This is a genomic window from Paraburkholderia sp. RL17-380-BIE-A, assembly GCF_046028085.1.
In the GTDB taxonomy this organism is placed as follows: domain Bacteria; phylum Pseudomonadota; class Gammaproteobacteria; order Burkholderiales; family Burkholderiaceae; genus Paraburkholderia.
This window is the reverse complement of record NZ_JARESQ010000009.1, coordinates 55,942-169,463: the sequence shown is the minus strand read 5'-3', so window position 1 is coordinate 169,463 and position 113,522 is coordinate 55,942. Positions and strand designations below refer to the sequence as shown.

At 63.6% G+C, this 113,522-nt stretch carries 103 protein-coding genes and 1 tRNA gene (2 of these 104 only partly in view); 48 read left to right on the top strand and 56 right to left on the bottom strand.

What is annotated here, in order from left to right; all coding sequences use genetic code 11:
* Positions 1–884, bottom strand: the 5' portion of a protein-coding gene (locus P0D68_RS17330; RefSeq protein WP_091797135.1) for an MFS transporter. It extends 328 nt beyond the left edge of the window; the window shows 884 of its 1,212 coding nt (coding positions 1–884); its start codon is at positions 882–884; the stop codon falls past the left edge of the window.
* A 285-nt stretch (positions 885–1,169) separates the two neighbouring features.
* Here P0D68_RS17330 and P0D68_RS17325 point away from each other — a divergent pair, with 285 nt between their 5' ends.
* From P0D68_RS17325 to P0D68_RS17315, 3 genes are all read left to right on the top strand, one after another.
* A complete protein-coding gene (locus P0D68_RS17325; protein ID WP_408298436.1) occupies positions 1,170–1,832 on the top strand; it encodes a HugZ family pyridoxamine 5'-phosphate oxidase in 663 nt (220 codons plus the stop codon).
* 395 nt (positions 1,833–2,227) lie between these two features.
* Positions 2,228–2,530 (top strand): H-NS histone family protein, encoded by a 303-nt coding sequence (locus tag P0D68_RS17320; RefSeq protein ID WP_091797130.1) that lies wholly within the window; start codon positions 2,228–2,230, stop codon positions 2,528–2,530.
* A gap of 319 nt (positions 2,531–2,849) precedes the next feature.
* Positions 2,850–4,091, top strand: a complete 1,242-nt coding sequence (locus tag P0D68_RS17315; RefSeq protein ID WP_408468735.1) for a cation diffusion facilitator family transporter — start codon at positions 2,850–2,852, stop codon at positions 4,089–4,091.
* Between the two features lie 54 nt (positions 4,092–4,145).
* Here P0D68_RS17315 and P0D68_RS17310 read toward each other — a convergent pair whose 3' ends face one another.
* From P0D68_RS17310 to P0D68_RS17300, 3 genes are all read right to left on the bottom strand, one after another.
* Positions 4,146–4,604, bottom strand: coding sequence for an Lrp/AsnC family transcriptional regulator (locus tag P0D68_RS17310; protein WP_006050474.1), 459 nt, complete (start codon positions 4,602–4,604; stop codon positions 4,146–4,148).
* Positions 4,605–4,694: 90 nt separating this feature from the next.
* Positions 4,695–5,324, bottom strand: coding sequence for a 3'-5' exonuclease family protein (locus P0D68_RS17305; protein WP_091797126.1), 630 nt, complete (start codon positions 5,322–5,324; stop codon positions 4,695–4,697).
* Complete coding sequence (locus tag P0D68_RS17300; protein WP_408298439.1) at positions 5,321–5,965, bottom strand: MBL fold metallo-hydrolase; 645 nt, start codon at positions 5,963–5,965, stop codon at positions 5,321–5,323. The genes P0D68_RS17305 and P0D68_RS17300 overlap by 4 nt, the downstream gene beginning before the upstream one ends.
* Positions 5,966–6,601: 636 nt before the next feature.
* On the opposite strand from P0D68_RS17300, the gene P0D68_RS17295 reads away from it, so the two are divergent.
* Positions 6,602–7,204: a septal ring lytic transglycosylase RlpA family protein gene (locus P0D68_RS17295; RefSeq protein ID WP_408298617.1), complete on the top strand. Its 603-nt coding sequence runs from the start codon at positions 6,602–6,604 to the stop codon at positions 7,202–7,204.
* A 122-nt stretch (positions 7,205–7,326) separates the two neighbouring features.
* Here the strand turns inward: P0D68_RS17295 and rsmI are convergent, their stop codons facing one another.
* Positions 7,327–8,211 carry a 16S rRNA (cytidine(1402)-2'-O)-methyltransferase gene (gene rsmI / locus P0D68_RS17290; RefSeq protein ID WP_091797120.1) on the bottom strand — a complete coding sequence of 295 codons (885 nt, stop codon included), beginning with the start codon at positions 8,209–8,211 and terminating at the stop codon, positions 7,327–7,329.
* On the opposite strand from rsmI, the gene P0D68_RS17285 reads away from it, so the two are divergent.
* From P0D68_RS17285 to P0D68_RS17265, 5 genes are all read left to right on the top strand, one after another.
* A complete protein-coding gene (locus tag P0D68_RS17285) occupies positions 8,210–8,713 on the top strand; it encodes a YraN family protein (RefSeq protein WP_408298441.1) in 504 nt (167 codons plus the stop codon). The two genes, rsmI and P0D68_RS17285, sit on opposite strands and share 2 nt — an antisense overlap.
* 217 nt (positions 8,714–8,930) lie before the next feature.
* The gene (locus P0D68_RS17280; protein ID WP_091797115.1) at positions 8,931–9,518 is read left to right on the top strand and encodes a phosphoheptose isomerase; all 588 of its coding nucleotides are present in this window, start codon (positions 8,931–8,933) and stop codon (positions 9,516–9,518) included.
* Between the two features lie 26 nt (positions 9,519–9,544).
* Positions 9,545–10,339 carry a BON domain-containing protein gene (locus P0D68_RS17275; protein WP_408298443.1) on the top strand — a complete coding sequence of 265 codons (795 nt, stop codon included), beginning with the start codon at positions 9,545–9,547 and terminating at the stop codon, positions 10,337–10,339.
* Complete coding sequence (locus P0D68_RS17270) at positions 10,339–10,686, top strand: c-type cytochrome (protein ID WP_408298619.1); 348 nt, start codon at positions 10,339–10,341, stop codon at positions 10,684–10,686. Before P0D68_RS17275 ends, P0D68_RS17270 begins: the two co-directional genes overlap by 1 nt.
* Positions 10,687–10,750: 64 nt before the next feature.
* A tRNA-Ala gene (locus P0D68_RS17265) sits at positions 10,751–10,826 on the top strand.
* Positions 10,827–11,305: 479 nt separating this feature from the next.
* Here P0D68_RS17265 and P0D68_RS17260 read toward each other — a convergent pair.
* Positions 11,306–13,063: a methyl-accepting chemotaxis protein gene (locus tag P0D68_RS17260; protein ID WP_408298445.1), complete on the bottom strand. Its 1,758-nt coding sequence runs from the start codon at positions 13,061–13,063 to the stop codon at positions 11,306–11,308.
* Positions 13,064–13,554: 491 nt separating this feature from the next.
* On the opposite strand from P0D68_RS17260, the gene P0D68_RS17255 reads away from it, so the two are divergent.
* From P0D68_RS17255 to P0D68_RS17245, 3 genes are all read left to right on the top strand, one after another.
* Positions 13,555–15,105 (top strand): sensor domain-containing diguanylate cyclase, encoded by a 1,551-nt coding sequence (locus tag P0D68_RS17255; RefSeq protein WP_408298447.1) that lies wholly within the window; start codon positions 13,555–13,557, stop codon positions 15,103–15,105.
* A gap of 550 nt (positions 15,106–15,655) precedes the next feature.
* Complete coding sequence (locus tag P0D68_RS17250) at positions 15,656–17,221, top strand: methyl-accepting chemotaxis protein (RefSeq protein ID WP_408298449.1); 1,566 nt, start codon at positions 15,656–15,658, stop codon at positions 17,219–17,221.
* A 109-nt stretch (positions 17,222–17,330) separates the two neighbouring features.
* Positions 17,331–18,638 carry a solute carrier family 23 protein gene (locus P0D68_RS17245; protein ID WP_408298450.1) on the top strand — a complete coding sequence of 436 codons (1,308 nt, stop codon included), beginning with the start codon at positions 17,331–17,333 and terminating at the stop codon, positions 18,636–18,638.
* Positions 18,639–18,760: 122 nt separating this feature from the next.
* Here the strand turns inward: P0D68_RS17245 and P0D68_RS17240 are convergent, their stop codons facing one another.
* On the bottom strand, positions 18,761–20,416 hold the full coding sequence (locus P0D68_RS17240) for a Na+/H+ antiporter (protein ID WP_091797021.1): 1,656 nt from the start codon (positions 20,414–20,416) through the stop codon (positions 18,761–18,763).
* 394 nt (positions 20,417–20,810) lie between these two features.
* On the opposite strand from P0D68_RS17240, the gene P0D68_RS17235 reads away from it, so the two are divergent.
* Positions 20,811–22,088 carry a sensor domain-containing phosphodiesterase gene (locus P0D68_RS17235; RefSeq protein WP_408298452.1) on the top strand — a complete coding sequence of 426 codons (1,278 nt, stop codon included), beginning with the start codon at positions 20,811–20,813 and terminating at the stop codon, positions 22,086–22,088.
* A 112-nt stretch (positions 22,089–22,200) separates the two neighbouring features.
* Positions 22,201–22,902, top strand: coding sequence for a copper homeostasis protein CutC (locus tag P0D68_RS17230; protein WP_408298454.1), 702 nt, complete (start codon positions 22,201–22,203; stop codon positions 22,900–22,902).
* Positions 22,903–22,990: 88 nt separating this feature from the next.
* Here P0D68_RS17230 and P0D68_RS17225 read toward each other — a convergent pair whose 3' ends face one another.
* The 9 genes from P0D68_RS17225 to P0D68_RS17185 form a co-directional block, all read right to left on the bottom strand.
* Complete coding sequence (locus P0D68_RS17225) at positions 22,991–26,578, bottom strand: indolepyruvate ferredoxin oxidoreductase family protein (protein WP_408298456.1); 3,588 nt, start codon at positions 26,576–26,578, stop codon at positions 22,991–22,993.
* A 275-nt stretch (positions 26,579–26,853) separates the two neighbouring features.
* Positions 26,854–27,825, bottom strand: a complete 972-nt coding sequence (locus P0D68_RS17220) for an ion channel (protein WP_408298458.1) — start codon at positions 27,823–27,825, stop codon at positions 26,854–26,856.
* A 206-nt stretch (positions 27,826–28,031) separates the two neighbouring features.
* Positions 28,032–28,277 (bottom strand): hypothetical protein, encoded by a 246-nt coding sequence (locus tag P0D68_RS17215; protein WP_091797011.1) that lies wholly within the window; start codon positions 28,275–28,277, stop codon positions 28,032–28,034.
* A 106-nt stretch (positions 28,278–28,383) separates the two neighbouring features.
* On the bottom strand, positions 28,384–28,614 hold the full coding sequence (locus P0D68_RS17210) for a hypothetical protein (protein ID WP_091797009.1): 231 nt from the start codon (positions 28,612–28,614) through the stop codon (positions 28,384–28,386).
* A 121-nt stretch (positions 28,615–28,735) separates the two neighbouring features.
* Positions 28,736–29,653 (bottom strand): carbohydrate kinase family protein, encoded by a 918-nt coding sequence (locus P0D68_RS17205; protein ID WP_408298461.1) that lies wholly within the window; start codon positions 29,651–29,653, stop codon positions 28,736–28,738.
* Positions 29,650–30,933 carry an AGE family epimerase/isomerase gene (locus P0D68_RS17200; RefSeq protein WP_408298463.1) on the bottom strand — a complete coding sequence of 428 codons (1,284 nt, stop codon included), beginning with the start codon at positions 30,931–30,933 and terminating at the stop codon, positions 29,650–29,652. The genes P0D68_RS17205 and P0D68_RS17200 overlap by 4 nt, the downstream gene beginning before the upstream one ends.
* On the bottom strand, positions 30,930–31,916 hold the full coding sequence (locus P0D68_RS17195) for a LacI family DNA-binding transcriptional regulator (protein ID WP_408298465.1): 987 nt from the start codon (positions 31,914–31,916) through the stop codon (positions 30,930–30,932). The genes P0D68_RS17200 and P0D68_RS17195 overlap by 4 nt, the downstream gene beginning before the upstream one ends.
* Positions 31,917–32,111: 195 nt before the next feature.
* Positions 32,112–33,962, bottom strand: a complete 1,851-nt coding sequence (locus P0D68_RS17190) for an EAL domain-containing protein (protein ID WP_091797001.1) — start codon at positions 33,960–33,962, stop codon at positions 32,112–32,114.
* Between the two features lie 339 nt (positions 33,963–34,301).
* Positions 34,302–35,330, bottom strand: a complete 1,029-nt coding sequence (locus tag P0D68_RS17185) for a bile acid:sodium symporter family protein (protein WP_408298467.1) — start codon at positions 35,328–35,330, stop codon at positions 34,302–34,304.
* 565 nt (positions 35,331–35,895) lie between these two features.
* Between P0D68_RS17185 and P0D68_RS17180 the strand changes: the two genes are divergently transcribed.
* The 4 genes from P0D68_RS17180 (at position 35,896) to P0D68_RS17165 (ending at position 42,934) form a co-directional block, all read left to right on the top strand.
* On the top strand, positions 35,896–36,438 hold the full coding sequence (locus P0D68_RS17180; protein WP_408298469.1) for a hypothetical protein: 543 nt from the start codon (positions 35,896–35,898) through the stop codon (positions 36,436–36,438).
* A gap of 579 nt (positions 36,439–37,017) precedes the next feature.
* Positions 37,018–38,103 (top strand): porin, encoded by a 1,086-nt coding sequence (locus tag P0D68_RS17175; RefSeq protein ID WP_091796991.1) that lies wholly within the window; start codon positions 37,018–37,020, stop codon positions 38,101–38,103.
* A 209-nt stretch (positions 38,104–38,312) separates the two neighbouring features.
* On the top strand, positions 38,313–39,251 hold the full coding sequence (locus P0D68_RS17170) for a LysR family transcriptional regulator (RefSeq protein WP_091796989.1): 939 nt from the start codon (positions 38,313–38,315) through the stop codon (positions 39,249–39,251).
* A gap of 80 nt (positions 39,252–39,331) precedes the next feature.
* Positions 39,332–42,934 (top strand): methylmalonyl-CoA mutase family protein, encoded by a 3,603-nt coding sequence (locus P0D68_RS17165; RefSeq protein WP_408298472.1) that lies wholly within the window; start codon positions 39,332–39,334, stop codon positions 42,932–42,934.
* A gap of 138 nt (positions 42,935–43,072) precedes the next feature.
* Here the strand turns inward: P0D68_RS17165 and P0D68_RS17160 are convergent, their stop codons facing one another.
* Entirely contained in the window at positions 43,073–44,032 is a 960-nt protein-coding gene (locus tag P0D68_RS17160) for an NAD(P)H-dependent flavin oxidoreductase (protein WP_408298474.1), read from the bottom strand.
* 285 nt (positions 44,033–44,317) lie between these two features.
* Here P0D68_RS17160 and P0D68_RS17155 point away from each other — a divergent pair, with 285 nt between their 5' ends.
* Positions 44,318–45,208 (top strand): alpha/beta fold hydrolase, encoded by an 891-nt coding sequence (locus P0D68_RS17155; protein WP_408298476.1) that lies wholly within the window; start codon positions 44,318–44,320, stop codon positions 45,206–45,208.
* A gap of 52 nt (positions 45,209–45,260) precedes the next feature.
* Here P0D68_RS17155 and P0D68_RS17150 read toward each other — a convergent pair whose 3' ends face one another.
* Positions 45,261–45,731, bottom strand: a complete 471-nt coding sequence (locus tag P0D68_RS17150) for an Lrp/AsnC family transcriptional regulator (RefSeq protein WP_408184460.1) — start codon at positions 45,729–45,731, stop codon at positions 45,261–45,263.
* 114 nt (positions 45,732–45,845) lie between these two features.
* Here P0D68_RS17150 and P0D68_RS17145 point away from each other — a divergent pair, with 114 nt between their 5' ends.
* Positions 45,846–46,745 carry a DMT family transporter gene (locus P0D68_RS17145; protein WP_091796981.1) on the top strand — a complete coding sequence of 300 codons (900 nt, stop codon included), beginning with the start codon at positions 45,846–45,848 and terminating at the stop codon, positions 46,743–46,745.
* Positions 46,746–47,089: 344 nt separating this feature from the next.
* On the opposite strand, the gene P0D68_RS17140 is transcribed toward P0D68_RS17145, so the two are convergent.
* From P0D68_RS17140 to P0D68_RS17115, 6 genes are all read right to left on the bottom strand, one after another.
* On the bottom strand, positions 47,090–48,010 hold the full coding sequence (locus tag P0D68_RS17140; protein ID WP_408298479.1) for an MBL fold metallo-hydrolase: 921 nt from the start codon (positions 48,008–48,010) through the stop codon (positions 47,090–47,092).
* Positions 48,007–48,480, bottom strand: a complete 474-nt coding sequence (locus P0D68_RS17135; protein WP_408184462.1) for a MaoC family dehydratase — start codon at positions 48,478–48,480, stop codon at positions 48,007–48,009. Before P0D68_RS17135 ends, P0D68_RS17140 begins: the two co-directional genes overlap by 4 nt.
* Positions 48,477–48,701: a DUF1289 domain-containing protein gene (locus P0D68_RS17130; protein WP_091796976.1), complete on the bottom strand. Its 225-nt coding sequence runs from the start codon at positions 48,699–48,701 to the stop codon at positions 48,477–48,479. Before P0D68_RS17130 ends, P0D68_RS17135 begins: the two co-directional genes overlap by 4 nt.
* A gap of 4 nt (positions 48,702–48,705) precedes the next feature.
* A complete protein-coding gene (locus tag P0D68_RS17125; RefSeq protein WP_408298482.1) occupies positions 48,706–49,227 on the bottom strand; it encodes a YbaK/EbsC family protein in 522 nt (173 codons plus the stop codon).
* A 54-nt stretch (positions 49,228–49,281) separates the two neighbouring features.
* Positions 49,282–50,208, bottom strand: coding sequence for a hydroxymethylglutaryl-CoA lyase (locus P0D68_RS17120; protein ID WP_408298484.1), 927 nt, complete (start codon positions 50,206–50,208; stop codon positions 49,282–49,284).
* Between the two features lie 77 nt (positions 50,209–50,285).
* Positions 50,286–51,227 carry a 2-hydroxyacid dehydrogenase gene (locus P0D68_RS17115; protein WP_408184465.1) on the bottom strand — a complete coding sequence of 314 codons (942 nt, stop codon included), beginning with the start codon at positions 51,225–51,227 and terminating at the stop codon, positions 50,286–50,288.
* A gap of 370 nt (positions 51,228–51,597) precedes the next feature.
* Between P0D68_RS17115 and P0D68_RS17110 the strand changes: the two genes are divergently transcribed.
* A complete protein-coding gene (locus tag P0D68_RS17110) occupies positions 51,598–52,200 on the top strand; it encodes an RBBP9/YdeN family alpha/beta hydrolase (protein ID WP_408184466.1) in 603 nt (200 codons plus the stop codon).
* Between the two features lie 134 nt (positions 52,201–52,334).
* On the top strand, positions 52,335–53,360 hold the full coding sequence (locus tag P0D68_RS17105; protein WP_408298486.1) for a sulfate ABC transporter substrate-binding protein: 1,026 nt from the start codon (positions 52,335–52,337) through the stop codon (positions 53,358–53,360).
* A gap of 90 nt (positions 53,361–53,450) precedes the next feature.
* On the opposite strand, the gene bioB is transcribed toward P0D68_RS17105, so the two are convergent.
* The 12 genes from bioB to P0D68_RS17045 all read right to left on the bottom strand — a co-directional run bounded on the left by bioB (position 53,451) and on the right by P0D68_RS17045 (position 67,664).
* Positions 53,451–54,530 carry a biotin synthase BioB gene (bioB, locus tag P0D68_RS17100; protein ID WP_408298488.1) on the bottom strand — a complete coding sequence of 360 codons (1,080 nt, stop codon included), beginning with the start codon at positions 54,528–54,530 and terminating at the stop codon, positions 53,451–53,453.
* Positions 54,531–54,564: 34 nt separating this feature from the next.
* A complete protein-coding gene (bioD, locus tag P0D68_RS17095) occupies positions 54,565–55,296 on the bottom strand; it encodes a dethiobiotin synthase (RefSeq protein WP_408298490.1) in 732 nt (243 codons plus the stop codon).
* On the bottom strand, positions 55,293–56,477 hold the full coding sequence (gene bioF, locus P0D68_RS17090; protein WP_408298492.1) for an 8-amino-7-oxononanoate synthase: 1,185 nt from the start codon (positions 56,475–56,477) through the stop codon (positions 55,293–55,295). The genes bioD and bioF overlap by 4 nt, the downstream gene beginning before the upstream one ends.
* The gene (bioA, locus tag P0D68_RS17085) at positions 56,477–57,838 is read right to left on the bottom strand and encodes an adenosylmethionine--8-amino-7-oxononanoate transaminase (RefSeq protein WP_408298494.1); all 1,362 of its coding nucleotides are present in this window, start codon (positions 57,836–57,838) and stop codon (positions 56,477–56,479) included. Before bioA ends, bioF begins: the two co-directional genes overlap by 1 nt.
* Positions 57,839–59,105: 1,267 nt before the next feature.
* Positions 59,106–60,380, bottom strand: coding sequence for a dienelactone hydrolase family protein (locus P0D68_RS17080; RefSeq protein ID WP_408184470.1), 1,275 nt, complete (start codon positions 60,378–60,380; stop codon positions 59,106–59,108).
* 570 nt (positions 60,381–60,950) lie between these two features.
* A complete protein-coding gene (locus tag P0D68_RS17075) occupies positions 60,951–61,400 on the bottom strand; it encodes a YchJ family protein (protein ID WP_408298496.1) in 450 nt (149 codons plus the stop codon).
* 7 nt (positions 61,401–61,407) lie between these two features.
* Entirely contained in the window at positions 61,408–62,538 is a 1,131-nt protein-coding gene (locus P0D68_RS17070; RefSeq protein ID WP_408298498.1) for an acyl-CoA dehydrogenase family protein, read from the bottom strand.
* Between the two features lie 24 nt (positions 62,539–62,562).
* Positions 62,563–63,240, bottom strand: coding sequence for an SDR family oxidoreductase (locus P0D68_RS17065; protein WP_091796951.1), 678 nt, complete (start codon positions 63,238–63,240; stop codon positions 62,563–62,565).
* 36 nt (positions 63,241–63,276) lie between these two features.
* Positions 63,277–64,485, bottom strand: a complete 1,209-nt coding sequence (locus tag P0D68_RS17060) for an acetyl-CoA C-acetyltransferase (protein ID WP_408298500.1) — start codon at positions 64,483–64,485, stop codon at positions 63,277–63,279.
* A complete protein-coding gene (gene can / locus P0D68_RS17055; protein ID WP_091796949.1) occupies positions 64,478–65,254 on the bottom strand; it encodes a carbonate dehydratase in 777 nt (258 codons plus the stop codon). Before can ends, P0D68_RS17060 begins: the two co-directional genes overlap by 8 nt.
* 93 nt (positions 65,255–65,347) lie before the next feature.
* Complete coding sequence (aceK, locus tag P0D68_RS17050; protein WP_091796947.1) at positions 65,348–67,177, bottom strand: bifunctional isocitrate dehydrogenase kinase/phosphatase; 1,830 nt, start codon at positions 67,175–67,177, stop codon at positions 65,348–65,350.
* 82 nt (positions 67,178–67,259) lie between these two features.
* Positions 67,260–67,664 carry a MerR family transcriptional regulator gene (locus tag P0D68_RS17045; RefSeq protein WP_408298503.1) on the bottom strand — a complete coding sequence of 135 codons (405 nt, stop codon included), beginning with the start codon at positions 67,662–67,664 and terminating at the stop codon, positions 67,260–67,262.
* 187 nt (positions 67,665–67,851) lie between these two features.
* On the opposite strand from P0D68_RS17045, the gene P0D68_RS17040 reads away from it, so the two are divergent.
* On the top strand, positions 67,852–68,925 hold the full coding sequence (locus P0D68_RS17040; protein WP_408298505.1) for an MBL fold metallo-hydrolase: 1,074 nt from the start codon (positions 67,852–67,854) through the stop codon (positions 68,923–68,925).
* A gap of 78 nt (positions 68,926–69,003) precedes the next feature.
* On the opposite strand, the gene P0D68_RS17035 is transcribed toward P0D68_RS17040, so the two are convergent.
* From P0D68_RS17035 to argS, 6 genes are all read right to left on the bottom strand, one after another.
* Positions 69,004–70,590, bottom strand: coding sequence for an ABC transporter substrate-binding protein (locus P0D68_RS17035; RefSeq protein WP_408298507.1), 1,587 nt, complete (start codon positions 70,588–70,590; stop codon positions 69,004–69,006).
* Between the two features lie 261 nt (positions 70,591–70,851).
* On the bottom strand, positions 70,852–71,670 hold the full coding sequence (locus tag P0D68_RS17030) for a cobalamin-binding protein (protein WP_408298509.1): 819 nt from the start codon (positions 71,668–71,670) through the stop codon (positions 70,852–70,854).
* 3 nt (positions 71,671–71,673) lie between these two features.
* Positions 71,674–72,453 carry an SDR family oxidoreductase gene (locus P0D68_RS17025; RefSeq protein ID WP_091796938.1) on the bottom strand — a complete coding sequence of 260 codons (780 nt, stop codon included), beginning with the start codon at positions 72,451–72,453 and terminating at the stop codon, positions 71,674–71,676.
* A 15-nt stretch (positions 72,454–72,468) separates the two neighbouring features.
* On the bottom strand, positions 72,469–73,107 hold the full coding sequence (locus P0D68_RS17020) for a thiol:disulfide interchange protein DsbA/DsbL (RefSeq protein WP_091800849.1): 639 nt from the start codon (positions 73,105–73,107) through the stop codon (positions 72,469–72,471).
* Between the two features lie 172 nt (positions 73,108–73,279).
* Positions 73,280–74,104: an SPOR domain-containing protein gene (locus P0D68_RS17015; protein ID WP_408298511.1), complete on the bottom strand. Its 825-nt coding sequence runs from the start codon at positions 74,102–74,104 to the stop codon at positions 73,280–73,282.
* A 61-nt stretch (positions 74,105–74,165) separates the two neighbouring features.
* A complete protein-coding gene (gene argS, locus P0D68_RS17010) occupies positions 74,166–75,956 on the bottom strand; it encodes an arginine--tRNA ligase (RefSeq protein WP_408298513.1) in 1,791 nt (596 codons plus the stop codon).
* Positions 75,957–76,406: 450 nt separating this feature from the next.
* Between argS and P0D68_RS17005 the strand changes: the two genes are divergently transcribed.
* Positions 76,407–76,733 carry a DUF1840 domain-containing protein gene (locus tag P0D68_RS17005; RefSeq protein ID WP_091796932.1) on the top strand — a complete coding sequence of 109 codons (327 nt, stop codon included), beginning with the start codon at positions 76,407–76,409 and terminating at the stop codon, positions 76,731–76,733.
* A gap of 141 nt (positions 76,734–76,874) precedes the next feature.
* On the opposite strand, the gene P0D68_RS17000 is transcribed toward P0D68_RS17005, so the two are convergent.
* The 7 genes from P0D68_RS17000 to P0D68_RS16970 form a co-directional block, all read right to left on the bottom strand.
* Positions 76,875–77,084 carry an acid-shock protein gene (locus tag P0D68_RS17000; protein ID WP_091796930.1) on the bottom strand — a complete coding sequence of 70 codons (210 nt, stop codon included), beginning with the start codon at positions 77,082–77,084 and terminating at the stop codon, positions 76,875–76,877.
* 182 nt (positions 77,085–77,266) lie between these two features.
* Positions 77,267–79,984 carry a methionine synthase gene (gene metH / locus P0D68_RS16995; RefSeq protein WP_408298516.1) on the bottom strand — a complete coding sequence of 906 codons (2,718 nt, stop codon included), beginning with the start codon at positions 79,982–79,984 and terminating at the stop codon, positions 77,267–77,269.
* A gap of 91 nt (positions 79,985–80,075) precedes the next feature.
* Positions 80,076–81,146 carry a homocysteine S-methyltransferase family protein gene (locus P0D68_RS16990; RefSeq protein WP_091796928.1) on the bottom strand — a complete coding sequence of 357 codons (1,071 nt, stop codon included), beginning with the start codon at positions 81,144–81,146 and terminating at the stop codon, positions 80,076–80,078.
* 285 nt (positions 81,147–81,431) lie between these two features.
* Positions 81,432–81,689 carry a BTH_I0359 family protein gene (locus tag P0D68_RS16985; protein ID WP_007179533.1) on the bottom strand — a complete coding sequence of 86 codons (258 nt, stop codon included), beginning with the start codon at positions 81,687–81,689 and terminating at the stop codon, positions 81,432–81,434.
* A 118-nt stretch (positions 81,690–81,807) separates the two neighbouring features.
* Positions 81,808–82,596: an alpha/beta fold hydrolase gene (locus tag P0D68_RS16980; RefSeq protein ID WP_408298519.1), complete on the bottom strand. Its 789-nt coding sequence runs from the start codon at positions 82,594–82,596 to the stop codon at positions 81,808–81,810.
* A 181-nt stretch (positions 82,597–82,777) separates the two neighbouring features.
* Positions 82,778–84,154, bottom strand: coding sequence for a DUF3108 domain-containing protein (locus P0D68_RS16975; protein ID WP_408298521.1), 1,377 nt, complete (start codon positions 84,152–84,154; stop codon positions 82,778–82,780).
* Between the two features lie 298 nt (positions 84,155–84,452).
* Positions 84,453–85,352 carry an IclR family transcriptional regulator gene (locus tag P0D68_RS16970; protein WP_408298523.1) on the bottom strand — a complete coding sequence of 300 codons (900 nt, stop codon included), beginning with the start codon at positions 85,350–85,352 and terminating at the stop codon, positions 84,453–84,455.
* Between the two features lie 126 nt (positions 85,353–85,478).
* On the opposite strand from P0D68_RS16970, the gene P0D68_RS16965 reads away from it, so the two are divergent.
* The 6 genes from P0D68_RS16965 (at position 85,479) to rfaE2 (ending at position 91,924) form a co-directional block, all read left to right on the top strand.
* The gene (locus tag P0D68_RS16965; protein ID WP_091796919.1) at positions 85,479–86,462 is read left to right on the top strand and encodes a fumarylacetoacetate hydrolase family protein; all 984 of its coding nucleotides are present in this window, start codon (positions 85,479–85,481) and stop codon (positions 86,460–86,462) included.
* Positions 86,463–86,688: 226 nt separating this feature from the next.
* Positions 86,689–87,921, top strand: a complete 1,233-nt coding sequence (locus P0D68_RS16960; RefSeq protein WP_408298525.1) for an ABC transporter substrate-binding protein — start codon at positions 86,689–86,691, stop codon at positions 87,919–87,921.
* 134 nt (positions 87,922–88,055) lie between these two features.
* The gene (locus tag P0D68_RS16955; RefSeq protein WP_408468718.1) at positions 88,056–88,943 is read left to right on the top strand and encodes an enoyl-CoA hydratase/isomerase family protein; all 888 of its coding nucleotides are present in this window, start codon (positions 88,056–88,058) and stop codon (positions 88,941–88,943) included.
* A gap of 82 nt (positions 88,944–89,025) precedes the next feature.
* Positions 89,026–89,847, top strand: a complete 822-nt coding sequence (locus tag P0D68_RS16950) for a PhaM family polyhydroxyalkanoate granule multifunctional regulatory protein (RefSeq protein WP_091796913.1) — start codon at positions 89,026–89,028, stop codon at positions 89,845–89,847.
* Positions 89,848–90,411: 564 nt separating this feature from the next.
* Positions 90,412–91,284: a ferritin family protein gene (locus tag P0D68_RS16945; RefSeq protein ID WP_091796911.1), complete on the top strand. Its 873-nt coding sequence runs from the start codon at positions 90,412–90,414 to the stop codon at positions 91,282–91,284.
* 157 nt (positions 91,285–91,441) lie between these two features.
* The gene (gene rfaE2 / locus P0D68_RS16940; protein WP_091800843.1) at positions 91,442–91,924 is read left to right on the top strand and encodes a D-glycero-beta-D-manno-heptose 1-phosphate adenylyltransferase; all 483 of its coding nucleotides are present in this window, start codon (positions 91,442–91,444) and stop codon (positions 91,922–91,924) included.
* A gap of 107 nt (positions 91,925–92,031) precedes the next feature.
* On the opposite strand, the gene P0D68_RS16935 is transcribed toward rfaE2, so the two are convergent.
* The 3 genes from P0D68_RS16935 to P0D68_RS16925 all read right to left on the bottom strand — a co-directional run bounded on the left by P0D68_RS16935 (position 92,032) and on the right by P0D68_RS16925 (position 94,060).
* A complete protein-coding gene (locus P0D68_RS16935; RefSeq protein ID WP_091796909.1) occupies positions 92,032–92,271 on the bottom strand; it encodes a hypothetical protein in 240 nt (79 codons plus the stop codon).
* A gap of 74 nt (positions 92,272–92,345) precedes the next feature.
* Positions 92,346–93,146: a type III pantothenate kinase gene (locus tag P0D68_RS16930; RefSeq protein WP_408184515.1), complete on the bottom strand. Its 801-nt coding sequence runs from the start codon at positions 93,144–93,146 to the stop codon at positions 92,346–92,348.
* Positions 93,143–94,060, bottom strand: coding sequence for a biotin--[acetyl-CoA-carboxylase] ligase (locus P0D68_RS16925; RefSeq protein WP_408298531.1), 918 nt, complete (start codon positions 94,058–94,060; stop codon positions 93,143–93,145). The genes P0D68_RS16930 and P0D68_RS16925 overlap by 4 nt, the downstream gene beginning before the upstream one ends.
* Positions 94,061–94,165: 105 nt before the next feature.
* Between P0D68_RS16925 and P0D68_RS16920 the strand changes: the two genes are divergently transcribed.
* The 10 genes from P0D68_RS16920 to P0D68_RS16875 all read left to right on the top strand — a co-directional run bounded on the left by P0D68_RS16920 (position 94,166) and on the right by P0D68_RS16875 (position 102,866).
* Positions 94,166–95,299, top strand: a complete 1,134-nt coding sequence (locus P0D68_RS16920) for an MlaE family ABC transporter permease (protein ID WP_408298533.1) — start codon at positions 94,166–94,168, stop codon at positions 95,297–95,299.
* Positions 95,296–96,174 carry an ABC transporter ATP-binding protein gene (locus P0D68_RS16915; protein WP_091796902.1) on the top strand — a complete coding sequence of 293 codons (879 nt, stop codon included), beginning with the start codon at positions 95,296–95,298 and terminating at the stop codon, positions 96,172–96,174. Before P0D68_RS16920 ends, P0D68_RS16915 begins: the two co-directional genes overlap by 4 nt.
* Before the next feature lie 16 nt (positions 96,175–96,190).
* Positions 96,191–97,153, top strand: coding sequence for an MlaD family protein (locus P0D68_RS16910; protein ID WP_091796901.1), 963 nt, complete (start codon positions 96,191–96,193; stop codon positions 97,151–97,153).
* Between the two features lie 30 nt (positions 97,154–97,183).
* The gene (locus tag P0D68_RS16905; protein ID WP_408184519.1) at positions 97,184–97,810 is read left to right on the top strand and encodes an ABC-type transport auxiliary lipoprotein family protein; all 627 of its coding nucleotides are present in this window, start codon (positions 97,184–97,186) and stop codon (positions 97,808–97,810) included.
* Between the two features lie 31 nt (positions 97,811–97,841).
* Entirely contained in the window at positions 97,842–98,999 is a 1,158-nt protein-coding gene (locus P0D68_RS16900) for a VanZ family protein (RefSeq protein WP_408298536.1), read from the top strand.
* A gap of 124 nt (positions 99,000–99,123) precedes the next feature.
* Complete coding sequence (locus P0D68_RS16895) at positions 99,124–99,447, top strand: (2Fe-2S) ferredoxin domain-containing protein (protein ID WP_408184521.1); 324 nt, start codon at positions 99,124–99,126, stop codon at positions 99,445–99,447.
* An 8-nt stretch (positions 99,448–99,455) separates the two neighbouring features.
* Positions 99,456–100,100, top strand: a complete 645-nt coding sequence (locus P0D68_RS16890) for an alpha/beta hydrolase (protein ID WP_091796897.1) — start codon at positions 99,456–99,458, stop codon at positions 100,098–100,100.
* A 316-nt stretch (positions 100,101–100,416) separates the two neighbouring features.
* Complete coding sequence (locus tag P0D68_RS16885) at positions 100,417–101,646, top strand: D-alanyl-D-alanine carboxypeptidase family protein (protein ID WP_091796896.1); 1,230 nt, start codon at positions 100,417–100,419, stop codon at positions 101,644–101,646.
* 13 nt (positions 101,647–101,659) lie between these two features.
* A complete protein-coding gene (locus P0D68_RS16880; RefSeq protein WP_408298539.1) occupies positions 101,660–102,625 on the top strand; it encodes a D-amino acid aminotransferase in 966 nt (321 codons plus the stop codon).
* Positions 102,597–102,866: a DUF493 family protein gene (locus P0D68_RS16875; protein WP_091796894.1), complete on the top strand. Its 270-nt coding sequence runs from the start codon at positions 102,597–102,599 to the stop codon at positions 102,864–102,866. The genes P0D68_RS16880 and P0D68_RS16875 overlap by 29 nt, the downstream gene beginning before the upstream one ends.
* Before the next feature lie 20 nt (positions 102,867–102,886).
* On the opposite strand, the gene P0D68_RS16870 is transcribed toward P0D68_RS16875, so the two are convergent.
* Positions 102,887–103,855: a transcriptional regulator GcvA gene (locus tag P0D68_RS16870; RefSeq protein WP_091796893.1), complete on the bottom strand. Its 969-nt coding sequence runs from the start codon at positions 103,853–103,855 to the stop codon at positions 102,887–102,889.
* A gap of 98 nt (positions 103,856–103,953) precedes the next feature.
* On the opposite strand from P0D68_RS16870, the gene P0D68_RS16865 reads away from it, so the two are divergent.
* The 3 genes from P0D68_RS16865 to lipA all read left to right on the top strand — a co-directional run bounded on the left by P0D68_RS16865 (position 103,954) and on the right by lipA (position 106,254).
* A complete protein-coding gene (locus P0D68_RS16865) occupies positions 103,954–104,280 on the top strand; it encodes a DUF2917 domain-containing protein (RefSeq protein WP_091796892.1) in 327 nt (108 codons plus the stop codon).
* Positions 104,281–104,510: 230 nt separating this feature from the next.
* Positions 104,511–105,236, top strand: a complete 726-nt coding sequence (lipB, locus tag P0D68_RS16860; RefSeq protein WP_408298542.1) for a lipoyl(octanoyl) transferase LipB — start codon at positions 104,511–104,513, stop codon at positions 105,234–105,236.
* A gap of 13 nt (positions 105,237–105,249) precedes the next feature.
* Entirely contained in the window at positions 105,250–106,254 is a 1,005-nt protein-coding gene (gene lipA / locus P0D68_RS16855) for a lipoyl synthase (RefSeq protein WP_091796890.1), read from the top strand.
* 114 nt (positions 106,255–106,368) lie between these two features.
* Here lipA and P0D68_RS16850 read toward each other — a convergent pair whose 3' ends face one another.
* Complete coding sequence (locus tag P0D68_RS16850; RefSeq protein WP_408298544.1) at positions 106,369–106,503, bottom strand: hypothetical protein; 135 nt, start codon at positions 106,501–106,503, stop codon at positions 106,369–106,371.
* Positions 106,504–106,888: 385 nt separating this feature from the next.
* On the opposite strand from P0D68_RS16850, the gene tauA reads away from it, so the two are divergent.
* From tauA to P0D68_RS16835, 3 genes are read left to right on the top strand one after another with little or no spacing between them, the layout of a single operon-like run.
* Entirely contained in the window at positions 106,889–107,911 is a 1,023-nt protein-coding gene (tauA, locus tag P0D68_RS16845) for a taurine ABC transporter substrate-binding protein (protein ID WP_408298546.1), read from the top strand.
* 41 nt (positions 107,912–107,952) lie between these two features.
* Positions 107,953–108,750: a taurine ABC transporter ATP-binding protein gene (locus P0D68_RS16840; RefSeq protein WP_408184526.1), complete on the top strand. Its 798-nt coding sequence runs from the start codon at positions 107,953–107,955 to the stop codon at positions 108,748–108,750.
* On the top strand, positions 108,747–109,616 hold the full coding sequence (locus P0D68_RS16835; RefSeq protein ID WP_408298548.1) for an ABC transporter permease subunit: 870 nt from the start codon (positions 108,747–108,749) through the stop codon (positions 109,614–109,616). Before P0D68_RS16840 ends, P0D68_RS16835 begins: the two co-directional genes overlap by 4 nt.
* A gap of 43 nt (positions 109,617–109,659) precedes the next feature.
* Here the strand turns inward: P0D68_RS16835 and P0D68_RS16830 are convergent, their stop codons facing one another.
* The gene (locus tag P0D68_RS16830) at positions 109,660–110,343 is read right to left on the bottom strand and encodes a histidinol-phosphatase (protein WP_408298550.1); all 684 of its coding nucleotides are present in this window, start codon (positions 110,341–110,343) and stop codon (positions 109,660–109,662) included.
* Positions 110,344–110,562: 219 nt separating this feature from the next.
* Here P0D68_RS16830 and P0D68_RS16825 point away from each other — a divergent pair, with 219 nt between their 5' ends.
* Entirely contained in the window at positions 110,563–112,230 is a 1,668-nt protein-coding gene (locus tag P0D68_RS16825; protein WP_408298552.1) for a Na/Pi cotransporter family protein, read from the top strand.
* 52 nt (positions 112,231–112,282) lie between these two features.
* Here the strand turns inward: P0D68_RS16825 and P0D68_RS16820 are convergent, their stop codons facing one another.
* Positions 112,283–113,053 carry a DeoR/GlpR family DNA-binding transcription regulator gene (locus tag P0D68_RS16820; protein WP_091796884.1) on the bottom strand — a complete coding sequence of 257 codons (771 nt, stop codon included), beginning with the start codon at positions 113,051–113,053 and terminating at the stop codon, positions 112,283–112,285.
* 217 nt (positions 113,054–113,270) lie between these two features.
* Between P0D68_RS16820 and P0D68_RS16815 the strand changes: the two genes are divergently transcribed.
* Positions 113,271–113,522: the 5' portion of a hypothetical protein gene (locus P0D68_RS16815; RefSeq protein ID WP_408298555.1), read on the top strand. It continues 84 nt past the right edge of the window; the window shows 252 of its 336 coding nt (coding positions 1–252); it begins with the start codon at positions 113,271–113,273; its stop codon lies off the right edge, out of view.

The following is a 113,522-nucleotide window of genomic DNA, read 5'->3' as shown; positions in this document are numbered from 1 at the left end:
CTCGCCATCACCAGTTGCGGAGCGCCAAAGCGGGCGCGCACCGCGTCGCCGGCAAATCGCGCGGCCGCCATGCCGCCCGAAAACGCCGCGTAGGCAGCGCTCGCAAGCGCCGGCGTGGCCAGCACCACATCGCGCATATAGACGGTGGCCCAGTCGTACATCGCGCCTTCGGCGATCAGCGCGACCAACGCCATCGCGCCGAGCGCCCACAATGCCGGCGAGCGCCAGCGGTTGGCGCGCGGCGTGGCGGAATCGGGATGGTCGGCGTGCGGCACGTGCGGCAGCACGGAAGGACAGGCGGCAATCAGAACGAATGCGCTGACCGCGGCGGCTAGCGCCAGATGTACCGCGGGCGCCATGCCGCGCGACAGCAACGCGCCGCCGACCGCCGCACCGGCCATCCCGCCGACGCTGAACATGCCGTGCAACGACGACATGATTGGCTTGCCGAGCGCTTTTTCGACGGCGCTGGCTTCGGCGTTCATCGCGACATCGAGTGTGGCCATGCCCGCGCCGAAGGTGGCCAGCACGACCAGCAGCAGCCAGTAGGTCGGCACGACCAGAATCAGCGCCGCGCACACGGCCATCACGAGGCCGCCGGTGAGGCAGGCGCGGCGCGTGCCGACGCGCGCAATCCAGGAAGCATTGGCCGCCATCGCGCCGATCGAGCCGCCGGCGACGGCCAGCAGCGCGAACGAGAGCATCGCCGCGTTCAGATGGAAACGGTCGCGCACCGTCGGCACATGTACCCCCCAGGACGCGTACATCATGCCGGCGATAAAGAACACCGCCATCGTGGCGATACGGGCGCGCTGCCGTGCGGTATCGGACAGGTCGCGGTGAGCGGCGGGGAGGGCGGTGACTTCGGGAGAGCGGTCTGACACGGAAATCTCGAGGAGGGAACGCGGAAGAAAGCGCGTTGAAAGCGAAATTCCGATTCTAACGAAGCGGGCTGTTTTATGCTGGAAGGCGGAATCCGCATAGTTGCGATGGTTCGGCAGGGCTCGGCTCGAGTTTGGTTCGTGCTCAACTCGGCCCGGCGCGCTCCATTCGGTTCCGTTTGGGGCGTCGCGGCCTCGGCGCGACAAGCGCCGGATGTGCCGGATGTACCGAATGCGCCGCTCCCCGGTTTTTTGTGATTCGCCACTGTCCTATCCAGGAACGCACACTTGAACATTCCCGCTCACGCTCCGCTGCATCTGCTGCACACGGCCGCCGTCGGCACGCTCGCCACGCACGCGCGCCAGCCGGAAGGATTCCCTTATCCGTCAATGCTGCCGTTCGCACCGGACCCGCACCATCGGCCGACGATCCTGGTGAGCCGACTCGCCGAGCACACCCATAACCTGCACGCCGACCCGCGCGCCGGCTTTCTCGCCGTCGACGCACCTGATGGCGACGTACTGAGCGGCCAACGCGTCACGTTGCTGGGCACCTTCGAACCGGTTGACTCGACGCCTGAGGTCGTGCAGCGCTATCTGCGCTACCACCCGGAGGCAGAGCGCTACCTCGTGCTCGGCGATTTTACGTTTTGGACAATGCGGCTCGAAAGGTTGCGTTATATCGGCGGTTTCGGCGCAATGGGGTGGCTGGACGGCGCCGAACTCGATCCATTGCCGCCACTTGCTTTCGATGAAGAGAACACGCTCATCGAACAATTGGCCAGTCACTCTGGACGCGCAAGTGGATTTCAACTGCTCGGCGTCGACCGATATGGCGCGGACCTGAAAATGAACGGCGTGCGTAGCCGTTTTGCTTTCGACGACGCGAAACTCAATACCGGGAACTTGCGCGCGGCGCTCGAAGATTGCATGCAGCGCCACGCTAATTAGGTTTTTAGCACCGTTTGCGGGAAAACGATCGTGTGTAATAACCGCACGGAACGCGTGCGGCAATATGTTACGACGTTTCATGCGAAAGCTATCATCGCATGAAATGTTGTCGGAAAATGACGATCTTAATTTTCATTTTGTGACAGTTAAATTGATAATTACCGATGCCGCCTGCAGTTTTCAGCAAAATCCGAAATCAGCTATTTGAAAGGGAGTGAGGACACCCGGTGGCGGATGGAAATTTTTTGAAACGAATTCGGATTAATTCAACGCTCGCGCTTTTGTAGTCTTTCTATTTTGTGTTAATCTCGCTATCAAATTCCGAGGCATGATCACCTTCAAAGGGCAAGCTGGCTTAAGACTGGCAGTCATTTATCCAAACCACAAGGGAACCTATGTCTTCCTACAAGGAACTACTCGCTCAGCGCGAGAAGCTCGAAAAGCAGATCGAAGAAGCGAAGTCGCGCGAGTACGCGGAAGTGTTGAATGAGATCAAGCAGAAAATGGCCGACTACGGCATTTCTCTGACCGAACTCGGCGGCGGTCGTGCTGCCAAGGGTGCTAAAGCCGCTCGTCCGCGCGCAGGTGTCGCACCGAAGTATCGCGACCCGGATAGCGGCAGCACGTGGTCCGGCCGCGGTAAGCCGCCGCGCTGGATCGCAGGTCTGGATCGCGAGAAGTTTCTCATCGAGAAGTAAATACTTTGGGCAGCGGGTAATGCTTCTGCCCGGTTTTTGCCCGGCTTCTGCCCATCAGTTAATACGAATAGCTTCAATCAGATGCACCCATCGCGTCTGACTTGCAAGAGAGAACCGCGTACCGTCGAGGGCGCGGTTTTTTTATTGCCGCGACAAAATGCCTTGTGGCTGTCGCATGTACTTCGCGAAACTTGAACGCGAATGCTTTTCGTTTAGATAAGCGGCTGATTTAAAAGGAATTTTTTTTGGCGTCTGCCACGCGTCTCCTGATGCGCCGGGTAGAATGCAGGGATTGAACTTCTTCCAGTCCGCTTCTCAGATGCCTGCCGCCGCCGCTGCCCAGTCCGCCGAAAAACATCGCATTGCGCGCAAAAGTACATTTGTCAGTATTGCGCTTAATGCGGTATTGATGACGCTGCAAATCGTCATCGGCGTGTTCGCCCACTCTCAGGCATTGGTCGCCGATGGTGTCCATTCCCTCGCGGATCTGGTTTCCGATTTTGTGGTGTTGATCGCCAATCGGCACAGTGGGGCAAAACCCGACGCGGATCACAATTATGGGCATAGCCGCTATGAAACCGTCGCGTCGTTATTTCTGGGCGCGCTTCTGATCGCGGTGGGCGTCGGTATGTTGTGGCGGGCGGGAACGCGCCTCGCCGATCTGCAAAATATCCCCGCGGTGCATATGAGCGCGCTCGCGGTCGCGGTGCTGGTTCTGATTTCCAAAGAGAGTCTGTTTCGCTACATGCTGCGCGAAGCGCAGCGTGCGCGTTCGGCCATGTTGATCGCCAATGCCTGGCATGCGCGTTCCGATGCGGCGTCGTCGCTGGTGGTCGCGATCGGTATTGTCGGCAGCCTCGCCGGCGTGCGCCTGCTCGACCCGATTGCCGCGGCGATCGTCGGCTTCATGGTGGCGCGCATGGGGTGGATGTTCGGTTGGGACGCGTTGCAGGACCTCTCAGACCGCGCGCTCGACGACGCCGCTACCGCGGACATGCGTACGTTGCTGCTCTCGACACCGGGCGTGCGCGACGTGCACGAACTGCGCACGCGGAAGATGGGCGACTTCGCGCTCGTCGACGCGCACATTCTGGTCGACCCGCTGATCTCCGTGTCGGAGGGGCACTACATCGCCGAGTCGGCGCGTCTGCGCGTGTTGACGGACAGCCGCGTGCTCGACGCATTGATTCACGTCGATCCCGAAAACGATGCGGTGGCGCACCCGCCCGTCGATTTGCCTACCCGCGAGCGAGTCACCGCGGAAGTGAGCGCGGCGCTGGCGCCTCTCGGCATGAAGGCGGCGGCGGTGAACATCCACTATCTGAGCACGGGCCTCGATGTCGAAGTGGTGTTGCGAGATGTGCCGCGCACGCTGGGCAGCGAATCGCAACGGCTGGGGCGGCTTGACCTGGCCGCGCTCAAGGCCCGCCTGGGCGCTCGCAAACTGGACGTATTGCAGGAACTGGGCGCCTGGCCGGCCGACACCGCGCCGACAATCCAGGCAAACATTGGCTTGGCCACTGATCATGCGAAAGCGACGGAGCCGCACAGCGCCACCTGATTTTTGCGCCGCGCCACCATGCGGCTTCACGGCGTGCGTCGAATGGTCAACGGCTCACAACGGCAATTGCGTATCGAATTTGATTTCGCGTAGCACGACGCTCGTGCGAACCTGCGCGACGGCCGGAATCTTGAAGATGCGTTCGTGCAGGAAGGTGTCGTACGCCTTGATGTCCGGTGCGACGATCTTGAGAATGTAATCGGACTCGCCGGTCGTGCTGTAGCACTCGGTGACTTCCGGGCAGGTCGCGATTTCGCGCTCGAACTGTTCGACTCCGCCTTCGGTGTGGCGCGTGAGGTGAATATGCGCGAGGGCGCAGACGTGCAGCCCGAGCTTTTCCCGATCCAGCAGGGCGGTGTAGCGCTGGATCACGCCCGATTGTTCCATGTCCTTGATGCGCCGCCAGCATGGCGTACTCGACAGGCCGACCTGGTCGGAAATCTCTTGCACCGAGCGGCGTGCGTCGAGCTGCAGCAGGCGCAGGATTTTTTGAGAGAACGTATCGAGTGTCAACTGCGCCTCCGTTTGCGTCGCCGTATCAACGCATGGTAGAGGGGGCGAAAACGAAACGCAATGTAAAACGGCCTCGACGAGGGAGATTACCTAATTTGCCGGTTCCTCAGTAGTATTTTGTCCTGAGTCGTCCCCATCTTTGCCGGCCGCAAGCGTGATCGCCTGACTTGCGCGCAGATCCTTCAACATGTTGCAGAAAAGCGCGCCTTGTTCGATCGCGTCATCCAGCGCGACGTGCGTATGCGGATGTTCGTCGAACCAGTGCTTCGGAAAGCGCGGCTTGATGTTCTTGCGGTAGGGCAGGCCGGTCATCGCGAAGGCCAGGGTCTTGATGTCGAGCGCCGACCAGGAAAACGGACAGCGGCCGACAAACCGCATCATGTACCAGAACATATAAGTGAAGTCGAAACCAGCCGGCATCGCGACGAACACCGGCTTGCCCGGCAACGCTTCGACCCATTCGACATACGCCGTCAACGCGGCCAGAGGCGTTTGCAAATCCTTGCGGCAGGCTTCCCATGCTTCCGGTTGCGTCTTCCACCATGCTTCCTGAACGGGATGCGGCTTGGCCCCCTCGAGCAGTTCGAGATTCGCCGAGAACGTGGCGATCAACCGCTTGTCTTCCGTGTAGGCGGCGGAGGCGAAACTGAGCATGGAGTGCGGACCGGGAATCGGGCCGTCCGCTTCGACGTCGGTGCTCACATAGATTTCGCTGCTCATGCCTCGACTCCATCGGCGACATACGGATTGGTGCGGCGTTCGGCGCCGAACGTCGAAGTAGGCCCGTGGCCCGGAACGAAAGTGACGTCGTCGCCGAGCGGCCAGAGTTTTTCGCGGATCGAGCGCACCAGATCCGCGTGGTTGCCGCGCGGAAAATCCGTGCGCCCAATCGAGCCGGCGAACAGCACGTCGCCCACCAGCGCGAGCCGATGCGCGCGGCTGAAGAACACCACATGGCCCGGCGTGTGGCCCGGACAGTGATAGACCTCGAGGATTTCGTCGCCGAACTGCACGGTCTCGCCGTTCTGCAACCAGCGGTCCGGTTCGAACGCCTGGGCGGCGGGAAAGCCGAAGCGTGTGCTTTGATCCGGCAGCTTGTCGAGCCAGAAGCGCTCGTCTGGATGCGGGCCTTCGATCGGTACACCGTAGTGCGCGGCCAGCGTCTTTGCGCCCGCGCAGTGATCGATGTGGCCGTGCGTCAGGAACACTTTTTCGACCGTCACGTTCTGCCGCGTGACTTCGCCCTGGATGATGTCGAGGTCGCCGCCCGGGTCGACGACCGCCGCGCGTCCGGTTGCCTCACAAACGAGCAGCGAGCTGTTTTGCTGGAACGGCGTGACGGGGATCAAGGTGACTTTCATGGGTGACGGCGCCGCTGGAAAAACGTTGATTGTACCGGCGTCTAGCCCGCGCTCACCGAGGGGCTGAAGCCCCGTCCCAGCGGGCTTTCCTCTGCTCACTTTTGCAGCAGGCGTGAAAATTCATCAAGGTTTTCAATCGCTTGTCATCCCGAAATTTTGTTTTAGGTATAATGGACCCCATGCACAGGGAACTGTGCTGCCACAAGGCGATGCGTCCCCATCAAAAATGGGCACGCGGATCGCCACTCAAGTATGGGCTGTCGCACTTCCGGGCGGCCATCAGGTATCGATGCATTCGATGCACACGTCTTGCCCAGCCAGGCGCCGCGCGCCTGCTACGGACTTAACTGCCGTGACGCTGGGTGGGGCCTACGCCGCCGTTCCTGCGCGCTGAGTTACGCGCGCAAGAACGTGTTTGCCACGTTCGATGGCGGCATGTGGGGTCTGGTCAGGCTGCCGGGGACAGGTTGCGCCAGACGTGAAAATTAACCGTGCGGTAGCGGCTGAATGAGCCGCATCCGGGCTTTGACGTACTGCGCTCAACTGCGCGGCGCGTTGTCGTCCATTGCCGCCGGAGTCGCAGGCAACACGCTCAACTTTTGCGTGATGCGGCTCGACAATGTGATTGCACGTCTTATGAAAACTCGGTTATCCCGTGGTCTGGGGACTCTTTTTGCCTTTTTTGTGCTGGCGGGTTGCGCCACGCCTCCGGGCGCAGGCAACACGTCGGATAGCGGCGTGCCGCAGAGCACAAAATTGACGCAGGCGGGCTCCTTCGGACCGCAAGCTTTTGGTAGCGCGCCGGCTTCAGACGCGACTGCACAAGGCTCGTCGCTGGCCGATGCAAAGCCTCTTACGGATGAAGGTTCGGGCATTTCGGACTTTCATCAGACCGGCCGCGCTTCGTGGTACGGCCGTGGCTTCCATGGCCGCCGCACCGCCAATGGCGAACGCTACGACATGCACGCGCTGACCGCGGCGCATCGTACGTTGCCGCTCGGCTCGTATGTGCGCGTGACCAATCCGGCCACGTCGCGCTCGGTCGTCGTGCGTATCAATGACCGCGGCCCGTATGCGCGTGGCCGCGTGATCGATCTGTCCATGGCCGCCGCGTCCGTGCTCGACATGCGCCACGCCGGTACGGCGCGTGTCCAGATCGAGGGACTGACGCAGCAGGAAGCGCGTGCTGCGCGTGATGAAATGCTGGCGTCGAACTCGGATTCGACCGCCCAGAAGTGATGTAGCGGCGGCGGGCGCGTTTCAGGCGCGCTTTCCGTATCGCCAGGCGGCATGACGGCCGCTCGCATCGTGTCTGCAGAGAAGAGGAAGGGCCGCATCGCGCGGCCCTTTTCGTTTGTCCGTCAGCTTTGTTCTTCGTCCTTCTTCAGCGCCAGCGCGCGCGTGTACAGCGTGTTGCGCGACGCTCCGGTGATAGCCGCGGCCACTTTGGCGGCGCTGCTCACCGTCAATTCTTCCAGCAGAATCTCTAATAGCGCGTCGTGATCGTGTTCGCCGGCCGTTTCCGGTTGCGCGCCTTCCACCACCAGCACGAATTCGCCGCGTTGCCGGTTCGGATCGGCAGCAAGCCACGTTGGCCCTTCGGCCAGGGTGCCGCGGTGCAGCGCTTCGTGTAACTTCGTCAATTCCCGTGCGATGAGCAGCTTGCGCTCGCCGCCGAATGCGTCGGCCAGTGCCTGCACGGTTTCGACGATCCGGTGCGGCGCTTCGTAGAACACCATCGCGTGAGGGTGGTTCGCGAGCGGCTGCAGCGTGGCGGCGCGCGCTTTCGCTTTCGGCGGAAGGAAGCCAAGGAACGAGAATGTCGCAACCCAGTCGCCGGCCGCGCTCAACGCGGTCGCGAGGGCGCTGGCGCCGGGCAACGGAATGACGGGAAAGCCGGCTTCACGGACCGCGTCGACGAGCTTTGCGCCGGGGTCCGAGATGCCTGGTGTTCCCGCATCGGACACGTAGGCCACGCGCTCGCCCGCTTGCAGGTGCTCGATCAGGCGCAGTGCAGCGGCACGTTCGTTGTGCTGATGCACCGCGACGAGCGGCTTCGAGATGCCGTAACGCGCGAGCAGTTGGCCGGTGTTGCGGGTATCTTCAGCCGCAATGCGGTCCACCAGTCCGAGCACATGCAACGCGCGCAGCGTGACGTCGGCAATGTTGCCGATCGGCGTGGCCACCACATACAGCGCGGCAGTCGGGTACTGCTGCCCTTGCGCGAGTTCGGAGAGAGGAGTCATGAGGCAGAAGACGCAAACAGACGGAACGAGGCCGCCATTGTGCCACGCAGTGCCGCGCGAGCCGGGTGGCAGGGAGACGGCGCACCCGGCGGCGCCGCTCGGCGCATCCATCTCGGCGCACAACTTTTCGAGACTCGTCGGGTCCAAACTCGTCGGCGCGGCTTTCGAGGCGCGTGCGCAGGAGTTTTTGCAACGGCAGCGTTTGCGGTTCGTCGAGCGCAATGTGTCGTGCCGTGGCGGCGAGATCGATCTCGTGATGCGCGAGCGTGACGGCGCGCTGGTGTTCGTCGAAGTGCGTGCTCGCGCGCAGCGCCGGTACGGCGGCGCGGCGGCGAGTATCGGCTGGCAGAAGAAGCAGCGCATCGTGCGCGCCGCGCAGCACTATCTGGCGACCCGCGCTTCGCAGTGGCGCGTTCAGCCCGCTTGCCGGTTCGACGTGATCGCGTTCGAAGCCGGCCGGCTCGTGTGGTTGCGCGATGCGTTTCGTGCCGACGAAGTCTGACGCCGTGCGCGGAGAACACGTGCGAGTGCGATAAACTTGCGCTCGCGTGCAGGCCACGGGACAACGCCGGCAACACACGAAGCGGCGCAATGCGCGATGGTTTTGCATTCATGCACTGCGTTGCCGGCCGGGTTTATCGGAGCGGCACGACTTCGCCATACGACTTCACAACACGGCCGCGCACTGCGGTCTACTCGCGGTAGAAAATAGAGACTCGATGTCAGTCGAACGTATTCAACAACACTTCCGCGACAGCGCGGCAGTCAAACTCGAAGCCCTCGAAACCCTGTCGATGCCGATCGCCGTCGCGATCGACACGATGTTCGCCGCACTTGCCAACGGCAATCGCATTCTTGCGTGCGGCAACGGCGGATCGGCGGCCGACGCGCAACACTTCGCCGCCGAACTGATCGGCCGCTTCGAGCGCGAGCGGCCAGGCTTGCCGGCGATCGCGCTGAGCACCGACACGTCGGTGCTGACAGCCATCGCCAACGACTATTCGTTTGAACAGATTTTCTCGAAGCAGGTCTGGGCGCTCGGCCAGCCGGGCGACGTACTGCTGGCGATCACCACGTCGGGCAATTCCGCCAACGTGCTCGCCGCGATCGAGGCCGCGCACGAGCGCGAAATGATCGTCGTCGCGCTGACCGGCAAGGGCGGCGGACGCATGCAGGAAGTGTTGAGCGACACCGATATCCACGTGTGTGTGCCGTCCGATCGCACCGCGCGTATTCAGGAAGTGCATTTGCTGACCATCCATTGTCTGTGCGACGGCATCGATGCCATGTTGCTGGGCGAAGACTGAGACCGATTCCGAAGGAGAGCTAGTTGATGAGCGTATTCCGCGTCAAGAAGACACTGGTGAGAACCGTGCTGGTGATTGGGTTCGCGGCGGGGCTGTCCGCAACATTGCAGGGTTGCTTTCTGGCCGTCGCCGGCGCGGCGGGCGGCAGCGCGCTGGTGGCGACCGACCGGCGCACGCTCGGCGCGCAGACCGAAGACCGCGAGTTGCAGGTGAAGGCGCTCTCGCAGATCAGCCAGAACCTGCCCGACAACGCGCACGTCAACGTAGCGGTGTTCAACCGCCGCGTTCTGCTGACGGGCGAAGTAGCCGGGGACGTGTCGAAGCAGCGCGCGGAGACGATTGTGCGTGGCTTGAACAACGTCAGTACGATCGTCAACGAACTGACGATCATGCCGGCGAGTTCGTTCTCGTCGCGCACGAATGACACTTACCTCGAAACGCGTGTGAAGACCGCGCTGATCGCCGAGAAGAACATTTCGGCGAACAACTTCAAGGTGGTCGCCGAGCGTGGCTCGGTGTATCTGATGGGCCTCGTCACCATGGACGAAGGCAATCGCGGCGCGGACGTAGCGAGCCGCGTGCCGGGCGTCGTGCAGGTCGTGAAGGTGTTCCAGTACATTCAGCCGCAGGAAGCGGCGGCGGCAGCCGCGGCGGCGGGGACGGCGCCTGTGGCGGCTTCGCAACCGGACGCGAGTGCGCCGACCGTGGGCGCTATACCTGATTCGTCGGTGAGTTCGCGGCCGTTGGAGCAGCAGGCGCCCGCGCCGGTCAGCAATTCAAGCTCGGTGCATCCGGGTAATCCGAAGGCGACGACGCCATGATGCGTGGTGTTGCCATTGCAGTGAGCGCGCTGATGCTTGGCGCGCTGGCGGGCGTTGCAGCACCGGCTGCTCAAGCGGCGGATGCGCCAAATGGGCAACGGGTTGCCAACTCCAATGCTTGCATGGGATGTCATGCGGTGGACCGCAAACTGGTCGGTCCGTCGTTCCAGCAGATCGCCGCAAAGTACAGGGGCGATGCGCAAGCGCCGGCGAAGTTGTCGCGCAAGGTGAAGGAGGGCGGCTCCGGCGTGTGGGGCATGATTCCCATGCCCGCGCATCAATCGATGAGCGACGCGGACATCCGCGCGGTGGTGGATTGGGTGCTCGCGGGGGCGCCATCCAGGTGATGTTTTGCTGCCTCGTGCGGCTTGGCAAAACGGAAAATGCCTGTGCTAGAATTGTTTGCACGTTGGGGGGGTAGCTCAGCTGGGAGAGCGTCGCGTTCGCAATGCGAAGGTCGGGAGTTCGATCCTCCTCCTCTCCACCAAACGGCCATATCAAAGCCCTGCAAGTCCAAAGACTTGCAGGGCTTTCTCTTATCCACTCAAAGGCCTAAACCCCGAGCGATGCAATCCGGGAGCAAAGTCGCATCTGCAGCGCCAAAGCTTCGTTACGAGCCATCAACCCGCATCCAGCGCCCTCGAACGTGTGCGGGCAGCTTTCTGCCGCCGAGTGGATGGATCGCGCCCGAGCAGGTTGCCATTCGTTTACTCGCTGGCCGGCGGTTCTCGCCTAACGGGGAGGACGTGCGAGGCGTGCGGCTTGCCTACGGCAATCTCGACGAAACCGAAATGGCCGCTGCACTCGCGCGGCTCGGCGGCGCTGTTCGATATTCGCGTTGATGCAAGGAAGCCGAGAGGAAGCGATTGATCTTCCAACGCTCCTCGCATTCGCGTCTGCGACGCAACACGCCTCCGCATGCTTGCGCCGCCCACCCTGGCACGGCGCTTAGTCAGAGAAGAACGCTCAAAACCGATCCCACCCGTCATCCGCCCCGACCGCCACGGCTGCCGTCGCCAGTGCGGCAACCGGCGCGGCAACCGGTGCGGCAACCGGCGCGGGCGTCGCGCGGACGGCGCGCCGGACTGGCGCAACAGCCGATTCGCGTCGCTGTATTTCCTTATGCACGGGAACAGCAGAACCAGAAGCCGTTGCCGCATCGCTATTCAGAATCTGAAAGAATGCCACCGCCTCGTTCAACTGCTGGCCCTGATCTTCCATCGACCGCGAAGCCGCCGCCGCTTCTTCTACCAAAGCGGCATTCTGTTGCGTGACGTTGTCCATCTGCGTGATCGCGAGATTGACCTGCTCGATGCCACGGCTTTGCTCGCTCGATGCCGCCGCGATTTCCGACATGATGTCCGTCACCCGCGCCACCGCCTGGGTGACTTCGGCCATCGTCTTGCCGGCTTCACCCGCCAGTGCCGAGCCGTCGCGGATCTTGTCCACGGAGCTGGCAATCAGGTCTTTGATCTCCTTGGCTGCGCTCGATGAACGCTGCGCCAGGCTTCTGACTTCGCTCGCGACCACCGCGAAACCGCGACCCTGTTCGCCCGCGCGTGCAGCTTCGACGGCCGCGTTGAGCGCAAGAATGTTCGTCTGGAACGCAATGCCTTCGATAATGCCGGTGATGTCGGCGATCTTGGTGGAGCTGTCGCTGATGTCGTGCATCGTGCTCACCACCTGGCCGACCACTTCGCTGCCTTTCTGCGCGACCGACGAAGCATTCGTGGCCAGCATGCTGCCCTGCTGCGCATTGTCGGCGTTCTGCTTGACGGTGGAAGTGAGCTCTTCCATGCTCGACGCCGTTTCCTGCAGCGACGCAGCCTGCTGTTCGGTACGCTGGCTCAGGTCCATATTGCCCGCGGCGATCTGGCGTGCCGCGCCGGCAATACTCGTGCTGCTGTCGCGCACGCGTGCGACGATCGTCGTCAGCCGTTCGTTCATCTCGCGCAGGGCGCTCAACAGCTTGCCGGTTTCGTCGCGGCCGTTCACGGTGATGCGCGTGCGCAAATCGCCTTCCGACACGGTGCGCGCAACGTCGATCGCCTGGCGCAACGGTCCGGTAACGGCGCGCGTGATCAGCACGCATGCGCCGATCGCGAGTGCCACCGCGATCAGGCTCATCGCGATCAGCAGGTTGCGCTGGTTCTCGTAGTGCGCCGCGTATTCGTTGATCATCTGTTCCTGGCGGCCGTGCGTGTAGTCGGCATACGCGTTAGTCGCGCGAATCAGCGCGGCGAGCAGCGGCCGGCATTGATCGTCCATCTTGACGATCGCTTCGTCGCGTTTGTTGTTCAGCGCGAGATTGACGATGTCGGTGGCGACCGGTCCGTACGCGGCCTCCACCCGATTGATCTCGGCGACGAGGCTGCGCGCTTTCTCCGAGGTGTCGGTCGCGGCGGCGATCATGTCGTTGAGCTTCTTCAGATTGATTTGCACATCTTCATGTGCGCGCAGCACGTCGGCTTTCTCGAGGTCCAGATCCTGAGGTTTCGTTACGAGCACGAGATTGCGCGCGGCGATGGCCCGGCGGTCGACGGCGGTTCGCACCTGCACCGCCATGTCGGCGCGCGCTTTGATGCCGTGCACGAAGCCGGAAAATCCATCGGTTGAGTCGCTCAGCGCCTTCAGCGAAAGCGAGGAGACCGCGACGACGATTAGAGACAGCATGCCGAAGCCGGCAATGAGTTTGGCTTTGATTGTGAGGTGCTTCAATGTCATGATTTTTCTCCAATAACGAAACGTGAATGCTTCGCAATGGACTCTCAGGTCCGGGCATGGGAGCGTCTGTGTGGCCGTCGTACATGGCGGCGGCCCCGCGCTGTTTACCGCTTCCGTGTCTCATGTCGAATGCATGACTTGCCGCATCGACGTAAGACGCAAAAGAGGCATCCCATTCACCGAATATCGGATCGCAACGTCAAATCCTGAAGGCTGATCGGGTATATCACTAGAAAGTTTGCGCACGATGACCGAAGAAACGCACAATTTCGTGCCGATTGAATAATTTGGTCATTGAGTGAAAGGCTCGGATTACACTTGCGTCTCGTGTCGGCGTTCTGAACGCGGACGGAGGACATGGCAAAAACCCGCCTTGCGGATCGTTCGGCGCGCCACAGCGTCTGGTACGCTACCGGTTCACGGTACGCGCCAGCCCGGACGCGGCCTTCCTGCTCACGCGCGCGGGTCCGCGCCTGCTCGAACGAAAAACCATGGTGACGAGCCGACCGAACATCGTGATTGCGATCAGCATCGTGCTAGCTAGCGCGATTCTCGCGATCGCCGTGTGGGTGCTGGCGCAAATGCGCGACGACGCATTGCGGCGCGCGCAGGATTCCGTGTTCAACGTGTCGTTGCTGGTAGAGCGCGACGTGTCGCGTAATCTCGAGATCTACGACCTTTCGCTGCGCGCGGTGATCGATGGGCTGAAACAGCCCGGCGTGCTCGACCTGAAGCCGGCACTCCGCCAGATGGTCCTGTTCGACGGCTCGGCAAGCGCGAAAGACATGGGTTCGATCCTCGTAACCGACGAGGCCGGCAACGTCAGGTTCGACTCACAGGCCTCGCCACCGCGCCAGATCAATCTCGCCGACCGTGATTACTTCAAGGTGCAGCGGGACTCTCCCAATGCCGGCCTGTTCATCAGCCACCCGTTCATGCCGAAAGTGAGCGGCAAAGACGTCAGCATCGCGCTGAGCCGGCGGATCACGCGGCCGGACGGCAGTTTCGGCGGCGTGGTGGTGGGCACCATGCGCCTCACCTATTTCCGCAGGCTGTTCGCCGGCATGAATCTCGGCGCCGGCGGATCGATGGCGCTGATGCTGAACGACGGCACGATGCTGATGCGGCGTCCGTACGATCCGAAAATCATCGGCATCAATCTGACCGGCACTTCCAATTACTCACGCTTCACCCAGCAGCCGAGCGGTGACTTCTTCGGCACGGCGGCGATCGACGGCGTCGAGCGCTGGTACGCGTTCCGTCATATCGACATGTATCCGCTGATCCTCGACGTCGCGCTGTCCACGCACGACATTTACGTCGAATGGCGGCGCCGTGCGTGGATCATTGGCTCGCTGATCGGCGCGCTCGACGTGACGATTATCGCGCTGGCTATGCTGTTCTCCCAGCAACTGCGCCATCGCCGCGCGGCGGAAGAAGAGTTACGCGTGCTGGCCCGCACCGACGGGCTGACCGGCCTCTTCAATCGCCGCACCTTCGAGGAGCAGGCGGAAGAAGAGTGGCGCCGCGCGCAGCGCAACGCGTGGCCGTTGTCGATGCTGCTGATCGACGTCGACAGTTTCAAGGGTTTTAACGATCTGTACGGCCATTCGGCGGGCGATGAAGCGCTCATTAGCGTGGCCCGCTGTATTGCGCAGAGCGTGCGGCGCCCAGGCGACACGGCGGCGCGCTATGGTGGCGAAGAGTTTGCCGTGCTGCTGCCGGATACCGACGAAACCGGCGCAACCCATATCGCGGAGAAGATTCGCGCCGCGATTCAGGCGCTCCAGCTTCGCCACGTGGCGAGCTCGCACCATGTGCTCACCGTTAGCATTGGCGTCGCGACTGCGCTACGCGACACATTCGCCACGAGTCGCGCCCTCGTGAATGGTGCCGACGAAGCTCTCTACGAAGCCAAAGACGCAGGCCGCAATCGCGTGCTGCGCTACCACGCGACCACCCGTGCGATGCGTGTGATCCGTGCGACGCCCGGCTCTGCCTCTGCAGCGGAATCCGTCACCCAAGCGAAAAACTCCACCTGACGAATCGGGCGATGCTTCGATTGCGCGATGCAGATTGCTCGACGCGTCGTGCGCTGCCGGAGAGGACAAAGATCGCCAAAGACGTGCAGCGCAGGCGCCGCTTTCGCAACACACGCGTGAACGCCAACGCGTAAGTGCGCTTGCGCGAGTAACAGATCGTGCGCGAGCAACAAATCATACTGACGAAAAAAACCGCTCACGCTGGGGGAGCGTGAGCGGAAAAGTCGGAGAGTTACAACATCGCATGCGCTTGCTCATGGGGATCAACGCAGCAGGCCAAGTCTAGGCGTAAGCCGCCGCCCCATAAATCAGACAAATCCCAATCGTGACGTCGACTTACTGATCGCGGGGTTTTTGCGATCCGGCCCTGTCCACTCAGCATCGCTTACAACATCCTGTCCCGGTTATTCCTGACATTTCGCGCATCAAGTCGCGGTGATGGCCGCCGTAAATGAGGTGGGAGCGTCGCTGCGCAGCCAGAAGGTCGCGAAATACTTCGCGATGGCGCGGCGACTCGAGCGTCCCGTCGTGACTCGTGAAGGATGGTGAAATGAAGTGGTTCGACCGCATGCCTGTGTTCAGGAAACTGCTGCTGGCGTTTTCCGTTGTGATTGGTTTTTGCGTCGTGATCGGCGTGACTTCGCTGAGTACGCTGTCGTCGATGCACGACATTACCGACGCGATCGGCAATAAACACATGAACGGCCTCTACTGGATGGAAGAGGCGAACCGCCACAAGATCGACTCCGATCTGGCCGCCGCGAACCTCGGCTATGCGGCCGACGACGCCGGCCGTCAAAAGTTGAAGGACAGCATTGTCGGCTCGCTCAAGGAAATGCACGGCGGCTACGACCAGTACCGCGCGACGATCGGGACGAGCAAGGGTCAGGCCATGTTCGACGACGTGCTGCGCGCGTCGGCGGCGTGGGAAGGCATCGTGCATCAGCAGATCGGTCTCGAACCGGTTCCGGCCGGCGTCGACAACAACGAACTCGTGCGTCGCGCGATTGCGTCGAGTGAGGCGCTGCGCGATCGCATCATGGCGCTGATCGACTATCGCCGCGAGCAGGCCAACGCAGCGCAGCATGAAGCGTCCGCCGGCTATCAGCACATGCGCATCGTCATGAGCGTGCTGGTGCTCGGCGCGATCGTCGCGGGCATGCTGCTCGCCACGGTGATCGCGCGCCGTCTGTCCGCGCAACTCGGCGGCGAACCGGATTACGCGATGCAGATCGCCAACCGCATCGCGGACGGCGACCTGAGCGTGCGCGTCGAGACCCGCACCGGCGACACCCACAGCCTGCTGTTCGCGTTGCGCAACATGCGTGAGCGGCTGGCCGGCATCGTGTCGGGCATCAGCGAATCGAGCGAGTGCATCCTGATGGCGTCGGGTGAAATCGCGCAGGGCAATACCGATCTGTCGCAGCGCACCGAGGAACAGGCCGCCGCGCTGCAGGAAACCGCGTCGAGCATGCAGGAGTTGACCTCGACAGTGAAGATGAACGCCGAGAACGCGCAGCAGGCGGGCGGCGTCGCGCACGGCGCTTCGGAAGTGGCGGCGCGCGGCAGCCACCTCGTCGGCGACGTGGTCGAAACCATGCGCGAACTGGCGGCCGGCTCGAAGCGCATGACGGACATCATCGCGGTGATCGAAGGCATTGCGTTCCAGACCAACATCCTCGCGCTCAACGCGGCGGTGGAAGCGGCTCGGGCCGGCGAACAGGGGCGCGGCTTCGCGGTGGTGGCGGGCGAAGTGCGCTCGCTCGCGCAGCGCAGCGCGGTGTCGGCCAAGGAGATCAAGGAGCTGATCGAAAGCTCGACGGCGCGCGTGGGCAGCGGCGCCGAACTGGCCGAGCGGGCCGGCCAGACCATGGCTGAAGTCACGCACGCGGTCAAACGGGTGACTGACATCATGGGCGAGATTTCGTCGGCGTCGCAGGAGCAGAGCACCGGCATCGAAGAGGTCAACCGCGCGGTCGCGCAGATGGACGACGTGACGCAACAGAACGCGGCGCTAGTCGAGCAGGCGGCTGCCGCAGCGGCGTCGATGGCGGATCAGGCGCGGCAGCTGCAGGCGGCCGTCACGGTGTTTTCGCTGGAAGCCCGGCACGGCTGAACTTGCCAGGCCTGGTGGCACTCCGTACACTCGCGCGTAATTCCTGGGCGACGCCTTGTTCCGGCGCCGCGCCACCATAAATAGCGCCGAACAGAGGAGAACCCCCGCCATGGCCGATTCCTACTTCCCCCGTTGGCGTGCGCAGCCCGCACCGGCCGAGGGCCGCATCGTCGGCACCGACGAGCGGCTCGCGTGGCCGCAAATGTTCGCAATGGGCGTGCAACACGTCGTCGCGATGTTCGGCTCGACTGTGCTCGCGCCGTTGCTGATGGGCTTCGATCCGAACCTGTGCATCTTCATGTCGGGCATCGGCACGCTGTTGTTCTTCGTGCTGGTGGGCGGGCGCGTGCCGAGCTATCTCGGCTCGAGCTTCGCGTTCATCGGTCTCGTGATCGCGGTGACGGGCTACGGCGGCCACGGGCCGAACCTGAACATTCCGGTGGCGCTCGGCGGGATCATCGCGTGCGGCGTGGTGTATGCGGTGATCGGCCTGATCGTGTCGGCGGTCGGCACCCAATGGATCGAGAAGCTGATGCCGCCGGTGGTCACCGGGGCGATTGTCTGCGTGATCGGCTTGAATCTGGCGCCGATCGCCGTGCACGGCGTGAGCGGCAGCAACTTCGATTCGTGGATGGCGCTGGTCACCGTGTTGTGCGTGGGCGCGGTCGCGGTGTTCGCGCGCGGCATGCTGCAGCGTCTGCTGATTCTGGTCGGCCTGCTGATGGCGTATGTGATCTACGCGATCGTCACGAATGGCCTCGGCATGGGCAAGCCGATCGATTTCGCCATCGTCGCCAACGCCGCGTGGTTCGGTATGCCGCACTTCACGGCGCCCGTTTTCAACATGCAGGCCATGACCTTGCTCGCGCCGATCGCGGTGATCCTGGTGGCGGAGAACCTCGGGCACATCAAGGCGGTGAGTGCGATGACGGGCCAGAACCTCGACCGCTACGTCGGCCGCGCATTTCTCGGCGACGGACTCGCGACGATCGTGTCCGGCTTTGCCGGCGGCACCGGTGTCACGACGTATGCGGAGAACATCGGCGTGATGGCCGTCACCAAGATCTATTCGACGCTGGTCTTCGTGATCGCCGCGGTGATCGCGCTGGTGCTGGGCTTTTCGCCGAAGTTCGGCGCGGTGATCCAGACCATTCCGGGGCCGGTGCTGGGCGGTGTGTCGATCGTCGTGTTCGGGCTGATCGCCGTGACCGGCGCGCGCATCTGGGTCGTCAACAAGGTGGACTTTTCCGACAACCGTAATCTGATCGTGGCCGCGGTCACGCTCGTGCTCGGCGCCGGCGATTTCTCGTTGAAGCTCGGCGGTTTCGGTCTGGGCGGCATCGGCACCGCGACGTTCGGCGCGATCATTCTCTACGCTCTGCTGAGAAGGAAGCCGGCGCAAGGTCCGGTGGCCTGAGCCTCCTCTCTCGTATCAAGCGGTTCGGCGGCGGCGCGGGCTTCTGTTTCCGTGATGTCTCATTCGGAGAAATTCGGAGAAACGCGCCAGCCGCTGGAACCGCCATCACGCAGCGCCGCGCGTCAGCGCCTGCGCGCCGTCAGCGCAGTCTCTGACAGGTCCACTTCGCGCATCAGCTTGTTCAACGTCTCGTCATTGATCTCCTGAGTGCTGCGCAGCGCGAGCAGTGTCTTGCGTTCGGCTCGCATGGCCGCGAGCTTCATTCTGAACTCCAGCGCATCGGCGCGGCGCGCCAGCTCGCGGGGCTCCTGCTCTTCATCGAGCGTGGCGAGGCGGCGCCGATAGAGGTCCATGACTCGCGCGGTGACATCAGCCGCGTACGCCGAAGCCGATTCATCCAGATCAGCGCACTCGGTGTCGTGCACCTCGTCGACGGCCCGAATCGCCGCTTGCGCGGCCATCGTGCGCGCGAGCAATTCCTCGGCGGCATGCGGATCCTTGCCACGGCGCCAGCCATTCAGCAACAGCGGCAGCGCCACGACGGCCACCAGCAGCGAAAGCAGAATCACGCCGGATGCGATGAAGATCGCCAGATCGCGGCCCGGCAGCGGGACGCCACCTGGCAACACCTCCGGCAACGACAGCACGCCCGCGAGCGTCACTGCCCCGCGTACGCCGGCCACCGTCGTGATCGTGACCGTGCGCAAACCCGGCACCGCATTGGCCACGCCCTGCTTCGCGGCGCCGCGGCTCGCGAACCAGCGCAGCAGCCACACCCACACGAAGCGCATCGCATAGAGCGCCACCCCCACCGCGGCGATATAGCCGATCAGCAGCCAGACCTGCGCGTTGCTGGTCTCGTGCGCGTCGAGCAATGCGCGTCCGAGAATGTGTGGAAACTGCAGCCCCAGCAGAATGAACACCATGCCGTTGAAGACGAACTCGATCATCGTCCACGTGCTGGTGGCGCGCACCCGCGACGACACCGGTCCGGCGTTCGCAATCGTCGCGTAGTTCATCATCATGCCGGCGGCAACCGCGGCCAGAATGCCGGACAACTCGAGGCGTTCGGCGATCAGATACGCGGCGAACGGAATCAGCAGCGTCATCACGACGCCGGGCGCCGGGTCGCCTTCTTCGGTGAGATTCAGGAAGCGCGCCGACACGAAGCTGAACAGCCAGCTCACTGCCGCGCCGATCGCAAGGCCGCCCGCGGCGATGATCACGAAACTGATCGACGCTTCGCGCAACGAAAACACGCCGGTCAGCGCGGCGGCAATGGCGAACTTCAACGCGACCAGTCCCGACGCGTCGTTCATCAGCGCCTCGCCTTCCAGGATGTGCATGAGCCGCCCAGGGATCTTGCCTTTGCCGACGATGCCGGACAGCGCCACCGCATCCGTCGGCGACAACACCGCGGCCAGCGCGAACGCAACCGGCAGCGAGATCGACGGCACCAGCGCATGCACGAAGTAACCGACCACCAGCACCGTCATGAACACGAGGCCGAGCGCGAGCATCAGGATCGAGCGGCGCGCCATGAAGAATTCGCGCTTGGGAATGCGCCATCCGTCCGCGAACAGCAAAGGCGGAATGAACAGCATCATGAAAATTTCCGGGTCGAACGTGACGTGCAGCCCGAGCTTCGGCCACGCGAGCAACGCACCGATCGCGATCTGCACGAGCGGCAGCGGCAACGAGACCGGCAAGATGCGGGTGACGACGCCCGAGGCGGCGACGGCGAGCAAAAGAATCAATACGGTAAAGACAATGTCCATCGGTCTATTTCGGGGGATATAACGCCGTTGCTTCGGTGATCTTCGCCTATCGGCCATGCGGCGCTTACGAAGTGCAAGGCCGAAGTTTAGCCCGACGACGCCTTGTGCCATCGCCGGCGCGGCACGAGGGCGGCACGAGGGCGTCACGAAGGCGCCAATCCGCGGCGCATGAGCGCCTCGACGAGGTTGCGCACCGTAACGGTGCGCTCTACGCCCACGAGCGGCGCATGCTCCCGTCCGCGTGCGTAATCTTTCGTATAAATTTCATTGGAATGTGCGTCAGCGTGCGCATGGAGCTTGCTTAAGGTATATCGATGACGCACATTTGAGAAACGGCGCCGAGGTTGTTCGCCTCCGCGTTCGGACCGGCCCGGCTCTCGCGTGAGAGGACTGCATGACGATTGCGCAACAGGAAAGAACGGCCAGCGCGCCGCATGGCTTCGAGGTCGAGATGACGTCGGGGCTCGAACGTTTTACGGTGCAGCATGGCGAGCTCACGCTAAGCAGCGTGTTTCAGCCGATTTTCAGTCTGTCGCATATGCGGGCTGTCGGCTACGAAGGGCTGCTGCGGGCGCATGACGGGCTCGACCGGCCCGTGTCGCCGCTCGACGTATTCGGCGAAGCCGCGCGCCTCGGCGACGTGCTTCAGGTGGACCGGCTGGCCCAGACGCTGCATCTGGAAAATTTCAAGGTGCTCGGCGCCGAGCGCGAATGGCTGTTCCTGAACGTGCATCCCGGCGCGCTCACCGATCCGTATCTCGCCGCCGCGTTGCTGGCCACGTTAAAGCGGCTCGATTTGCCGCCGCGGCGCATCGTGCTCGAAGTGCTCGAACATCGCGCGGAAGATCTGGAGCGTCTCGCCGACGCCGTGCGCCAGTTCCGCGAGCGCGGTTTCCTGATCGCACTCGACGACTTCGGCGCGGGACACTCGAACGTCGAACGGATCTGGCAATTGAATCCGGATATCGTGAAGCTCGATCGCGTCATGCTGTCGCACGCCGCGCATCGCGCCGACATGGCGACGATTCTGCCGGGGCTCGTCGCGCTGCTGCACGAGGCGGGCAAACTGGTACTGATCGAAGGCGTGGAAACGGAGCATGAAGCGCAAATGGCGCTCGCCTGCAACGCGGACTTCGTGCAAGGCTTTTTCTTCGGCCGCCCGAACCCGGGCGCGGCCGACGCGCTGCACGCCACCACGTGCATCAGCGAGCTCACCGAGCGTTATCGCGACCAGACCGAAGCGCGCGAGCGCCGCAACGCAAGCCGGCTTGCGCCGTACTTGCGGGCTTTCGAGCGGGCGGCGGAACGCCTCGCGGCCGGCGAACCGCTCGAGGAAGTGTGCTGGAATTTTCTCGCCCTCGACCATGCGGCGCGCTGCTTTCTGCTCGACGCGAAGGGCAAGCAGGCGGGCCGCAACGTCGTGCTGCGCGCCGATCGCGCGGCGCATGAAACACGCTTTCTGCCGCTCGCCGACGCGCAGGGCGCGAACTGGCTGCGTCGACCGTATTTTCGCGATGCGATCAATGCGCCGGAGCGTGTGCATGTGACGCGTCCCTATCTGTCGATCAACGAGGCGTTGCCGTGCGTGACGCTTTCGGTGGCGACGCGTGTCGGCGCGCAGACCTGCGTGTTGTGCGGCGACATTGACTGGGTGGACGAAGAGAATTTTTGAGTGTCCCTAACTGTCGTTGCGCGGCAGCCTCTCAAGGGAGCGCAAAAAAAGTTGGGGCGGCCCGGGGCATTTTTGGAGATCATGTCGGTTTCAACGATCTTCAGCCGTGCTTATGTCCGTCCTTCTAGAAGTCATTGCCACGACCGTTGCCGACGCGCGCCTTGCCGCGCAAGCGGGCGCCGACCGTCTCGAACTTGTCACCGCAATGGGCGAGGGCGGCCTGACGCCGAGTCTCGGCTTGATCGAAGCGGTGGTGGCGGCGGTCGAGATTCCCGTGAACGTAATCGTGCGGCCGCATAGCCGCTCGTTCGTGTACGACGCCGACGATTACGCGGTGATGCTGCGCGACGTGCGGGCGGTCAAGGCGGCAGGCGCGAACGGTGTCGTGATCGGCATGCTGAATGCGTCGGGCGAGATCGATCGCGAAGGCCTTGCGCGTGCGATCGACGCGGCAGATGGACTGGCAATCACCTTCCACCGCGCGTTCGACGAAGCGCGTGATATGCACCAGTCGCTCGACGTGCTGCTCGGTTTCGATGCCGTTACGAATGTGCTGACCTCGGGTGGACAACCTTCAGTTCTGCACGCTGAAGCGACGATCCGCGAGCTGGTGCGGCAAGCGTCCGGTTCGCATTTGACGGTGCTGGCCGGCGCCGGCTTGACGGTTGATGCCGTTGCCGGTTTTGTGAGCAGCACGCAAGTCGAAGCGGTGCATTTCGGTTCGGGCGTTCGCGTGGACGGCAAGGGTCTCGCGCCGGTCGATGCGGCCAGGGTCGCGAAAGTCAGAGCGCTGCTGGACGCATCGCGTAGCTAGATCACCGGGCAAAGAAAATGCCGCTTCGAGATCGCTCCCGAAGCGGCATTGATTCACGCATGTCCACGTGCAAGGAAAGCGAAGAACACTACTTCGCCACGACCACCGGAATGCCGCGCAACTGCCCCGCGCCTTTTACCTCTTCGAGCGATTTCCGCACCGATTCACCGGTCGCCGCTTCGATCTGCAAGCGTGCGGCCAGATCGCGCTCGCCACGCTTCACACCCGCCAGATTCGCGAGCTTTACGTGACCATAACCGCGCACGCGGGCGTGCAGGTCGGTGAGCTTCGCCACGTCTTCCAGATTGCCGGCGTTGAGCTTGGCGAACGCGCGTTGCATCGTGGTTTCGTAGTCGCCGGCAAGTTCACGCTCCATCTTGCGCTCCAGCGTGCGGCCAAACGGATCGAGCATCGTGCCGCGCAGGCTGCTGAATTTCGCCAGCGTGCCTAGCACCGGCCACATCCATTGACCGAAGGTTTTCTTGGCCGGATTCTTGCCGGGTTGCGGGCGCGTGAGCGTCGGGGGCGCGAGATTGAACTTGATGCCGAAGTCCTTGCCGGCCACGCCTTCGAATTGCGCTTCCAGCGCTTCACGGAACGCGGCATCGGTATGCAGGCGCGCCACTTCGTATTCGTCCTTCACCGCGAGCAGACGATAGAACGTGGTTGCCACCGCGCGCGTCATGCGCTCGCTCTTCGTGTCCACGGCGGTCTCCGCGCGGCGTGCCGCATCGACCAGCGCACGGTAGCGCTTCACATACGCCGCGCCGCCGTAAATCTGCAGACGCCCTTCGCGATGCGCGATCAGTTCGTCGAGCGTATCGACGCGCACAGCCTGCTTCGCCAGATGCCGTGCCTGCCACAGCGATTCGAGCGCGGCCGGATCTTGCGCAGCGAGGCGGCCGATCGAAAACGCGAGCTGGTTCATCTGCACCGCGACGTTGTTCAATTCGATCGCGCGCATCATCGCGCCGAACGATACGGGCACGAGTCCAAGTTGCCAGGCATAACCGAGCATCAGAATGTTTGCGCCGATGGTGTCGCCGAGAAAGCGCGTGGCGAGTGCCTGTGCGTCGCATGTCGACATGCGCTCCGCGCCTGCCGCATGACGCATCTTGTCGATCAGGGCGTCGGCGTGCAGCGTCGCGTCAGGATTGGTCACGAACGTCGCGTTCGGAATCGCATGCGTGTTCACGACAATGCGCGTGCGGCCATGACGCACCGTTTGCAGCGCATCGGCGCTTGCGCCGACCACCATATCGCAGGCGAGCAGCACGTCGGCTTGCTGCGTGTCGATACGCACCTGATTGAGCCACTCGTCGCGCGCGGCGAAACGCACGAACGACAGCACCGAGCCGCCCTTTTGTGCGAAGCCCATGAAGTCGAGCACCGACGCGCTCTTACCTTCCAGATGCGCAGCCATGCTGATCAATGCGCCGACCGTCACGACGCCCGTGCCGCCGACGCCCGTCACCAGAATGTCGTACGGCGCGGCGTCGAGATGCGTTGCGGGAATCGGCAAAGCGTCGACGCGTGCGGCCAATGCTTGCGGATCGAATGCGGCGCCCGCGGCTTTCTTCAGCTTGCCGCCTTCCACCGTGACGAAGCTCGGGCAGAAGCCATTCACGCACGAATAGTCTTTGTTGCACGACGATTGGTCGATGCGGCGTTTGCGGCCCAATGCCGTTTCAACCGGTTCGACTGACAGGCAATTCGACTGCACGCCACAATCGCCACAGCCTTCGCAAACTTCTTCGTTGATGAAAAGACGCTTGTCCGGATCGGGGAATTCGCCTTTTTTCCGGCGCCGGCGTTTTTCCGCCGCACAGGTCTGGTCGTAGATCAGTACGGTCACACCGTCGGTGTCGCGCAATTCGCGCTGCACGGTGTCCATTTCGCTGCGATGGTGGAACGTGGTGCCCTTCGGAAAAAGGTCGTGATGGCCGTCGTATTTCTCCGGCTCGTCGCTGACCACGACGAAGCGCGATACGCCCTCGGCTTCCACCTGACGCGCGATCTGCGGCACCGAGATGCTGCCGTCCACCGGCTGGCCGCCCGTCATCGCGACGGCGTCGTTATAGAGAATCTTGTACGTGATGGTGGCTTTCGCGGCCACCGCCTGGCGGATCGCCAGAATGCCGGAGTGGAAGTAGGTGCCATCGCCGAGATTCTGGAATACGTGGCGCGTTTTCGTGAACATGGAGTGCGACGCCCAGTCCACGCCTTCGCCGCCCATCTGGATCAGGCCGGTCGTGTCGCGCTCCATCCATGAAGCCATGAAGTGACAGCCGATGCCCGCATGCGCGATCGACCCTTCCGGTACTTTGGTCGAGGTATTGTGCGGACAACCCGAGCAGAAGTACGGCGTGCGCTTCACGCTGTCCGCCGCGTTCGAGAGAATTTGCGGCGCGACCAGATCGACCACGCGTTCGCGACGATCGAGCGCGGGCTTGTGCTTCGCGAGCCAGTTGGCGAACACCGGCAGAATGCGCGACGGCCGCAATTCCCCGAGCGAGGACAGCAGCAGCGTGCCGTCTTCGGCGTTCTTGCCGATCACGATCGGCCGCGTGCCTTGCGAGCGGTTGTACAGATAGTCCTTGATCTGCTGTTCAATGACCGGGCCTTTCTCCTCGATCACCAGCACTTCGGACAAGCCGGAGACGAACGCGTCGATCCGCGTCATTTCCAGCGGAAACGACAGGCCGACCTTGTAGATCCGCACGCCGGCCGCTTCCAGATCGGCGACGGTCAGATCGAGACGGCGCAGCGTTTCCATCAGATCCAGGTGTGCCTTGCCGCAGGTCACGATCCCCACGTTCGCATGCGGGCTCGGCGCGATCCATTTGTCGATGCTGTTCACGCGCGCGAAGTGGCGCACCGCGTCGAGCTTGGCGTGCATGCGCGATTCGATCGTCAGGCTCGGCAGATCGGGCCAGCGATTGTGCAGGCCACCTGCCGGTGCTGCGAAATCCTGCGGTGCGGCCCAGTCGGTGCGCAGCGCGTCGAGATCGACCGTCGAGCCCGATTCGACCGTTTCGGAGATCGCCTTGTAGCCGACCCACGCGCCCGAGAAGCGCGACAGCGCCCAGCCGTACAAACCGAACTCGAGCATGTCGGCGATGTTGGACGGATTCACCACCGGCATATGCCAGGCCATCAACGCGAAGTCGCTCTGATGCGGCATCGACGACGACACGCAGCCGTGGTCGTCGCCCGCCACCACCAGCACGCCGCCGTGCGGCGACGAGCCGTAAGCGTTGCCGTGCTTGAGCGCGTCGCCGGCGCGGTCCACGCCCGGGCCCTTGCCGTACCACATCGCGAATACGCCCTCGACGGTGCGCTCCGGGTCGGATTCCACCCGCTGCGTGCCGAGCACGGCGGTCCCGCCGAGTTCTTCGTTGATGGCGGGCAAGAAGCGAATATCACTCGCCGTGAGCAGTTTTTTCGCCTTCCACAACTGCTGGTCGACCATGCCGAGCGGCGAACCGCGATAACCGCTAATGAAGCCGGCGGTGTTCAGGCCGCGAGCCTTGTCGGCGGCGCGCTGCATGAGCGCGAGGCGCACCAGCGCCTGCGTGCCGGTGAGGAAGATGCGGCCGCGCGTCGCAATGAGGTTATCGGATAGCTTGTAATCGGCCAGTGCGGGCGTGCCGTCGATGGGCAGGCGAGCGGTCATGGGGGAGTCTCCGTTGTCGATCGGAGTTGGCGCTTTAGCGCTTACTCCGATCCCATGCAACATAGTTGCGGTTTGCATCCGCGCGCGGTGGTGGGACCACGAAGTTAGCGCAGCGAAAGAGACTCTATTTTTTAGCGCCGATTAGAGTGAATTATTTCTACTTTGGTCAGCAACCCGCGAAGAGGCGAGAAGAGCCGAGCGTTTTAACGGAGTTTTGAGATAGATCTGCCACGCGGCGGCGGCATTCGGGTATGCCCTGGTGCGTTTCGACCCGCTTACTGCACCGGCGCCGGCGCTCTCGGGGCCGCAATGGGCGCGTCGTCGAGCGGCACGATTTCGTCGAAATGCGCGTAATCGATATGGCTCACGCCGTCCTGCTCGCTCATGATGTCAGCGAAACGGTGATGCCAGTAGATCTGATCGCACGACCACATGTGGCGCGCCTGCATGGTTTGCGAGGTCGACTCGTCGACGCCTTCCAGCGTGAGAATCAGCGACGTGTCGCGGCCTTTGAGCGTCTCGGCGGTTTCGCCGAACAGCGGACTGCTTTCGTCGATGATGTGCATCAGCGTCCAGCCCAGTTTGAACACCGGGTGTTGATCGCGCAACAGCGTCAGGTCATAGAGCTTGCGCAACGTATAACCTTCGGCGCTGGTCTCCTGGCGCAGAATGCGCAGTTTCGCGCGGGCCTCCGCGATCACGTTCTGACGCGCGTTGGCCGAGCGCACCATCAGCGTCATGCGGCCGTCGATCGGCCGGATCACCGCGTAGCGGGTGAACATGATCTTGGCGTGCGGGCGCGAAAAGCGCGCGAAGATCAGCCCCGTCGCCAACGCAATGCTGGACATGCCGACGAAAATTTCCAGCGTGGCGATCCAGTGCGCGTAAACGGTTTGCGGATGCATGTCGCCGTAGCCGACCGTGGCGAGCGTTTCCACGCTAAAGAAGAATGCACCGCTGAAACCCGCCGGAAACTGATTGGCGATCGGCGCGTCGCCCAGCAGGTAGAGCGTGGCGAACGCAGTGTTGAGCAGCAGGAACAGGACCGCGAGCGACACGAAAAAGGTCGGCCAGCGAACCACGAGGGCGCGGTGATAGAGATCCTGCCAGAGCGGTGTCGGCATGCCGTGGGCGATGACCACGCGATCGTCCAGACGCAATTCGCGGCTGCCGCGCGGGCGGCGTGCCGGCGCGCGTGCTTCGCCATTGCCGAAGCTTGAAGGACGGTCTGTCGGTTCTGTCGCCATTGCAGGATCGTGGAAATGAAAACGGCCAAAGCGTAGCACGCCGCTTTGGCCGCGGAGCGTGGGTTAGGCGGGTGCGCGGGCGCTTGAAAGGCGAGCCGCGCGGCGGGCTGCCGCGTGCGACTCTTACGTCAAGGCACGGCGTACTGCCGGGCACTGAAGTGATCGCGCAACCCTGTCATTAACGCGAAAGCCTGCGCGCTTCGTAGTCACGGAAACGCACGCGGTTTGGGAATGCCAGCACCATGTTCGATATCGTCGACAGCCTGCTGATGCGCGGCCGCGACAGCTTCGGTCGCGGCGCCGTAACCGTTGTCGCCGCCTACCGTCGTCCACGGTTTGACGGCTTTCTCGCGATGGCGGATTTCGTATTCCGCATCCCAGCGAGCACCGCTGAGTTCGAGCGGGCGGACGTGAATCGAATACACGCCGTAGAGGAAGAGCTGTTCAGCCATGACCGCCTCCGGCCAGTTAGTCCAGGGTGGCGCAACGCGGACGCAAAGAGCAAACGCAAGAAGCAAACGCGAATAGCAAAACGCGAAACGCGCGGCGCCGGTCTGCCTAGAGTTCGATTTCCCCGAGAATGCGATGAGCGAGCGCCTTGGCTTCCTCGAGGGCTTCCTCAGGCGTGGACGAAGTGGCGTCGACTTCGTAGACCGTGGTTTCCTGGTCGGCGGTTGCGTCGCCTTCGTCGCGCGTGAGGGTGACCACGCCCTGCCAGGTATCGCTATCTATTTCGCGTATCGAGGCAATGGCCGTGTAGATGCCTTTGGTGTAAGTGATGTCGTCCATGGCGTCGCTCCATCTTCCAAAGGTTTCGGTTTTTTCATCCTAGCACGATGGCGGCGCCAGGGTTCTCCACCCTGCCGGCGCGTTATGGCTGTGACAATGCGCGCCGTACAAGGCAACCGGATTACAGGAGCGCCACGACTTCATCGAGCGACGGCGCGTGCGCGCCGGCGTGGCGGCACGCAGCCGCGCCGGCGGCCAGCGCGAACGCAAGGTGTTCGGGCCACGCGCGCTGCGGCGCGGTCATCAGGCTGAACAGCAGGCCGCCAATCGACGCATCGCCCGCGCCGACCGTGTCGACCACCTCGACGCGCGGCGGCCGCGCCTCGGTCACCATGGCGCCGTCGATCAACATGGCGCTCTCCGGCCCGCGCGTGACCAGCACGGTGGCGGTGGGATTCATGGCCCGCAATTGCGCGAGTGCGCCGGCCTCGTCGTCGGTTTTGAACAGCAGGCGCAAGTCTTCGTCCGACACCTTGATGAGATCGGCGAGCGCGGCCATTTTGCGCAGCGTGGGTTCGTAGCCGTGCTCCATCAGATTCCGGTAGTTCGGATCGAAGCTGATCTTCACGCCTTGCGAACGCAACTCGGCGGCAAGCGTGGCGAGCGTGTCGCCGATCGGTTGCCGCACGAGGCTGATGCACCCGAAGTGCGCCCACTTCACGTGGCTCGCCCAGCCCGCCGGCAGTTTCGCCGGATCGAAGGCCAGATCGGCGCTGTTCTCGCCCATGAAGAAGTACGCGGGCGGATGCGTCTGATGCACGATCGCGAGCAAAGGCGGGTGTTCCACGCGCTGCATGAAGCGCATGTCGAGCCCCGCGGCCACGCTCGCGTTCCACAGTTCATCGGAGAAATTGTCGACGCCCAGCGATCCGGCGCACGCAGTGGGCAGGCCGAGCCGCGCCACGCAGCGCGCCACGTTCCAGCCGGCGCCGCCGGGGCGCGACAGCCATTGCGAAGGGCCGGTGCGCACGAGATCGGTAAGGATGTCGCCGGCTGAGACGAAGAGGGGGAATTCGCTATTCGCGTTGGGGTTGCTCATGTTGTCTGCTCCGCGGATTCGGACGCCGTGGCCGCGCCATCGGGCAGCGCGTGGGCCAGTACTTCGTAGCACGCGCCCATGGTGTGATAGTCGGTCTTGCCGGCCGGACTTTTTTCGTCGCTGTACTTGCGGTTGTCGCACGTGAGGATGCGATACCACGCGCCATACTTGTGATCGACGAAATGCGCCCAGCTATAGCGCCAGATCTCGTCGTACCAGTCCCAGAAGCGTTCGTTGCCGGTGCGCTTGCCGAGTAGCGCGGCGGTCGCGAAGGTCTCCGCCTGCACCCAGAAATATTTGTCGTGGTCGCACACGGTACCGTCGGGACCGAAGCCGTAATAGAGGCCGCCGTGGTCTTCATCCCAGGCGTGCGTCATGGCGGCGTCGAACAGTTCGATGGCGCGTGGCAGCAGCCACGGCAACGGCCGGAAGCGCTCGAGAATCAGCAGCAGCTTGGCCCATTCGGTTTGATGCCCCGGCTGGAAACCCCACGGCCGGAAAATGTTCGAGCTGTCTTCCTCGTTGTAGTGCCAATCGACCGACCAGTCCGCGTGAAAGTGCTCCCACACCAGCCCTTGCGACAACTTTGCCTGACGCAGCGTGATATTCGACGCCACCCGTTCGGCGCGATCCAGGTAGACAAGATGGCCGGTCGCTTCGTGCGCGGCGAGCAGCGCCTCGGTGGTGTGCATGTTCGCGTTCTGCCCGCGGTACGAACTGACCCGCCATTCGGGCGATGCTTCGTCCGCATAGAGGCCCGCGGCGGCGTCCCAGAAGCGGTGTTCCATCAACTCGAAGGTCGCGCCGATCATCGGCTTCGCTTCCTCGATGCCGGCCATCGCCGCATGCGAATACGCGAGCAGGACGAACGCGAGGCCGTAGCAGTGGCGCGTCGCGTCGAGCGTGCGCTTCTTGCCGTCGTGCCATTCGAGTTCCCAGTCGTAGCCTTCGTGCTGGGCGTCCCAATGCGCCTCGCGCAGGAACTGCAAGCCGTGGCGCGCGTATTCGAGATGTTGCGGGTCGCCGAACTGGCGATACGCCATCGCGTAATTGAAGACGTAGCGGCAACTACTCACCAGATGCCGTGTGGTTTTGTCGTAGACCGAACCGTCGTCGCGGAAGAAATGGAAAAAGCCGCCGCTCGGGTCGAACACGTTCGGCGCGTAAAAGCGCAGTGTGTCCTGCACATGCGAGAGCAGAAAGTCGCGCTCGCGAAAGCTCTCGACGGGCGGCACCGCAACGGCGCCGTTAGCGGGGTGAAGCGGATCGGATTGCGTCATGGCGTTTTCACCAAAGTACTGGCACGGGCAATGAGATGAACGGGCAGGCGGACTGCCAGTTCGGCAGGTGCGTCTTCAAGCAGAAGCTCGACGCCGCGCCGGCCGAGCGCTTCCTTGTCGACCGAGAGGGTGGACAGCGGCGGCGTGGCATGCGCGGCGGCGGGAATGTCGTCGAAACCGATGATGGCGATGTCCTCGGGCACGCGCAGGCCGCGCGCGAGACAGGCGCGCAGCGCGGCGAGCGCGGCGGCGTCGTTGTAGGCGAACACGGCGTCGGGACGTGGGCCCGGCGCGTCGAGCAGCTGATGCATTGCACGCGCCGCGCCGCTGTCGGGATCGAGGCCGGCGTCGATAGTCACTTCCAGCGACGGGTCGAACAGCAAGCCCGCTTCGAAAAACGCGCGCCGGTAGCCAAGCGCCCGCTGCGCGATGCTGAAGTGCGCGAGCGATCCGCCGATAAACGCGACTCGCTTGCGCTGCTGTTCGAACAGATGCCGCATGGCGAGCGTGGCGCCCGCGGCGTTGTCGAGATTCACCGAGCGCATGCCGGGCGCCCACAGGTCGATCAGTACGAGCGGGCGTTGCATCGCCACCAGCGTGGCCAGCGTTTCCGGTTCGACGAACCCGGCAATTGCCACCGCATCCGGGGCGTGCAGGCGCATCTGCTGGATCACGTCTTCGGTAGGGCCGGCGGTCAGTACGGAGGGCACGATGCCGCGTTCGCGGCAGGCGTCTTCCACGCCGTGCAGCACATGCGAAAAGAACGGGCTGACGGCGAAATTGTTGTGCTGACGGTGCAGCAGGAACGTGAGGCGGCGAATGCGCGGACGCAGCTGGGCGGCGTCATAGCCGAGCTTGCGCGCCGCTTCGACGACGCGCTCGCGGGTGGCCTCGGACAGGCCCGGCTGGTTCTTCAGTGCGCGTGAGACGGTGCCGATCGACACGCTGGCCGCGCGGGCGACGTCGCGGATGGTTGTGGCCATCGAATCAGGCGGCCGCTGGTGGCGGCCACACGGTGTTTGGGTTCGGGCGATTGTATAGTAAAACTGCCCTGGATCAGCCCGGAAAACCTGCGATCCACACCCGGAAATACCCGTAGATAATGGTGTTGGCCTGAAATATGTTGTTTAGTAAAACAAGCTAAACAATGCTCGGGTGATGTTGTTTGGGCTACCTGTTCACTCGGGCAGCACAGGCGTGACTTCGCCCTGTCCGCGCAACAGCGACACGCTTTCGTCGGCGTCGATCAGCACGAAACCGCTGGCTTCGTGCTTCGCGCGCCGCTTGGCGAGTGCCGCCACGGAGGCAATTTCCTCGCTGCTATAGAGCGACGGTCCGTCGCCTGGCTCGACGCGCACGCAACCAATCGCCATCGTCACGAAACCGAAGAAGGTGGGATTGCCGCGCCGGTCCTCGCCGTGTATGCCGCCCGCTAGCCGGTCAGCCGGCGCATAAAAGCGCTGCGCTCCTTCGTTGAACACGTGGATCGCGCGCAGCACGCGTTCGCGCCAGTCTTCGCTCTGGAACAGGATCAGGAAGTCGTCGCCGCCCACGTGCCCGAGGAAATCGCGGGTTGGGTCGCATACGTCGGCAAGCACGACGGCGGCGAATTTCAGCACTTCGTCGCCTTGCCAGTAGCCGTACTGATCGTTGAACGGCTTGAAGTGGTTCAGATCGACGTAGCAGGCGTAGAAACCGGCGTCGTTGCCGAGCAGGCGGGCAATGTGCGAACTGATCGGGATGTTGCCCGGCAGGAAGGTCAGCGGGTTCGCATAGCGGGCGGCTTCGATACGCACCTCGGTCACCGCGCGCACGAGATTTTCGCCGGTGCCGAGGCCGGCGTACTTTCCGTTGTCGGTGATGACGAAGCCGTCGGCGAGATAGCGCTGATCGTCGCTCGCGAGAAGCTGGGCCATCTGCTCGACCGTCATCGATTTCTCGATGATCACCGGCGATGCATTGGCGAACAGCAGGCAAGGGCGCTTGCCGAACAGCTCGCGGTGATACGGCAGCGCGTAGCGATCCATGAAGCTGCGGCGGTTGATCAGCGCGACCGGTTCGTCGTGCTCGACCACCGCGACCGCGTGCAGGTCGGGCAGGCGGTTGAACAGTTCGAGCACGTCGTTGTTGGTCGCCTGGCGCGGCAGCGCGGGCGCGTGCACCAGCATTTTCGCCGACGCCATGCCACCCGAAGGCGAAGCGCTGCTCAGCGTGCGCGTGGTCTCGGGAAATACGGCGATGTGGCCGGCGCGCAGCGCGTCACGAGCGTCGTCGGTCACCTTGCGGGCCGGTTGCGCGTGCGGACGGCCGAAGAAAAAGCCCTGCCCGCAGCCAATCCCCATGTCGCGCACCACGATCAGATCCGCTTCGTTTTCGATGCCTTCGGCCACGAGCCGTGCGCCGCTTGCGTTGGCGAAGTGCTGCATCGCGCGTACGGCTTCGAACTTGAGCGGGTCGCAGGCAATGTCGTGAATGAAGAAGCGATCGATCTTCACGACGTCCGGTTGCAGCCGCACCCAGAGGTTCATGCTGGCGTTCGCGGTGCCGTAATCGTCGAGCGCGAATTGCGCGCCGGTTGTGCGCAGGCTCGTGATCACCGGCAGGAAACTGCCCACGTCCAGAATCGTGCTTTGCTCGGTCAACTCGACCACAATCCGTTGCGGATCCACGCCGCGATGACGCAGCAGCGCGAGCGTGTCGTCGCGCGCCTCGGCCAGCTGACGCATTGCGCCCGCGCTGAAATTCAGAAACAGCTTGCCGTCGAAATCGAGCCGCGCGAACGCTTCGATGCAGGTGCGCGCGGCGGCGCGCTCGAGCTCGATCGTGCAGCCTTCGGCGAGCGCTTGCGCAAACAGGGCGAACGGCGCTTCGAGCGGCGTGCCGGCCGGGCCGCGGATCAGCCCTTCATAGCCGAGGATCGCGCCGTCTTCGAAATCGATGATCGGCTGGAAAACGGCGGACAGCTCACGCCGGGCGATCAACTCCTCGATGCGCGGCGCGGCGGATCGGGAGGGCGAGCGAGGTTGCATGGCAGGTAGGCGTAGCGATCGACCTTTGGCTTATCGGCTGGACCTGAGCGTAATTAAGTGAACTTTTAGTGAAGCGTCGCACCGGGGTGGTGCGGGTGCGGGTGCGGGTGCGTTTGGGTTTGGGTTCGGGTCTGCACGGGCGTGCGGGTCGCCTTTCCGTGCGTACTGCCGCCTGCGTCGGCGCGATCCGCATTGCCAGGAATTCGCCTATGCCATCCGGTCGAGGCGACAGCCGCCGCGTTTGCGCGTGAAATAACAAAAAAGCCGCGCGAGGCGGCTTTCTTCAAATGACGCTCAGGGAGGGCGCTTATGAATGTCCTGTTTGCATTGCGCGCGTATTCACCGGCGCGCGACGGCGGCGGCGGGCCGCTCGCGCGAGGCGGCGTGGGTCTCGCCGCTGGTGTCGCGCGCGCCCCAGCGCTGCGCGAGCGCGGCGCACACCATCAGCTGGATCTGGTGGAACAGCATCAGCGGCAAGACCACGGCGCCCACCGCATGCGAGGCGAAAATCACCTTGGCCATCGGCACGCCGGCGGCCAGGCTTTTCTTCGAACCGCAGAAGATGATCGTGATCTGATCCGCACGGCTAAAGCCGAGCCGCTTGCTGACGAAAATCGTCACGCCAAGCGCGAGAGCAAGCAGTACGACACAAACCAGCAGCAGGCCGGCGAGTGCGGAGAGCGGAATCTGGTGCCACAGGCCTTCGGTAACGGCCTCGCTGAACGCGCCGTACACCACCAGCAGGATCGAGCCCTGGTCCACGAACTTCAGCACGCCGCGGTTGCGCTCGATCCACTTGCCGATCAGCGGCCGCAGCAACTGCCCGGCCACGAACGGCACCAGAAGTTGCAGCACGATGTTGCCGACCGTATGCCAGGGCGAAGCGCCACTCCCGGCCGCCTGATTGGCGATGACGAGGCTGACGAGCGCGGGCGTGATGAAGATGCCAAGCAGGCTCGAGGCCGACGCGCTGCATACGGCAGCCGGCACGTTGCCTTTGGCGATAGAGGTGAACGCGATCGACGACTGAACCGTAGACGGCAGCGTGCAGAGGAAGAGGATCCCCGCATAGAGCGACGGCGTGACAAGTGGCGAAAGGAGCGGCTTAAGCGCGAGGCCGAGCAGCGGAAAGAGCGCGAACGTGCTGAGCAGCACTACGGCGTGCAGGCGCCAATGCGTCGCGCCCGCAATGATCGCTTCGCGTGAAAGCTTGGCGCCGTGCAGGAAGAACAGCAGGCCGACCGCCACGTTCGTCACCCAGTTGAACCCGACGGCGGCCTGCCCGTGAACCGGCAGGAAGCTGGCAAGGATCACCGTGCCGACGAGGCATAAGGTGAAGTTGTCGGGAAGCAGTTTCGGGCGAGCCATGTCGGAATCTCGATTCGGTGACGCGGAAAAGCGCGGCTGACCGCGCGCATGAAGGCGCCGTTCCAGCTTATGGAAAACGGCTATTGTTGTTGATTTTCGATTGAAAAAGCAAATTCATTTGCCGAATCGATTAATGAGTGTTGCGCATTGCAGTGCATGTTCCAGAAAATTCGGATGGTCCTGCAAGCTGTGTTTCAGTATTGGCGAGGACTTCTATTTGGTCCATCCACTTTTGACAATCGGGTCGAAAACTAGACTGTGATTCGTCATACGCAAAAGCTCCTCCGCTATCTCGCTAAGGTCTTGAAAGCAAGCGGTTTCAGGGCTTGCGCGCAAGCGCTCTGTCGCAAAAAAACGTCGCAGTAACAAGGTGTTACATCCGCGGCCGAGGCCTAACACTTTTTGGCTCGACACCCTTTGCCGGCACCCATAAATTACGGTTCAAAGGCCGTCGGGATGTCCCGCGCCGCGATGTCTGTCGCAGCGCCCGTGCCAGTCCCAAAACAAGTCCGTCGCAGCTCGAACGGTGGGCTTCAGGCAAGTCTTCGGGCATGAGAGTCACTGGGTGGACGGGTTGTCGAGAACGAGGCAATGGGCGTGGGGCGCGGTTATCGCTGCGCTGTGCTCGTTCGCCTATGCGAAAGCGCCAGGCATGCCGCATTTCGGCGGTGGCGGCTATTCGCATGCCTCTGCCAATCATGGCGTACGCGGCGACATGCATAACGGCGGCCGTTTTAATGGCGCCGCTGCAGCGTCGGCCCGCAATACGAATACGGACCGCAATGCGCATCTACCGCATGGTGGAGCAAGTTTCGCGGGCGGAAATTACGGCGACGGGTTTGGCGTCTACAGGCCGGACATGCGCCGGGTGGCCGGACCGGCCGGTTACGCCGGCGACGGCCGCGGCGGCATGCAATACGCCGGTGCCATCACGCCGGTGAGCGCCGAGTCGCGCGGCGTGCCGCGGCCACCGGTCAATGCGCCGGTTCGCGCCGGCTCGATTCGGGCCGACGTTGCGCGCTATAACGAGGAGCGCGGTTCTTCGCGCGCCATGCCGCGCCAGGCGGACGACCCACGTCAGCAAGAAGGTTCGCCGTACCGTAACTAGGCCATGCGCGGTCGTCTTTGTTCGCGGCGCGGGCTGAAGTACTTCTCCGCTGAACCTCTTTCGGCTGAAACTTCTCGGCTGAACCGTCGCTCGGCTGAATCACCTTCCGGCTCAACCACCTCCCGCCTTTCCAACCGCTGCGCAGCGACCTGCCGTTGCCCCGCGCCCCAAGGCTGCGCGCCATGTGACGTTTCGACGCCACACTTTTTTGAAAACACTCGGCAGCACACCCCCTCTCGTCGTCAAATTTGGTCGTTTATGCGGCGGCGCGTCATCCGCATGTCATCTGAGGCGTTATCACGCGGTCGGGCCTAGAGTCGGTAACGTTTTGCGCGCCGCTACGGAGTCTGCGGCAGCACCGCGAACGCACTGTCCGCCAAGGCTTTATCAGGCCGATAAACGATAAAACTAATCAGTCCGATATACCCGCAATAACCAACGATATTTTTGTTCATAAAAATGGTCCGCAAAGATGGTCCCGCCCAGATTGGCTCGATGATCGAACGGACAACAACAATGGTTCGCGCTAGCCTCCCCTTTCGCACAGCCACACCCCTTTTGACAAAGACAGGAGAACCCATGAAATCAAGCATCAGCAGTGCGCTGAAGACCACCCTCAAGGCAACCGCGTGTGCCGCTCTGCTGGCCAGTGCATCGTCTGCTTTTGCGCAATCGAGCGTCCAGCTCTACGGTCAGGTCGACGAATGGGTCGGCGCGCAGAAATTTCCGGGCGGCAAGACTTCGGTGCAAGTCTCGGGTGGCGGCATGTCGACCTCGTACTGGGGCCTGAAGGGGGCGGAGGATCTGGGCAACGGCTACAAGGCGATCTTCGCGCTGGAAGGCTTCTTCCTTGCGCAGAACGGCCAGTATGGCCGCTTCACGGGCGACACGATGTTCTCGCGTAACGCGTACGTCGGTATCGAATCGCCCTACGGCACGGTGACCGCGGGCCGTCTGACGACGCCGCTGTTCGTGTCGACGATTCTGTTCAACCCGTTCATCGACTCGTACGTGTTCTCGCCGATGGTCTATCACACGTACCTCGGCCTGGGCACGTTCCCGACGTACTCAACAGACCAGGGCGTGACGGGTGACTCCGGCTGGAGCAACGCGGTGCAGTATTCGTCGCCGAACTTCAACGGCCTGTCGGCGTCGGCCATGTATGCGCTCGGCAACACGACCGAGAACGGTGCGAAGAAGTGGAGCGGCCAGGTGCTGTACTTCCACGGCCCGTTCGCGGCAACGGCTGTCTACCAGTACGTGAACTTCAACAACGTGCCGAGCGACCTCGGCAGCTTCAGCACCTCGGGCGTTCCCGGCCTGAAGAGCCAGAGCGTCGCGCAACTCGGCCTGTCGTACGACCTGAAGTTCGTGAAGTTCTTCGGCCAGTACATGTACACGTACAACGACCAGCAGGTCACGAGCTGGCACGTGAACACGGCGCAGGGCGGCGCTTCGGTCCCGTTCGGCCCGGGCACGGTGATGGCGTCGTACGCTTACTCGCGTGACGGCGGCGGCTTCGACCAGACCCGTCAAACGGCGGCGATCGGCTACGACTATCCGCTGTCCAAGCGCACGGATATCTATGCGGCGTATATGTACGATCACATCACCAGCCAGTCGAGCGGCAACACCTACGGCGTCGGCCTGCGCGCGAAGTTCTAAGCGTTCCGGGCCGGCTGCGCGACGCCTCCTTGCTGGTGTCGCGCGGCAGCGGCTGCATCGAGCTTGATCTCCCAAGCCCGCCTTCTTTGGAAGGCGGGTTTTTTTGCTTTTGGGCTCCGCTTCTCATGGCTCACGACGCCGTTTTGCCGACCATCTTTTGATAAACCAGGCAAAATGACACCGATTGATTCCTGAAGTGAGCGATTGAGATGGATACCCTCGTCAGCATGAAAGTGTTCCGCCATGTGGTCGAAGTCGGCAGCTTTGTCGGCGCGGCCGAACGGATGGAGATGTCGGCGGCCATGGCGAGCAAGCACGTGATGCATCTCGAACAGCAACTCGGCGCGCGGCTGCTCAACCGCACCACGCGGCGGGTCGCGCCGACCGAGGCGGGCCGCGAATATTACGAGCGTCTGAGCCAGGTGCTCACCGAACTCGAGGAGGCCGAACAGGTGGTCGGCGCGGCGAGCGTCGTGCCGCAGGGGCGCTTGCGGGTATCGTCGCTGTCGGCGTTCGGCTTGAGTCACGTGATGGCCGCGGTGGCCGACTATGCCGCGCAGTATCCGCAGGTCACCGTCGATATGACGCTGTCCGACCGGGTGGTCGAATTGATCGACGAAGGTTTCGATGTCGCGATCCGGGCTTCGCCGAGCGGGCTCAAGTCGTCTTCGTTGATTGCGCGGCAGATCGCGACCGCGCATCTCGTGCTGTGCGCGTCGCCTGCCTATCTGAAGCGGCACGGCACGCCGAAGACCGTCGCCGATCTGGCGCGTCACAACTATCTGCAATACGCGGGCGTGTCGGCGCTCGAAATCGCGCCTGCCGCCGGTGACGCTTCGACGCGCGTGCGCCTGACGGGCAACCTCATCGTCAACCATCTGGAAGCGCAACGCGTGATCGTGCTGCAGGGCGCGGGCATCGCGATGCTCGGCACCGAAGTGATCGGCGACGATCTGGCCGCGGGGCGTCTCGTGCCGCTGCTGGTGGACGATGTTCCGCCGCGCGAGTTGCCTATTCATGTGGTCTATGCGAGCCGGCGGCATCTGTCGGCGAAGGTGCGCTCGTTTGTCGACTTCCTCGCCGAACGGTTCGCGAACGAGTCGCTGTGGCCGTCGCTCGAACAGATCAAGGCGCTGGCGGTGCGCTAGGCGCGTGGGCCGGTCAAGCGCCGCGACCCGTTTCGCTATACTGGGTGCAGCACCCATACGCGTAACGATCTGGGGGAGACATGACCGATCTGTCCACGCCGCAGCGCATCGGCAGCCACAAGCTGCCCGCGGGCCGGCGATTGCGCTTTGTCACTGCGGCTGCGTTGTTCGATGGCCACGATGCGTCGATCAACATCATGCGGCGCATTCTTCAGGCGAGCGGTGTCGAGGTGATTCACCTCGGCCATAACCGCTCCGTCGATGAAGTCGCCACTGCCGCGCTGCACGAGGACGCCGACGGCGTCGCCGTGTCGAGCTACCAGGGCGGTCACAACGAATACTTCCGCTATCTGGTCGACCTGCTGCGCGCACGCGGCGGCGAGCGCATCAAGGTATTCGGCGGCGGCGGCGGGGTGATCGTCCCGGAAGAAATCGCCGAACTCGAGCGCTACGGCGTCGAGAAGATCTATTCGCCGCAGGACGGCCAGCGGCTTGGTCTGCAAGGCATGATCGACGATATGATCGCGCGCTGCGCCGAAGGGGCGCGCGCGGCGGCGGCCAGTGGGGTGAGTCCGGTTGGCGCGTGGGTGGCCGAGCTTTCGGAGCATGGGCTGCCGCGCTCTGATTCGCATGACGATGCCGCCGCAGAGGGTCACGCGGCCGCTGCGCGCGATCCGGCCAGCAAGGCGATTCACTCGGGCAGGGCCAGCACGGCCAACACGGCCGCCACCGCCACCACCCCCAACCCAACATCCCTCGCTTTCCGCCGGCTCGCGCAACTCATCAGCGCATTCGAAACGGCCGCCATCGACGCCGCCTCGCGCGAAAAACTGTCCGCCGTGGCCAAAGCAACCGCGATTCCCGTCCTCGGCATTACCGGGACAGGCGGCGCCGGCAAGTCGTCGCTCACCGATGAACTGATCCGCCGCTTTCGCCTCGACTACGGCGACGCGCTCACCATCGCCGTGCTCGCCATCGACCCGTCGCGCCGCAAGTCCGGGGGCGCGCTGCTGGGCGACCGCATCCGCATGAACGCTATCGGCGACTGGGGTGGCGGCGCGCGCGTGTACATGCGATCGATGGCGACGCGCGAAGCGTCGAGCGAAATCTCCGCCGCATTGCCCGACGCGCTGATGCTGTGCAAGGCGGCGGGCTTCGATCTGATCGTCGTCGAAACGTCCGGCATCGGTCAGGGCGACGCGGCGATCGTGCCGTTCGTCGACGAATCGCTGTATGTGATGACGCCGGAGTTCGGCGCGGCCAGCCAGTTGGAGAAGATCGACATGCTCGATTTTGCCGGCTTCGTCGCGATCAACAAGTTCGATCGCAAAGGCGCACCGGACGCGTTGCGTGACGTCGCCAAGCAGGTGCAGCGCAATCGCGGCGATTTCGCGAAGTCGCCCGAAGCGATGCCGGTGTTCGGCACGATCGCCTCGCGCTTTAACGATGACGGCGTGACCGCGCTGTACCTGCACGTCGCCGAAGCGCTGCGCAGGCACGGCTTGCGTGTGGGCGGCGGCCGTCTGGCAGCGCCCAAAGGCCTGCGGTTTTCGAGCGGCCGCAACGCCATCGTGCCGCCGACGCGTGTGCGTTATCTGGCGGATATTGCGCAGACGGTTCACGCTTATCGCGAGCGCGCCGACGCGCAAGCACGCGTGGCGCGCGAGCGCTGGCAACTTATCGAGGCGCGCCGGATGCTCGGGGAGGCGGGGGCGGCTGCACGTGGAGTTGCAGTTGCGGGCTCAGGTTCAGCCGCAAGTGCAACCAATGATCCAAGCACAAACGCCGTTTCAGGCACAAACGCGCCTGCGAACTCAACCTCAACCGCAAGCCCAGAAACGACCACACCCGCCGCCACCGGCAACCAGAATCTCTCCCAACTCGACACCCTCATCACCCAACGCACCGCGGCACTCGGCGAACGCGAGCGCATCCTCCTCGACACCTGGCCGCAAACCGTCGCCGCCTATTCGGGCACCGAACACATCGTCCGCATTCGCGACCGCGAAATCCGCACCGCGCTTACCGTCACGACGCTGTCCGGCTCGGAAGTGCGCAAAGTCTCGCTGCCGAAATTCGTCGACCACGGCGAGATCCTGCGCTGGCTGATGCTCGACAATCTGCCCGGTTACTTTCCCTTCACCGCCGGCGTGTTCCCGTTCCGCCGCGAAAACGAAGACCCGACGCGGATGTTCGCCGGCGAAGGCGATCCGCAACGCACCAATCGTCGCTTCAAACTGCTCTCGGAAGGCATGCCGGCCAAGCGTCTGTCCACCGCGTTCGATTCGGTCACGCTCTACGGAGAAGAGCCGCACGAGCGCCCCGACATCTACGGCAAGGTGGGCAATTCGGGCGTTTCGGTGGCGACGCTCGACGATATGAAGACGCTCTACGACGGCTTCGACCTGTGCGCGCCGGAAACCTCGGTTTCCATGACGATCAACGGCCCGGCGCCGACCATTCTCGCGATGTTCTTCAACGTCGCGATCGATCAGCAGATCGCGCGCATGACGCAACAGCAAGGCCGCCCGCTCACGGACGACGAACTCGCCGCGCCGCGCCGCGCGGCGCTGGAAAACGTGCGCGGCACCGTGCAGGCCGACATCCTGAAGGAAGACCAAGGCCAGAACACCTGCATCTTCTCGACCGAATTCAGCCTCAAGGTGATGGGTGATATTCAGGCGTACTTCGTCGAGCACGGCGTGCGCAATTTCTATTCGGTGTCGATTTCCGGCTATCACATCGCCGAAGCCGGCGCGAACCCGATTTCGCAGCTCGCGTACACGCTCGCGAACGGCTTCACCTATGTCGAGGCCTATCTCGCCCGCGGCATGTCGATCGACGACTTCGCGCCGAATCTGTCGTTTTTCTTTTCGAACGGCATGGATCCGGAATACACGGTGCTCGGCCGCGTCGCGCGACGCATCTGGGCCGTTGCCATGCGTGAGCGATACGGCGCGAACGAACGCAGCCAGAAGCTCAAGTATCACGTGCAGACGTCGGGCCGCAGCCTGCACGCGCAGGAGATCGACTTCAACGATATCCGCACCACGCTGCAAGCGCTGATCGCGATTTACGACAACTGCAACTCGCTGCACACGAATGCCTTCGACGAAGCGATCACCACGCCCACGGAAGAGTCGGTGCGCCGCGCGGTGGCGATCCAGTTGATCATCAACCGTGAATGGGGGCTCGCGAAGAATCAGAATCCGAATCAGGGCAGCTTCGTGATCGAGGAACTGACTGACCTGGTGGAAGAGGCGGTGCTGGCCGAATTCGACCGGTTGACCGAGCGCGGCGGCGTGTTGGGCGCGATGGAAACGGGCTATCAGCGTGGACGCATCCAGGACGAGTCGATGCTGTACGAACATCGCAAGCATGACGGTTCGTATCCGATCGTCGGCGTGAACACGTTCTTGAGCCCGCATCCACACGAAGCGCCGCAGCCGATCGCGCTAGCCCGCTCCACCGACGACGAAAAACAGAGCCAGTTGCACCGTCTGCATGCATTCCAGGCGCAGCATCGCGACGCGGCGCCCGCCGCGCTCGAACGCCTCAAGCGCGCGGTGATCGACGATGAAAACGTATTCGCGGTGCTGATGGACGTCGTGCGTGTCTGCTCGCTTGGGCAGATCACGCACGCGTTATTTGAAGTCGGCGGGCAGTATCGCCGCAACATGTGAGTCTTGCTGCACGGCGATCGCTGCGGCTCGGCCTGACGGTCGGGGCTGAGGCGCGGGCCTGACGCGCGGGCCTGACGCGCGGCCGCAGCGAAATCTCCTCAGACCCGGCGCCTCAACCGAGGCGCTCCAATGGGACGCTCAGCGCGCAATCCCCAGCCGCGCCTTCGCATCGTTATATTCCTTCGTGAGACGCTGCACCAGTTCGCTCACGCTCGGCACGTCGTCCATCAGACCGACGCCCTGGCCCGCGCCCCAGATGTCTTTCCACGCCTTCGCCTTGTCGCTGCCGAAGTTCATCTTGGTCTTGTCCGATTCCGGCAGCGCGTCCGGGTCCAGCCCCGCGTTCACGATACTTTCGCGGATGTAGTTGCCGTGCACGCCGGTAAAGAGGTTCGTGTAGATGATGTCCGACGCCGTGGAATTGACGATCGCCTGCTTGTAGCTGTCCACCGCGTGAGCTTCCTTGGTCGCGATGAAGCGCGTGCCCATGTAGGCGAGGTCCGCGCCCATGGCCTGCGCGGCGAGAATCGAGCCGCCGTTGGCGATCGAGCCCGACAGCACGATCGGGCCGTCGAACATGCGCCGCACTTCGCCGACCAGTGCGAACGGCGAGGTCGTACCCGCATGGCCGCCCGCGCCGGAGGCCACCAGGATCAGTCCGTCGACGCCCGCTTCCAGCGCCTTCTGCGCATGCCGCAGATTGATCACGTCGTGCAGCACGATGCCGCCGTAGCTATGCACGGCGTCGACGATATCCCGCGCCGGCGCCCGCAGGCTCGTGATGAAGATCGGCACCTTGTGTTCGACGCACACGCGCACGTCGTGTTCGAGCCGCGTATTCGACTGATGGACGATCTGGTTGACTGCGATCGGCCCGATGATCGCATCGGGGTCGGCCGCCTTGTGCTCGGCGAGCTGCGTCTGGATCTGCGTGAGCCATTCGTCGAGCAACTCAGCCGGGCGGGCATTCAGCGCAGGGAACGAGCCGACGATCCCCGCCTTGCATTGGGCCAGGACGAGTTCGGGATAGCTGACGATGAACATCGGCGAGGCGACGACGGGCAGCGCAAGTTTTTGCAGAACGGCGGGCAATGCCATAGTGCGAGTCTCCTGATTTGAGCGGACCGGTGCGTCGTTGCGCGCCCGGCGATGAATGAGTTTAGCGGCACATGGCTTGCGGCGCTTTTATCAGCCGCAGCCACCCGAATATTTAAGAACGGTCGTTCGATTATAGGCGAAGCGCCGTGCTTGCGTCCGGTCGCTGCGTTTGGAACAGTTGGAAGGAGTGTTCAGGTTCTATGCTTGCGTGGGCTGTCCCACCTCGCGCGGTCATATTGGGCTCCTACAATGCAGTGACTCCAAATCACAAAAGAGAGAGACGCCATGGCCTTCGAGAATTTCACGCCCTTTCGCGTCGCCGTGGGCGATGTCGATATTTTCGGAGTGAAGGGCGGAGCGGGGCCGCCTCTTCTGCTGCTGCACGGTCATCCGCAGTCGCATCTGATCTGGCAAAAGTGCGCCGCGCAACTGGCCGAACATTTCACCGTCATCGCAACCGACCTGCGCGGCTACGGCGCATCGGGCAAGCCGCCGAGCGACGCCACGCACACGCCGTATTCCAAGCGCGCAATGGCCGCCGATCAGGTTGCCGTGATGCGTCATTTCGGCTTCGAACGTTTTCTCGTGTGCGCCCACGATCGCGGCGCGCGCGTCGCGCACCGCATGGCGCTCGACCACAGCGATGCCGTCGAGCGTCTGATGCTGCTCGATATCGCGCCGACGCTCGCGATGTACGAAGCCACCGACCGCGCCTTTGCGACGCACTATTTCCACTGGTTCTTCCTGATCCAGCCGGAGCCGCTGCCCGAGACGCTGATCGGCGCGAACCCGACGGCCTATGTCGACGCGGTGATGGGCAGCCGTCACGCGGGTCTGGCGCCGTTCGAGCCCGCCGCGCTCGACGCCTATCGGTCGGCGCTGGCCGAACCGGGCGCCGTGCACGCGATGTGCGAGGACTACCGCGCGTCGGCGAGCATCGACCTGGAGCACGACCGGGCCGATATCGAACGAGGTCACAAGATCGGCTGTCCGCTGCGCGTGCTGTGGGGCGACAAGGGTGTGATCGAGAAGTGCTTTGACGCGCTGGCGGAATGGCGCCATGTGGCGCGCGACGTGAGTGGCCGCGCGTTGCCTTGCGGGCATTACATCCCCGAGGAAGCGTCGAGCGAACTGGTCGCCGAAATGCTGTCCTTCTTCGAAGCGGTCGAACAGTAACTCAGCCGCTTCGTTCCCTTCGTTCCGCCGCGCACACGCACCCGCGCTTCGTCTAGCCGAGCGGCGGCAAGCGGCGCGCGACCGGCGTCGACTTGACGATGGCGGAACTGGTCTCCGCGCGCTCGGCGACTTTCGTCAGAATTTCGTCGAGCTGCTCGATCGAGTGGAGGTACAGGCGGCAGATGAAACAATCGTCGCCCGTCACCTTGTCGCACTCGACGAACTCCGGAATCCGCCGGATCACTTCTTCCACGAGATGCAACTGACCGGGCAGCGGCTTCACGCGCACGATGGCCTGCAACGTGTAGCCGAGGGCGCGCGGATCGATGTGCACCGTAAAGCGCTCGATCACGCCTTGCGCTTCGAGCCTGCGCACGCGCTCCGCCGTACTCGGCGCCGACAGTCCGACCAGACGCGCCAGTTCGCTGACCGGCTGACGGGCGTCTTCCGCCAGCGCGGCGAGTAGTGCGCGGTCCGTCTGGTCGAGTGGGGCAGGTGCCGAAGGAGTAAGGCGTTTGGTCATGACGGCCTTCGATTATTAGGTTCCATCGCGGTAGTGCTTAAGTTTAGCCATGTATTCGGGCGATCGGATTAATTACACTGCTGGTCGTGCAGGAATCAATTCGAGGATTGAATCATGGCGTCAAACGAAATTCGCCGCGGAGCCGCGGAAATGACCATGGCCATGCTGATGTCCGGCACCATCGGCTGGCTCGTGGTGTCGTCGCAGCAAGGCCCGTTCAATGTCGTGTTTTTCCGCTGCATTTTCGGCGGCGCGACGCTGGCGCTCGTCTGTGCGGTGCTGGGTTTGTTCCGGCGCCAGCTCTTCTCGTGGAAGATGCTCGGCCTCGCCTTGCTCGGCGGGGCGGCGATCGTCATCAACTGGGTGCTGCTGTTCGCCGCGTATTCGCGCGCGTCGATCTCGATGGCCACGGCCGTCTATAACACGCAGCCGTTCATGCTGGTGGCGCTCGGCGCCCTGGTGTTTCGCGAGCGCATCAGCCCGTCGACCGTGGTCTGGCTGGTGGTTGCGTTCATCGGCCTCGTGTTCGTCGTGAGGGTCGAGCCGGCGGTGTTGGCGGTGCCGGGGCAATACCTGGTCGGCGTCGCGTATGCGGTGGGCGCGGCGGCCATGTATGCCGTGTCGTCGATCATCACGAAGCGGCTCAAAGGGACGCCGCCGCATCTGATCGCGTTGATCCAGGTGTCGCTCGGCGTGCTGATGCTCGCGCCGTTCGTGCGCTTCGACGCGCTGCCCACAAGCGGTGTGCAGTGGCTCGAACTGGTCGTGCTCGGCATCGTCAATACCGGGCTCATGTACGTGCTGCTGTATGGAGCGATCCAGAAGCTGCCGACTTCAATGACCGGCGCGCTCTCGTTTATCTATCCGGTGGTGGCGATCATCGTCGATCGGGTTGCGTTCGGGCAAACGCTGGCGTGGATTCAGGTGCTCGGCGCGCTGCTGATTCTGTTGGCTGCCGCCGGCGTCAATCTCGGCTGGCGGATCGTGCCGCACAAGCGCCTGTCGTCGACCTGACACGCACTGTGTCATTGCGGCGTGCCGCAATGCTATGGATTCCAGAGTAACTGGGCGCAGGTATTGTTCGTATGAGCGGACTAATGTTTCGAAAGCTGCACGACTACGGGGTTTTGTAGTGTGACGTGTATGCCGCTTTAAAAGCGCGCGTCAAACTTCTGTAGGGAAATCACTGATGCGGCCAAAAAACCGGCACGCGTATCATGCGACTTGACGCTGATCACGTCCGACAGAATTTCCGCCGCTCGCCAGTCATGGTTGAGCGGCTTTCTTTTTGTACCGACGGTTCGAGCATCTCGCGCTGCCTGTCAGTGGCGGCGCGCTCCACGTCACGTCACGTCACGTCACGACGCACGCGCGACAATGCGCTCACCATCCACTTCCAGCGGCCCATTTCTCGCCGCCAGCTCGTCCACGATCTCTTTCACCAGCGCGGGCCACTCGCCGCGCGGCTTGAGTATCGACGCGGCGGCGCGCATCACGGCGGCGTCGTCGAGCATGTGCAGCAACGTGTCGAGGCGCATTGCGCGGACTTCGAGCAGCTTGAACACGATCAGCACCTTCAACGCATTCTTTGCGTTGCGCGCGGGATCGGCACGCAGCCACGCCAACCGCGAGAAAGCGCGTTCAAGCGCCTGTTCGACATTCGTGAAGGGTGCGCCATGACCGGGAATGACGAGGCGCACGTCGAGCTTCGCAATGGCTTCCAGTACGGCCTGCTCCTCGGCGAATCCGCTCTCGCCCTCCAGTTCGGGAAAGATCACGCCGAAGCCGTTTTCCCACAGCGCATCCGCGCTGATCAGGATGCGCTCGCCCGCGCAGTAGAGCATCAGCGAATGCGGATCGTGGCCGGGCGCGCCGAGCACGTCCCAGTCGAGCGCGCCGAGCCGCAACTGTGCGCCGGGTGCAATCGTTCCAGTGAAGCCGAAGCGCTCGCAGTTCTGGCCGGTGGCGCGAAACGTGAGGCGTGCCTCGTCCCAGTCGCGCACGGCATCGGCTTCCGAGGCGGGAATCACGGTGCGGCATGGCCACGTCGCTTGCAGGAGCGCATTGCCGCCGCAGTGGTCCGAGTGCAGATGCGTGTTGACGATCAGATCGAGCGGCCGTGTGCCTAGCGCCTGCCGCACCAGCGCGACCGTTTGCGGCGCGTGCGTCGCATAGCCGGTATCGATGAGCGCGGCGCATGCGTCGTCCACCAATAGCACGTTGTTCGACGATAGCCAGCCGCGTTCGAAGACGCGCATCGATTCCGGCAGCGTGATCATGTTGAGTGGGGCGTCGCGCTTGCGTGAGCGGCGGCTTCGGGTTTCGGCATGACGAGAATGGTCGACGAACCGATCAACATGAGCTCGCCGCGCTGATTTACGACCGTGCCTTCGAGGTGCGTCAGATCGCCGTTCAGGCTCGGTTTCCAGTAAGCGTGCTTTACCCGCCAGCTGATGGTGAGCGTGTCGTTCGCATGGACGGCTTTCTTCAGCTTGATATCGAACTCGAGACCAAGCGGTTGCGCGTAGGCCGAGTAATGCGTCGCCAGCAGCGCCATGAAATGCGCGGTTGGTTGTGTACCGGACGCAATCAGGCCGCCGAAGCGGCTCTGCGCCGCATACGCTTCGTCGTGATGCAACGGATTATGGTCGTTGACGAGCGATGCAAACGATTTCACCGATTCCGCCGATAGCGCCAGCGTCGAACTGAACGTCTCGCCGATCGTGACGATGCGCGGCGCGGCGTTCATCGCTGCTCCTTCGGCAGGCTCGCCATGAACTCCACGTGGCGCGCCTCGATCGCGTCCCAGACCGCACGCTTCGCGTCGTCGTCGAACGACGACCAGCCGGCAATTTCGTCGATGGTGCGCAGGCATCCTTCGCACCAGCCGGTCGATGCATCCATCCTGCACACGCTGATGCAAGGCGACGGCACGGCGTGGTCGTCTTCGTTATCGAAGCCTGCTGTCATGTCGTCACGCCGTCTCGCGCAGCGCCACGTCGATCACCGGCGCGCCCGTCAGCGCGATCAGTTCCTGCGCCGTCAGATTGAACACCGCATGCGGATGGCCCGCCGCGGCCCACAGGCTGTCGAGTTCGAGCAGATCGGCGTCGATCAGCGTGACCGGTTCGGTGGCGTGACCGATCGGACAGACGCCGCCAATCGCATAGCCGGTTTTTTCGCGGACGAACTTCGCATCCGCGCGGCCGATTTCGCCGACCTGCGCGGCGACCTTTCTTTCGTCGACGCGATTCGCGCCGCTCGCCACCACCAATACCGGCGCATCGTCTTCACGGCGGCGAAACAGGATCGATTTGGCGATCTGCGCGACCGAGCAGCCAAGTCCGGCGGCGGCTTCGGCGGATGTCTTGCCGGTTTCCGGCAGCATCACGATGCGGCCCGCGTGACCGCGTTCGCGCAACAGCAGCGCGACGCGGCGTGCCGAGTCGGGCAGCGCGGTGAGATCGTCGGATTCGAGAGAAGCGTGGTCCGTCATCGTTTCAGGTCCTGATGGTTTGCATGAGTATTGAGCGCATGCGTCGAGCAAGCGTCAGACGCAATTGGCCGCTTCGCTGCGCGCCTTGGCGAGCAGCGCTTTACCGGCGCGCGAAACGTTGGGCCGGCCGATCGACGTGGAGATGAAATCGCCGATGGCCACGACTTGCGCGAGGTCGATGCCGGTTTCGATGCCGAGCCCATTCATCAGATACAGCACGTCTTCGGTCGCGACGTTGCCGGTCGCGCCCTTTGCATACGGACAACCGCCGAGGCCCGCCACCGACGCGTGATAGATCTCGATGCCTTCCAGCAACGCCGCGTAGATGTTGGCGAGCGCCTGACCATAGGTGTCGTGAAAGTGGCCCGACAGACGCTCGCGCGGAAACACCCGGGTGACCGCTTCGAACACTTCACGCGTGCGCTTGGGCGTGCCGACGCCGATCGTGTCGGCGATATCGATTTCGTCGCAACCGAGCGCCGCGAAGCGCTCGACGACATCCACCACCGACGCCACCGGCACTTCGCCCTGATACGGACAACCCAGCGCGCACGACACGCTGCCGCGAATCCGCAGGCCGTGCTGCTTGGCCGCCTGCGCGACGGGCGCGAACCGGTCGATGCTTTCCGCGATGCTGCAGTTGATGTTTTTCTGCGAGAACGCTTCGCTGGCGGCGCCGAAAATCACGATCTCGTCCGCACGCGCGGCGAGCGCGCCTTCGAAGCCGCGCAGGTTGGGCGTCAGCACCGAGTAGATCGTGCCGGGTCGCCGTTCGATGCCCGCCATCACGTCCGCGCCGTCCGCCATTTGCGGCACCCATTTCGGCGACACGAACGAAGCGGCCTCAACGTTACGGAAGCCCGCCGCGGACAGACGGTTGATCAACTCGATCTTGGTCGCGGTGGGGACGAACTCTTTTTCGTTCTGCAGTCCGTCACGCGGGCCGACTTCGACGATTTTCACTTGCTGGGGCAGTGCCATGATGTGTCTCCTATGCGGTCCCATGCAACCGGTCGCCGCCAGATAGGGCGGCGCTCCTTTAACGGGACCCGATATGTTCAGTATCCACGTTCGATATTCACCACGCCGCTGACGGTAGCGCCGCCTACCAGCGCGGTGATCTTCCTCGCGACCTGAGCGACGCTTTCTTCGCGCAACGTCAAAGCCGACACATGCGGCGTGATCGTGATGCGCGGCTCCCGCCAGAACAGATGATCCGCCGGCAGCGGTTCTTCGCGGAACACGTCGAGCGTGGCGGCGGCGATCTGGCCGCTCGCGAGCGCGTCGAGCAGGTCCGGTTCGACCAGATGTCCGCCGCGCGCCACATTGATCAGATACGCGCCGCGCGCAAGCCTCGCGAAGGTGCGCGCGTTCAGCACGTCGCCGGTTTCAGGCGTATGCGGCAGTAGATTCACCAGCACTTTCACACCGTCGAGAAACGCGTCGAATTGCGTTTCGCCGGCAAACGTCGCGATGCCGTCGATCTGCCGCGGGCTGCGGCTGTAACCGCGCACCGGCATGCCGAATGCCGCCACCGCCTGTGCGACATGCGCGCCGAGCACGCCGAGTCCCAACACGCCGACGGTAAAACTTTCGCGCGGATGCGGCTCCAGCACTTCCCAGCGGCGCTCGTTTTGCCGCGTTTGATATTCGTCGAAGCGACGCAGATAGCGCAGCACGGCATGCGTGACGTACTCGGCCATTTGCAGCGCCATGCCGGTGTCTTCGAGGCGGATCAACTGCGCGTTGCGCGGCAACGTGCCGGGTTGTTCGTGTTCCAGCGCGAGGATCGCGTCGACGCCCGCGCCGAGATTGAAGATGGCGCGCAGATCGTCGCGGCCGGCCAGCATCTCGCGCGGCGGGCGCCACACCACCGCGAAATCGGCGGGCGCGGTATCGCCCGGCTGCCATTCACGCAGATCGGCCTCCGGCAGCGCGCGGGCGAAGTCGTGCAGCCACGCAGCGGCGTCGGCATGCGGCATGTAGAAGAGGATTTTCATACGGTCCGGAAGGCGCCTGCGTGGTCGAGTCGAGTGACGGAGAAGCCACGACATGGCGGATGCGGCAGATGCAATGCTGCGGACGACGCGTGCGGCATGAGGCCTCCTCCTTTTATGGATAGGCTTCATTCTACTTTTTCGACGCGGATTGCGCGCGTTTGCGCACGAGCGTGCGGTTTTGGTGGTGCGCTTTCCGTCGGGAGACCTCTATCTGGCGGTGCTTACGAGCGTTTGGCGCTCCATTTGCCAGCCCATTTGCTCGCGCGTTTGCTCGCGCATTTGCCCCATAACCAAAGCACAAAAACTTGGTTCGCCCACGCGGGCCCCGGCGAGACAATCACTATCCGGAATTCCGCAGCGAGGCACCCACATGCTTTCATGCACCAAATCGACATGGCCGCCGCGGCTCGTCACCGTTCCCGGCCTGCACGGCAGCGAGGGCGCGCACTGGCAGACATGGCTGGAGCGGCAGTTCGCGCGCTCGCTGCGCGTCGAACAAGCCGACTGGGACGCGCCGGACCTCGCGCGGTGGTCCAAATCGTTGCGCGATCTGCTGGCGCGCGAGCGCGGGCCGTTCGTGCTGGCCGCGCATAGCTTCGGCTGCCTCGCGACCGCGCACGCGCTGCAGCAGGCGTCGTACGCGAACGACGTGATCGGCGTGCTGTTCGTCGCGCCCGCGAGTCCGCAGAAATTCACCTTCGCGGGACCGTTCGACGCGCGGCGTCTCGGCGTGCCATCCATTCTGATCGGCAGCGAAACCGATCCGTGGATGTCGCTCGCCGGATCACGCGATCTGGCGCAGCGTTTCGGCAGTGCGTTCGTCAATCTCGGTGACGCGGGACATATCAACACCGCGGCCGGATTTGGTCCGTGGCCGCGCGCGAAGTATTTCGTCGACACGCTGGTGCATTGCGCGGCGCCGTTGCGTTTTCGCGAGGAGTCGTTCGACGCCGCACAGCACGCGTTCGTTTGAGTGGCCGGGCCGGCGTTCGCGCATCGCCGGGCGCGCGGACGGCCCGCTGGCCAAGTAAGCGATCCGTTAGAATCCCGCTTCATGCCGCGCGTTCGTGCGGCCACTGGTTTTCATCAACGATAGGCGGGGACAGGATGGCAGGCAAGACGGGGACATCGCGCTGGCTGGCAGCCGGCATGACGGCAATCACGCTCGCGCTGGCGGGTGTGTCGACGGCGCACGCGGATGCGTCGCTGCTCAATGTGTCGTACGACGTGACGCGTGAGTTGTATAAGGACATCAACGCCGGCTTCATTGCCGCGTACAAGGAGAAGAGCGGCGAGACCGTGTCGATTCGCCAGTCGCACGGCGCGTCGAGCGCGCAGGCGCTGTCGGTGCTGCAAGGCTTGCAGGCCGATGTGGTGACGATGAATCAGCCCAACGACATCGACCTGCTCGCCGAGAAAGGCCAACTGGTGCCGGCCAACTGGCGCGCGCGTCTGCCCGACGACAGCGCACCGTACACCACGACGATGGTGTTCCTCGTACGCAAGGGCAACCCGAAGCACATCAAGGACTGGGACGATCTCGCCAAGCCCGGCGTGCAGGTGGTGATCGCCAATCCGAAGACATCGGGTAACGGGCGCTATACGTATCTGGCCGCGTGGGGTTATCGCAAGCAACACGGCGGCACCGACGCGCAGGCGCTCGACTTCGAAAAGGCGATCTTCAAGAACGTGCCGGTGCTCGACACGGGCGGACGAGGCGCGACCACCACGTTCACGCAGCGCGGTATCGGCGACGTGCTGGTGACGTTCGAAAACGAAGTGGCGCTGATGGACACGGGGGTGGGCGGGGGCAACTTCGAGGCCGTCTATCCGTCGGTGAGTCTGCTGGCGGCGCCGCCGGTTTCGATCGTCGACAAGGTGGTCGACAAGCGCGGCACGCGCAAGGAGGCGCAGGCCTACCTCGACTATCTGTGGTCGCCGGCCGCGCAGGAAATCATCGCGCAGCATCATCTGCGTCCGCGAGACAAGACGGTGCTCGCGAAGCATGCCGCGGAGTTCAAGCCGATCAAGACGTTCACGGTCGAAGAAATGTTCGGCAACTGGCAGAAAGCGCAGCAAACCCATTTTTCCGACGGCGGGACGTTTGATCAGATCATCGTCGACAAGAAATAAAACTTCGGCTTCTTAAGTAAAAAGGCTGCCTCGTACAAAACGAGGCAGCCTTTTTTATCGCGCGCGTTTTATTGCACGCGGCGCACGCGCTCAGTTCGGTGCGGCGTGTTTATCGCAGCCGTGCTCGCAGCCGCTTTGATCGAGCGGCATTTGTTGCGCGGCCTCGGCGCGAATGCCGAGTCGTTCGAGCAGCTTGCGGTCGGCTTCCGCCTGCGGATTGCTCGTGGTCAGCAATTGATCGCCGTAGAAAATCGAGTTCGCGCCGGCGAGGAAGCACATGGCCTGCAACGCTTCGTTCATCTGCTCGCGGCCCGCCGACAGACGCACCATGGCGCGCGGCATGGTGATGCGCGCAATCGCAATCGTGCGCACGAATTCGAACGGGTCGATCGCTTCCGTGCCGGTCAGCGGCGTGCCTTCCACCTGCACCAGATTGTTGATGGGCACCGATTCCGGATACGGCTCCATGTTCGCCAGCTGCGCGATCAGGCCGGCGCGCTCACGACGCGACTCGCCCAGTCCGACAATCCCGCCGCAGCACACGTTGATGCCGGCATCGCGCACGCGCTCGAGCGTGTCGAGGCGATCCTGATACGTACGCGTCGAAATAATCTGGCCGTAGAACTCCGGCGACGTATCGAGATTGTGGTTGTAGTAGTCGAGGCCTGCTTCGCGCAGCCCTTGCGCCTGATGCGTTTCGAGCATGCCGAGCGTCACGCAGGTTTCGAGACCCATCGCCTTCACGCCGCGGATCATGTCCTTGATCGGTTCGAGGTGACGGTCTTTCGGATTACGCCATGCGGCGCCCATGCAGAAACGCGTCGCGCCGTTTTCCTTGGCGACCTTCGCGGCGGCGAGCACTTCGTCGACCGGCATCAGTTTGTCGGCTTGCAGGCCCGTGTCGTGATGCACCGACTGCGGACAGTACGCGCAATCTTCTTCGCAGCCGCCGGTCTTGATCGACAGCAGCGTCGACAGTTGCACGGTGTTCGCGTCGAAATGTTCGCGATGGGTTTGCTGCGCCTGGAACATCAGGTCGTTGAACGGCAGTTCGTACAACGCCACGATGTCCGCCACGCGCCAGCGCGCGACCTGCTTCGTGCCGGCTGCGGCGTTGTTATTGGCGGCGGCCGTATCGGCGGACGCCGGAGCGATGTTCAGTTGCGTCATGTCGTCGATCCTCATGGATGGATGTGATGGGGGTTCAGCGCTGCGCGTGGCGCAGCGTCTGCAAAAGGCGGTTGATGTCGAGCCGCTCCGCCGCGAACTCGGGCGAAGCGGGGCTCAGATGCGGCACGATGCCGAGCAGCGGCGCGTCGTATTCGCGGGCGAGATGCGCGCGGATCGACGCAATGTTTTCGTCGGGAAACGTCATGTCCGGATCGATGCGGTTGGCAACCCAGCCGGCGAGCGTGAGCCCGCGCGCGGCGATCGCTTCGGCGGTGAGCAGCGCATGGCTGATGCAACCGAGCCGCATGCCGACCACCAGCACGACCGGCAGTTTCAGGGCAACGGCGAGATCGGCGGTGTCCTGAGTGGCGGTCAACGGCACGCGAAATCCGCCGACGCCTTCCACCACGACGATCTGCGCGCGCTTGAGCGCTTGCGCGTGACAGTCGACGATACGGTCCAGATCGAGCGAGACGTTTTCCAGCGCGGCCGCAATATGCGGCGCGGCCGGTTCCTTCAACAGATACGGTGTGCGCATCTCGGGCGGCAGCAGGACGTTCGACGCGGCGTCGAGTTGATCCGCGTCCTCGTTATGCAGCACGCCGTCCACTTCGAACGCGCCGGCGGCGATCGGCTTCATCGCGGCGGCTTGCAGCCCTTCGCGAACGAAGCCGCGCAACAGTGCAGCCGAGACGAACGTCTTGCCGATTTCCGTATCGGTGCCGGTGACGAACAACGACAGTGCGTTTTGATTCGCGCTACTCATGCCGCTTTCGCTCCCAATTGCTGCAAGCCGGCTTCGAGCCGATCGAGGTCCGCCTGCGAGTGCGCGGCCGACAGCGAAATGCGCAAGCGCGATGTGCCGGCGGGCACGGTCGGCGGACGGATGGCCGGCACCCATAGACCCGCACGTTCGAGGGTGGCCGCGATATCCAGCGTGGCATCGTTCGCGCCGATGATGAGCGGTTGCACGGCCGTATGCGAATCGACCGGTATCCACGGCGTTGCCTTGAGCATGGCGCGCGTGCGCTCGATCAACTGCTGAAGATGCGCGCGCCGCGCGTCGCCTTCTTCGCCGCCGATGATACGCAGGCTTGCCGACACCGCGTGCGCGGCGGCCGGCACCGACGCCGTAGTGAAAATGTACGGACGTGCGCGCTGCACGAGCCATTCGATCACCGTCTCATGCGCCGCGACGAATGCGCCGGAAACGCCGGCCGCTTTGCCGAGCGTGCCGATCGAAATGAGGTTCGGCGAACGCAGCGCTGCTTGCGCGATCGCGCCGCGGCCTTGCGGGCCGAGCACGCCGAAACCGTGCGCGTCGTCGACGATCAGCCACGCGCCGTGTTTTTCCGCGAGTTCGAGCAGGCGCGGCAGCGGCGCTATGTCGCCGTCCATGCTGAAGACGGTGTCGGAGACGACCACTTTGACATCGGCGTCCGAGGCTTCGAGCATCGCGCTCAGCGCTTCGGTATCGCAGTGCGGGTAGATCTGCACGTCGGCGCGGGACAAACGCGCGCCGTCGATCAGCGAAGCGTGATTCAGCGAGTCGGAGAAGAGCGTCGTGCCGCGGCCCGCGAGTGCGGTAAGCGTGGCGAGATTCGCCATGTAGCCGGTGCTGAAGTAGAGCGCGCGCGCATTGTCGACGAAGCCGCCGACGAATTCCGCGAGATCGTCTTCGAGTTGCGCATGCGCGCGCGAGTGGCCGCCGAGCAGATGCGAGCCGCCGCTGCCCGCGCCATAGCGCTCTGCGCCTTCGGCGATGGCCGCGATCAGTTGCGGATGCGCGGCGAGCCCGAGATAGTCGTTGCTGGCGAAGCCGATGATCGCGCGGCCGTCGACCGTCATGTGGGCCGCGCACGGCGTGTCGGCGGTGCGGCGGCGACGGCGCAGGCCGCGCGCGTCGATCTCCTTCAGCCCTTCGGCGAGCGTGTCGAGCAGATGCATTAGCGGGTCTCCGCAAGCGTGGCTTCGAAGGTTTCCCGCGTGCGTGAAGCGAGCAGCGCGAGTTCTTCGTCGTCGAGGATATAAGGGGGCATGAGATACACCGTGGTTCCGATTGGGCGCAGCAGCAGTTCGCGCTGCAACGCGTTTTCGAAGAAGCGGCGCGAGAATGTTCTGGCTTGCTGAGCATCGTCGATCACGGCATCGAACGCGAAGATCGTGCCGCGCTGACGCAGATTGCGGACTTGCTCGTGATCGGCGAGCGGCGCGAGCGCGTCTTTCAGTTTTGCGGACTTCTGCGTGTTGGCGGCGAGAACGTTGTCGCTCTCGAACAGATCGAGCGTAGCGAGCGCCGCGCGGCAGGCGAGCGGATTGCCGGTGTACGAATGCGAGTGCAGGAAGCCGCGCGCGGTGTCGTCGTGATAGAAGGCTTCGAAAATTTCGTCGCGCGACAGCACGATCGAAAGCGGCAGATACCCGCCGCTGATACCTTTCGACAGACAGATGAAATCCGGCCAGATGCCGGCCTGTTCGCATGCGAAGAAGGTGCCGGTGCGTCCGCAGCCGACGGCGATCTCATCGGCGATCAGATGCACGCCGTATTGATCGCACAAGGCGCGCAATCCGGCGATATACGACGCGTCGTGCATGGCCATGCCGGCCGCGCATTGCACGAGCGGCTCGATGATCAGCGCGGCGATTTTCGTGGCGCGTGCTTCGAACAGTGCGCGAACGTGATCGAGTGCGCGACGCGCGACATCGGCGGCGCTTTCACCAGCTTGCGCGAGACGAGCATCGGGCGATGCCACGACATGCGCGTGGCGGATCAACGGGTCGTAGGCGTCCTTGAACAGCGCGACATCGGTGACACCGAGTGCGCCGATGGTTTCGCCGTGATAGCTGTTGGCCGTGCAGACGAATTCCTGCTTGTCGGCGAAACCGCGATTGCGCCATGAGTGGAAGCTCATCTTCAAGGCGATTTCGACGGCGGATGCGCCATCCGATGCGAAGAATGCGTGGCCAAGCGTATTGCCGGTGAGCGCGCTGAGCCGCTCTGCGAGTTCGATAGCCGGTTCATGCGTGCAGCCGGCGAGCATGGCGTGTTCGAGCGTGTCGAGTTGATCTTTGAGCGCCGCGTTGATGCGCGGGTTGGCGTGACCGAACAGGTTGACCCACCAGGAGCTGATGGCATCCAGATAGCGATGGCCGGCGCGATCGTAGAGCCACGCGCCTTGACCACGCGCGACGGGCACGAGCGGCAGGCGCTCGTGGTGCTTCATCTGCGTGCAGGGGTGCCAGACGGCGCGCAGGCTGCGGGCGATCCAGTCTTCGGGGGCTGTTGACTGTGCTGCTGACTTTTCCAAAGGGTACTCCAGGGTGCTTTTTGGCCGCTGTGCGGCGTGGCTTTTTTAGGGCCATTTTCGAGCGTGCTGCGCTTCTTTTTTCTGCGCTGCGCGCGGCCCTTGGCGGGCTTGCGGGGTCGAGATTAGCGGTTTATTTCGTGCTGTGCACTAGGGGCGGATGGGCGGTTTTTGCCTGCGGCGCTGGGGTTGTTGGCTGTTCGATGCAGGTGGTTTCTGTTTTCCGCGGAAGGTTGCTGATCGGTGCAGTTAGCGACGGCAAAGTAGTTGGGTTTTACTGGCGGGAAATTGGGGTGGGCGGGGCTTTTTTGCCTGTTCGGCGGTTTTTTGGCTGTGGTCTTTGTGGTGTTGGCCTTTCCTTGCTTTGTTAGTGGTCTATTGGCGTTGCCCCTGTGCGGGGCGGCACCTACTTTCTTTGCCGCGGCAAAGAAAGTAGGCAAAGAAAGCCGCTTTGCACCGCCAGCTCTTAAGCGGGGCCCCCGCGCAGCCACGGTAGTGGTCCATCTGGAATCCGTGCCCTCGCACATTTGGCCTTCGTGACAAGGCAGTCATGCCTCCCGCCTCGCACTGCGCGCTCGCCGGAATGGTCAGCCGGAAACCAGAGGCCTCGTTCGGGTGCGGCGGGAGCCGTCGGCTTCGCCTCGGCGTGGCGCCGAGGCGGCCCGCGCAAGGAGCGAGCGGAATTTTTGGAAGCCCGGCCGATACATGAAGCGAGCCGAAGGATTAGAAGTACCGCCAGCGTAAGAACCGAGCCGTGGCATTAGAGATACTGCCGGCGTAAGAGCCGAGCCGAGGCATAGAAATACTGCTGGGGTAAGAGCAGAGTCGCGGCATTAGAAATACTGCCGGGGTAAGAAATGCAGGGGCTTTAGAAATACTGCTGATGCCAGAAGGGGCCTGCGATGTGAAGTCGAGCCCGCGTGAAAGAAGGACAGGCGATTAGGAAATCCCGCTGACCTACAAACGACCGATGGTTTTAATGAAGTACCGCCTCGGCACGCGCAGCGCCGCCGGAAGAATGACTGCTGTGTCACAAGCGCTGAATGTGCGAGGGCACGGATTCCAGATGGGCCACTACCGTGGCTGTGCGGGGACCCCGCTTAAGAGCTGGCGGTGCAAAGCGGCTTTCTTTGCCTACTTTCTTTGCCGCGGCAAAGAAAGTAGGTGCCGCCCCGCACAGGGGCAACGCGAATAGACCACTAAGAAATCAAGGAAAGGCCACCACCCGAGGGAAACAATCAAAAACACCGCCGATCAGGCAAAAAACCACTCACTCCCGACTAGCAATAGCCCGCCGCGCATCACCGCTACCCCCAGCCCCACCATCAGCCGTCTGCGAAGACTGATCCCCCCAAACAACCGCATTATTCACCGCATACAACCGGCAAGGCGCCGAACTCTGCTTCTGACAATTGGCCACGGCAACCGACATAGGATCATCGCCACCCTCAGCCCACGACCAAGCCCCAGTATCAGACACAGCAAACGCCCGGCTAGGAAACTGATGCAGGAAATTCCGATACCCATTGCGCCCGGCCTCGTCGACAAACGGCACGGCATCGACCGCATCGACAGCGGCAAACCCGCTCGCCTTCGGCATGGAAGGATCCGACACACGATACTGCACACCAGTCGGCATTCCCACTCGCGCAAGGAACGCTTCCACGGCCGGCCACCACACATGCACGCCATCGCGGTCGCCGACCAGCCGGTGCGCATCGTTCTTGTAGTTGCCGAAATCCACCATCTTCGCGCTCGCGCCGTGCGCACCGAACGCGGCATACATGCCCGCCACCAGCGGCGCGTTCCAGACCGAATCGTTATCGCCGTACATCCAAAGCGACGGCACCTTGGTCTTCTCGCCGTAAGCGCCGAAGGCGCGCGTCAGGTTGCCCTGCCAGTCGCTGCAAGCATCCTGCCGCAAGCCGCCCGAGAAATTGATCAGCGCGCGCACGCCGGGCGCCGCTTCCGTACCGTAGGCAATCGTCGCAAGGCCGCCGTGCGAGGTGCCGGCCACGACGATGTGCGTGGCATCCACGTAAGGTTGCTTCGACATGAAGTCGACCGTCGCGGCGACGTCGCCGGCCTGGCTGATGCCGTTCTTTTCGACGTCGCAGCCGTCCTGCTGATAAGCGCCGTCCGAATGGCCGAAACCCTGACGGTTCGGCGCCACCACCACATAACCACGGCGCACGAATTCGCGCGCGAACGGCAGCGGGTCGCTGCGTTCCTGCGTGCGCGGATCGCCGGGAATCTTGCCGTGGTTGAAAACGATCATCGGAAACGGGCCTGCGCCGTCCGGTTTGTAGATCGTCGTTTCGAGGGTAATCGTGCCGGCTGCGTCGACCGGTACGCGGATGATCTGTTCGTTCAGACCTGCGCTGGGCAGATAGACGTCGTCGTCGAGCGCAATACGCGGCACGTGCGCGCGTGTCAGCGGTCCAGCCTGAATGTCGGCGAGCGGGTCGGCGTGCGCGAGTGCGACAGCGCACGTGGCCGCTGCACAGATCACCGCACACTTCGTCAGAACCTTGCTGAACACCATTGACGCACCTGCCTCAAAAACCTGCCCTGAACACCGTGATGCCCGTTTATCGAAAGCCATTACTGACATTTGCCTTTCGGCTGGCCTTTCGACAAACAAAAGCACACTCGCGCACGGAGTGCGCCAAAGGCGCACGCACGCTAATCGAGATCGCACGGGATGAACCCAAACGGCCGACGCGACCCCACGCGCCGATGATGAGCGTCACGCCTGCTGCCTGAAACCGCCGCCGGAACCACACTCTCTGGTGCCCGGCAGGGCGTCCTGCGCAATTTGCGGAGCGGTATGGACCGGCTCTCGCAACGTGACGTCATGAAGCTACGGCCTCATCCTGGCACGACAATTTTGTTTTGTGCAATCAAGGAGAACCCGCGACGCAAAATTTGCCGCGCGTCGATCGGCCACCTCCGGCCGGTCGTGCGGGCCTCGCGGGTGTTTGGTGCAACGAAGCAATCAGGCGCGGCGCGGGCGTTGTGGCATGGAGCCAACACGAAAAAATGGCCCCGCTATCGGGGCCATATGTGAGCGCGGCGTGAGGTCGCTGCGGCGTCGTGTAAGGGTGGGGAAGGGTTATTCGCTCACGTCGCCATCCACGTAACGCCAGCGACCGTCTTCGTCGCGAACGAAACGGCTCAGTTCATGAAGCCGGTGCGCGCGGCCGCCCACCTTGTAACGCGCGACGAATTCAACGGTCGCGTGATGAGCGTCGGTTTCAGCAAACGCCTTGATCTGCAGTCCGAGCCACCGTGGCGCGTCGGGCGAAGCGGGATCCGCGTCGAGATCGGCGGGGCAGGTGTGCGGCGCCCAGGTCGCGCGCAGATAATCCGTTGCACCGACCACATAGGCACTGTAGCGCGAGCGCATCAATTCAAGGGCCCGTGGCGCCGCTTCGCCGCCGTCGATATAGCGGCCGCAGCATTGCGCGAAGCGGGGCGCCTTGGCGCCGTTGCGTTGATCGGGCGCGGCGCCCCCACAGGGACAATCGGCAGGTCGTTGTAACGGCAACAGTTGCTTATTCATCAGACTTTCAGCCAAGACCGCGTGCGATCAAAATTTTCTGGATGTCGCTGGTGCCCTCGTAGATCTGGCAAACGCGCACGTCGCGGTAAATCCGCTCGACCGGGAAGTCGCTCAGATAGCCGTAGCCGCCATGAATCTGCAAGGCGGCCGAACAGATGCGCTCGGCGGCTTCGGACGCGAACAGTTTGGCCATCGCGGCTTCGGTGAGGCACGGCTGGCCGGCATCTTTCAACGAGGCCGCATGCCAGATCAACTGGCGCGCCGCCTCGAGTTGCGTCGCCATGTCGGCGAGGCGGAATTGCACGGCCTGATGCGAAAAGAGCGGCACGCCGAAGCTCTCGCGCTCCTTCGCATAACTCAGCGCCGCCTCGAACGCGGCGCGCGCCATGCCGACGCTTTGCGCGGCGATGCCGATACGGCCGCCTTCGAGCCCTGAGAGCGCGATCCGGTAGCCTTCGCCTTCCGCGCCGATCAGGTTCGCAGCCGGCACGCGGCAATCCTCGAAAATGATCTGCGCGGTGTCCGACGAATGCTGGCCGAGCTTGTCTTCAACCCGCGCGACGACGTAACCCTTCGTATCGGTCGGCACGATAAACGCGCTGATGCCGCGCTTGCCCGCGGCCTTGTCCGTCACGGCCATGACGATCGCGACGTTGCCGTTCTTGCCGCTCGTGATGAACTGTTTGACGCCGTTCAACACATACGAATCGCCGTCGCGGGTCGCGGTGGTGCGCAGCGCGGAGGCGTCGGAACCGGCTTGCGGTTCGGTCAGGCAAAACGCGCCGAGCATGTCGCCGCGCGCGAGCGGCGTCAGCCAGTCGCGTTTCTGCGCGTCGTTGCCGTAGGCGAGCAGAATGCTGCACACGGGGCAGTTGTTGACGGAGATCGCCGTCGAAGTGCCGCCGTCGCCGGCTGCGATTTCTTCGAGTATCAGCGCGAGCGCCAGTGCGTCCATGCCGGCGCCGCCGTACGTTTCGGGCACGAGCACGCCATACGCGCCGAGTTCCGCCAGTTGCCGATGCACGTCCTGCGGAAACGTGCGTTCGCGGTCCCATGCCGCCGCATGCGGCGTGATCGCTTCGCGTACGAACGTGCGCAGCGCGTCGCGGACCATCAGGTGATCCTGATCAAGCACCATAAGTGATCCCGTTCAAGTAGTTGCTCACCAGTCGAGCGGTGTCCCGTCGTATTGATAGAAGCGGCCGTTGAACGCTTCGCGCGCACCCGCGGCCTGCGCCAGCACATCACGCATGCCGGTCACGCTGCGCGCGGGATCGATCGCCGCCTGGGCGCCGCCCATGTCGGTTTGCACCCAGCCTGGATGCAGCGAAATGCACGTGGCGCGCCGAGCGTCCAGCGACGCGAGTTTCAACGCGTCGTTCAGCGCCGCCTTGCTCGCGCGATACAGCCAGCCGGTCGTGCCGCTCGCGTCGCCAATGCTGCCCATCTTGCTCGAAATCACCGCGAATACGCCGCCGGCCTCTTCGACGAGCGGCAGCAGGATCGGCATCAATTGCATGGGTCCGCGCACATTGGTGTGCATGACGTGGTCGAAGTCTTCAGCAGTGATCGTCTCGATGCCTTCCGTGCGCGGGCCGTAGACGCCCGCCACCACGATCGCCGCATCGAGCCGTTCACCGTCGAGCTTCCAGCCGAGCGCGGCGATTTCCTCTGGCGCGCTCACGTCGAGCGAGAACGTTTGGGCGCCGAGTTCATTCAACGCATCGAGCGCGGCGCCGTCACGCGCGGTGGCGAGCACGCGCCAGCCGCTCTTTTTGTACTGCCGCACAAACTCCTGGCCGATGCCACGCGACGCACCGACGATCAACACTGTTTTCATCGAATACTCCAAGCTGTCAAAACGCCCCGAATCGCGTTACACGAGTTCGATACCCATGGCCGTCGCTTCGCCGCCGCCGATGCACAGCGTCGCGACGCCGCGCTTGCCGCCGCGTTGCTTGAGCGCGCCGATCAGCGTGACGAGAATGCGCGCGCCCGACGCGCCGATCGGATGGCCGAGCGCACAGGCGCCGCCGTTCACGTTGACCTTTTCGTGCGGCAGATGGTGTTCCTTCATGGCCGCCATGGTCACGACGGCAAATGCTTCGTTGACCTCATACAGATCGACTTCGTCGGCGCGCCAGCCATTCTTCTCGAACAGCTTGCGAATCGCCCCGACCGGCGCGGTGGTGAACTTCGCCGGTTCCTGTGCGAAGGTCGAGTGGCCGACCACGCGTGCAATCGGCTCCACGCCGAGGCGCTTCGCCGTCGACTCGCGCATCATGACGAGTGCGGCCGCGCCGTCGGAAATCGACGACGAATTCGCCGCTGTCACCGTGCCGGTTTTGCTGAATGCGGGTTTGAGCGTTGGAATCTTGTCGAGGTTCGCCTTGAACGGCTGTTCGTCGTGATCGATGGTGACTTCGCCCTTGCGGCTTTGCACCTTCACCGGCGCGATTTCCCAGCTGAACGAACCGTCTTCGTTCGCGCGCTTCGCGCGGTGGAGCGACTCGACGGCGAACGCGTCTTGCGCTTCGCGCGTGAAGTCGAACGAGGCCGCGCATTCTTCGGCAAAGGTGCCCATCAGACGGCCTTTTTCGTAGGCGTCTTCGAGACCGTCGTAGAACATGTGGTCGATCACCTGGCCGTGGCCCATGCGCATGCCCGCGCGCGCTTTCGGCAGCAGGTACGGCGCATTCGTCATGCTTTCCATGCCGCCCGCGACGATCACGTCGACGGAGCCGGCAGCGAGCATGTCGTGCGCGAACATTGCCGCACGCATGCCGGAGCCGCACATCTTGTTTACCGTGGTGCTGCCGGTGGCGAGCGGCAAGCCGGCGCCGAGCGCGGCCTGACGCGCGGGCGCCTGGCCGAGGCCTGCGGGCAGCACGCAACCCATCACCACTTCGTCGATCTGTTCGGGTTTCAGGCCCGCGCGCTGCACGGCCGCCTCGATCGCCACCGCGCCCAATTGCGGCGCGGTCAGTGTGGCGAAGTCACCCTGAAAGGCCGCCATCGGCGTGCGGGCCACGCCCACGATAACGATCGGATCAGCCTTTGTCTCACTCATGTTTGTCTCACTCATGTTTAAGCTCCTTGATGACGCCTTCGACGATGGCCGGCACGTCGCCTAGCTGAGCCGCATCGGCGGCCACCACGTCGTTGTCTGCCTTGTGCGGGCCACTCGCCGACACGGCCGCGACACACTTCTGATAGGTTGCGTCGAGCGCGGCCGGCTCGCTGATCGTCATGCCGAGATTGCGCACCTTGCCGTCATGCACGCCGTACGCCCAGCCATGTACCGTCAACGCCTGGCCGCGCGCCCATGCATCGTTGACGATGGTGGTGCGGCACACGTTCATCACCTGTTCGATCGCGTTCAGTTCGACCAGACGCCGGTGACGCGCCTCGCCGATCGGCCATTCCTCGATCAGCGCCGCATGCTTGGCGCGCACGTCCTGCACGTGGTGCAGCCAGTTGTCCGCGAGACCCACGCGGCGGCCGTGCAGCGCCGCGCCGACACCCGAGCAGCCGTAGTGGCCGACCACCATGATGTGCTTGACCTTCAGCAGATCGACGGCGAACTGGATCACCGAGAGACAGTTCAGATCGGAATGCACCACCACGTTAGCGATGTTTCTATGCACGAACACTTCGCCCGGCGGCAGGCCGATGATCTGGTTCGCCGGCACGCGCGAATCGGAGCAGCCGATCCACAAATACTCGGGCGTTTGCTGATGTGCGAGACGCGAAAAATACTCGGGGTCTTCGGACAGCTTGCGGGCGACCCACGCTTCGTTGTTGTCGAACAGATGCGCGAGCGGATTGTCAGGAGTGGAAGCGTTCGTGTTCATGGTGCGTCTTGGCGGTTGCTCGACCGATTGACCGGTCGATGTCGTTACATAAGGTTCGGGCGAGGCATCAACACTGCGAGCGGCACAGGCGCCTCATGCGACCCGCGCGCTGCGCTCGTCGGCCGGTGCGTCCGGTGCGGAGCTGGCCGCATCGGCAAAGCGTTCCGGGTAGCGCACGCAGAAGCGCACGCTGTCGTCGTACGGGAAAAAGTCGGGCAGTTCGCCTTTCAGTAGATGATCCTTGTGCCGTTGCCATAGCGCAGGTTCGAAGAAGTCCGCGTGATGTTGCATGAACGAGCGGCGCACGCGTGGGTCGCCGAGCAGAAACGTGCCGTACGTCTCCGGGAAAATGTCGTGCGGGCCGACCGAGTACCACGGCTCGCCCGACATTTCGTCCTCCTCGTTACGCGGCGCCGGCACCGCGCGCACGTTGCAGTCGGTCAGATATTCGATTTCATCGTAGTCGTAAAACACCACGCGGCCGTGACGTGTCACGCCGAAGTTCTTGTAAAGCATGTCGCCCGGAAAGATGTTCGCCTGCATCAGTTCCTTGATGGCGTTGCCGTATTCCTTGATGCCGTGCTCGATGTCCTCGTCGTTGCCGTTCTGCAGGAACAGATTCAACGGCACCATGCGGCGTTCGATATACATATGGCGAATCACGAGGCTGTCGCCGTCGTATTCGATCAGCGACGGCACTTCCTTTTCGAGTTCACGCACGAGCGCTTCGTCGAGCCGCGAGACCGGCAACGCTACGCTCGAATATTCGAGCGTGTCGGCCATGCGGCCCAGACGGTCATGCCGTTTGACGAGCTGATACTTTTCCTTGATCTGCGCGCGCGTGGTTTCCTTCGGCGGCGGGAAGCTGTCCTTGATCAGCTTGAACACATACGGAAACGACGGCAGCGTGAATACGAGCATGACGAGGCCCTTGATGCCGGGTGCGACGATGAACTGATCGCTCGAATGCGACAGGTGATGCAGCAGGTCGCGATAGAACAGATTCTTACCCTGCTTCTGCAAACCCACGGACGTGTAGATTTCCGCCTTCGGTTTGCCCTGCATGATGGTGCCGAGAAACTCGACGTAAGCGGACGGCACTTCCATATCCACCAGGAAATACGAATGCGAGAAGCTGAAGATGATCAGCAACTGGTCGCGCTTGAGCAGCACCGTGTCGAGTGCGAGCACGCCCGGCTTCACATGGCGCAGCGGCACCGCGAACGGCAACAGCAGATCACCGTTGATGATTCGCCCGACGATATACGCAGACTTGTTCCGGTAAAACAGTGACGAGAGCACGTGAATCTGGAAATTGGGCGCTTCGTCGAACACGCCGAACGCGTCGCGGATCGCCTGCATCAGGCAGCCGACGTCGCGGGTCAGATCTTCAAACGGCGGTTCCAGCTGGAAGTTCGTGACAATGCGCTCGAGCGTCGCCGCGAGGCCGTCTTTGCCGGGATAGTACGCGCGGTAAGTTGGCTTCGCCGCGGGTTCGTCGTTCTCGATGTATTCGGTCGAGATGGCCGGGCGAACGAAAATGAAATCGTTGTTGAAGTACGAGCGGTGCAGGATCTTGCAGCACACCGAATTGAAGAACGTCTCCGCGCATTCGGGCTGCCGGTGCGTGGTGAGGAGGCCGATGTAGTGCAGCTTGATCTGCTGCCAGACTTCGTCGTCGATATTTTCCGCGTCGTATTCGTCTTCGAGCAGTTCGACGCATTCCTCGACGCGTTCGTCGTACGAGGCAATGCGGTCGCGCGCGAGCTTCTGCAGGCCGTGCCAGTCGGCCTGTTCAAACAGCGTCTTGGCGTGGATCGCGGCGTCGCGAAAGACCCGGTAGTGCCGGTCGAATCCTTCGAGCATGGTCTGTGCGACGTCAAAGCCGATTTGCGACGACAGCAGTTTGGGGAAGTGATTCATGTCGACCGTGCATCCGCCTCACGTCGTAAAGACACCCGGGATTGTATCGCCCAGGTGGGCCCGCGCCGCATCGCGCCGTGGTTCATGCCGGCTTGGCTTCGCGTGCGCCGGTCGCGAGCAGCGCGCGCGCCTGCGTTTCATATTGCGCGAGGTCTTCGAGCGTCGCGTTCAGGTCTTCCAGCTGACGCTCCAGCACTTCGCGATGACGCGCCACCGTGGCGAGGAACGCATGCAATTGCGACACCGTGTCGGTCGGCGACTCGTACACGTCCAGCAGATCGCGAATTTCCGACAACGTGAAGCCGAGCCGTTTGCCGCGCAACGTGAGCTTCAGACGCGTTCGGTCGCGGCCGGAATACACACGCCGCAAGCCGCTCGATCCTTCCCGGCTCGGTGAGAGTAAACCCTGATCTTCATAGAAGCGGATCGCGCGCGGCGTGACGTCGAATTCCCGCGCGAGCTCGGTGATCGTGTATTGCGTGTTCATCGGGGCATTCCGTGGCCAGGCAGAAAATCGGATTGAACGATAGAATCAACGTTTACGTTATCGTCAACTTGAGCTGAACGCAACCAGGCGCAGTACGGCCGCTGTTCGGCGCCAGCACGCCGCAACCACGCTATCCGGCATCGCATACCTCGCCATGCCGGACGGCCGACGGAGGAAGACACCCACAATGAATGCACTCGAACACCAACTCGACTACCCGTTCAACGACGCGTTGCCGGACGCGGGCCACGCCATGGAAGTCTCGCCAGGCGTTTTCTGGCTGCGCATGCCGCTGCCCTTCGCGCTGGATCACATCAACCTCTGGCTGTTACGCGACGAGATCGACGGGCAGCAGGGTTGGACCGTGGTGGACTGCGGGATCACCTCGGACACGATCAAGGAGAACTGGGAAAAGGTGTTCGACTCGGTGCTCGGCGGCCTGCCGGTGCTGCGCGTGATCGTCACGCATTGCCATCCCGATCACATTGGCCTTGCACACTGGATTTGCGCGGGCGGCGACAAAAAGCGCTGGGACGTGCGGTTGTGGACGACGCTCGGCGAATACATGCAGGCCCGCGTGATGGCTGCGGGCGACGGTTCGAATGCGGGCGGCGAAGGCGCCGCGCGGCACTTCGCGCGGCACGGTGTGACCGACGAGGAATCGCTCGAGAAACTGCGCAATCGCAAGAGCTATTACGCGAGCCTCGTGCCGGCGATTCCTGGCCAGTATCGGCGCTTGCGCGAAGCGGACGGCGTGAAGATCGGCGGCAAAACGTGGCGCGTGGTGACCGGCTTCGGTCATTCGCCCGAACACTGCGCGTTGTTCTGCGAGGAGACCGGCGTGCTGATTTCCGGTGACATGGTGCTGCCGCGCATTTCGACCAACGTGTCGGTGTTCGATATGGAGCCGGAAGGCTCGCCGCTTGCGCTCTATCTGGAGTCGCTCGGTCGCTACGAGACGATGCCGGAAGAGACGCTGGTGCTGCCGTCGCATGGCAAGCCGTTTCGCGGCGTGCGCACGCGTATCCGGCAATTGCGTGAGCATCATGATGCGCGTCTGGCGGAAGTGCGCGAGGCATGCGCGGAAAAACCGCAAAGCGCCGCGGATATCGTGCCGCTCATGTTCAAGCGTCAGCTCGACATTCATCAGATGACGTTTGCGATGGGCGAAGCGCTGGCGCACTTGCATCTGCTGTGGCTGGCGGGGGAGTTGAAGCGTGAGCAGGATGCGGATGGGGTGATTCGGTTTTCGCCGGCGTGATTGCGGTGGCGTGCAGATGAAAAAGCCCGGTGCTTACGCAACCGGGCTTTTTCTCGCGCGCTGCAGACGCAGAAGCGATTACTGCACCGACACCGTCCCGAAGTTCTGCCGTCCAAACGGACTCACGTGATAACCGCTCACGTTCGTGCGCGTGATGGCCGCCGCAGTGGGATAGCCGAGCGGAATCCACAGCGCCTGATCGTGAATGACCTGCTGCGCCTGTTCGTACGCTTTCGCGCGCTTCGCCTGATCCGGCGTCGCCTTGCCGTCGGCAATCAGCTTGTCCAGGTCCTGATCGCAGAAGCGCGCGAAGTTGATGCCCGACTTGACCGCGTTGCAACTGAATAGCGGCGACAGGTAGTTGTCCGGATCGCCGTTGTCGCCCGCCCAGCCCATGAATAGCGAATCATGCTGGCCTTGCTTGGCCTCCTTGATCAGCTCACCCCATTCGATCACCTTCACCTCGGCCTTCACGCCGATCTTCGCGAAGTCGGCTTGCAGCAGTTCCGCGCCGGCCTTCGGATTCGGGTTCAGCACACTGCCGTTCGGACGCACCCAGATCGTCGTTTCGAAGCCGTTCGGATAGCCCGCGTCGGCGAGGAGTTTCTTCGCCTTTGCCGGGTCGTACGGCCACGCCTTAACGGACTTGTTGTAACTCCATGTGTTCGGCGGATACGGGTTCACGGCCGCCGTTGCCGTATTGTCGAACACGGTCTTCAGATACGTGGTGCGGTCGAACGCCATGTTGAGCGCGGCGCGCACCTTCTGGTTGTCGAGCGGCTTCTTCTGCGTGTTCAACGCGACGAACGCCGTCATGAAGGCGGGCGTCTGCACGATGGCGAGCGACTTGTCGCCCTTCGCGTCGGCGAGATCCTGCGGCTTCGGCGACAAGGCGATCTGGCATTCGCCGGTTTTCACCTTCTGCGCGCGCACCGTGGCGTCCGGCGTGATCGCGTAGATCAAACGGTCGATCTTCGGTTTTGGACCCCAGTAGGCAGGATTCACGTCATAGCGGATCACGGCGTCTTTCGTATAGCTCTTCAGCTCGAACGGACCCGTGCCGATCGGTTTCGAATTCAGATCGGCCTGCTTGCCGGCCTTGAGCAACTGGTCGGCATATTCGGCCGAATAGATCGAGGCGAAACCCATTGTCAGGATCGACACGAAAGTTGCGTCGGGCGCGTTCAGCTCGAACTTGACGGTGTTGTCGTCGACCTTGCTGATGGACTTGATGAGCTTCGGCAGGCCCATCGACTGCGCATGCGGGAAGCCGCTCGCGCCCGCCACCTTGTGCCACGGATTGCTGTCGTCGAGCATGCGCTCGAACGTGAAGACGACGTCGTCGGCGGTAAGCGGCCGGGTGGGCTTGAAGTAGTCGGTGGTCTGGAACTGCACGTTCGGGCGCAGATGGAACGTGTAAGTGAGGCCGTCGGCGCTCACGTCCCACTTGTCGGCCAGCGCCGGCACGACTTTCTTCGCCGCCTCGTCGTACGAGACCAGCGAGTTGAAGATCACATCGGCCGACGCATTGGTCGTGACGAGCGAATTGAACTGCACGACATCGAAGCCGTCGGGGCTCGACTCGGTGCAGACGGTCAGCGGTTTGGCGAGCACGAGCGCGGGCGCCGTGAACAGTACGGCGGCTGCGAGCAGTTTGAAGCGCATAGGATCTCCCATAACAAGCGCAGTCAGGCAGTGCGTCTGGTTGTGTGGTTATATTCCGTTGACGAGAGCGACGGGCAGCCGTCCAGCGTAGCCGCCGTCTTCATTGTGATACGTTTCCGGCGCTGGCGCATGGCTTGGACAATGTCGCCCACACGCGCGCCGGCCTTCGCGAAAGCTTATCGAAGGGTGGTTGCGCCGACAACAACATAATCCGCATATTCATATGGAAGGTTGTCCGGCCTCGCGGCGCGGCGTCGACGCTTATGCCGCCGCTGCGCGCCGCAGCAGATAGGCGATACCTTCGATCGCACGCACGCCGTACCACGAGACCATTTCCCCATCGATCAACTCGATACGCTTGCCGGCCAGCCGCGCGTCGCGTTTCAGCGTGTCGCAATGGGCCTGCGTGAAGCGATACGGCTCACTGGAGAGCAGGATGCGATCGACGTGGGCAAGCCATGGCGCGGTGTCGAAATCGAGCGTTGGGTAACGTCCTGCGCCTTGCGCACCGCCTTGCACATCAGGGAGCGTGCGCCAGTTCACGAGTCGCAGCATCGCGGAGATATAGGTGTCGCGCGCCACGGTCATCCACGGCTCGCGCCAGATCAGATAGAGCACGTTTTGCGGCGCGAATGCGTGCGCAGCCGCTTCGTCTAGCCGGGCTTCGAGCGCTTCGCTCAGGCGCTGCGCTTCCCGCGTCCGATCGAAGATCGCGCCCAGCAGCGTGTAGAGCACCAGATTGTCCCGCGGTGTCCGCGGATGCGTCACGACGATATGCGGCACGAACTCGCGCAGCTGCTCGACGGTATCGCGTTCGTTTTCGTCGATATTGACGATCAGATGAGTGGGACGCAACGCACGAATGGCGTCGAGCTTCACGGCCTTGGTGCCGCCGACCTTGCGGACCTCGCGCACCTTGTCGTGAGGATGCACGCAAAAGCCGGTGCGGCCGACAATCTGCCGGTCGAGACGGAGCGCGAACAGCAGTTCGGTGATGCTCGGCACCAGCGAGACGATGCGTGCCGCGCCGCCGGCGGGTTCGTGCGCGACGCCGGCTGCATCGACCGCACGGGGGTGCATGCCTTACTCGGCTTCTGTGGCGGCGCGCGGCTTGCGCGGCGCGCGTTCGAACGCGCGGTCGTAGAGCCAACGCGGCAGCACGTGCAGCAGCATGGCCACGATGCGCATCTGCCAGGGGAACACCGCGAACGCCGTTTGACGTTCGATCGCCTGCGCCACCTTCACCGCGAAACGGTCGGCGTCCATCAGGAACGGCATGGTGTACGGGTTGTGCTCGGTCATGGGCGTGCGGATATAGCCGGGCGCGATGGTGACCACGCCGACGTCATGCGGCCGCATTTCCACGCGCAACGCTTCGAGATACTTGAGCGCCGCCGATTTCGACGCGCTGTACGCGCCGGACCCAGGCAAGCCACGCACACTGGCGACGCTGGCGATACCCACCAGCGTGCCGCGTTTCGCGGCGATCATCGCGGCGGCGAACGGCTCGAAGGTGGCGACCATGCCGAAGTAATTGATATCCATCACTTCGCGAAAGGTGCGCAAATCGCCGTGGCCCGTGACCGCGCCGCGGCTGATGCCGGCGTTGGCGATCACGACGTCCGGCAAGCCGTGCCGCTCGATGAACTGCGCGGCCGCGTCGGCGAGCGCTTCGGCGTCGCGAACGTCGACGGAATAGATGGAGACGGTGTTCTGCGGATGGGACTGCTGGAACGCGGCGAGGGCGTCGCCGCGGCGGGCAACGAGGCCGAGAATCGCGCCGCGCCGCGCATATTCGGCGGCGAGCGCGAGGCCGATGCCACTCGAAGCGCCGGTAATGAAAACCTTCAGCGGTGAACTCATTCCGGCGCCTCTGCTTTACATCTTCTTGGCGCGGACTTGTGCGACCAGGTAGTCCAGCACCTGGAGCGTGCCCGGCAGGCTGTTGGTCGCGGCCGGGCCGGTTTCATACTTGCCCTGCACGGCCAGCGTCGGCACGCCGTCGATCTTGTAGTCTTCCAGCAGCTTCTTGTCTTTCTGCAGCGCGCTTTGCGTCGAGAACGAGTTGTACGCGTCCATATATTTCTTCGGATCGACGCCGTTCTTCGCGAGGAATTTGGCCTGATCTTCCGGCGTCAGCAGGTAGTTCTTGTTGACGTGGATTTCATTGAAGACCTTCGGCGTGAGCTGCGAGGCGAGGCCGAGTGCGTCCAGCGCGTGATACATCTTGGAATGCGGAATGAAGTCGTCGCGGAAGGCGACCGGTACGCGCTTGAACACCACGTCCGGGTTTTGCTTCTTCACCCACGTTTCGAGGTACGGGTCGAATTCGTTGCAGTGCGGGCAGCCGTACCAGAAGAATTCGGTGACTTCGATCTTGCCGGCGGGCACGTCGGTCGGCTGCGCCGTGGGCAGCACGGTGTAGTCCTTGCCCGACACCGGCGCGGCCGGCGATGCTTGCGCCGTGGCGGCAACGAGTCCCAGCGAGAGGAACAGAATGCTCAGCAGTTTTTTCATGTTGTGTTGACCCAAGTAGGCGTAAAACAGTGGCGCCACGCAAAAGCCCGCCACCGTCTTCAGATTTCGGCGTCGGACGGTTTCAGCCGTCCTTCGTGCTTGTGACACGCGCCGCGCGCCGATAGTTCGGCGGCGGCGCGTCCCGGCAAATCACCGTTTGTTTTTTGTTGGCTTATTGCTTCGTGAAGCGGATCACCGCGGTATCCACGCCCGCATCGGACAGACGCTGACGGCTCGAATTCATGTCTTCGAACTTTGAGAACGGCCCGATACGTACGCGGTAGTACGTGACGCCGCCGGCGTCGCGCTGCGTGACCTTCGATTCGAAGCCCTGGAAGGCGAGACGCGCACGCTGCTGTTCGGCATCCGCCGCGGTCTTGTAGGCGCCGACTTGCAGGAAGTAGCCAGTGTTCGCGTCGCCCGCTGCCGGCGCCGCGCCCGAACCGGGCTTGGCGTTGGCGGCGGTGGCCGACGAGCCGCTCTTCGGCGCGGAACCTGCCGCGGTGGCGGCCGGCGCGCTGGAAGCTTGCGGCTTCTTAGCCGGCGTGGCGGCCGTGCCGTTGCCGTTGCCGTTGTCCTGCGCGGGCTTCGGCGCAACCGCCGTGCCATTCGCATTGCCACTGTTGCCGTTAGCCGGTGGCACTTCGACGATTTGCGGCTCTTCCAGCATGCCCGACTGCGTCTGCGGGTTGGTCTGGCCAGGCGCCGTGTTCGGCGGCGCGGGTTGCGCGGCTTGCGGCACCGGCTGCCCCGGCGTCTTGCCTTGCAGCGGACGGTTCGGGTCGTATTGCGGCTGGCTCGCGCCGGCGTCGGACGCCGCGGGCGGCGCCACCTTCGAGACGAATGGCGTGGGCGCACGGGTGATATACAGCGCCACCACTACCGCGATCGCAAGGCCAACGATCAGGCCCAGCACGATGCCGAGAAAAGTCCCCCCGGTTTGTTTCGATTGCTTTGTTGTGCGGCGTGGTTTTGCCATCGTATGAATCACCTGCAAAAAGAATCCTGGAACGGCCGCCGATTATAACGACGGCCGCATGCATGTTGCGCCGGAGGACTTACATCTTGACGGGAGCGGAGACGCCGATCGTCGCGAGACCGTTGGCCAGCACCTGACGCGTGGCCGCGAGCAGCGCCACGCGTGCATTGCGCTCGGCCGCATCGTCGACCAGCACGCGTTCGGCACGGTCATTGTAGAACGAGTGGAATTCCCCGGCGAGGTCGCGCAGATAGAACGCGACCGCGTGCGGTGCGAGTTCGTCCGCAGCGTGTTGCAGCATGTCCGGGAATTCGGCGAGTTTGTTCAGCAGGGCCATCGCGCGTTCGCTGGTGAGCGGGGCGACGTCGACCTCGGCCAGCGTGCTTTCGTCCGTGCTGTAGCGTGCCTTGCATTCGGCGATCACCGAGCAGATCCGTGCATGCGCGTACTGCACGTAATGCACCGGGTTCTCGTCGTTCTGTTTCAACGCGAGGTCGATGTCGAACACGAATTCCGTGTCGGCTTTGCGCGAGATCAGGAAGAAGCGCACGGCGTCGCGGCCGCGGCGGATCGTTTCCTCGTCGATCAGATCGACGGCGGCTTCCGAGCCCGGCGTCGCGCCGCCCGACCATTCGATCAGGTCGCGCACCGTCACGTAGCTGCCGGCGCGCTTGGAGATTTTCACCTCTTCGCCGTTGCGCATGACCGTGACCATTTTGTGAAGAATGTAGTCGGGATAGCCCTTCGGAATGCCGATGCCGAGACCTTGCAGGCCGGCGCGCACCCGCGCGATCGTGCCGTGGTGGTCCGAACCCTGAATGTTGATGACCTTGGTGAAGCCGCGCTCCCACTTGGCGACGTGATAGGCGACGTCCGGCACGAAGTACGTGTAGGTGCCGTCGGTCTTGCGCATCACGCGGTCTTTGTCGTCGCCGTCGTCCGTGGTGCGCAGCCACAGCGCGCCTTCCTGCTCGTAGGTCTTGCCGGCGGCGATCAGCGCCTCGACGGTCTTCTCGACGCGGCCTTCCTTGTACAGCGACGATTCCAGGTAGTACTGGTCGAACTTCACGCCGAACGCTTGCAAGTCCATGTCCTGCTCGCGGCGCAGATACGCCACGGCAAAGCGGCGGATCGCTTCGAGGTCTTCCACGTCGCGCGCGCCGGTGACCGGCTCGCCGTCGCTCGCGGCCACGGTGGCGCCGTTCAGATAGTCTTTCGCGATGTCGGCGATGTACTCGCCGTTGTACGCCGAAGCCGGCCAGCCTTCGTCGCCGGGGGCGAGCCCGCGGGCGCGCGCCTGGGTCGACAGGGCGAGCGTCTGGATCTGCACGCCGGCGTCGTTGTAATAGAACTCGCGGTGCACGTCCCAGCCTTGGCTAGCCAGCACGTTCGAGAGCGCGTCGCCGAGCGCGGCCTGGCGGCCGTGGCCGACGTGCAGCGGGCCGGTCGGGTTGGCCGAGACGAACTCGATCAGCACATGCTTGCCGGCGTCGCGTTGCGAGCGGCCAAAGCGCTCCTGTTCAGCGAACACGGCGGCGATCACCGCCTGCTTGGCAGCGGCCGCGAGGCGCAGGTTGATGAAGCCCGGGCCCGCCACTTCAGCCGCTTCGATCAGGCCCTTGGCCTGCGGCTGCGCGAGCAGCGCGTCGACGATCTGTTGCGCCAGCTGGCGCGGATTGGCGCGCAGTGGCTTGGCGAGTTGCATCGCCACGTTGCAGGCGACGTCGCCGTGCGCGGCGACCTTGGGCCGCTCCAGCGTGATGGTGGGCGACACGAACGCGGCTTCGGTCGCGCCTTGCGAGGCAGTCGCGACCTGCTTCACCGTGTCGGCGAGCAGTGTTTCGAGGGTATGTTTATGTGCAGGCAGCATGCTTGTTGCGAGTCCAGTGAGGCAATCCGGTGATGCGGAAGAGGCGCCGGCCGCGCGGCAGGCGCGACCGGTTCGTCAGAAGCGTGGAAAGCGGCCTGCACCCGCCGCGGCGCGTCGGGCGCAATGGGTGGGCGGCGTCAGGCACGTTGCCTGCAACGCGTTAAGCGCGGTGCGCGGCGACCGGCCGTGTCATGGGCTGCCGCGGCGGGCAGGGTATGAGGCGAGTTGCGGCCAACCGGCCCAGCCACGCCACTTTTGCTTCGCCGCGTGCGGCGCATTGCGGCACGCTTTTCCGTCCAGACGGATTTTAGCAGGTGCTAATATGTTCAATGAGATGCCCAGCAAGGGCCGTGGCCGCCACGCCTGATCGGCGAGCCAACGTAACGCGCGCCGGCGGTCGCCTTTGAGCCGCTCGCGCGCCAATCGAACATAACGAAAAAGGGAACAGTCATGCTGATTACTTTCAAATGCCACGCCTGCCCGGACGTGATGATGCTGGAAAATCTTGCGCAGTATCTGGTCGGCATCGTCGGCAAGCGGCTGGGTGAGCGCGGCGTCATTACTCACGACGAACTGGCCCCGGCCATTCAGAAACTCGAAGCAGCCATTTCCGTCGACAAACAGGAACGTGCCGAGCACGACGGCCATTTCCACGAAGGCGAAGACGGTCACGATCATCACGAGATTCCGCCGGGGCTCGCGCAGCGCGCGTATCCGTTCCTCGACATGCTGCGCGCGGCGCAGAAGGAAAACGCGGATATCGTCTGGGGTCTCTGATCCCGCGCCGGTCCGCCGGCCGCTGCGCTCTGACGAGCCGCGGCGCTTCGCGGCGCGAACCCTGACGCACCAATGAAAAGAGCCCGCTTTCATGCGGGCTCTTTGTCGTTCAGCGATCCGGACCGGCCGCCACCATGCTGCTTACTGGCTGGCGGCGTCCGCCGGAGCGGCCGCAGGAGCCGACGCACCTTTCTTCGCTTTCTGTTTCTTCGGTTTCTTGACGTGTTTCACCGTGGGCGGCGAATACGAACTGACCGAACTGGAACCGCCAGGCGCGGCGGGTTGGGCCAGCGCCACCGAGGCACCCAAAGCAAGCGAAACAGCGGTCAACAACAGCGTCAGCTTCTTCATACGATTTTCTCCGTTGACGATTGCAAATTAATGAGCCGACGCGTTTTGGCCGCGTCTGGCGGGGTCAAGCCGCCTCAGTCTACAAAGCCGAAAATTACGTTGCCGCAAATATTCAGTCTTTCTCGCCCGATATAGTGGGTTTCCCGCCACGCCTCGCCGCGCCTCGCTTTGCCGCTTCGCGCTTAGAGCAAAGGCGCCAAGGCCCGCTCCGCATCCGTCTTCGACAACGACATGCGCTTTGCGTAGTCTTCCAACTGGTCTTGCCCGATCTTGCCGACCGAGAAATAGGTGCTGTCCGGATGCGCGAGATAGAAACCGGAGACGCTTGCCGCCGGCAACATGGCGAGCGATTCGGTCACGCTCATACCGATTTCGGTGGCGTGCAGCACGTCGAACATGTCGCGCTTCACCAGGTGATCCGGGCAAGCCGGATAGCCGGGCGCCGGGCGAATGCCACGGTACTTTTCCGCGATCAGGTCATCGTTGGCGAGGGTTTCGTCATTCGCGTAGCCCCACAGGTCGCGCCGCACGCGTGCGTGCAGCGCTTCGGCGAAGGCTTCGGCGAAGCGGTCGGCGAGTGCCTTCAGCATGATCGCGCTGTAGTCGTCGTGGTCCTTTTCGAACTGCTTTTCCTTCACGTCGACACCCAGACCCGCCGTCACCGCGAACATGCCGATGTAGTCGGCCACGCCCGAGTCTTTCGGCGCGATGAAGTCGGCAAGCGAACGGTTCGGGCGCATCACGCCGTCCACCACCGGACGCACGCTTTGCTGGCGCAGATTGCGCCACGTGAGCGCGACTTCCGAGCGCGATTCGTCCGTGTAGATTTCGATGTCGTCGTCGTTCACCGTGTTGGCCGGCAACAGCGCGATCACGCCGTTCGCCTGCAGCCAGCGGCCCTGGATCAGGCGCGCGAGCATCGACTTGCCGTCCGAGAAAACACGCCGCGCCGATTCGCCCACGATCTCGTCGTTCAGAATGGCCGGATACGGGCCGGCCAGATCCCACGTCTGGAAGAACGGACCCCAGTCGATATAGTTCGCCAGGTCGCTCAGATCGAAGTTCTTGAACACGCGGCGGCCGATGAACTTCGGCTTGACCGGCTGATAGCTCGCCCAGTCGATCCTGGTCTTGTTGGCGCGGGCTTCGGCCAGCGTGACCATGGGCTGCGCTTTCTTGTTGGCGTGCTGGTCGCGGATCCGGTCGTAATCGGACTTGAGTTCGTCGAGGTATTTCGCCGCGCCTTCGTCGGACAGCAGGCTCGACGCCACGGACACCGAGCGCGACGCGTCCGGCACGTAGACCACCGGCCCTTCGTAATGCGGCGCGATCTTCACGGCAGTGTGCACGCGCGAGGTGGTGGCGCCGCCGATCAGGAGCGGAATCTTCTTGATACGGAAGTAGTCGTCGCGCTGCATTTCCGACGCGACGTAGGCCATCTCTTCGAGGCTCGGCGTGATCAGGCCGGAGAGACCGATGATGTCGGCGCCTTCGACCTTCGCCTTGGCGAGAATGTCGTTGCACGGGACCATCACGCCCATGTTGACCACTTCGAAGTTATTGCACTGAAGCACCACCGAGACGATGTTCTTGCCGATATCGTGCACGTCGCCCTTCACCGTGGCGATGACGATCTTGCCCTTCGCGCGCACGTCGGCGCCGGCTTCAGCGAGCTGCTTCTTTTCTTCTTCGATGTACGGAATCAGATGCGCGACGGCCTGCTTCATGACGCGCGCCGACTTCACCACTTGCGGCAGGAACATCTTGCCCTGACCGAACAGGTCGCCGACGATGTTCATGCCGTCCATCAACGGCCCTTCGATCACGTTGATCGGGCGGCCGCCTTCGGCCGCGATCTTCGCGCGAACTTCCTCGGTGTCTTCGACGATGAAGTTGGTGATGCCGTGCACGAGCGCGTGCGACAGACGTTTCTCGACCGGCTGGTTGCGCCACTCAAGGTTTTCTTCTTTCTTCGCGGCGCCGGTCTTGAACTTGTCGGCGATTTCGAGCAGCCGGTCGGTGCCGTCTTCACGGCGGTTCAGCACGACGTCTTCGACGCGTTCGCGCAACTCCGGATCGAGGTCGGCATACACGCCGAGCTGGCCCGCGTTGACGATGCCCATGTCCATGCCCGCCTGGATCGCATGGTAGAGGAACACGGTGTGGATCGCCTCACGCACCGGGTCATTGCCGCGGAACGAGAACGACACGTTCGACACACCGCCGCTCACCTTGGCGTATGGCAGGTTCTGCTTGATCCAGCGCGTCGCGTTGATGAAGTCGACGGCATAGTTGTTGTGCTCTTCGATGCCGGTTGCGATCGCGAAGATGTTCGGGTCGAAGATGATGTCTTCCGGCGGAAAGCCGACTTCGTTCACCAGGAAGTCGTACGAGCGCTTGCAGATCTGCGTCTTGCGCTCGAAGGTGTCGGCCTGGCCCTGTTCGTCGAATGCCATCACCACCGCGGCCGCGCCGTAGCGGCGAATCAGATTCGCGTGGTGGCGAAACGCTTCTTCGCCTTCCTTCAGCGAGATCGAGTTGACGATCGCCTTGCCTTGCACGCACTTCAAACCCGCTTCGATCACGTCCCATTTCGACGAGTCGATCATGATCGGCACGCGCGCGATATCCGGTTCCGATGCGATCAGATTCATGAAGCGCACCATCGCCGCTTTCGAATCGAGCATCGCCTCGTCCATGTTGACGTCGATGATCTGCGCGCCGTTCTCGACCTGCTGGCGCGCGACCGCGACCGCCTCGTCGAACTGGTCGTTCAGGATCATGCGCGCAAACGCCTTCGAGCCGGTTACGTTGGTACGTTCACCCACGTTGATGAAGAGCGTCCCGGACGTGACGTTGAACGGTTCGAGGCCGGCAAGGCGCAAGGTGTGATCGGTCATGGCGTATGTGCTCGATTGCTGCGATTAAGTGCGTCGTGTTCGATGGCGATACGGCGGGCGGGGGAGGCGGCTCAGCGAACCGCCGCTCGCCTCAGGCTGCGTCGCGGTATTGCGTCGGCCATTGGCGCGGCTTCACTTCGGCCAGCGCCTGCGCAATCGCCGCAATATGTTCCGGCGTCGTACCGCAGCAGCCGCCGGCAATATTCACGAGACCAGCCTGCGCGAACTCCTTCAGCAAGCCCGAGGTATCCGCGGGCAATTCGTCAAAGCCCGTGTCGCTCATCGGATTCGGCAAGCCGGCGTTCGGATAGCACGACACATACGTGTCGCACAGCTTGGCCAGTTCGGCGATGTACGGGCGCATCAAAGCCGCGCCCAACGCGCAGTTCAGACCGAACGTGAGCGGCTTGGCGTGACGCAGCGAATTCCAGAAGGCTTCGACCGTCTGGCCCGACAGAATGCGGCCCGACGCGTCGGTGACGGTGCCGGAGATCATGATCGGCAGACGCTCGCCGGTATCTTCGAACAGTTCATCCAACGCAAAGAGCGCAGCCTTCGCATTGAGCGTGTCGAAAATGGTCTCGACGAGGAACAGATCGGCGCCGCCGTCGAGCAACGCTTTGGCCTGCTCGTAGTAGGCCGCGCGCAGTTCGTCGAACGTCACGTTGCGTGCGCCGGGATCGTTCACGTCGGGGGAAATGCTCGCGGTCTTCGGCGTCGGTCCGATCGCGCCGGCGACAAAGCGTGGCTTGTCGGGCGTCGAATACTTGTCGCAGGCGGCTCGCGCCAGTTTCGCCGACTCGAGGTTCATCTCGATGGCGAGGTCTTCCATGCCGTAGTCCGCCTGGGCAACCGTGGTCGCGCCAAACGTGTTGGTCTCGATGATGTCCGCGCCCGCCGCCAGATATTGCTCGTGGATCTCGCTGATGATCTGCGGCTGCGTGATCGACAGCAACTCGTTGTTGCCCTTGATGTCGCGCCCGTAGTCCTTGAAGCGTTCACCGCGATAGCGGGCTTCGTCGAGCTTGTAGCGCTGGATCATCGTGCCCATCGCGCCGTCCAGGATCAGGATGCGCGACTTGAGCAGCGCGGGCAGCGCCGTGCCGCGCGTGTAGGCGGCGTCGGGACGGACTGGCGTGGCGGTTTGAGCGGGCTGGTTCATGGCGGACGAGGGCTTGCGCCGGCTTTTTCGGGAAACCTGTCATTGTAGCCGCTGCCGGACGAAACCGCCCGGCGCGGGCGGGCGGGCGGCCGCCTGCCTGTCGAGGCGTGCCGCATGCGAAAGAGCGCCAAAGCGGCGCTACAAAGAAAACGGCCCAGTCAGGCAAAAGCTGCTGGGCCGCTTCACAATTGCCGACGAACTTGTAAAAACCGCCGGGCTGCCCGGGACGGGGCCTGACGGCGTGGTCGATGTATGTCGCCGAAAACGTAAAGCCAGACCTCTCGCTTAGTGAAGAATCACCGGTTGATGCATCAGGCTGTCGAACTGGCCGAGGAATTCGTCAACTTCGTCTAGCGACGGCTCCTCTTCGATCAACTTCTGCACGTGCTCGCGAAAGCGCGCCGCCATTGCTCCGTCGATATAGATCTCGCGCTGCATGTTCTTGTCGACGATCTCATAGCCACCTGACTTCATGGCCAGAGGACCTTCCTGCGGCGGAAACTCGACGACACAATAATTGGGGCTGTTGTAGATCATTTGCATGGCGACACTCCTTATTTCCGTTGGCTCCTGGCCATTCCTGCGCCATAGGTGGAGCATATGGTTTGGAATTCAAGGGGTGGGTCCGGATTGACGGATATAAAAGCTCCGAACCTACCGGTTAGACCGGCCTTTCAAGAAACGTTTCAAGCAGTGCAGCAAAACGGTGAGATTGCTCGATGGGCGCAAGATGAGCGGCATCGAGCAGTTCGAAACGTGCGCCTTCGATGGCGTCTGCTATCGCCTGAGTGGAAGCAGGCGGCGTGCCCGTGTCGTGGCGGCCCGCCACGGTCAATGTTGGGCATCGGATTGTTGTCAGCTTACTGCGTACGTCGAAATCGCGCAGGGCTTCGCACGCCATGGCGTAGCCTTCTGGCAACGTCTGCATCAATACGTCGCGGATCTGCTCGACCGCTTCAGGGTGCGCAGTCTGAAAATCGGCTGTCAGCCAGCGGCTCAAGGTCGCGGGCACGAGCGCGGCCATGCCCTCGCTGCGGGCCGCGGCAGCCCGCTGGTCCCAGGTGGCGCGGGCCTCCGGCAGCGTGCCGCCGCTAGTGTCGGCGATCGTTAGCGTGTCGACGCGCGTAGGATGATCCAGCGCGAATTGCTGCGCGATCATGCCGCCCATCGACATGCCGACCAGATGAGTACGGGGTGCATCGAGTGTATCGAGTAGTGCGGCGAGATCGCGTGACAGATCGGCCACGCCAAAGGGCGCGCCGGATGCCGCGGTCTTGCCGTGGCCGCGCACGTCGTAGCGCAATACGGTGTAGTCGTCGCGGAAATAGCCGGCGAGCTGGTCCCAAACGGACAGATCGCCGCCGAGCTGGTGAACGAACGTCAGCCATGGGCCGCCGCCCTCGTTGCTCAACACATAGCGCGTCTCGATACCGTTGATGTTCACTTGCATGCGGGCTCCTTTAAGGGGAACGCAGTGGAAGGGTCCATTCACGCGCGCTGTCGCCCAACTGGGCCGTATGTCTCGTTGTATACGCAGCATCGGCGCGAACGGTTGCAGCAATGTGTTGCGAGTCGACCTCGTTGTGGAAGTTTCGTCGATTTGATCGAGGCCGCGCTCGGATTGGCGGCTCTCAGGGTTTGATGATGCCAGGCGCGTTGGCGGGCTCGGTCGAATCGACTGGCGGGGCTGCTGGGGAAGGCGCTGCACCACCGGGCGAGGCGGGTGCAGAAGGTCCAGCGCCGGGTGTATCCGCCGGGGAAGTGGGTGTAGAAGGTCCAACGCCGGTTATAGCTGCCGGTGAAGCGGGGGTAGATGGCCCGGTCGAATTGTCAGAGGAAGCCGTGCTCGTTGCTCCATTGCTGTCGGGCGAGCCGTCGGCGTTGCCGGCATTGAGCTTGCCGCGCCATACCAGTTCGAATTGCGTGCCGTTCGGTTCCGTCTGGACAATACGCGCGGGCAGCCAGCCGAGCGACGGCGCGAGCCACACGTCGATGCGGCGTAGATCGCCGTCATGGCGGGGCAGGCGCTTGAAATGGCGCGTGTCGAGGAAGCCTTGGTCCGTGCGGATGGTTTCGTCGCCAATCGTTTCGACCGGCCAATTTTCGCCGCTATCGTTGTCGACCACGAAGAACTGCCGCGTCACGCCCGGTTTGTAAGCGGCGGGATCGCCGCGCACGAGGCTGGCGAGTTGCATCACCATGCTGAAACGGTCCTGCGCGCCATCGGGCAACGGTAGCGCGGCCGGGGTGCGCGTGAAGGCGATCTTCTTGTCCGTGCGATTGAAAATCGCGATGTCTTCAGCCCGGCGGCCGCGCTTTTCGATGTACTGGTCCGGCGCGAGGCCGAATGCGTCGATGCGGCCGTGACTCGAATACACGAATGTGCCGACGAAAGGCAGTGGCACCGAGACGACCATTTCGTAGCTTTGTGCGGTGCTCGTCCAATGGATCGTGCCGGGTTGGTTGCGCACGCCGTTGTAGAACGTGTCGTACTGCAGTTCTCCGGATGGCGGGACGGAGAATTTCACGCCTGGCGACGCTTGCGGCGCACTCGCGGCAGCGGGGGCACTGGCCGCGCCGGCGGCGCTCGCGGCGGCATTCGGAGTCGCGTTGGCGCCTGCTGCATCTGGTGCACTCGCCGCCGCGTTCGATGCCGCGGCAGGCGCAACCGGCGCCGCTTGCTTCGCCGGTTGCAGCGCCGTCAACACATGTTCGCGCGGCTTGCGCGCCGGTGCCCGCCGCGCGGGCGCTGGTTCAGGCGTGGAGGTCGCGGCGGCGGCCGGTTGACGTTCGATCCGTTCGGGCGTCAGCAAAGCGACTTGCACGGGCACATGCTCGTTGTCCGAAGGATTCAGCGTCGCGCGATTGCGCTCGACCCATTGCGCGGCAATCCAGTGCAAAACGGCCACGATCAGCAACACCGCGATCCAGCGCCCCGCGCGCATACCGGTGCGCGGCCCGCTGGGCGGGGTGCGATCGGAACGGCGGGCTGCGGGAGCTGAGGACATCGGCAAGTGAACGTGTTCGGAAGGAAAGCGTCGGGATTGACGGCCAGGGTGTATGGGCTGCGGCTATCAGGAAAAAACGGGTGCACGCTCATCTGCAAGCGGCGAGGCCAGCCGCGAACCGATTCGACCGCACGGCCGCGAGCGATGTTCCGCGCTCATGCGATACCGACGGTCAACGCGCAGTCAACGCACCGATCAACGCACCGAGCAACGCATACAACACATGCAACGCCGAGCGGTCCGCTCACCAGGTTTTCTGTTTCCGAGCCGACGATCGCGCCGCGCCTCGCGCACGGCATCACGCCTTGTCGTCACGCGGCGCCGCACTATACCCCAGCTCATACGAGAGCTTTTGCGCGCACTCGCGCAGCGCCGTATCGATCTCTCCGCCCCAGCGAATATCGAACACGCCCTCATGACCGAGCGCGACGAGGCCGAGCGCGAGTTCGCCGGTCGAGTCGAATACGGGCATCGAGAACGCGTGGATGGTGGGCAGCAACATGCCTTCCACGCGCGCCGCCTGGTGCTCGCGCACTTGCGCGAGCACCTGCTCGACTTCGTCTCTCGTGCGCGGGCCACCTATATGTGACGAGCGCCGCGAATCGGCCAGTTCACGTTCAAGCATCGCGGCGGTCTTGCTCGACGGCAGATATGCCGCGAACAGCAGGCCGGTGGCGGAACTGAGCAGCGGCATCACATCGCCGAGTTTCAGTGACGCCTTTGCCGGATAGCTCGATTCCATCCAGTGCACCATGGTCGGCCCCTGATTGCCCCATACCGCGATGCCGACCGTGAGATCGAGCCGGTCGCGCAATTCGGACAGCGCGATGCGCGCGAGCTTCACACCGTCCACGCGGGCGAGCCGCGCGAGTCCCAATTGCAGCGCAAAACCGCCCAGTTCGTAACGGCCCGACAAAGGATCTTGCGACACCACGCCGAGGCGCAGAAAACTCACCAGGTAACGATGCGCCTTTGCCGGGCTCATGCCGGCACGCTGGGCGAGATCGCGCAGCATCATGGCGCGCGGTTCGTGAGTCAGGACATCGAGCAATCTGAAGCCGACTTCGATCGACTGGATGCCCGAGCGCAGTTTTTCCTCGCCGCTGTCTGCGCTTTCGTCTTCGGATTCGGGCGTGTCGAGCGGTTCGGCGGAGTCGGCGTCGGTGCGGATCGCGCCGGAGCGGGCAATTGGAGGCATGAGCGAGGCGCACGAAGCGCATTCAAAGGTGATACACGGGTGAGGCGGACGCGGGCATTTGGGCTGCGCCGATTCACCATCGTAGAATAGATTCCTTCTATCGTCACTAACACGGTTCACTCATCTATGAAACTTGCCACGCTGAAGGACGGCACGCGCGACGGCCAGCTGATCGTCGTGTCCCGCGACCTGCACACCGCGGCCGTCGCCGACGCAATCGCGCCCACGTTGCAGCGCGTGCTCGACGACTGGGCCTTCTATGCGCCGCAACTGCACGATCTGTATGACGCGCTCAATCAGGGTCGCGCGCGCAACACCTTCGCTTTCGACGCGAGGGAATGCATGGCGCCGCTGCCGCGCGCGTTCCAGTGGGCCGACGGCTCGTCGTATGTGAACCATGTCGAACTGGTGCGGCGCGCGCGCGGCGCGGAAATGCCGCCGGAGTTCTGGACCGACCCGCTGATGTATCAGGGCGGCAGCGACGACTTCATCGGACCGAAGGATGACGTGTTGTGCGCATCCGAGGCATTCGGCATCGACTTCGAGGCGGAAGTGGCCGTGATCACCACCGACGTGCCGATGGGCGCCACGCCCGATCAGGCGCTCAGGAGCGTGCGTCTGATCACGCTCGTCAACGACGTCTCGCTGCGCAACCTGATTCCCGCCGAACTGGCGAAGGGCTTCGGCTTTTTCCAGAGCAAACCGGCCACGTCGTTCGCGCCGGTCGCGGTGACGCCCGACGAACTCGGCGAACACTGGCGCGAAGGCCGCGTGCACCGGCCGATGATCGTCCACTGGAACGGCAAGAAAGTCGGTCAGCCGGACGCCGGCACCGACATGGTGTTCCACTTCGGCCAGTTGATCGCGCACGCGGCGAAGACGCGCAACCTGCGCGCGGGCGCGATCGTGGGCTCGGGAACGGTATCGAACAAGGACGCCAAGCGCGGCTATTGCTGTATCGCCGAGAAGCGCTGCCTCGAAACGATCGAGCACGGTGCGCCGCAGACCGAGTTCATGAAGTACGGCGACACGGTGAAGATCGAAATGTTCGATGAAGCGGGCAAGTCGATTTTCGGTTCGATCGACCAGGGCATCGCGCCGCTGGATTGATGCACGCTCCTGCGCGCGCCGCGCCGGATGCGAAAGGGTTTAGCCCGATGCCGCGGCCGGTGCGCGCGGCTACACTGACTGGCGCGGCGGCGCGGCCCGGGGCGGGCTGGCAGTGGGGACATCGCATGAACGCCGTGACGCAGAACAGCGCGTGAACGACACGTGAGCCGGGCACGAGCAAGTCCATCGGCAGCACATCAAAAACGAAAAACCGTGAGGAGACAGCATGCCGCAAATCGAAACCCTTGAACCTGGAAGCCGGCGCGCTCGCGCATCGAGCCTGCGCGTGAATCGATCGCATAGCCGGCTCGCGCGTCGTGCCGTTGCATTGTGCGCGGCAGTTGCGGGCATCCTGCCCGGCATTGCACTGGCGCAGGTGAAAATCGGCCTCGTGCTGTCGCTGACCGGGCCGGCCGCGTCGCTCGGCATTCCCGCACGCGATACGGTTGCGTTGCTGCCCAAGCAGATCGGCGGTCAGAGCGTCGAATACATCGTGCTCGACGACGCGTCCGATACCACCCAGGCCGTGCAGGACACCAAGAAGCTGATCTCCGAAAATCACGTCGATGCGATCATCGGCTCGTCGATCACGCCGAATTCGCTGGCGATGATCGACGTGGTCGCCGAAGGTGAAACACCGATGATCTCGCTGGCGTCGTCGGCGAAGATCATCGAGCCGGTGGATGCGAAACGCCACTGGGTCTTCAAGACGCCGCAAACGGACGCGATGATGGCGTCGGCGATTGCCGAACATGCCAGCCTGCACGGCGTCAAAACCATTGCGTTCATCGGCCAGGCCGACGCGCTCGGCGAAACCTTCTACACCGAGGTGGCGAAGTTCGCGCAACTGCATCACATCAGTATGGTGGCGAGCGAGCGCTTCAATCGCACCGATCCGAGCGTGACCGGCCAGGTCCTCAAGATTCTTGCGACGCATCCCGATGCCGTGGTGGTCGGCGCGGCCGGCACGCCCGCCGCGTTGCCGCCGAAGACGCTGCGGGAACGCGGCTACAAAGGGCTGATCTATCACAATCACGGGGTCGGCAATAACGACTTCCTGCGCGTGTGCGGCGCGGATTGCAACGGTACCTTCCTGCCCGCGAGTCCGGTGCTGGTCGCCGCGCAATTGCCGGCGGATCATCCGGCCAAGCGCCTCGCGCTCGACTACATCGCGCGCTTCGAAGCCGTGCGCGGCACGGGCAGCGTGTCGGCGTTCGGCTCGTACACATGGGACGCGGGCATGCTGCTCGGTCAGGCTGTACCGGTCGCGCTGAAAAGCGGCGCGCCGGGCTCGCCGGAATTTCGCCGCGCACTGCGCAACGCGCTCGAAGCGACGCGCGGTCTCGCGGATACCAACGGCGTCGTCAACATGAGCGCCACCGATCACCTCGGGCTCGATCAACGGGCGCGTGTGATGGTCGAGATCAAGAATGCGAAGTGGGTTTATCAGCCGCGCTGAACGAGCGGCGCATGCGCCACTCAGTAAAACGCCGGGCCGTTTCATGTTTCTCGCGCCGCTTGCACTTGCGGTGGCGGCGCGCTCAATGAACGCGGCCCGGTTCAACAGATACACCGATATACGGATTGCTCATCATGTCTCAGGCACCACACCGTAACGACGCGTTTTACGCGCACTATCAGTCGCTCCAGTTGCATCGCCATCCGCACGGCGTGCTCGAAGTCGTGATGAGCGGCGAGGGCGCCAACAAGAGCGGACTCGCCACCGCCAACGCGCGCATGCACTTTGAGCTCGCGGAGATCTGGCGCGACGTTGACCGCGATCCCGATACGCGTGTGGCGATCATTCGCGGTGAGGGCAAGGGATTTTCGGCCGGCGGCGACCTGCAACTCGTCGAAGACATGGCAACCGATTTCGACGTGCGCGCGCGCGTGTGGCGCGAGGCGCGCGATCTGGTCTACAACGTGATCAATTGCAGCAAGCCGGTCGTTTCCGCCATGCACGGCCCGGCGGTGGGCGCGGGGCTCGTGGCGGGCCTGCTCGCCGACATCTCGATCGCGGCGAAGACGGCGCGCATTATCGACGGCCACACGCGTCTGGGCGTGGCCGCGGGCGATCACGCGGCGATCGTGTGGCCGCTCCTGTGCGGCATGGCGAAAGCCAAGTATTACCTGATGCTGTGCGAACCGGTGAGCGGCGAAGAGGCGGAGCGTATTGGCCTCGTGTCGCTTGCCGTCGACGAAAACGAACTGCTGCCGAAGGCTTTCGAGGTTGCGCAGAAGCTGGCCAACGGCTCGCAAACGGCGATTCGCTGGACCAAATACGCGCTGAACAACTGGCTGCGCTCGGCAGGGCCCGCGTTCGATACGTCGCTCGCGCTGGAATTCATGGGTTTTGCCGGGCCGGATGTGCGCGAAGGCGTGAACTCGCTGCGCGAGCGGCGCGCGCCGGATTTCGGTGGCGCCGACCCGTGGCGCGGGAAATCGTCGGGCGGCGGCGCGGTGGACGGCGAGCGCTCGTGACGCCACTGTCCGCGCGGTATGATCGAATCAGACGCGCGCGGCACGGCGCCCCTTCCCTTCTTTATGCAGCGAGGCGACAAGCATGACCGACACTCCTGGCTCCACGCCGCCCTTTCCCGGCTTTCCTGGATTTCCGCCCGCTGAAATGCTCGAGCGCATGTGGGGCATGATGCGCATGTCGCCGTTCGGCTCGGCTTTCTCCGGCGCGCAACCGGGCGGCAGCCTCGGTCCCTCGCTCTCCATGATGTCGGACATGATGGCACCGCTCACGAATGTCGAGGAACTCGACAAGCGCATCACCGACATGCGCGCGGTCGAGCAATGGCTCAAGCTGAATCTGAACATGTTGCAGTCCGCGATTCAGGCGCTCGAAGTGCAGCGCGCGACGCTCGCGACGCTGCGCGCGTTCGGCGCCTTCGCGCAGTCGTCGATGACGCAGCCCGCGGCGGCCTCCGCCGCGCCGAGTCCCACAGCGCCGACGGGCTGGCCGCATCCGGCCGCACCGGCGCCCACCCCGGCGCCGGCTGCTTCGGCGAGCGCCGGTTCGTCGGCCGAAGAGCCCTCCGGCGACGAAGAGCAAACGCCGGCAACGCCGCCCTTCGACGCGTCCGCGTGGTGGAATCTGCTGCAATCCCAGTTCAACCAGATCGCCCAGTTCGCGATGACGCAGCCGGCGGCCGCGGCTGGCAGCGCGGCAACCGATTCCGCGCCAGGCGAAGAGGCGGCGTCGGCATCCGGCGCTGAACCGGCGAGCGACGCGCCGCCGCCCCCCGCGCAGGAAGCGGAGCACGCGGCTACGCGGCCGGCGGCGAAGCGGGCGCCGACGTCGGCCAGGCGCACGAGTGGTACGAGCACCACAAGTGGTGCGAGCGCCAGCCCGAGAACCACGAAAAAGTCTATCTAACAGAAGGAATGAAACGCGGCGGCGCGAGTCCGAGCCCTGGCGCTGCCGGAAACGGCGAATTCGCCGTCTGTCATGGTTTTGACGCCGATCTTCGACACACTCCGCGAATCTCGCAATGGGTTGCGCGAGATCAGTCAGGCACCGGAATTGCGTCTGTTGCAGTGCGGGTTGCGTCAGGTCAGCGTGCTATCATTGTGTAAGCTTTTTTATGTGGCTTTTGGGCGTGCGCTGAATACAACCAATCCAACCGCCCTTGCTGCATTGCCGCCGGTATCCCCGGCGCAGGGCTGGACGGTGCGGCCTTGATCGCAGACTGGCTCGACCTCAGGCACGGGTATCCCTCACCCACGGTTGGCCGCGCAGCGCATAACCTAAGGTTAGGCGTAGGCGCAAAACGCCAGGACTTCTTTGCCGCCAGGTGCATCTGGGCGGCCGATTACCGCGTAAAATTGAATGCTTGGCCGGCAAACGGCGCGCACCCGGTGCGATCCGTTCGTCGTGAGCAAAAGTGCTACACGTAGTAGTAACAGACACAGACAGTATGCGCAGAACAGGGGTGGGACTATGAACACCATGCTTTATCCGGAACTTTATAAATCGCTCGAATCCGTTCGATGGGACATGGAGAAAGACATTCCCTGGGACAAGTTCGATGCATCGCTATTGACCGACGAGCAGGCGGCGACGATCAAGATGAACGCGATCACCGAATGGTCGGCGTTGCCCGCCACGGAAATGTTTCTGCGTGATAACCATCACGACAGCGATTTCTCCGCGTTCATGAGCGTGTGGTTCTTCGAAGAACAGAAGCATTCGCTGGTGCTGATGGAATATCTGCGCCGCTTCAAGCCGGAAATGTGCCCGACCGAAGAAGAGCTGCACGCGGTGCGCTTCGAATTCGATCCGGCGCCGCCGCTCGAAACGCTCATGCTGCACTTCTGCGGCGAAATCCGCCTGAATCACTGGTATCGCCGTGCCGCCGAATGGCACACCGAGCCGGTCATCAAGCACATCTACGAAACGATCTCGCGCGACGAAGCGCGTCATGGCGGCGCATATCTGCGCTACATGAAGAAGGCCATGTCGCAAACCGGCGACATCGCGCGCGCTGCGTTTGCGAAGATCGGCGTGCTGATGGCATCGGCTCGCCGCACGGAAAAGCCGCTGCACCCCACCAACCTGCACGTGAACCAGGCGCTGTTCCCGCGCGACACGATTCAATCGCGTCTGCCGGATCCGGAATGGCTCGAACGCTGGCTCGACGAGCAGATCCGTTTCGACGACAGCTGGGAAAAGAAGGTGGTGGAGCGCATTCTGCACAACCTGTCGATTCTGTTCGAGCGCACGTTCAACACGGCGCAGGAACTGAACCGCTACCGCAAGGAAGTGGTGCTGCGTCTGCAGGCCGAGCAGAAGTCGGCCGAACAGCCGGCTTGATGGTCGAAAGCGCCTGACTCCGGTTTGCGGCGCGCGCCGCGAACCGGCTCGAGGGCTTCAGGAAGGGCCTGGCACGCGCGAGCTTGCCGGGCCTTTTTGCTTCATGCCGTTCACCGTGTATCGTGACGGCACTTCCTTGTCTCTTTCCGACTCCGTCATGGCTGCCATTTTTGAACGCAAGATCCTGACGCGCGATGCTCTGGCGACGCTGCGTCCTTCGCTGAGCGCGCCAGTTGTGTTTACCAACGGTGTGTTCGATATCCTGCATCGCGGGCATGTCACTTATCTCGCGGACGCCAAGGCTTTGGGCGCCTGCCTGATTGTCGGCGTGAATAGCGATGCATCGGTTCGCATGCTCGGTAAAGGCGACGACCGGCCCATCAATAACGAGGCGGACCGCATGGCGTTGCTGGCAGCGCTGGAGAGCGTCGACTACGTGGTGTGCTTCGGCGAGAAGACGCCCGTGGAGTTGATTTCGGCGCTTCGGCCGGATGTGCTCGTCAAGGGCGGCGACTACGACATGGACACGTTGCCCGAGTCGGCCATTGTGCGAGGCTGGGGCGGCAAGGCGTTGGCGATTCCCTTCGAGCATGACCGCTCGACCACCGCGTTGCTGAAGAAAGTCCGTACTCAGGGCTAATGGCTGAGTGGCGCTCAATGGCGCTTAATGGTGCCGCGGTAAAGTTGCCGTGTCGAACTGGCTCCTTGCGTTTCGAATCTTGACGGCCGAACGCGTAACTGCCCGCGTTACTGCGACAGCGCGGAGGCCGCGATCGGCGCCGCCGGTGCCGGTCCGCCCACCACTGCCTGATCGGCGGCCTCGGCTGCCGTGACCGGCTTCACCTTCAACCATTCCGGATGAACCTGGCGGTTCAGATGGTTGGGCTCGCGTCCGCCGGCTGTGGGCGTCGGGCCAAATACGCCGCGCACCGCGACGAATGCCAGCATGTTGGCAAGAAACAATATGGCGATCAGCCAGCGCAGCATTGTTGGTTTTCCCCGTCCAGAAGTTGAGCCGCCGTTATCCGCGGTTATCCATATCGCCGCGATCAGGCCGCGCGTTAAGCTGCGCGCTCGGCAGCGATCAGCGCAAGACCGGACAGCACGAGCGAATCGTGGCGAGTATGCGGCACTTTCAGTGCACTCGCCACTTCGTCCACAGCGCCGCCGCTGACTACGAGCCGTACCGGCACCCGCCACTCTTCCTGCAGATCACGCCACATCCGCTCGATCAACCCCGCTTGCGCCAACGTGCAGCCGGCGGACAACGAGCGCGGCGTGTCGGTTGCGAAGAACGGACCACGGCGTACTGCGTCGGCCGAACTGCCGTCGAGCAGGCCGCGGGCCGCATTGGCGTCGAGCGTCGGCAGTTGCGCCGTGTGCTCGCCGAGCGAGCGCATCATCAAAGTCCAGCCCGGCGCGATCAGACCGCCGACAAAGCAGCCGTCCGCACGCAATGCCTCGAGCGTAGTGGCCGTGCCGAACGTCGCGATCAGGAGATGTTCACCGGGAAACGCCGCGTGCGCGCCGATCATGCCGGCCCAGCGGTCGCTGCCGAGCGTATGCGGCGCGGTGTAGCTGTTGGTCACGCCGCATTGCTCTGGGCACGCGCGGATCGTGGTGAGCGGCAAGTGTGGCCAGTGCGCGTCGAGCAACGCGGCAATCCGCTGAGCGACGCCTTCACCCGCCACATTCGACAACCATGCGCCGCCGGGCGTGGGCAAGTTCGACCAGTCCGGCTGATCCTCGCCGCCGTGCCCCAGCGCGCCGCCCGCAATCTGCGAACCGCCCGTCTGCACCAGCGCCCACTTGATGCGGCTATTGCCGGCGTCGATCAACAGATCAGGCTTGCCGCGCGTCATGCAGCACCGTCGGCCAGACGCAGCGAGATGTCGCCCGTCGCGACGATCTGGCGGCCGGTCGCGGTATCGAGCAGCAACTGACCGCGCTCGTCGACGCCCGCCGCCACGCCGCGCATCTGTTCCTCGCCTTGTTCCAGCAACACGACTTCGCGGCCTGCGTAAGCGTGCACCGCGTTCCAGCGCGCCTGGAACGGCGCGAAGCCTTCAGCGCCGAAGCGCTGCAAAGCCGGTTCGAGTGCATTCAGTTCGGCGGCGAGCGTATCGGTGAGGTTGGCGTTGGGGAGCGCGCGCTGCAATGCGGTCGGAACGGTGCCGCGCGCCTGCGGCGGCGCACTGGCGTTCAGCGCACCGACTTTGGCGGCGAGTTCGTCCGCGCCCTTCACGTTGGTGCCGATGCCGATCACCACCGCGCTGGCTTTATCCGTGCTCCACGCGGTTTCGATCAGGATGCCGGCCAGCTTGTCGCCTTCGAGCAGGACGTCGTTCGGCCACTTCAGCGCGATCTGGCCGGGACCCGCGACCGGCAGCGAGCGCAGCCCGTCGACCAGCGCCACGCCTACGGCGAGACTCAGGCCCGCGAGTCCTTCGAGCGGGCGCGGCAGCACGCAGGCCACCGAAAATAGCAGCGCATTGCCCGGCTCCGCATACCACGGACGGCCGCGGCGGCCACGCCCGGCCGTCTGCAGATACGCGACCCGCACGATCGGCCGCGGCAATGCGCCGGCCTTGCGCGGCAACGCTTTGACGCGGGCCATCAAATCGGCGTTGGTCGAGCCGGTTTCCTCGACGATCTCGATCGGCCAATCGTTCGCCTGCGGGCCGAACAGGGCGACGGCGCGCTCGCGGTCGATGCGCCAATCGGTTTGGTGCGCGGCTGCGGCGGCGGCCTGCGGGGGAGTCTTGGAAGCGTTCATGACTCATATTGTAGCGACAGCGAACGCGCTCAGCCCACGTGGACGGTCCTTCTGCCGCGCCTTCGTTACAATGGCCCCTAAACCGATAACCAGATTCAGCGATCCTTGAACTACGACACTCCGCCCGGCCTCGAAGTCGCGGCAGGCAGCCAAGGCAAGATCGTCCGGCTCTCGGGCCAGTGGACGGCGCTCGCGCTCGCCCGCGACCGGGCCACCGGGCACGTGATTCCGCTACTGCGTTCACTGGTCGGCACCGAAGGCATCGGCCAGTGGGACCTGTCGCGCATCGACCGGATGGACCACGTCGGCGGCCAGGCCCTGTGGCGCGTGTGGGGGCACAAGATGCCGGCGGATACCACGCTCACCGACACGCAGCGCGACATTTTCGAGCGCATCGCGCTGCTCGACACCGTGCGCGAGACAGCCGAGCCGGTGATCAAACTCGATCCGTTCACGCGGCTGGGACTCGCGATCTTCTCGTTCTTCGAGCATCTGTATGGCGGCGTGGCCATGCTCGGGCGCGTCGTGCTCGATCTGATGGAGATCGCGCGCAAGCCGAAAATCACGCCGTGGACCGAGATCTCCGCGAATATCTATAACGCCGGCACCAAGGCCTTGCCGATCACGGCGCTGGTCGCGTTCCTGATCGGTATCGTGCTGAGCTATCTGTCGGCGCAGCAACTGCGGCTTTTTGGCGCGAACCAGTACATCGTCAATATTCTCGGCCTCTCGGTGATTCGCGAACTCGGGCCGGTGCTTTCGGCGATTCTGGTGGCGGGCCGCTCGGGTTCGGCCATCACCGCGCAGATCGGCGTAATGCGCGTGACCGAGGAACTCGACGCCATGCGCGTGATGGGCATTCCGCACGGCCTGCGGCTTATCCTGCCGCGCGTGCTTGCGCTCGGCGTGGCCATGCCGCTGCTCGTCATGTGGACCAACATCATCGCGCTGACCGGCGGCGCACTGGCCGCCAAGATCGTGCTCGGCATCGACATGAGCTACTTCGCGCGGGCGTTGCCGGGCGTCGTGCCGGTTGCGAATCTGTGGATCGGGCTCGGCAAGGGCGTGGTGTTCGGTATGCTGATCGCGATCGTCGGCTGTCACTTCGGTTTCCGTATCAAGGCCAATTCGCAAAGTCTCGGCGAAGGCACGACGACCTCGGTGGTGACCTCGATCACGATCGTGATTCTCGCGGACGCCGTGTTCGCGATCCTCTTCCAGAACGTGGGGCTCGGATGATCGCGCCACTCACTCAGGCCGTGCGTGGCCAACCCGTCCCCTCGATCGCCGAGCCGGTGATCGAAGTGATCGACGTGACCAAGCGCTACGGCCGCAACATCGTGCACCAGCATCTGAATCTGGACGTGCGGCGCGGCGAGATCATGGCGATCGTCGGCGGCTCGGGTTCCGGCAAGACCACGCTGGTGCGGCAGATTCTCGGTCTCGAGCGTCCGTCGTCCGGCACCATCAAGCTGTTCGGCGAGAATCTCGCAACCATTTCGCCGGAAACCGCGCTGCTCATGCGCAGCCGCTCCGGCATGCTGTTCCAGCGCGGCGCGCTGTTTTCGTCGCTCTCGGTGTTCGACAACATCGCGCAGCCGGTGCGCGAACTCGGCCAGGTGCCCGAAGATCTGTTGCGCGACATCGTGATGCTCAAGCTCGAGATGGTCGGCCTGCCGTGCAAGCATGCGTCGAAAATGCCGTCGGCGCTGTCGGGCGGCATGATCAAACGGGTGGGCATTGCCCGGGCTATCGCGCTCGAACCCGAACTGCTGTTTCTCGACGAGCCGACGGCCGGACTCGATCCGCAGGCGTCCGATGAATTCGTCGAGCTGATTTCCGCGCTGCACCGCGCGCTCGGCCTGACGGTGGTGATGGTTACGCACGATCTCGACACGATGATCGCGCTGTCCACCCGCGTCGCCGTGCTGGCGGATCGCAAGGTGCTGGTCGCCGCGCCGGTCGAAGAGGCGGCGGCGGTCGATCATCCTTTTATCCGCGAGTATTTCCTCGGCTTGCGCGGGCGGCGCGCATTGCAGGCGTTGCCGCCGGAGCGCCGCGCGAAGCTGCCGCGCGCCGCGCTCGAGCCGGCGTCGTCCGAATTGCCGCTGTGAACCAGGGAACCTGACAATGGAAAACAAATCACATGCCTTCTGGGCCGGGCTCTTCACGATCGTTTTGCTGGCGGCAGTCGCGGTGGCGGCTTTTTTGTTCAACGTCGACCGTTCCGTGCGGGTGCCGTACGATCTGATTGCGCGCACCAACGTCACGGGCTTGTTTACCGACGCTGCGGTGCGCTATCGCGGGCTCGACGTCGGCAAGGTGCAGTCGATCAAATTCGATCCGGATCATCCAGGGCAGATTCTGATCCGTATTCTCGTGGACACGCACGCGCCGATTACGCATTCGACATTCGGCAGCCTGGGTTTCCAGGGCGTGACCGGTATCGCCTTCATCCAGCTGGATGACAACGGGCGCGATCCGACGCCACTGCCGTCTTCGGCCAAACAGGTGGCGCAGTTGCCCATGCGCCCCGGCTTGCTCGATCAACTGCAGCAACGCGGCGACGTGCTGCTGCGTAAACTCGAAAAAGTCGCAAACGACGTCGACAATCTGTTGTCGCCGGAAATGGCCGCGCAGTTGCAAGGCACGGCGGCGAGCCTTCAGAAGGCTGCGGACGGCGTCGCCACGCTGACCCAGCAGATCGCGCCGGCCGCCGGCAAGTTGCCCGGCACGCTGGATCAGTTGGACCGCACGCTGGCGTCGACCAATCAGTTGATCACCGGGCTGAACCGCCCGAACGGTCCGTTCGAGACCAACCTGAACAAGGTCGGCACGGCCGCGCAACAGGCGGGTGATGCGCTGACGTCGATGAACGGCTCGTTGCAGGAACTGTCGGCGCGGGTCGGCTACGACACCTTGCCGCGCGTCAATTCGCTCGCTGAAGACGTGCGCTCCGCCGCCCGCTCGGTGGATCGCGCAGCCGATACGTTCAGCACCAATCCGCGCAGCGTGCTGTTCGGCGCGCCGGGTGTGGCGCCTGGCCCTGGCGAAGCAGGATTCCAGTGGCCTGCCGCCCGCGCCGCCAAATGATTTTGAAGGTTTGAAGAAAGGAAGATTGTCATGTCACGCTCGATTCACCGATTGTTCTCCTCGAGCGCCGCGCTAGCGGTGTTGCTCGCATTCGGCGTGCTGGCCGCGGGCTGCGCCGGTAACCCCGCGGCGCTCTCGGACATTCGCTACGACTTCGGGCCGCCGGCTCCGGCGGCGTCCGCGGGTACGTCACCGGCTGTGAAGGTGCTCGACGTCAGCGCACCGGACGTGCTCGAATCGGACAAGCTGGTTTACCGTCTTAGCTTCGCCGACGCACAGCAGACCGCTGCTTACGCGAACAGCCACTGGACCATGATGCCTTCGCAGTTGCTGACGCAGCGTCTGCGTGGCGCGCTCAGCTCGCGCGGCACCGTGCTGACGGGCGCCGACGGCGTGTCCGCGCCGGTGTTGAAGGTCGATCTGAGCGAGTTCGAACAGGTTTTCGACAGCCAGTCCGAAAGTCACGCCGCGGTTACCGCGCGCGCCACGCTGATTCAGAGCGGCAAGGTGATCGGTCAGCGCACCTTTATCGCGCGCGCGCCGTCCAGGTCGGCGGACGCCGCCGGCGGTGCGCAGGCGCTCGCCAGCGCCAGCGACGATCTGGTCGCGCAGATTGGCGCGTGGCTCGGCGTGCAGGCGCTGGTCGCCGCGCAATGACCGGCTCGCAGCGCACGCAACGGAGCGCTGCATGAGCGAACGACCCTGGCTGCGCCGTCCGTCGGCGCTCGCCCGGCAAGCGCTGGTGCTGTATGCCGCGTTGATCGTCTACGGTTCGTGGTATCCGTTTTCGGGCTGGCGTTCGCTCGGCCTCGGTCCGTTTGCTTTCCTGTCCGATCCCATGCCGCAGTACCTGACGGCGTTCGACGTCGTCACGAACGTGCTCGGCTATATGCCGTTCGGCGCGCTGGTGGTGCTTGCGCTCTATCCGCGCTGGCGCGGCACGCTGGCAGTCGCGCTCGCCTTCGTGCTCGGCGGCCTGCTCTCGGGCGCGATGGAAGCCGTGCAAACCTATCTGCCGACGCGTGTCGCTTCCAACCTCGATCTCGCCGCCAATGCGCTCGGCGCGCTGCTCGGCGCGGCCATCATGTCGCCGGCCACGGGCGCGCTGCTCGACCGCGGTTTGCTGCGGCGCTTGCGGCTCGTGTGGTTCGAGCGCGATCGAGCCGCGCTCGCGTGTCTGATCGCGGCGTGGCCATTCGCGACGATGTACCCGGCGCCACGCCTGTTCGGTCTCGGCAACTGGCCGCGCGCGCTCTGGCTGCGTTTCGATTCGACCACCCAGGATGCGTTGCTCTCGTGGACGCCGCCGGGCTGGCACGTTGGCGCCTGGCCGGCCGTCGTCGCCGCCTGGATGCCCGACGACGTGTGGGAAGCGGTGATCACCACGCTCAACCTGTTCGCGGCGCTCGCGCTGGCGTCGTTGCCGGTGCGTCGGCATGCGCCGCGCGTGCGTTTGTTGCTCCTGTTCATTTTCATGACCTTGTGCGTGAAGGTCGGCGCGACGTTTTTGCAGTCGCAGTCCGGTCTCGCGTTCGACTGGGCCACGCCCGGCGCGCTCGCGGGGCTCGTGTGCGGCACCGCGGCCGCACTGTGCGCGCTGCGACTGCGGCGCCGGTCCCGCGCGATGCTGGCAGGTGTCGCGCTGACGGTCGCGCTGGTGTTCGTCAATCTGTTGCCCGTGAATCCTTATTTCGATGCCGTGCTCGCCGACTGGCGGCAAGGGCGCTATCTGCACTTCAACGGGCTGGCGCACTGGCTCGCATGGATCTGGCCGTACGCCGCGCTGGTGTGGCTGGCGTATGTGGTCGAGCAGGCGTGGCTCAGGCGGCGCGTGAAGCGCGCATAAAGCCCGCGCGAAGCGCAGCCGGCATCGGCGGCCGCCGGTCCCGCTCGTTATAATCGTTCGCACAACAGGCGCGCCGTCGTGCATTCAGCGCCATTCCCACCCTGGCAGTTTCGCCCCGGACATCATGGACTCTTTCTACAAGTACCACGTCTTCTTCTGTCTCAATCAGCGCGAGCCCGGCGCCGAGCGCCCGAGCTGCGCGAACTGCAACGCGCAGGAGATGCAGGAGTATGCGAAAAAACGCGTGAAGAAACTCGGTCTCGCAGGTCCGGGTCAGGTACGTATCAACAAGGCCGGTTGCCTCGACCGCTGCGAGCTCGGCCCAACGCTCGTCGTGTATCCGGAAGGCGTCTGGTACACGTATGTCGACGAGAGCGACATCGACGAAATCGTCGACTCGCATCTGGTGAACGGCAAGATTGTCGAGCGTCTGAAAATCGATCAATAAGCCTCGCCATGAACACACATACGAAGAAGTATCTGATCGACGGCCCGGTCGGCAAGATCGAGGTCGCGCTGGATCTGCCCGATGCAACGCGCGAGAGCGGCGCCGCGCCGCGCGGCATCGCGCTGGTCGCGCATCCGCATCCGCTGTTCGGCGGCACGATGGACAACAAGGTCGCGCAAACGCTCGCGCGCACGCTCGTGCAGTTGAACTACGTGACCTATCGCTCGAATTTTCGCGGCGTCGGCGAAACGCAAGGGGAGCATGACGCGGGCATCGGCGAGCGCGACGACCTGCGCGCCGTGCTCGATCACATGCGGGCCGAACCGGGCCAGGCCGATCTGCCGCTCGTGCTCGCGGGTTTTTCGTTCGGCACTTTCGTGCTGTCTCACGTGGCCGCGAAGCTGCGCGAAGAAGGTCAGGAGGTCGAGCGAATGGTGCTGGTCGGCACGGCGGCGAGCCGCTGGGAGGTCGCGCCCGTGCCGGAAAACACGCTCGTGATTCACGGCGAGACCGACGAGACGGTTCCCATTCAATCCGTTTACGACTGGGCGCGTCCGCAGGAATTGCCCGTGGTCGTGATTCCGGGGGCGGAACATTTTCTGCATCGCAAGCTGCACGTTCTGAAGCGGATCATCGTCGACGCGTGGCGGTGATCGGCATGCGCCGTGTGTTTTCCGGGGTACAGGTACGCGCAAACGCAAATTAATCGCCGGCCTTTGCGCAAAGTTACCGGGAGAGCACGCGTATAATGGCGACTCTTTTTTGGGCGCAGCGCCGCCCATCCGGCAGTTCGCGCGACGCGTAGCGTCTTTTCGCCGCAGCGGTGCCGGATGCAGGGCGTGCTGCGCGAACCGATCGCGTGGCCGGAAGTCCAATGGCGCTGTGTCGTTTTACGGCCAGACGCCGCCGACCGGCTCTTCCAAACAATGCGCCCTGCGCGCGATGTACTTTTCTGCACGAATCGACCCTATGCGTTTCTCCACCTCCGGCCGCACGTCGTTCCCTTCGGTTGCTTCCTTCGTTTCCCCTACGCTTAGCCGTGCCGTGACTCTCGGCATCGTGTTGCCGGCCACGCTCGCCGCCAGCACGGCGTTCGCGCAGGTGCCGCCGCCGGCGGTGAACGCGCGCTCGTGGGTGCTCGTCGACGCCACCAGCAATCAGGTGCTCGCCTCGGGCAACGCCGACGAACGCGTGGAACCTGCGTCGCTCACCAAGCTGATGACGGCGTACCTCGTCTTCGAAGCACTGCAGACGAAGAAGATCACGATGGAACAGACGGTCATGCCGAGCGAAGCCGTGCGCCGCGTGCGCACCGACGAATCGCGCATGTTCATCGAAGCGAACAAGCCGGTGACCGTGCACGATCTGGTCTACGGCATGATCATCCAGTCGGGTAACGACGCGGCGATCGCGCTGGCCGAACTGGTAGGCGGCAGCGAAGCGCAGTTCGTCAACATGATGAACACCGAAGCGCAGCGCCTCGGCATGAAGCACACGCATTTCGCCGACGTGAACGGCATGCCCGACCCGCAGCACTACACGACCGCGGGCGACCTCGCGATCCTGTCGGCGCGTCTGATTCGCGACTTCCCCGACTACTACAACATTTTCTCGGTCAAGGAATTCACGTACAACAAGATCAAGCAGCCGAACCGCAATCGCCTGCTGTGGATCGACCCGACGGTGGACGGTCTGAAAACCGGTCACACGCAAGCGGCCGGTTACTGCCTGATCGCGAGCGCGAAGCGTTCGCTGCCGGGCACGACGGACGCATCGCGCCGTCTCGTCTCGGTCATGATGGGCGAGACCAAGGAGCACGACCGCGTGCAGGACAGCCTGAAGATGCTGAACTACGGCTACACCGCGTACGACACGGTGCGTCTGTACAAGGCGAATCAGGTGGTGGGCACGCCGCGCGTCTATAAGGGTGCGCAGGACACCGTGCAGATCGGCGTGAAGGGCGATCAGTACATCACCGTGCCGAAGGGCATGGGCGACAAGGTGAAGCCGCAGATCGAGCAGATCGATCCGCTGATCGCGCCGCTCGCGAACGGTCAGCAGGTCGGCACGGTGAAGCTGGTCGCCGACGGCAAGGTGCTGGCGCAGTTCCCGGTGGTGGCCTTGCAGGCCGTTCCGCAAGCCGGCGTGGTTGGCCGCGTGTGGGATTCGCTGATGCTCATGTTCAACAAGAAGAAGTAAGAGCCCGATTGCAATGACCGCTGTTACCGATGTTTCGCCTGATCCGATTGTCTGTCTGAACGGCGAGTTGGTGCCGTTGTCCGAAGCGCGCGTGCCTGTTCTCGACCGCGGCTTTATTTTCGGCGACGGTATCTACGAAGTCGCGCCGCTCTACGCTCATCCCGCGCAAGCGGGCGGCCGTACGCCGTTTCGTTTCCAGCAGCACCTGGCGCGGCTCGCGCGCTCGGTCGGCAAGATCGGCATCGCCAATCCGTTCGACGACGCCGGCTGGCGCGCGCTGATCGGGCAGGTGGTCGCGGCGAACGAGGCGGATGGCGGTTTGCGCGCCGATCAGGACGCAATTGCCTATATTCAGGTCACGCGCGGTGTCGCGAAACGCGGTCATGCGTTTCCGGCCGGCATTCAGCCGACCGTGTTCGTGATGGTCACGCCGCTGAACCTGCCGGACGCGGCGCAGCGCGCGCAAGGCGTACGTTGCGTCACCGCGGAAGATCGTCGCTGGCTCAATTGCGATATCAAGTCGGTCTCGTTGCTCGGCAACGTGCTGATGGCGCAATACGCCGCGGAGAACGACGCGTTCGAGACCATCCAGTTTCGCGACGGCATGCTGACCGAAGGGTCGTCGTCGAATGTGTGGATGGTGAAGGACGGCGTGTTGTCCGCGCCGCCGCGCAGCCACAAGATTCTCGAAGGGATTCGGTACGGCCTGATCGAGGAATTGGCGAGCGAATGCGGCATCCGTTTCGAGGCGCGTGAGATTGGCGAGGCCGAGCTGCGCGCGGCGGACGAGATCATTGTCAGTTCGGCAACCAAGGAAGTGCTGCCGGTCACGCAGCTCGACGGTCAGCCGGTCGGCGAGGGCAAACCGGGCGCGGTCTTTGCGGCGCTGTACGCGGCTTATCAGCGAGCCAAGACCCAGGAAGCGCGCGAGGCGCAGCAAGGAGTAGAGAATGAGTCCCGTGAACGAATCACTGTTTGAGTTTCCGTGCGATTTCCCGATCAAGATCATGGGCAAATCGCATCCCGAGTTCGCCGAGACGATCGTTACGGTGGTCCGGCGGTTCGACAATGAAGTCGACGAATCGCGCGTGGAGATGCGGCCGTCCAGCGGTGGCAACTACACCGGCCTGACCGTCACGGTGCGCGCCACGAGCCGCGATCAGCTCGACGATATCTACCGCGCACTCACCGGCCACCCGATGGTGAAGGTCGTGCTGTAACGCATCTCCCCGCGTCTGATTTACGGCGTGATGCGCAATGCGTCCGCCGTCCTTCCCGCGCTTGAGCCGGGTCCCGCCTCGCAAGCCCGGTCGAAAAGCTGCTTGAAGCGTCCCACCTCCTCGAACACCCAGTCGCGAAACGCCCTGACCCGGGCGGTTTCGAGCATCTGCGGCGGGCAGATGAAGTAGTACTGCCACGGACTCGGTCCATCCACATCGAATAGACGCACAAGGCGGCCTGCCGCGATCTCGTGCATGGCCAGTGAGCGGCGCGTGAGCGCAACGCCCTGGCCGTCGATGGCCGCTTGCAGCAGGTTCGACGAATCCTGGTACAACACGCCGCGCTTGGGCTCGGGCCAGTCGGTGAGGCCGGCGGCGTCGAACCAGGGGCGCCATAGCTCGTCGTCGGAACGCAGCAGCGGGACGTTGGCCAGATCGGCCGGCGTTTGCGGCAGCTTGCCGCCGTTGAAATTCGGCGCGCAGGCGGGAAAGAAAATCTCCTCCAGCAACAATTCCGAATGCAACCCCGAATATTTGCCGAAGCCAAAACGGATCGCCACGTCGACGTCGTCACGCGCGAAATCCGTTAGTGCGTTGGTGGACAGCAGTTCGAGGTCCCACTGCGGATGCGCCTCGATAAAGCTGCCGACGCGCGGCGTCACCCAGCGCGCCGCAAACGACGACAGCATGGACACGACAAGCCGCCGCTCGCGGTCGCCGGCGCGGATCTGGCGGGTGGCGTCGGCGAGCGCCATCAGCGCGGAGCGCACGTGCGTGGCATAGCGCCGGCCGGTCTCGGTGAGCCGCACGCGCTTGCCGTCGCGCGCGAACAGCGAGACGCCCAGTTCGGCCTCGAGCGCGCGGATCTGGTGGCTGACGGCGCCGTGGGTGACGAAGAGTTCGTCGGCCGCGCGCGAGAAGCTTTCGTGACGGGCGGCGGCCTCGAACGCCTTGATCGCGTTCAGTGCGGGGAGTTGCCGGAGGTCCATGTCAATATTTCTCACATAGAGGTGAAAATAGATCGTTTTGCGTAAACCCTTGCTACGCCTAGGATTGTAGTCACGAAACGTTTTTTGGCGAGGGCATCATGCGAGAAATTTCCTCTAGCATCGCGTTTGAAATCCGCAGTGGCGAAACACTTCCGTTGAAGGTGGCGCGCAGTACCAAGCTGGTCGTTCGCGGCGGCGCGGTATGGGTCACACGCAGCGACGACATCGAGGATTACTGGCTGCAACCCGGTCACACGCTGCGACTTCGGCGCGGAGAACGGTTGTGGCTGAGCGCTGAAGGCGACACGCAGGCAAAGGTGGCGTTTTCCGTGCCGACGCGTTGCGATGAGCGCGCGCTGAACTGGTTCGCGCGGATCGGCGAACGGCTGGCGGCGCGCGTGCGGGGCGGCTGGCGGACGGTTTGACGGATGCCACGGGCGCGCCAGGTTCGGCGAACGATGCTGCTGAACGGTTGAGCGTCGCCTCTGGCCTGAGCACGCTGCTGGCTCAGCCACGCGACGGCGGCTGGCAAGACCGGCGAGGCCGGACCACACCGGTTTTGCCCTTCAAGGGCGAACGAGTCGTCCCCGACGTGACACTCCCAACGCGCCCAGTTCCGGCGAGGATTCCCGTATTTCGGTAAACTGGCGAAATCATGTGCGCCACCCCGGTTTCACCCAACCCCTTGCCTGCCTCTGTGCCGCTTACGCTGCGTTGGCGTGGCAGCGAACCCTACCAGACCAGTTTCGACGCCATGCGCGCGTTCACCGACGAGCGCACGGCCGATACCCCCGACGAAATCTGGCTGGTCGAACACCCTCCCGTCTTTACGCTAGGCCAGGCGGGCGATCCCGCCCATCTGCTGGCCGCCGACAGCGGTATTCCTCTGGTCAAAGTCGACCGGGGCGGGCAAATCACGTATCACGGGCCTGGCCAGGTCGTGGCTTATCTGCTGCTCGATTTGCGCCGTCGCAAGCTGATGGTGCGCGAGTTGGTCACGCGGATCGAGCAAGCCGTGATCGACACGCTTGCGGCGTATAATCTCGCCGGAGAACGAAAGGCGGGCGCACCCGGTATCTACGTGGCGCCCGGGCCGGACGCCGGGTTGCATGCCGGCGCCAAGATCGCGGCGCTGGGTTTGAAAATCCGCAACGGCTGCAGCTATCACGGCGTGAGCCTGAACGTGAGCATGGATTTGCGACCGTTTCTGGCCATCAATCCGTGCGGCTACGCAGGGCTCGAAACGGTCGATATGGCAACGCTAGGCGTTACCGCCGGCTGGGACGACGTGGCCCATACCTTTGCAGCACGCCTCACCGCAAACCTCGACGGCAGTCCCGCGGCCGTCGCCCAACCACAGGCCGGTGCACTCACCGCCTGACTGGACCGAACGAATGACTGACGTTACCGCGAACCTCGCAGCTTCTCCCGCTCCTGATGCCGTGCCGGCCCCCGCCGCCTACGACGCTACCGCGAAGCAGAAAGCCCAAGCCAAGACCGCCCGTATTCCCATCAAGGTCATCCCGATCGAGAAGCTGAAGAAACCGGACTGGATTCGCGTCAAGGCGGCCACCGGCAATTCGCGTTTCTACGAAATCAAGCAGATTTTGCGCGAGCACAATCTTCACACGGTGTGTGAAGAAGCGAGCTGCCCGAACATTGGCGAATGCTTCGGCAAGGGCACCGCGACCTTCATGATCATGGGCGACAAGTGCACGCGCCGTTGCCCGTTCTGCGACGTCGGCCACGGCCGCCCAGATCCGCTCGACGCGGATGAGCCGGGTAATCTCGCGCGCACAATTGCTGCGCTGAAATTGAAGTACGTGGTGATCACCAGCGTTGACCGCGACGATTTGCGCGACGGTGGCGCGGCCCACTTCGTGGAATGTATCCGTCAGACGCGTGAGCTTTCGCCGGAGACGCGCATTGAAATTCTGACGCCGGATTTCCGCGGCCGCCTGGATCGCGCGCTCGGCATCCTGAACGCCGCACCGCCCGATGTGATGAATCACAACCTCGAAACGGTGCCGCGTCTGTACAAGGAAGCGCGGCCGGGTTCGGACTACGCGCATTCGCTGAAGCTGCTGAAAGACTTCAAGGCGCTGCATCCTGACGTGGCCACCAAGTCCGGTCTGATGGTCGGCCTTGGCGAAACCGAAGAAGAGATTCTGCAAGTAATGCGCGACCTGCGCGAGCACGACGTGGACATGCTGACGATCGGTCAATACCTGCAGCCGTCTGAGCACCATCTGCCGGTGCGCTCGTACGTGCACCCGGACACGTTCAAGATGTACGAGGAAGAAGCGTACAAGATGGGTTTCACGCACGCCGCAGTGGGCGCAATGGTTCGTTCGAGCTACCACGCAGATTTGCAGGCGCATGGAGCCGGTGTGGTCTGAGTATTTTCGCTAGCGGTTGGATTGAGAAAAGCCTGCACGTGTTGCAGGCTTTTTTCTTTGGGGCGGCGAAACATCGAGAACAGGAATCGCGCGCTGTTGTTCTGCTCCCGCGAGTTACCGGTAGTACTGTGCAAGCAGCATGCAGATCGAGGACATCGTTCCGCCGATGATGGAAAAAGGAATGCTGAGCTCGATAATGCGATAGCGCAGCTCGCGGTTCTCGATAATGTAGTCGATCAGATTGGGCATATTGGATATCCCTGTTGGACGTGCATGGAAGTATAGCCGGGGCAATTAAAAATTAGTTAGGTTAACGAATAATGAGGTAGTGCGAATGAGGCGGCGACGGTCGCGGTCATGATTAGCGAAGGCCACATCAGCCTGCCTTCCTGTGCTGTGTCGCCGCTACGGTATTCAAGGTGTGGCGATGAGTCAGCCGCGCCGAACGACACGAGGATAGACGCCGCCTGGCGCACATCGAAATGACGCAGCAGCAGTCGCCGCTAACCAACCGAACATGAAAAGCAATGCTAAAACAGCGTGATTAGCAATCGCGGATTAATTAGAACCGGCCGCGAGCAAACTGCCTATAGTCGAAAGCCTCCCGAACCCTACCTACTCATGAGGCTTCACGATGAACCGCTTTCGCCGTTCGCTTACCGCGTTCGCCACGTTGCTCGCACTGTCCGCGCCGTTTGCTTCCGTGGCGCACGCCGACACCAAAGAAGTCGTGATTGCGTATCAGGACATGGTGGTGCCGTGGCGCTACGCGCAGGCCACCGGCGAAGTGGAGAAAGCCACTGGCTACAAGATCACCTACCGCAAACTCGGTAGCGGCGCCGACGTGATCCGCGCGTTGGCGTCCGGTTCGGTGCAACTCGGTGAAGCCGGCTCCAGTCCCATCGCTGCCGGGCTGTCGCAGGGCGTGGATATTTCGCTGTTCTGGATTCTCGACAATATCAACGACGCCGAAGCGCTGGTCGCCCGCGACGGCTCCAATGTCACGAGCATCGCGGGCCTCAAAGGCAAGAAAATCGGCGTGCCGTTCGTGTCCACCTCGCACTTTCATACATTGGTCGCGTTGCAGAGCGCCGGCGTGAATCCGTCCGACGTCAAGATCGTCAACCTGCGCCCGCCTGAAGTCGCGGCGGCGTGGGAGCGTGGCGACATCGACGCAACGTACATCTGGGATCCGGTACTGGCCAAGGTCAAGAAGAGCGGCAAGGTGCTCATCACCTCGGGGCAGGTCGCGCAGCAAACCGGCAAGGCGACGTTCGACGGGTTCGTAGTCGATCGCAAGTTCGCCAGTCAGAACGCCGAATTTGTCACGCGCTTCGTGAAGGTGCTGGCCGCAACCGACGCGAATTATCGCGACCACACCTCCGCATGGACGGCTTCGTCGCCGCAGGTCGAGGCGGTCGCGAAAGAGTCCGGCGCGAACGCGCAGGAAGTGCCGGCGAGCCTCGCGTTGTACGCGTTCCCGACGCCCGCCCAGCAGGCTTCGAATGCATGGCTTGGGGGCGGCGCGCAATCGGGCGCGGCGAAGTCGCTGGCTGCGACCGCGGCGTTTTTGAAGACGCAAGGCACGATCCAGAACGTGCTGGCCGATTACTCGACCGGTGTCGATCCGCAGTTCGTGCAACGCGCGGCGCACTGATCGGCGCAGTCAGTTTTCAATCAGCATCATGAGGTCCGGCGATGAGCGGTCTTGAAATACGGCAATTGCAAGTCGCCTACGAAGGCACGCGCGGCGCGGCGCCGCATGTCGCGCTGGCCGATGTCGATCTGCGTATCGAACCCGGTGAGTTCGTGGTCGCGCTGGGCGCGTCGGGCTGTGGCAAAACGACTTTGCTCAACTGCATTGCGGGCTTTATCCAGCCAACTGAAGGCGAGGTGCGGCTGAACGGCGAACCCGTCATCGGGCCGGGTGCGGACCGCGGTGTGGTGTTCCAGAAGTATGCGTTGATGCCGTGGCTCGACGTGCTCGACAACGTCGCACTCGGCTTGCGTTTTCAACGCGTACCCAAGGCGGAGCGCGAGCGCATTGCGCTCGACATGCTGAAGCTCGTCGGACTCGAAAAGCATGCGCGCTCGCAAGTCTATGCGCTGTCGGGCGGCATGCAGCAGCGTGTGGGAATCGCCCGCGCGCTGGCCAGCGATCCGCAAGTGCTGCTAATGGACGAGCCGATGGGCGCACTCGACGCCATGACGCGCGAGTCGATGCAGGAACTCGTACTCGACGTCTGGGGCCGCACGCGCAAGACGGTGTTTTTCATTACCCACAGCGTCGAAGAGGCGCTCTTTCTCGCGACCCGCCTCGTCGTCATGACGCCGGGTCCGGGCCGCATCGCCGATAGCTACGACTTGCCGTTCGCACAGCGTTTCCTGCAGACGCGCGATGCACGCGCGGTGAAGTCGTCGGCGGATTTCATCGAGTGGCGCGAGCGGTTGGTGCATCGTCTGCACGAGCGTAATCAGGAAGAGGTGGTGTCGTGACGGCTTCGCGTGAATCATTCGGCAATGTGCCGCTCGCCGGGGCCGGCAAGCGGCCGCGGCGTACCGCGCGCCCCGTACGCGGCTGGCGTTTGCCGGGCGAAGGCCCGAGCGCGGCACTCAGCGCGCTCTCGGTCACGACGCTCGCGGCGTTGTGGTGGCTTGCCACGCATCTGCACTGGCTGCCGCCGCTCTTTCTGCCGACGCCCGAAGCCGTCTGGGCCGCCTTTATCGACGCGTGGCACGGCCGCATTCAAGGCGGCTTGCCGCTTTCAGCGCATCTCGCATGGAGTGCGTTGCGCGTGTTCGGTGCGTTTGCGCTCGCCGCAGTCACGGCCGTGCCGGTCGGTATCCTGATGGGCGTGAGCCGGGTCGCGCGCGGCCTTCTCGATCCGCCGCTGGAGTTCTACCGGCCGCTGCCGCCGCTCGCTTATCTGCCGCTGGTGGTGATCTGGTTCGGCATCGACGAAACGGCGAAGATCGTCGTGATCTATCTCGCCTGCTTCGCGCCGATTGCTATGGCCGCACGCGCCGGTGTGCGCAGCGCAACGATCGAGCAGATTCATGCGGCGTATTCACTGGGCGGCCGCTTTTCGCAGATCGTGCGGCACGTGGTCCTGCCCGCCGCGCTACCGGAGATTCTGACGGGCCTGCGGATCGCAATCGGCTTCGGCTGGACCACGCTGGTCGCCGCCGAAATGGTCGCGGCCACCGCGGGCCTGGGTCAGATGGTGCTGAACGCGTCGAGCTTTCTGCGTACCGACGTGGTGGTGATGGGCATCGTGCTGATCGGACTGATCGCGTGGTTCTTCGATCTGGGTATGCGAGCGCTGGAGCGGCGGCTCGTGCCGTGGAAAGGGCGCGTGTAGCGCGGCGGCTGCCGCGCCGCATCGAACTCGATAAAACGCAAGCTCAGGCAAACAGTTCGATCACCGGCCAGCCGCGTTCCGTGGCGACCGCACGCAAGCGTGGATCGGGATTGGTTGCGACCGGATGCGTGACGCGTTCCAGCAAGGGGACGTCGTTGATCGAGTCGCTATAGAACCAGCTCTGCGGAAAATCCTGCAGGCGGTGCCCAAGCGACGCGAGCCAACTCTCGGTGCGCGTGATCTTGCCTTCGCGGAAGGTGGGCGTGCCGACAGCCATTCCCGTAAAGCGCGCCAACGGATCGCCGCCTTCGGTGCCGAGTTCGATGCCCAGCAGATGCTCGAAACCGAGTGCCTTGCCGATCGGCTCCGTGATGAACACGTTCGTAGCGGTGACGATGCAGCACAGGTCGCCCGTATCAAGATGGCGTTGCACGAGTTCGCGCGCAGCCGGCAGGATGGCGGGCGCAATCACCTCTTGCATGAACTGCGCATGCCACGCGTCGAGTTGCTCGCGCGAGTGGCGAGCAAGCGGTGCTAGCGTGTAGTTCAGATAGGCGGTCATGTCGAGCGTGCCGGCCACATACTGCCGGTAGTAATCGTCGATTTCCTGCGCGTGCCGCACGGCGCCTTCTATACCCAACCCGGCAATGAAGTGGGCCCACGCCTGATCGCTATCGAGCGGCAGCAACGTGTGGTCCAGGTCGAACAGCGCAAGGTTGCGGCTCATCCAGAGTCCTCATGATTAAGTGGTCAAGCCGTCGAACCCGATGCATGACTGACCACGAGCCGGCACACAGTCATCCACAGCTTGACACGAGCGTATATTTAAACGCACAAAATTACAATATGGCAAAAATGTGCAACACTACTGTCATATACGCCCCGGTGCCGGTTCACGCGGCATGCGGTTCGGGTCATGGCAGCAGGAACGGATGCGCAGCGCCTTATGTTGATTCTCCTAAACCTTCTGGCCGGTGTGGCGCTCCTCGTGTGGGGCTCGCACATTGTGCGCACCGGCATCCTGCGGGTCCTCGGCGCCGATCTGCGCAGCGTGCTGGGGCGCAGCACCAGTAGCCGCTGGCGGGCCTTTCTCTCGGGTGTCGGTGTTACGAGCCTCGTGCAGAGCAGCAACGCCACCGCGGTGATCGTCACGTCGTTCGCGGCGCAGGGCCTCTTGCCGCTCACCAGCGGCCTCGCGATCATGCTCGGCGCCGACGTCGGCACCGCATTGATGGCGCGGGTTCTCACTCTCGATCTATCCTGGTTGTCGCCGATCCTGATTCTGCTCGGCGTGCCGCTCTTCCTGTCGCGCAAGCAAACCCGTCTCGGCCAGGCCGGGCGCACGTTGATCGGTCTCGGCTTGATCCTGCTGGCGCTGCGTTTGATCGTCGAAGCCGCCCAACCCATGATGCAAGGCGCCGGCGTGCGCGTAATGTTCGGTGCGCTGACCGGCGATACGATGCTCGACGCACTGGTCGGCGCCGCGTTCGCCATGCTGTCCTATTCGAGTCTTGCCGCCGTGCTGTTGACCGCAACGCTCGCCTCATCCGGTGTGATTTCGCTGAAGGTCGCGCTGTGCCTCGTGATCGGCGCGAATCTTGGCAGCGGCTTGCTCGCGCTTCTCGGCACCGTCGCGCAGAACGCGGCCGCGCGGCGTCTCGCGTTGGGCAGCTTTGCGTTCAAGCTGGCCGGCGCGTTGCTGATTTTGCCGTTCACTTCGCTGCTCGCGCGCGGGCTGCCGGTGTTGATCGCGAATCCGCGTGAAGCGACCGTCGGATTTCACCTGATCTACAACACGCTGCGCTGCTGCGCGTGCCTGTCGCTGATCGATCCGGTGTCGCGCATCTGTGTGCGCCTTCTGCCGAACCGGCCGCTGCCGAATGGTGAGCTTCGGCCGCTTCACCTGGATGCCGCGGCGCTGTCCACGCCTACGCTCGCGCTTGCGCATGCCGCACGCGAGGTGCTGCGCATCGGAGACATTGTGCGCACCATGCTCGACAATGTTTCAGACCTGATTCATCACAACAATCTGGACAAGGCGCGGGAAACCGTCCGCATGGATGACGATGTCGACGAACTTTACGCCGCGGTCAAAACCTATCTGACGCTGATCTCGCGCGAACAACTCGACGAAGCCGATAGCCGCCGCTGGACCGACATCATTTCACTGACCATCAATCTCGAACACGCGGGCGACATCATCGAGCGGATCGTGGGCGACATCGAGGAAAAGAAGATCGCCCACCGGCTGTCGTTTTCGGAAGAGGGGCTGGGTGAGCTGGACGACTTGCAGGCACGCCTCGTCAGCAATCTGCAGCTTGGGCTGTCGGTGTTTCTGAACAACGATCTGCGATGCGCAGAGCGCCTGCTTGCGGAGAAGGAACGCTTTCGCGATCTGGAGCGGGCCTATTCATACCGGCATCTGGACCGGCTTACCGGTCAGACCTTGCGAAGCATCGAGACCAGCGCACTGCATCTCGATCTGATCAGCGACATGAAGCGCCTCAATTCGCTGTTCTGTTCGACCGCCTATCCGGTGCTCGATGCAGCCGGCGCGTTGCACGACACTCGCTTGCGCAAGCGCTCGCTCGATACGATGCATGTGAAGGAATAGACATCAGACCTCAAGGCTCCGGCATGGAGCCTCGGGCCTTGTGTCTGGTGCGTCAGGCAAGAACGATCTCTTCGAGCTTCTTTTTCAGCGATGCAAAATCGGCGGCTTCGGCCGCCTTTTTGTTGGTGACGAGCACGTCGATCCGATCGACCGGGCAGTAGGAGATGCGGCTGCGTTGGCCGATCTTGCTGTAATCGGCGAGGATCGCCACGCGGTCCGCATTGGCGACCATGGCGCGCGCCACTTCGGTTTCAGCGTGGTCGTAATTGGTCGCACCGTGCCGGTGATCGATGCCGACCGGCGATAGCAGTGCGAGGTCCGCGCGATAGCGCTGGATATCGAGCACGGTGGTGGCGCCGGTGGTCGCCATGGCGCGGTCGCTGATCGAACCGCCGAGCAGGATGACCTCGTTGGCGGCTTCGGTTTGATCGACGCCGCCGCGCATCTTCAGCGCGACATCGATCGAGTTGGTGACGATGGTGAGGTTCGCGAGTTTAGCCAGTTCTTCGGCCAGCGCGGCGGTGGTGGTGCCCGCGTCGATGAACAGTGTCTGGCCGCTCGCGATCAAGCCCGTGGCCGCCTTTGCGATCGCGGTTTTGGACTTGACGCGCATGTGCGCGCGCTCGGCGATCGGCGCTTCGTCGGCTGGTTTGATCGCGCCGCCGTGCACGCGCCGTAGTTCACCTAGCGCTTCGAGGTCGAGCAGATCGCGCCGTACTGTTTCGCGCGACACCCCGAGGTCCGCCATGATCCGTTCCGTCGACACACGTTGAAGCGTGGACAGCAACGCGCGAATTCTCTGATGACGGTCTTCCTGCCACATGCATGTTTCCTTGGCTGCGTACGCGCGTTTATTTAGCTTGTTGTTAACTGCGACATCGTGCTCACGAATGTGTGTCCGGACGATGTCAAGCGTACTACTTTAGTCGAATTGTGTTGTATTTTTTTGGCAGCTTGCAAGTTTGTGTATTTAACTTTAGCCTTCGCAGATCGAAGCGCCAAGCCCGTTTCGAACATCAAATGTTCGAAAAGGAATTGAAATGTCCGATTTCGAGCATTTTGCGGCGTTTTTTGGCAATCTGATTGGCAAGTGTCGCCGCCATAATGGATCTTGGGATCGGCCGCCTGAGCGAAGCACGCCCGGTGTCGAGCTGCACGGTGGCGGCACGCTTCGTCATCCTGACAAAGACGCAGCGGGGTCCGGCGCGGTGAATGCCTGGGGCGTACGTCCGACTATCGCAGCGCCTGCCTTAGCGCGATACTACGCGCCAGGCTCGCGCGTGAACGGACAA

What these genes read in the sequence shown, in the direction of transcription:
- P0D68_RS17320 (WP_091797130.1), top strand. Translation starts at nt 2,228, where the DNA reads ATGTCTTCCTACAAGGAACTACTCGCTCAGCGCGAGAAGCTCGAAAAG.
- P0D68_RS17315 (WP_408468735.1), top strand. Translation starts at nt 2,850, where the DNA reads ATGCCTGCCGCCGCCGCTGCCCAGTCCGCCGAAAAACATCGCATTGCG.
- P0D68_RS17305 (WP_091797126.1), bottom strand. Translation starts at nt 5,324, where the DNA reads ATGAGCAGCGAAATCTATGTGAGCACCGACGTCGAAGCGGACGGCCCG.
- P0D68_RS17300 (WP_408298439.1), bottom strand. Translation starts at nt 5,965, where the DNA reads ATGAAAGTCACCTTGATCCCCGTCACGCCGTTCCAGCAAAACAGCTCG.
- P0D68_RS17295 (WP_408298617.1), top strand. Translation starts at nt 6,602, where the DNA reads ATGAAAACTCGGTTATCCCGTGGTCTGGGGACTCTTTTTGCCTTTTTT.
- P0D68_RS17285 (WP_408298441.1), top strand. Translation starts at nt 8,210, where the DNA reads ATGAGGCAGAAGACGCAAACAGACGGAACGAGGCCGCCATTGTGCCAC.
- rsmI (WP_091797120.1), bottom strand. Translation starts at nt 8,211, where the DNA reads ATGACTCCTCTCTCCGAACTCGCGCAAGGGCAGCAGTACCCGACTGCC.
- P0D68_RS17280 (WP_091797115.1), top strand. Translation starts at nt 8,931, where the DNA reads ATGTCAGTCGAACGTATTCAACAACACTTCCGCGACAGCGCGGCAGTC.
- P0D68_RS17275 (WP_408298443.1), top strand. Translation starts at nt 9,545, where the DNA reads ATGAGCGTATTCCGCGTCAAGAAGACACTGGTGAGAACCGTGCTGGTG.
- P0D68_RS17270 (WP_408298619.1), top strand. Translation starts at nt 10,339, where the DNA reads ATGCGTGGTGTTGCCATTGCAGTGAGCGCGCTGATGCTTGGCGCGCTG.
- P0D68_RS17260 (WP_408298445.1), bottom strand. Translation starts at nt 13,063, where the DNA reads ATGACATTGAAGCACCTCACAATCAAAGCCAAACTCATTGCCGGCTTC.
- P0D68_RS17255 (WP_408298447.1), top strand. Translation starts at nt 13,555, where the DNA reads ATGGTGACGAGCCGACCGAACATCGTGATTGCGATCAGCATCGTGCTA.
- P0D68_RS17250 (WP_408298449.1), top strand. Translation starts at nt 15,656, where the DNA reads ATGAAGTGGTTCGACCGCATGCCTGTGTTCAGGAAACTGCTGCTGGCG.
- P0D68_RS17245 (WP_408298450.1), top strand. Translation starts at nt 17,331, where the DNA reads ATGGCCGATTCCTACTTCCCCCGTTGGCGTGCGCAGCCCGCACCGGCC.
- P0D68_RS17240 (WP_091797021.1), bottom strand. Translation starts at nt 20,416, where the DNA reads ATGGACATTGTCTTTACCGTATTGATTCTTTTGCTCGCCGTCGCCGCC.
- P0D68_RS17235 (WP_408298452.1), top strand. Translation starts at nt 20,811, where the DNA reads ATGACGATTGCGCAACAGGAAAGAACGGCCAGCGCGCCGCATGGCTTC.
- P0D68_RS17230 (WP_408298454.1), top strand. Translation starts at nt 22,201, where the DNA reads ATGTCCGTCCTTCTAGAAGTCATTGCCACGACCGTTGCCGACGCGCGC.
- P0D68_RS17225 (WP_408298456.1), bottom strand. Translation starts at nt 26,578, where the DNA reads ATGACCGCTCGCCTGCCCATCGACGGCACGCCCGCACTGGCCGATTAC.
- P0D68_RS17220 (WP_408298458.1), bottom strand. Translation starts at nt 27,825, where the DNA reads ATGGCGACAGAACCGACAGACCGTCCTTCAAGCTTCGGCAATGGCGAA.
- P0D68_RS17215 (WP_091797011.1), bottom strand. Translation starts at nt 28,277, where the DNA reads ATGGCTGAACAGCTCTTCCTCTACGGCGTGTATTCGATTCACGTCCGC.
- P0D68_RS17210 (WP_091797009.1), bottom strand. Translation starts at nt 28,614, where the DNA reads ATGGACGACATCACTTACACCAAAGGCATCTACACGGCCATTGCCTCG.
- P0D68_RS17205 (WP_408298461.1), bottom strand. Translation starts at nt 29,653, where the DNA reads ATGAGCAACCCCAACGCGAATAGCGAATTCCCCCTCTTCGTCTCAGCC.
- P0D68_RS17200 (WP_408298463.1), bottom strand. Translation starts at nt 30,933, where the DNA reads ATGACGCAATCCGATCCGCTTCACCCCGCTAACGGCGCCGTTGCGGTG.
- P0D68_RS17195 (WP_408298465.1), bottom strand. Translation starts at nt 31,916, where the DNA reads ATGGCCACAACCATCCGCGACGTCGCCCGCGCGGCCAGCGTGTCGATC.
- P0D68_RS17190 (WP_091797001.1), bottom strand. Translation starts at nt 33,962, where the DNA reads ATGCAACCTCGCTCGCCCTCCCGATCCGCCGCGCCGCGCATCGAGGAG.
- P0D68_RS17185 (WP_408298467.1), bottom strand. Translation starts at nt 35,330, where the DNA reads ATGGCTCGCCCGAAACTGCTTCCCGACAACTTCACCTTATGCCTCGTC.
- P0D68_RS17175 (WP_091796991.1), top strand. Translation starts at nt 37,018, where the DNA reads ATGAAATCAAGCATCAGCAGTGCGCTGAAGACCACCCTCAAGGCAACC.
- P0D68_RS17170 (WP_091796989.1), top strand. Translation starts at nt 38,313, where the DNA reads ATGGATACCCTCGTCAGCATGAAAGTGTTCCGCCATGTGGTCGAAGTC.
- P0D68_RS17165 (WP_408298472.1), top strand. Translation starts at nt 39,332, where the DNA reads ATGACCGATCTGTCCACGCCGCAGCGCATCGGCAGCCACAAGCTGCCC.
- P0D68_RS17160 (WP_408298474.1), bottom strand. Translation starts at nt 44,032, where the DNA reads ATGGCATTGCCCGCCGTTCTGCAAAAACTTGCGCTGCCCGTCGTCGCC.
- P0D68_RS17155 (WP_408298476.1), top strand. Translation starts at nt 44,318, where the DNA reads ATGGCCTTCGAGAATTTCACGCCCTTTCGCGTCGCCGTGGGCGATGTC.
- P0D68_RS17150 (WP_408184460.1), bottom strand. Translation starts at nt 45,731, where the DNA reads ATGACCAAACGCCTTACTCCTTCGGCACCTGCCCCACTCGACCAGACG.
- P0D68_RS17145 (WP_091796981.1), top strand. Translation starts at nt 45,846, where the DNA reads ATGGCGTCAAACGAAATTCGCCGCGGAGCCGCGGAAATGACCATGGCC.
- P0D68_RS17140 (WP_408298479.1), bottom strand. Translation starts at nt 48,010, where the DNA reads ATGATCACGCTGCCGGAATCGATGCGCGTCTTCGAACGCGGCTGGCTA.
- P0D68_RS17135 (WP_408184462.1), bottom strand. Translation starts at nt 48,480, where the DNA reads ATGAACGCCGCGCCGCGCATCGTCACGATCGGCGAGACGTTCAGTTCG.
- P0D68_RS17130 (WP_091796976.1), bottom strand. Translation starts at nt 48,701, where the DNA reads ATGACAGCAGGCTTCGATAACGAAGACGACCACGCCGTGCCGTCGCCT.
- P0D68_RS17125 (WP_408298482.1), bottom strand. Translation starts at nt 49,227, where the DNA reads ATGACGGACCACGCTTCTCTCGAATCCGACGATCTCACCGCGCTGCCC.
- P0D68_RS17120 (WP_408298484.1), bottom strand. Translation starts at nt 50,208, where the DNA reads ATGGCACTGCCCCAGCAAGTGAAAATCGTCGAAGTCGGCCCGCGTGAC.
- P0D68_RS17115 (WP_408184465.1), bottom strand. Translation starts at nt 51,227, where the DNA reads ATGAAAATCCTCTTCTACATGCCGCATGCCGACGCCGCTGCGTGGCTG.
- P0D68_RS17110 (WP_408184466.1), top strand. Translation starts at nt 51,598, where the DNA reads ATGCTTTCATGCACCAAATCGACATGGCCGCCGCGGCTCGTCACCGTT.
- P0D68_RS17105 (WP_408298486.1), top strand. Translation starts at nt 52,335, where the DNA reads ATGGCAGGCAAGACGGGGACATCGCGCTGGCTGGCAGCCGGCATGACG.
- bioB (WP_408298488.1), bottom strand. Translation starts at nt 54,530, where the DNA reads ATGACGCAACTGAACATCGCTCCGGCGTCCGCCGATACGGCCGCCGCC.
- bioD (WP_408298490.1), bottom strand. Translation starts at nt 55,296, where the DNA reads ATGAGTAGCGCGAATCAAAACGCACTGTCGTTGTTCGTCACCGGCACC.
- bioF (WP_408298492.1), bottom strand. Translation starts at nt 56,477, where the DNA reads ATGCATCTGCTCGACACGCTCGCCGAAGGGCTGAAGGAGATCGACGCG.
- P0D68_RS17080 (WP_408184470.1), bottom strand. Translation starts at nt 60,380, where the DNA reads ATGGTGTTCAGCAAGGTTCTGACGAAGTGTGCGGTGATCTGTGCAGCG.
- P0D68_RS17075 (WP_408298496.1), bottom strand. Translation starts at nt 61,400, where the DNA reads ATGAATAAGCAACTGTTGCCGTTACAACGACCTGCCGATTGTCCCTGT.
- P0D68_RS17070 (WP_408298498.1), bottom strand. Translation starts at nt 62,538, where the DNA reads ATGGTGCTTGATCAGGATCACCTGATGGTCCGCGACGCGCTGCGCACG.
- P0D68_RS17065 (WP_091796951.1), bottom strand. Translation starts at nt 63,240, where the DNA reads ATGAAAACAGTGTTGATCGTCGGTGCGTCGCGTGGCATCGGCCAGGAG.
- P0D68_RS17060 (WP_408298500.1), bottom strand. Translation starts at nt 64,485, where the DNA reads ATGAGTGAGACAAACATGAGTGAGACAAAGGCTGATCCGATCGTTATC.
- can (WP_091796949.1), bottom strand. Translation starts at nt 65,254, where the DNA reads ATGAACACGAACGCTTCCACTCCTGACAATCCGCTCGCGCATCTGTTC.
- aceK (WP_091796947.1), bottom strand. Translation starts at nt 67,177, where the DNA reads ATGAATCACTTCCCCAAACTGCTGTCGTCGCAAATCGGCTTTGACGTC.
- P0D68_RS17045 (WP_408298503.1), bottom strand. Translation starts at nt 67,664, where the DNA reads ATGAACACGCAATACACGATCACCGAGCTCGCGCGGGAATTCGACGTC.
- P0D68_RS17040 (WP_408298505.1), top strand. Translation starts at nt 67,852, where the DNA reads ATGAATGCACTCGAACACCAACTCGACTACCCGTTCAACGACGCGTTG.
- P0D68_RS17035 (WP_408298507.1), bottom strand. Translation starts at nt 70,590, where the DNA reads ATGCGCTTCAAACTGCTCGCAGCCGCCGTACTGTTCACGGCGCCCGCG.
- P0D68_RS17030 (WP_408298509.1), bottom strand. Translation starts at nt 71,670, where the DNA reads ATGCACCCCCGTGCGGTCGATGCAGCCGGCGTCGCGCACGAACCCGCC.
- P0D68_RS17025 (WP_091796938.1), bottom strand. Translation starts at nt 72,453, where the DNA reads ATGAGTTCACCGCTGAAGGTTTTCATTACCGGCGCTTCGAGTGGCATC.
- P0D68_RS17020 (WP_091800849.1), bottom strand. Translation starts at nt 73,107, where the DNA reads ATGAAAAAACTGCTGAGCATTCTGTTCCTCTCGCTGGGACTCGTTGCC.
- argS (WP_408298513.1), bottom strand. Translation starts at nt 75,956, where the DNA reads ATGCTGCCTGCACATAAACATACCCTCGAAACACTGCTCGCCGACACG.
- P0D68_RS17005 (WP_091796932.1), top strand. Translation starts at nt 76,407, where the DNA reads ATGCTGATTACTTTCAAATGCCACGCCTGCCCGGACGTGATGATGCTG.
- P0D68_RS17000 (WP_091796930.1), bottom strand. Translation starts at nt 77,084, where the DNA reads ATGAAGAAGCTGACGCTGTTGTTGACCGCTGTTTCGCTTGCTTTGGGT.
- metH (WP_408298516.1), bottom strand. Translation starts at nt 79,984, where the DNA reads ATGACCGATCACACCTTGCGCCTTGCCGGCCTCGAACCGTTCAACGTC.
- P0D68_RS16990 (WP_091796928.1), bottom strand. Translation starts at nt 81,146, where the DNA reads ATGAACCAGCCCGCTCAAACCGCCACGCCAGTCCGTCCCGACGCCGCC.
- P0D68_RS16985 (WP_007179533.1), bottom strand. Translation starts at nt 81,689, where the DNA reads ATGCAAATGATCTACAACAGCCCCAATTATTGTGTCGTCGAGTTTCCG.
- P0D68_RS16980 (WP_408298519.1), bottom strand. Translation starts at nt 82,596, where the DNA reads ATGCAAGTGAACATCAACGGTATCGAGACGCGCTATGTGTTGAGCAAC.
- P0D68_RS16975 (WP_408298521.1), bottom strand. Translation starts at nt 84,154, where the DNA reads ATGTCCTCAGCTCCCGCAGCCCGCCGTTCCGATCGCACCCCGCCCAGC.
- P0D68_RS16970 (WP_408298523.1), bottom strand. Translation starts at nt 85,352, where the DNA reads ATGCCTCCAATTGCCCGCTCCGGCGCGATCCGCACCGACGCCGACTCC.
- P0D68_RS16965 (WP_091796919.1), top strand. Translation starts at nt 85,479, where the DNA reads ATGAAACTTGCCACGCTGAAGGACGGCACGCGCGACGGCCAGCTGATC.
- P0D68_RS16960 (WP_408298525.1), top strand. Translation starts at nt 86,689, where the DNA reads ATGCCGCAAATCGAAACCCTTGAACCTGGAAGCCGGCGCGCTCGCGCA.
- P0D68_RS16955 (WP_408468718.1), top strand. Translation starts at nt 88,056, where the DNA reads ATGTCTCAGGCACCACACCGTAACGACGCGTTTTACGCGCACTATCAG.
- P0D68_RS16950 (WP_091796913.1), top strand. Translation starts at nt 89,026, where the DNA reads ATGACCGACACTCCTGGCTCCACGCCGCCCTTTCCCGGCTTTCCTGGA.
- P0D68_RS16945 (WP_091796911.1), top strand. Translation starts at nt 90,412, where the DNA reads ATGAACACCATGCTTTATCCGGAACTTTATAAATCGCTCGAATCCGTT.
- rfaE2 (WP_091800843.1), top strand. Translation starts at nt 91,442, where the DNA reads ATGGCTGCCATTTTTGAACGCAAGATCCTGACGCGCGATGCTCTGGCG.
- P0D68_RS16935 (WP_091796909.1), bottom strand. Translation starts at nt 92,271, where the DNA reads ATGCTGCGCTGGCTGATCGCCATATTGTTTCTTGCCAACATGCTGGCA.
- P0D68_RS16930 (WP_408184515.1), bottom strand. Translation starts at nt 93,146, where the DNA reads ATGACGCGCGGCAAGCCTGATCTGTTGATCGACGCCGGCAATAGCCGC.
- P0D68_RS16925 (WP_408298531.1), bottom strand. Translation starts at nt 94,060, where the DNA reads ATGAACGCTTCCAAGACTCCCCCGCAGGCCGCCGCCGCAGCCGCGCAC.
- P0D68_RS16915 (WP_091796902.1), top strand. Translation starts at nt 95,296, where the DNA reads ATGATCGCGCCACTCACTCAGGCCGTGCGTGGCCAACCCGTCCCCTCG.
- P0D68_RS16910 (WP_091796901.1), top strand. Translation starts at nt 96,191, where the DNA reads ATGGAAAACAAATCACATGCCTTCTGGGCCGGGCTCTTCACGATCGTT.
- P0D68_RS16905 (WP_408184519.1), top strand. Translation starts at nt 97,184, where the DNA reads ATGTCACGCTCGATTCACCGATTGTTCTCCTCGAGCGCCGCGCTAGCG.
- P0D68_RS16900 (WP_408298536.1), top strand. Translation starts at nt 97,842, where the DNA reads ATGAGCGAACGACCCTGGCTGCGCCGTCCGTCGGCGCTCGCCCGGCAA.
- P0D68_RS16895 (WP_408184521.1), top strand. Translation starts at nt 99,124, where the DNA reads ATGGACTCTTTCTACAAGTACCACGTCTTCTTCTGTCTCAATCAGCGC.
- P0D68_RS16890 (WP_091796897.1), top strand. Translation starts at nt 99,456, where the DNA reads ATGAACACACATACGAAGAAGTATCTGATCGACGGCCCGGTCGGCAAG.
- P0D68_RS16885 (WP_091796896.1), top strand. Translation starts at nt 100,417, where the DNA reads ATGCGTTTCTCCACCTCCGGCCGCACGTCGTTCCCTTCGGTTGCTTCC.
- P0D68_RS16880 (WP_408298539.1), top strand. Translation starts at nt 101,660, where the DNA reads ATGACCGCTGTTACCGATGTTTCGCCTGATCCGATTGTCTGTCTGAAC.
- P0D68_RS16875 (WP_091796894.1), top strand. Translation starts at nt 102,597, where the DNA reads ATGAGTCCCGTGAACGAATCACTGTTTGAGTTTCCGTGCGATTTCCCG.
- P0D68_RS16870 (WP_091796893.1), bottom strand. Translation starts at nt 103,855, where the DNA reads ATGGACCTCCGGCAACTCCCCGCACTGAACGCGATCAAGGCGTTCGAG.
- P0D68_RS16865 (WP_091796892.1), top strand. Translation starts at nt 103,954, where the DNA reads ATGCGAGAAATTTCCTCTAGCATCGCGTTTGAAATCCGCAGTGGCGAA.
- lipB (WP_408298542.1), top strand. Translation starts at nt 104,511, where the DNA reads ATGTGCGCCACCCCGGTTTCACCCAACCCCTTGCCTGCCTCTGTGCCG.
- lipA (WP_091796890.1), top strand. Translation starts at nt 105,250, where the DNA reads ATGACTGACGTTACCGCGAACCTCGCAGCTTCTCCCGCTCCTGATGCC.
- P0D68_RS16850 (WP_408298544.1), bottom strand. Translation starts at nt 106,503, where the DNA reads ATGCCCAATCTGATCGACTACATTATCGAGAACCGCGAGCTGCGCTAT.
- tauA (WP_408298546.1), top strand. Translation starts at nt 106,889, where the DNA reads ATGAACCGCTTTCGCCGTTCGCTTACCGCGTTCGCCACGTTGCTCGCA.
- P0D68_RS16840 (WP_408184526.1), top strand. Translation starts at nt 107,953, where the DNA reads ATGAGCGGTCTTGAAATACGGCAATTGCAAGTCGCCTACGAAGGCACG.
- P0D68_RS16830 (WP_408298550.1), bottom strand. Translation starts at nt 110,343, where the DNA reads ATGAGCCGCAACCTTGCGCTGTTCGACCTGGACCACACGTTGCTGCCG.
- P0D68_RS16825 (WP_408298552.1), top strand. Translation starts at nt 110,563, where the DNA reads ATGTTGATTCTCCTAAACCTTCTGGCCGGTGTGGCGCTCCTCGTGTGG.
- P0D68_RS16820 (WP_091796884.1), bottom strand. Translation starts at nt 113,053, where the DNA reads ATGTGGCAGGAAGACCGTCATCAGAGAATTCGCGCGTTGCTGTCCACG.